This is a genomic window from Spongiimicrobium salis, from assembly GCF_043678055.1.
GTDB lineage: Bacteria > Bacteroidota > Bacteroidia > Flavobacteriales > Flavobacteriaceae > Spongiimicrobium > Spongiimicrobium salis.
Window position 1 is genome coordinate 469739 of sequence record NZ_JBHEQA010000003.1, and the last position, 107887, is coordinate 577625.

A 107887-nucleotide genomic window follows, 5' to 3' on the forward strand; every position below is an offset into this window, starting at 1 on the left:
GAAAGACTCGAATAAACAATTTGGAACATCATACAGTTTAGTTTTATCTCTTTTTAGCTTTCCGCTTAGACGAAGTGTGCATTACCCATTCCATATACTGAGATAAATATGCCCTGTTAATTCTCATTTAACAATTCAATTCAGTCTTCATACCATGTCAAATCGAGCGCAGTCGAGATTCACCTTAAACCAATAAAGAGGATGGCGTAACACAAATGTATCCATGCTTAGCTAGAAAAACCGCGCCCTATTTTCCCTCCGATCAAGGCCATAGGGATATAGGCCAGTAAAATGTCGGCCACAGCGAACCATGTGGGGCCCGGCAGGATATAATTCACCCAAATTCCCCCTGCGAGGAATAGCATCCCAATAATCAGAGCATGTCGCATTTTATGGTTTGCAGCGATTCTTGCGGCAATAGCAGCTCCCACCAAGGTTCCCAAGGCATGGGCCAGAAAAGGAAAAATAAAATATTGGGCTTCGAGATTGGGCATCACAGCAGCCAAAGCGTCCATATCATTAGGGTCTACCCCTTCAATAGGCAAGAGGGTATGTCCTAATTTGACCAGCCCCAAATTTACGATACTCCCGCCCAGCCATCCGGCTACTACGGCAATTGTACTTCTTAGAATAGGATGCATTGTATTGGTTTTTTTGGTGGTTACAAAACAAGTTTTTTAAAGGTAGGTATTTTTTGATAAAGGCATCTCTTCCAATAACTTCCCTATCCTACAGGATACTGCATGTTTATTTTTTTTCTTACCCGATGGTTCTTTTCCACTCAGGATGTTGTACTGGAGACAACCAATGTCCACGGCGCAATCCCTGTAACATCGTTTGATAGTCTTGGTATTGTCCGCTTCCATATTCCCCATGGATCATATCAGCTGCGTTTCGTGTCGCCACTGGGGTCCTTTTTAAATACAAGGCATAATCTTGAACAATGGCCCCTTGTTGTTCCCTACTGTAATCCCTGAATAAACTGGCATTCACAATAATACCATAATTGTACTCGGAATTAATTGTTTGTCCCTGCCCTGCTGGTGTCGGGTTTGCATTTGTCCGATTTCGCCCCCATTGCAACTCTATCCAAGATAGAATGCCCTGTTTCTTTTCTTGCGCAATATGCATTAATTCATGCATCAAAACAGCTTGTCTCTTTTCGTGATTTGCCTGATCTGCCGCATCTGAAAAAGCATGATCACCGTGGATGGTATGTGCGACCGTAAAGGCCCCTCCCGGACCAGCTGCAGGTGCAGCAATGGCCGATTTTTCAAAAATGGATACATCGGAAAGGTTCATGCTGTCACCAAATATCTCCCGTGCAAGCGTTTTCTCCTCCGTCGTAAGACCACGAACTTTGCTGAGCGGCGTCCCCAGAAGGGTCGCCAAGAACCCCATGAGTTCCCTTAAATTCAGGACGTCACCAATTTTGGTCAGCAACCCCAATCCCCAATGTTTCATGGGCGACTGTTCTTGCATGAGTCCAGCACCTCCATGGGCATTCGTGGGGTTACATGCCAAGTATATGGCCCGTATCAAATCTATGGTAATGTGTTTTGCCAAATTGAGTATTCTTTTGGGCACACGAAAAGCAGCGCCTACTACCGTATTAAAGAGACTCACTCCTGATTTCTTTATCCAGCTCCATACCGATAATTGATGTACGTCCTGATCGCTTTCCCTTTGTTTCTCCAGAGGCTTTTGCATGGAAGCAAAAGGCAGCTGCATGGCCTTCGTGCCCATTACATCTGCTTCTTTTTCCAGGTTCATGTCATCATTGATGTTTAGCCTTCCTTTGAGCTGTATCCTTGGTTGTACTCGTCCTTGTTTCTGTTGTACCACGTGCCAAGCTTCATGAGGCAAATGTTGTTCCTGTCCCGGGCCTAAATGAATATCCGCACCTTGAGCATAGGCATGGGCTTGCAATTGTGCCGGTTTGGAAGAATTGTAGTGTACCTTCACATTGTCCATGGCATAGCCAGAGAGCTGTTCAATACCTGACTTCAACTGATCGGGTAATCCTGTGGTATTCTTTTTCCTTTGGATATGTCGGAATGCCTTCTTGCTATTGTCCTGTATCATTTCCTGTAACTGGACCGTTTGTATAGCTTCCGCCCGCTTATCTTTAAATTGAAAATCGGCTGTACTTCTCTGTGTTGCTTGACTTAGAATATCAGAAGTGGTCTGCACGTTTTCCTTTATCCTTCGTTTTCTCATCTATCTGTGTTTTTTAAGCTTCCAAAATTTCCAAGGTATATTCTTTTCCTGGTATTTTTCCCTTTTTTGGAATATCTACCTGTATATCTTTAACATCAATTATCTTGGCTCTCATACCCGGTGCCACCACGATTTCTTTTTCTCCTGTAAAATATTTTTCGACCGGTACAAGTGTCTTGCCCTTCCCTTTAAAATTCAATACCGCCAACTTGGTCACCTCTCCAAATAAATCGTCTCCAATATCACTTTTCATGCTTTCAATGCCGTATCCCGTGGCATGCATGCTGGTAAAGGCTGGAAAATCCAGAACGCCGTCTTTTTTCAAGTCCCCCATCCATTCGGCCTGTAATTCTACCCTTTGATTATCAATATCCTGTAAAACCCCATGCTTTGCCAAGGAATCATGGAGTGCTTTCACGGTGCTTTCAATTAAGGCCATCACTTTCTTATCTATACCAGCAGGTAGTTTTTTACGTAAAAAATTATTGATGGGTTTATAGAAATAGGTAGTATACAGACTCTTGGCCAAAACACCGATATCTTTCCCTTTGCAGATTTCTACACAATACTCCAATTGCCCTTCCGGCGTCATATTATAATGGGTATCATGAGGCATCAGCGCTTGTAGTTCCGTAGGAAGGGTTTCTACCAATGCTACCACTTCCTTAATCAATTGCAGCAATTCTTTTTTCTCCTCAAAATCCGTGGGAGCCAATGCTGATTTATGATCAGGGTCTAGCTCGCTCCAGGGATCGGCAGGTCGGGCAGCATCAATATCCCAGTCTGTTTCTCCATCCGTATGCTTGTGAGGCATTGTAACTATCTTAAAATTGGTACTGTTCACCTCATCTTTTGAAAATTCTTTATCCCCGATCTTAAGAATTCCTGTGGTTTTATCCCATTGGTTTATCACACCTTCAATAGTATTCCATTTGGAAGCTTCTTTTAGCATGACCACAATTTGTCTTCCTATTTGTTTGGCAGTTAATAAATCAAAGTCTTTGGGCATGCGTTGTGCAATCCGATATCCCCCTCCGCCAAGCTTTATGCCACCTTTTAGCGGTAACGCGCTATTACTTTCCCCTTTTTGCCAGGCCTTCGCGCCCATCACATCTGCCTCCTTTTCCAAACCGGCATCATCGTTAATCTGTATTTTTCCTTTTAACTGCCTGGTGGGGCGTACCCGTCCTTGTTTCTGCTGTACCACATGCCAAGCTTCGTGGGGCAGATGCTTTTCTTGTCCGGCACCCAAATGGATATCCGTACCTTGAGCATAGGCATGGGCCTGCAATTGTGCAGGTTTGGAAGAATTGTAGTGAACCTTCACATCATCCATGGTATATCCCGAAAGATTTTCAATACCCGATTTCAAGGCATCGGGCAGGCCAGTGCTATTCTTTTTCTTTTGGATAGGTTGGAATGTCTTGGCGTTACTCTCCTCCATAATGCCCTGTAGCTGTACTGTTTGCAATGCTTCTGGACGATTGTCCATAAATTGAAAATGCGCCCTATCCCACTGTTGCTTTTGGCCTGCAGTACCCATTGACCTCTTTTTGGCATATATGACGTTCATTTCTTTATTTTTTTATTTTCAGGTTTTATTCCATCCTATCTTAAATCCATAATTTTGAGGTATTATGGTATTTAAAATTTTGTCTCTCAAATTCATCCCCAAGTAGCCTTTCCTTTGGAATCCAATCGATAAATCACTTCAGAATATCCTTCGTAGGGTATTACCTGGCTTACTCCTTTTGTCTTAAGTACGGTCTTAATCTCCTTCATGGCATTTTTTGCTCTTTTCTCAATTTCCCCACTTTCATCAGAACGTACCAATATCGCAAAGAGTTGCCCTTGCCCAGCCACTAGATCAACCAATTCTTCTACGAGCCCCTTTCCTTTTGCATTTATCTTACCATCTTTTTCAATGCAAACAGGCGTCAAAAAATGTGCTCCTGATACCGCTTGTGTATATGCATCTTCATCGATTCTATTCACATATATCCCGATGCAATCCAACAAGCCACTTATTTTCATATTTTCCGTATCCTTCTCAGGCCTAAACATCACCTGAGGCTTTTCCCCTGCTTCACGAATTTTTCCGCCCTTTATTTCCTCTACCAAGGCAGATGCCGTCACCGTATACCTTCCATCTTCTTCTGTTATGAAAAAATCCCGGGGATCCTTTAAAGCTTCTGTGAGATTTCGTGCGGGATGTGGTATATCATCATAAAGAATTTGCTTTACCATTTTTTCCGTTTTCTTTTCCCCGTGCTTCTTTAAGAAAGCCTCTTCGGTTCCGGGCCCCCATGTTTCCCCTTTGAATTTAATAATGCGCTGAATAATAGGGGTTGATGATAAAGGTGATACCAATCTAAGGCTATTATCAATTTCTTTTAACTGCAACGCCTTAGCTCCCATCACATCCGCTTCTTTTTCCAGGCTTGCATCATCGTTGATATTTATTTTACCCTTCATTTGTAGTGTTGGTTTTACCCTGCCTTGTTTCTGTTGTACCACATGCCATGCTTCATGGGGCAGATGCTTTTCTTGTCCGGCCCCCAAATGGATATCCGTGCCTTGGGCATAGGCATGGGCCTGCAATTGTGCTGGTTTGGAAGAATTGTAATGTACTTTCACATCATCCATGGTATATCCCGAAAGATTTTCTATACCTGACTTCAATTGGTCCGGTAAGCCTGTTGTATTTTTTTTCTTTTGGATGGGTTGGAATACCCTCGCACTACTGTGCTCCATCATGCCTTGCAGCTGTACTGTTTGCAGTGCTTCTGGACGATGGTCTTCAAATTGAAAGGAACCCGCGTTTTCTTGCGCTTGGGAAACAGCATCTTGGGCGGGTTGCTTATTTTTTGATTTGTTGACGTGGGTATGCATCGCTAATATTTGTCAGCCCAGCTTTTCGACCACACTCAAGATAAACTTCGGTCGAGAGCCCTGAATACGTTACACTTCTTTTTCTAAAACTGAGGGGGAATGTTCTAAAGATAGTAAAGTCCTTTGTAGGAAACAACTTTCTTGTTGATGGTTGGTGAGTTTTTGAGTTCGGAGTTCGGAGTTCAGAGTTCAGAGTTCAGAGTTCAGAGTTTAAAAATCAATAATTAAAGGGTAGTGCAAATAGCATGTTTATAATATGCAATAGAAACGAAGTGGTTTGATGATGCATTAATAGTAACAAAGTTGTAAGTTTTGAGGGATTAATTTGTGTCAGCTCGAGCGCAGTCGAGAGTTCGGAGTTTAAAAATCGATACTTAAGAGGTAGTTCTAAAATAGGCGTAGATCCCATTCTTTAATTTTCTTCTCCAGGCCATAGGAAACCTCAATGACTATTCCCGATTTTTCCCTATTGTAATGTTCGGAACCCACAAAGTTTTTATGGGCTTCTAAAAATTTAATATAACTGCCATAATCCAACTTCGTATCAAATCGTACAAGAACAATATCGTTGGTATTGAGAAGGGTAACCAACATCTTCATATCCTTAATTTCATAGGCCTTATCTCGGTACACAAACTTGTTTTCTGGCAGGAGAGTAATATGCGCTAGGCTATATTTATCCAATACTTCCCGTATATACGCCTTATTCCCCTGATATAGAGCTTTGCTAAAATTATTGTGCAGATCCATCTCTGAGGTTTCCTCGCTAGTTCCAAACCCATCGGGCAAACGAATCTTTTTCAGAAAAAACGAATTTTTTTTTGATTTCGTTCCTGTATTCTTTCTGGTGACCAGCTATCTTTTATTGTTCCATATACTTTACTGCCTATATATACAGGCTCCCTATCTCCTTTTAGTTCGTATACAAAAAATTTCTTAGGCGTTCGGGACAGCTCTTCCTTGATCCTATCCACAACAGCATATTGTGCTCGATGGTCCATGTAAAACACCATTCGCGAGGAAAACATGGACAAGGCTCCGTTATGCATATCCCGATCCATAATGTAGGGCACTATTGCATTCCAAAAATGCATTCTTGTATTGTTTATGAATAGCTCGTGATTTTCTGTGAGATACAGGACGATATCCTTTTGATTCTCTTTGGCAAACCATTTGGTGTTTGCTACAGTATTCGCCTTGGGCAGTACTATGCCACTCTTATCCTGCGAATACTGCCGTGCCGGATATAACAGCATTACAATGACCATCCATAGGATCTTTCTAGGTATTCCCTCCATAGGCTATATCTCCGAAAACTTTAGTGATATCCGTGTACTTTATTGACTTTGCAAGATAATATACAACTAATAATGTTCCTGAAAAGTCATTTTATGACATCGAAGTTGCAAACTTCGGTGAGCGAGGTTTGAGAGTGCTAAACAATTGTGTAGTTATGTTGGTATTACCCCAACCATTAGAGAGTCTGGAAGTAGTATAAGAGGACGCAGTAGGATCAGTAAAGTAGGCAATAGAAAGCTTCGGAATTTATTGTTTTTATTTGCTTTTTCGGCTTGTAAACACAACAAAGCATGTAAAGAACTATATGATCGGATTGTAGCCAAAGGAAAGAGTAAAAAGCTGGCACTGATAGCAGTAGCAAACAAACTATTAAAACAAGCCTTTGCAATTGCTAAAAGTGGATTACCTTATGATGAGAATTTTGTTTCAAGATTAGCCCAAAAAAGCTTGTTTTTTAACTCAGTTCTTTGTTGGCAAACGTTATTTTATATTTATGACATAATGATATACTTCCGTTAATGAATTGTTTCTTTCATGTTGAGAAACTAATATTTTTACATTTGAGTTATTACTTATCTCTTTCACAGTATGAGAAATTATTTTTGCTTTTGGATTATATAATTCATGAGTTGATAAGTTTTCAATGTACTCTTGATAACTATTCCAAAGTTGATTAAAATTATCTGCCCTCGAATAAATCATCATAAAGTTTCTATCCAAACCATTAGTGTCATAATCAACCAACAATTTATTTAGATGTTCTATAACAGTTTTGTTTTGTAATGAAAAAGAACTCAAATTCATAGCCTCAAGTATTGATATTGGTTGGTTTCTACTATTTCTAATCATAATATCCAATTCGCCACTATATTTTTTTGAACGACCACTTCTTGTTTGGTCCGAAACACTATATCCTATTGCTCTTAGTTGGTCAGTAAAGTTATCAGTAACTAAATCTTCAAATCTATAGCTATACTTCCTTTCTAACACTCTTGAAGAAATCTCTATTAAATGTAAGATCAAACTTTCTTTATTGTAATTATGGTCTACATTTGAATCTTTATATTCTATGTCATATGGACCGATTAAGTTTTGAAGATTTACATTTAACAAACTGTCTTGACACCTAACATCTTTTAATTTATGTTTTCTTGCTTTTTCAAGATAACTAAACTCAAACATAAATGGTGTGTCTGTTTTTGAACAATTTTCGCAATTACATTGAATTTTTGTCGAATGATATGGATTATTTAAAGTTAAATTAATTATATCAAGTTCTCTTTTAAGAATACCTAAAAGAACAGCTTTAGAATCACCTGAAACAGTCATTTTAATAGTTCTAGTATATTTATTACCAGTAATTAACCCTATTGAATCATTGTGTTTTATGTAAATTCCATTTTTCCAATAAAAATCTTCAAGTAATGAGTCTTTTAGCCTAACAATTAATCTTGGTATTATACCGGCAGGCATAAAATCATAAACATAAGACATACTTAAAGGTTCATTAAATGGAATTTCAATTTCCCTATGCAAGTTTGGTTTCAATAATTCTGGAATGATATATTCACTATTGTTAATTTCAAAACATAACTCAAATTTTTTCATTAACTCAATTATGTAGGTTTGTTCAATTGAGTTAAATGTAGTTAGTTTCTTTTCAACAAGATTCAGTTTAAACTTCCCTAGGCCATTAATTATTTCTTTCAAGTCTAAAATCTTATAAACAGAATTGGTAACCCAGTCAGGTTTCAAAAAGACTATATGCTTAAGAATAAAATTGTCGTAAAAATGAAGAAACACACCTAAATCATGAAAGTACCTACTAAGGTGTTGAGAATCAGTTTTACTTAAACCGTGATTATTACAGATTTCTACATATTTATTATAATCAATATAATTATTATCTAATTTTTCAAGTTCATTTCTTACTTGACTCCAGACTTCTGGTAGTTTATCTCCAATATGTGGAAGGTTTACTATATTTTGTTTGATTGTATTTGTTAAAGACTCAATATTTTCACCAGATTTTGCACTTACTTTAATGAATGAAATAATATTAGGGAATTTTTCTCGTAATGAAATCTCATCTATTTCTTTTGTTCTTTCATCTATCTTGTTCAGGACAACAACAACAGGTGAGGAATTACTTAATATTTGAATAATATTTAACCAATAATCAAATGAAATTGAATCTTCATCTTTTCGAGCTTCCCAAACAAATAAATAGATTGACCTTTTGGTTAGAAAAAATTGATGAGTTGAGTGATAAATTTCCTGTCCTCCAAAATCCCATGCATTTAATTTGATTAAGCCTTGTTCAACATCCTCAATTGGTAAATTCCATTTTAAAATATCTATACCTTCAGTTGTCGTTGTTTCAGGAGAATCTCCTTTTATTAGTTTATTTATTAAATACGTTTTCCCGACACCTCCATGACCAACTATTAATAACTTAGCTTCATTTAATCTTACCGAAGCTCCATAATGAAGGTAATAATTCAATATAGCTTTTAAACCTTGGTTTGAAATCTCAATAGGTGGCTGACCAATTGGGTTACCATTAATTGAAAGCTTATTGAGTTTTATTAAATTTTTGAATGATTTTGGAAGTGTCGCAATATTGTTTCCTATTAAATTTAATTCCCTTAATTCAGTTAACTCACCAATTTCTTCGGGTAATTCAGTGATATTATTATAACTAAGGTCTAAAGTTTTAAGTGATTTTAAGTTTTTAATAGATTCAGGAAGGTCATGAATACTGTTAGACGATAGATTGATAATTTTTATTTGTTCTAATATTAGTGATTTAGGGAATTTCTCTATATTATTGTCCGATAGATTTATATCCAATAGATTATTAAAATTTGAATAATCTATTCTCATTTTACCAATGTTATTATTAGATAAATCTATTTTTTCTATAGAATCAGATAGAGATTGTATTCCAATTAAATCAGTTACTCTATTTCCTTTAAAATTCAAATATTTTAAATTCGCACAATTTTTTAAAATTTCAGGGAACAGTATGAATTTGTTATTACTTAAGTTTAAACTTTCCAATTTTGTAAAGTTTTTAAAAAAATCTGGCAATTCTGTAAGTCGATTATTATAGAGATTCAAAAACTTAAGCCTTTCAAATTTTTCAAGGTCAAATGGAAGTGTTCTTAGTTTTCCATTTTCCAATCTTAATTCTTTAACTTTATTTGGATTTTTTTGGTTTAGTTTTCTTAATAAATCAGGTTTCATTTATTTTTTATTTCTTTAGTAATCTCTAATGTTTGCCAACGGTCTCGGCTATGAGTAGTTGCGTGGGTTAGTATTTAACTTCGTAAGTACACACCAAACTGAAAATTCGCGAGGATTTTCAAAAGTAGGCAAGAACAAGCAATTACTTATTGCCATTGTTGCGGTGCGTTTTTATTTCATATATTTTGACAAATTCTCAAAAAAAGAAGATGTTTGTCTTAAAATTTCGAGGTCAGTTTCAGAAATTCCATCAGGATGAAAATGCATAACATCATTTCGAATTCTTCTTATTTCATCTAATCGTTTGATGAATGTCGAACGGTCAATATTTAAGTTCATTACCTCCCAATTTTCGGGATTTTCCATAAGTCTTATGTATTCTCCAAATGTTAAATCCGAAATTGATTCTACTTTTCTTGATGATTCGTCTTCTACACTAATTTCTTTTAGTTTTTCTTCTGAAAATTTTCCATTAAGTAATTTTCGGATGTGATTTTCAATTTGTTCTAAAATCAAAAAAGGTTCTGAAATAGTTATAAACTGCTCGCTAATGTCAGTTGATGTTACAAGTCCACAGATACAGTTTTTTTCGTCTCTGACTAGAACAACTTCTTTGTTTATTATAATTTTAACTGCATCAAAAATTGACATTTCGTGAGTGATTTCGGTCACATCTTTTTTCATAAAATCACGCACTAAAGTCTTGTCTCCTCCGTGTATTAAATTATTTCCGATTGTTTCCCAAGTAATTATTCCATCAACTTTATAATCGGTACTCATGACAGGCAGTTGCGAATAATCGTGCATTAACATTAATGTGGTTGCTTCTTGAAGAGTACAATCCATATGAACCTTTACAGGCTTTCTATTTGCAGAAGGTAAGAGCCTTACTCTTGAAACTGGGTCATATTCATTGATTTCTTTTTCAATTTCAGAAGTTTCTTGCTTCTTTGAAGTTTTTGGTCTTTTCTTTAATGAAACTTGAGTGTCCATATAAACACTTAAAAAATCGGGTGACGTGAATAAATCATTTTGTTGAAAAAAATGCTTCATTCTCATTACATTATACTTTGTTCTTTTTTCAAACCCAAAGCTGTAAAGAAGTTGACGAGGCGAAATTTTTATTCCTTCGCTTTTGTCAACTTGATTAATTTTCTCTAATAGTTCTTTTTTTGTCATATGTTTTTCTCAAATGCACCACAACTCATTATATAACCCCTTTTATACTTTTTTATCCATCCAGAATACCGGCTACCATCCCTTTTAATATTATCATATCCCAAAACACACCTTATACCACATCACCCCTCCCTCTCCTATTAACACCATCCGAATATAACCGATTTACCGCAAAACTAGAACGTCTTTTCTTACCATTGATACAGAATTCCGTACAATTCACACAACTTTACTCCAGAACAGCGAAAACAGGAGGTGTTTACGTCTTCCAATTGTGGCACTAATCCGAACAGCTAAAGGACTGTGTATAGGTACCACTGCTCCTAGAGGATTCCCGACGAAAGAAGGACTCTTCCCGATAATTGTCCTGCCAAGAGTAGACCCCTGTATTGTTTTTGGAATTGAAACGTTTGGAAGTCACTTTTTTGGTGACGGATTTGGCCTCATCAGTACCGGTCCATTCCATTCCTGTTGAAGAATTTGCATAGAAATACAGCACCTTATTTTGGGTCTTTACATTGGTTTCTGTAGTGGAATAAGGCTCCACCGTCCACCAGCCGGAGGTGATCCAATCTTCATTATCGTCTTGATAATTGATGGCCACATAGATTTTTTCGGAACAGCTGTTTTTTAAACTCACATTGAGGTACTCTTTGGTTTCGTCACAAGAAAAGGATTGGGTATAGGTACCACTGGAGGTTGAAGATTCCCTGTGAAAGAATTTTTCTTCCCGATAGTTGTCGTCCCAGGAATAAACGCCGCTATTGTTTTTGGAATCGAATTTTTCGGAAGTTACTTTTTTGGTCACGGATTCGGAATCTTCCTCCCCGGTCCATTCTTTCCCCTCAGAGGAATTGGCATAAAAATAAAGATGGGGGTTTTGGGTCTTTACATTGGTCACTTTAGTGGAATACGGTTCTACGGTCCACCAGCCCGAGGTCATCCAGTCGTCATTGTCGTCCTGATAATTGATGGCCACAAATATTTTTTCGGAACAGTCGTTTTTAAGGGTCACCCCTAAATACTCCGTATAGTTGGTGGTATTGGGTGGTGGGGATATGGTCCGGCTCGGACTAGAACTCGGTGGCGGTGGCGGCGGTTTGCTCACGACTTCTTTTCGCACCGCCTGCCGCACCGAACTAAAAAAGACTTGTCGTACTACAAAGCCTACCAAGATCAACGAGAGGACAATAGCCAACCAAAGCAGCTTGCCTATAAAATAGCCCACGGCACCTCCGATCAAGGCCACGACAATGGCCACCCCAATATCATTGGTATCCGAATAACACCATAGTCCGCCCCCAATGGCTCCTACCCAGCCAAAAAAGGAGGCAAATTGTTCTTGTTTTGAGCTACTCATAAGGTCGATTTTTGGTTGATCACCACATTTCGCCAAGGCTTCCATACGGTGTTTCTTCCCAAAAGTACGGGCTTCCCCTTTGATTTTTTTACGGGATTCCATAACACCAAGCGAGAAGCGAAAGCTTCCCAAAAATTCCCCCAAACGCATTGCTATGTAAATTCTTGTTTTTGAAGAAAACAAAATGGCCTATGACCTAAAGGGAAAGCAATTAGGAACTGGATGGTTTTTGAAACATCTCCCTCATTACTACCCTTGTATGAATATCCATATGAACGCTGTTTTAGGAAGATGGATTAAATTGAATCTATTAGACCTTCCATATTCTTAATGGATTGTCGTAAAAGCAATGGGGTTATGATGTCCTTAGAACTTTTTGCTTCAATGGCCTTATTTACAAAGAATCTCATCTTATTAAGTTTTCTGGAAAATGCAATAATGATTTGTCTGCGATCTTCGTTAATTACACGAACATCACTAAACCGGTATTCTTCATTTGCTATCGCCACCTGACCATTTCTAAATACGATCAATTGTGCCGAAAAGACACTGTCTTTGAACAAAATTGTATCGCACTGAAAGATGGCCTTATCTTCATTAATTTCAATGAGTTCCATCGGTCTTACCTCAAGCGTCTCTTTGTCCGATTCCAAGGTTAAATAATGCTTGGAAACGTTATCCAGGATGACAAAATGCCCGTGCCGGCCACTGACCACGGAGAAAAAGAATCGGATATATTTGCGACACATTCCTTCATTAAAAATGATATCGTGCGCCAAACTATAGATAGCTTGATTACTTCCATCCAACTGTAGTTTGTTTTTAGCATCTGAAATGTAATAGGAAGGAGCACTTTGTCCATCCGTATATGATTCGATCAAATAATTGTTTTGATAGAAAGGAAGATCATATACTTTCTCCGTTTTGGAATACGACTTTTTCGCGTCCATTAATTCACATTCAATGTCCACATAGCGTTTCAAATTAACAGTACTTGCTGCAACAATAAAGTCTTGCAGGAGATCGATCTCAAACTGAAAATTGGGGTAAACACTATCTACGTTTAATTTTTTAAGGAAACTCGTAGCGAGGTTTCTGTTTTTTTCCGGGATTTCCGACTCATACCTGAATCCACTTTTTTCAAACTCTAGTTTTTCATTTTCCAGGACCACAACTCCACTAGGGTCAATTACAATTTCACAGGAGAAAACCGAATTTTTGAAAACCAGAAAACCGCACTTCAACCTAATATGTTCATCTGGAGAATCAACAATTTGAAGCGGTTTTAATTCCTGCATCAATTCCATAGGGAGCTCCTTTCCATAATAATTGGAACTCCAGTATAAATCTTCTTCTTCTTCCAAAAGAATAAAACGACCATGCCGTCCTGAGGTGAAATCAAAAAACAGTCGAACATACAGAGCCGCATGTTCTTTTGATAATTTAAAATGCGTTTTGGACAGGTTATAGAATGCGGCATTGGTCCCATCTGGGAAATAGCAGTTCTCGTCTTTAATAATACAAAATGTAGAAAAATTGGTATACTTTATTTTAATCAGAAAAGCATTTTCACCCCAGAAAGGGAGATAGAACATCAATACGTCCCTACATTCTTCGGTATCTATCCCAATAATAATCTTCGATAAAATGGCATAGGCGTTAGCATAATTATCGCCCTTGGGGTCGGCCTGCTCCAATCCCCTTGTTCGAACATTGAATTCCGAAAATGATCGGATTTCCTTAATTCTCTTTTCAAGGGGGAAATCCATGTTTTCATTATTAGAGGCCGCAAAATCCAACAGTGGCAATAGGCTATAATGATGTGATCCATACAAGTGTTCTGTATAGGTAATATAATTACGCAAGGCCGTGCTTCTTCCATGCGCTATACCCTGTATGTACTTAAGAACAAAATCATATATTCTACTATTTTCCGATCTTTCGAATAGAAAATAATTCAACAACCTCACATTATTGCTAAAGTCTTCTTTCTTAAAGAAACTTTCAATGCCCTCCGTACTGATTTTATGTTTTAAAATATCAAACTCAACGCTGCGTTTAAAGGGATGGGCGCCAAGTTTGTTTGCATTAAAAATGTCTACAGCCTCTAAGCAATCTTGAATTCCACCTACATCCCCTGCCTTTAATTTGGACGACCCTACACAGCTTAAGGCCACAGCATAATTTTTTGATCTCGTAGCCTTGTTATCTTTCTCCAAGGACTTAATGTGTGCGTCCAAAGCAGTTTCATATAACTTAACGGAAGAAAAATAATTCCCTAATCTATTGTAATATACCCCTTCCTCACTTTCGGCATTCTCCTCAGATTGATCTACTTCGCACAACTGTTTATAGATTGATGAAATTGCCAATCCTTTTTTCCCAATAATGGAATACAAATCGGACAATACCAAATCGAAATTACATTTGGATTTATGATCCAAAATATAATTCAAGGCATTTCTGTATTGCCCATCATCAATTAAAGCTTCGGCATAATTACTCATGATTATAGGCAAATTATCCTGAACAACGCCTTCCAATTGCTTTTCCCCTTCCATTTTTTCAAGATTTACAATCCTTGAAAAATGTTCTCGATAAATACTTAAAACGGCTTTAAAGTCCCTGTACAAAGATGAAATATGCAATTGAAAATAATTAAGGACCAGGCTTTCTTTTTGACCCTTTGAAAAACTTTTCAGAAGGATATCACAAAAATCCATGACCATCTGAAGATTTAAGGATTTCTCTACCAATTCTGAATGGAAAAGAGTGCTTACAAAGTTAAAGGCTGCATATGTATCACTATTATTCCAATGATAAAACAATTCTTTTGCCTGTGTTTCAAATTCTTCGCTAAACAGCTTCTTGTCGAGGGATTCATCTACACCTATACGATAGAAATCGGCCATAGCCAAATGTACTTCATGATAATCGTCCATATCTGCCCGCGAAAAATCATCCAATAAATGATTCCTCAAAAGACTGTGAATCACATATTCCTCATTATGGGACTGAAATTCAAAATAGGATTCAGATACAATAGACTCAAAATTCAATGTTCTTTCAAAGAAACCTTCTTTCCTTAAATGCTTAAATACCTCCTTTGAAAAGCTTCTTGGAACAGCTACATAACGTAATCTTCGCTCGGCTTCCTCTCCAATATGTTTTACAAACCGGATATGAATTTCTTTTGGATTGTTTCCGAAGAAATCCATCCGAATAGGTTTGCCTTCATTTTTCAGATCCTCATAGATTTTCACTTGCAAATCCAAATAATACGGGAGCCCTTCACTAGAGGTAATGATTTTATCCCGAATCTGATGTTCCGGTATTGGGATTTGTTTTAAAAACAGATTACAGTCTTCTATAGACAAACGTTTTAAGGGCTCCTGGTTGATTAGACTGTCGTATCTTTCATCCAATTCCGCCCATTTTAATTGATCTCTTCCGAAAAGCGTAAAAAGCACTTTTCCTTCAATAGCTTCAAATAAATCTCTAAACCAACAATCGATATCTATGGCCCCTGTTCCCTGGCGATTATTTTTGTCTTGCCATAATTGTTCATAGGTGTCGAACAAAATAACGACTCGGGTATCTGCATATTTCTCGTTGGCCAATATACGATTTAGATCATGGGCAAAAGCATGCGGCAACATCTCTTCCAAGGCCGTAATATCTAAATTGTCAAAATCAAGGCCATTAAGGAATTCCTGGGATTTTTTCAAACGCTTTTCATAATAGCCTTGTCCCAACCCCTTAACTCTGTTGAAAATAACTCGTAATCCCGGAATTTCTGAGAGACATTCGTTGGTGATATCCACTACATTGTTGGCCACTTCACTTTCAAAGCGATACATATAGTTGTATTTCGATTTTACATATTCCGAATTGCTAATAAGCGTCTTGTACTTAAGGAACACTAGATCAAAAGCGATGAATTTCTTTTTTAGCTTTTTCCCCAATTCTTGTCTCGTATTTTCCAATATTTCGGGCATTTCTCGATGCTCCTTAAAATTAAAATCTGTTAAAGAATACAGTAAACCTTCTCTTTTTTCAATTATGGCACTTATAAATTCCCTACACATAGCCGACTTACCCTGACCTCCTGCCCCATGAAGAAAAAAGAGTTCTTTCTCTTCGCCATTCACCAACTTATCTAAAGCAATTTGGAATATTTCTTTATATTTTTTTCGTCCTGTAAATACTTTATTCGCTTCAAATTTTTTCTGCATAGGATCAAAAATTTAGTTTCTCAATGGCATTAGTTTTTATAGGTATTCGCCTTCTGCACAACCTTTTTAGGAAAAAGCAAGATTTCTCTATTCTTTTCCCATAACTAATGGTTGACATACAAGTTAGTCATAATTCCATAGTACTTTAATTCGCTTCCACATCTATTCTGTCTACACGCTGGGACTGCATCCATGATTTGCTAATGTAACGTACAAATTTTTATCCATTTTACGGAATCCCATAATTCCAGAACTACAGCTTCCCAAAAATTCCCCTCCGCCATCTCATTGCAAATTCCTATTTTTGAACAAAATAAAATGGCCATGTTAATTATAGGGATAGCAGGAGGAACAGGTTGTGGAAAAACCACCGTGGTGAACCAGATCATCAATGAATTACCACACGATGAAGTGGGGGTAATTTCACAGGATTCCTACTATAATGACCTTAGTCATTTGTCGTATGAAGAACGCTCCAACATCAACTTTGACCATCCCAGGGCCATTGATTTTCAATTGCTGACCCAACACTTGGAGGAATTGAAACAGGGAAAGGCCATTGATCAACCGGTTTATTCCTTTTCTACCCACAACCGCACTACCGATACGGTGCGTACCCATCCCAAAAAGGTGATGATCGTAGAAGGAATCCTGATCCTGACCAATCCGGAGATCCGAGAAATGTTCGATATCAAGATTTTTGTGCATACGGATTCCGATGAGCGACTGATCCGTCGTTTAAAACGGGACATCAGTGAACGGGGGCGCGACCTGGACGAGGTACTCAACCGTTATCAGAATACCCTAAAACCCATGCACAATCAGTTTATTGAACCTACCAAAGAATACGCAGATATCATTATCCCCAACAATACCTACAATACCGTAGCCGTTGATATAGTACGAACGATCATCAACGAAAAATTGGCCTAGGCCCTAGGGAACAACTATGAATTGGAAAGACCTTAAAAATAAAAGATGGATGGCAGTCGCGGCTATATTTACTAGTACGTATGTACTGGTATTGACCGCTTTTGTAATTTGGATGATTTTTTTTGACACCAATTCGCTTCGCATTCATATGGAATTGGAAAAGGAAATTGATAGACTTGAAAAACAGAAGGATTTCCTCACTAATGAGATAAAAAAAGACAAAAAAATTATTGAAAAATTATCCGATCAAAAGGAATTGGAGAAATTTGCACGAGAACAGTACTACTTAAAGAAAAAGAACGAAGAAATATACCTGATCGAATATCAGGACAGTTTAAAAACGAAGGAGCATGAGCAGTAGTTTTTTATTTGAAGAATTCCCAAAAGTCTCCCCCAAAGCCTGGAAGCAAAAAATTCAGGTGGATCTAAAAGGGGCAGACTATAATGACACTTTGGTTTGGGAATCCCCGGAGGGCATCAAGGTAAAACCCTTTTATACGGAAGAAGATCGAAAAGCGACTCCCCTTGGACCTTTGGTTCCCGAAAACCCCTGGAAAATTGGACAGGCGATTCATGCGGCCAATGCCACCATGGCCAATGAAAAAGCCCTGGATGCCCTATCCCGCGGAGCGGAAAGTTTGGTGTTTACAGTTCCTTCGGAAACGATCAATAGCTTGCAATTGTTGAAGGGTATTGACCTCACTCGGGTATCCGTGCATTTAAAGCTTCAGTTTTTATCCTCGGCCTATGTCGATCAGCTCTTAAAAGCAATTGACAATCCCCAAGCGCTTCTTTATATTCATACGGATATCCTTGGCCATCTTACCGGAGAAGGAAACTGGCATACCAATGCGAAAGAAGATCATGAGGCCCTCGATAAGATCCTGGCATTGGACACGGCTGTTCCTTTGCTTGGCGTGGATATGGCACGCTATCAGAATGCCGGCGCCACTATGGTACAGCAATTGGCCTACGCCCTTGCCCATGCCAATGAATACTTGAATCATGTGGAAGATGCTTCCGGCATACAACCGACCTTTACCGTGGCCGTGGGCACTAATTATTTCTTTGAAATTGCCAAGCTGCGTGCCCTACGCATGCTCTGGAAAAGCTTGGCCGCAGCATATCAAAACACACACTCCTGCCATATTCTGGCCTTGCCCACAAAACGCAATAAGACCTTGTACGATTATAATGTAAATATGCTGCGCACCACTACGGAATGCATGGCAGCGGTATTGGGCGGAGCGGACACGGTCTGCAACCTGCCCTATGATGCCATTTATCACAAGGACAACGCATTTGGGGAACGCATGGCCCGAAATCAATTATTGATCCTAAAAGAAGAGAGTTATTTTGACAAAGTCCACAATCCTGCCGATGGGGCTTATTATATAGAATCCTTAACGCAACAATTGGCTGAAAAAGCATTGGGGCTCTTTAAGGATATTGAAAAGCAAGGCGGCTTTTTAAAACAACTCAAAACCCATCAGATCCAGAAAAAAATCCAGGAAAGTGCGCAAAAGGAACTGCAAAATTTCGAAGCTGGGAAAGAGGTATTATTGGGAACCAATCTCTATCCCAATACAGAAGACCGCATGAATGGAGCATTGGAAATTTTTCCTTTTGTAAAAACCCGTCCACGAAAAACATGGATTCCTCCGATCATCGAAAAACGTTTGGCAGAAAAAGTGGAACAAGAACGACTAGAGCATGAGTAGAAAAGAACTACAACATATCACCTTAGCAGCTACTGCACATACCAATGCAGCAGCGCAGGAAAGCTTCACCACGGCAGAAGGTATTCCCGTAAAATCGGTTTATACTGCAGAAGACGAAGAAGGCTTGGAGCATTTGGAATTTGCTGCCGGACTCTCCCCTAACCTTCGTGGCCCCTATTCCACGATGTATGTACGCAGGCCTTGGACGATCCGACAATATGCCGGATTCTCTACTGCTGAAGAGAGTAATGCTTTTTACCGTAGAAATTTGGCGGCCGGACAAAAAGGATTGTCCATTGCTTTTGACCTTCCCACGCACCGCGGTTACGATAGTGATCATGAACGTGTGGTAGGCGATGTGGGAAAAGCAGGAGTGGCCATTGATTCTGTGGAGGATATGAAAATTTTGTTCGATGGGATTCCCTTGGATAAGATGTCGGTTTCCATGACTATGAACGGGGCTGTATTGCCCATTATGGCCTTCTATATTGCGGCAGCAGAGGAACAAGGTGTAGCTTTGGAACAATTGTCCGGTACTATTCAAAATGATATTCTAAAGGAATTTATGGTGCGGAATACCTATATCTACCCTCCTACGCCTTCCATGCAGATCATTGCGGATATTTTTGAGTATACCAGTAAATTCATGCCCAAATTCAACAGCATTAGTATTTCGGGCTATCATATGCAGGAAGCGGGGGCTACGGCCGATATTGAACTGGCCTATACCCTTGCAGACGGACTGGAATATATCAGAACGGGATTAAAATCGGGTTTGGATATCGATGTCTTTGCGCCTCGGCTCTCCTTTTTCTGGGCCATTGGCATGAATCATTTTATGGAAATCGCTAAAATGCGTGCAGGACGTATGCTTTGGGCCAAATTGGTAAAGCAGTTCGATCCCAAAAATGCAAAATCCCTGGCGCTACGTACCCATTGTCAGACCAGCGGTTGGAGCCTTACGGAACAAGATCCTTTTAACAATGTGGCCCGTACCACTATAGAAGCGGCTGCAGCGGCATTTGGGGGCACACAAAGTCTGCACACCAATGCCTTGGACGAAGCCATTGCCCTACCTACGGATTTCTCGGCACGAATTGCCCGGAATACACAGATATTCCTGCAACAGGAGACTAAAATTACGAAGACGGTAGATCCTTGGGCAGGAAGCTACTATGTGGAACAACTGACCCATGACATTGCGGAAAAAGCCTGGAAATTGATGCAAGAAGTAGAGGAATTGGGCGGTATGACCAAAGCCATTGAGGCGGGAATTCCAAAAATGCGCATTGAAGAGGCCGCAGCAAAAAAGCAAGCACGAATCGATAGCACTCAAGATGTTATTGTAGGTGTCAATAAATACCAATTGGAAGAGGAAGATGACCTCCATATTTTGGAAGTGGACAACCAGGAGGTACGTCGCCAACAATTGGAGCGTTTGGCACAGCTGAAGAAAGAACGGGATCCCCAAGCAGTAACTCAGGCCCTGGAAGCATTGACGGCCGCTGCCCAACGCAAAACCAAAGATGCCAATGACCCCAGTAATTTACTGGCCTTGGCCGTAGCAGCTGCAAAAAAAAGAGCTACCTTGGGAGAAATAAGTATGGCCATGGAAGTGGCTTTTGGACGATATAAAGCAAAAATTCAATCTTTTACCGGTGTGTATTCCAAAGAAATAAAGAATGACGAGAGCTTTGAAAAGGCTCGAAAAATGGCCGATGCTTTTGCAGAAACAGAAGGACGTCGTCCCCGAATCATGATTGCCAAAATGGGACAGGATGGCCATGACCGCGGGGCCAAAGTAGTGGCTACAGGCTATGCCGATCTTGGCTTTGATGTTGATATAGGCCCTTTGTTCCAAACCCCCGCAGAAGCCGCGAAACAGGCCGTAGAGAACGATGTGCATATTTTAGGAGTCTCTTCCCTAGCTGCCGGGCACAAAACCTTGGTACCCCAAGTCTTGGAAGAGCTGAAAAATTACGGACGGGAAGATATCATGGTCATTGTAGGCGGGGTGATTCCCAAACAGGATTATCAATACCTTTTTGATGCAGGTGCAGTGGCCGTTTTCGGTCCCGGCTCAAAAATCAGTGAGGCGGCTATTCAGATTTTGGATATTCTTTTGGATTAAGATTTTCCTTGTTATGGTTAGGGGTTATCTCTCGACTGCGCTCGAGAAGACAAAATAACTAACAATAGTATTCTTTAATACATTCAATTTCAAACTCAACTTCCAATTCAGATATAAATGTCAGGTCGAGCGCAGTCGAGACCTAAGATCAACTCGGCAATACTTTTTTGTATATCCCTGAACATCAAGGGTTTTTTCCATCGAACCCATGTTATTTAACGCTTTGTTAACAGCCTTTTTTAGAATTAAGCCCGATTTTAGAGTATTTTCTAACAGACTAATTCAAGAAAAACAAATGAAACACTATCTCCTAGGGCTACTCGCTACGGCATGCTTCGTAGTGGGCACTACGGCCCAAATCACCAAAGCACCAGACCAGCAAATCAGTGGGAAAATTGACAGTGATGAGATTCCCAAAGACCCCAACGTTAAAGTAGGAACGCTTTCCAACGGCTTAACGTATTACATCAGAAACAATGGAAAACCAGAAGATAAAGTCGAGCTGCGACTTGTCGTCAATGCAGGTTCCATTTTGGAAGATGATGACCAATTGGGCCTTGCCCATTTTATGGAACACATGAATTTTAACGGTACCAAAAATTTCAAGAAAAATGAAATTGTAGATTACCTTCAGAGCATTGGGGTAGAATTTGGGGCCGATTTAAATGCCTATACCAGTTTTGATGAAACCGTCTACATTCTTCCCATTCCCAGCAATGACCCGGAAAAACTGGAAAAAGGCTTTCAAATTTTGGAAGATTGGGCCTTTAATACTTCATTGACCGAAAAAGATATTGACGAAGAGCGCGGGGTGGTATTGGAAGAATACCGCTTGGGTCTCGGAGCGGATGAACGCATGCGTGCAGGCTATTTGCCCAAAATGATGTACGGATCCAAATATGCGGATCGCCTTCCTATTGGTACTAAGGAAAGTATAGAAAACTTCACCTATGAAAGTCTACGTAGATTTCGGGACGATTGGTACCGTCCAGACCTTATGGCCGTAGTTGCTGTTGGGGATTTGGATGTGGCCGAATTGGAAAAAAAGATCAAGTCCCATTTCGGGAAGCAGCCCGCGGCTAAAAACCCCAGACCTCGTGAAATTTCCAAAGTCCCTAATCACGACGAAACCTTTGTTGCCGTAGAATCGGACAAGGAGGCGAGTTTTACACGGGTACAGGTGCTGTACAAGGATGGAGCAGAGCCAAAACCCCTACAAACCGTAGGAGATTATAAAAAAGCTATGGTGAAAGGACTCTTTGCCCAAATGATCAATAATCGTTTGGATGAACTTCGCAATGGGAACAACCCCCCATTCGTTTTCGGTTTCTCCTTTCATGGAGGTACTTTTTCCCGTACCAAGGAGGCCTATCAATCTTCCGCCATGACCAGTGAAACGGGGCAAATGGACGCTTTACGGGCCTTATTGACCGAAAACGAGCGGGTAAAACGCTATGGGTTCCAGGCTGGAGAATTTGAGCGCGCCAAAAAGGACATCATGGCGCGTAAGGAACGTGCTTTCAAAGACAAGGATAAAAGGGAATCCAACAGAATTATTGGCGCTTATGTCAACAATTACTTAGAAAAATCTCCCATGGTAAGCGTGGAATGGGATTATGAATTCTACAAGAACGAGCTCAAAAATGTAAAAATCGATCAGGTCAATGATTTGATCAATAGCTTTTTACATAAGGACAACCGGGTCATTATTTTGACCGGCCCTGAAAAAGAGGCCTTAAAGAAAGTGAAGGAAGAAGAAATCTTAAGCATACTGGGTGCCATTGAGGCTTCCAAAGATATTGCCCCGTATGAGGACAAAAGCATTCGATCTGCCTTAATGACCGAAACACCTGCCAAAGGAAGCATCACTAAGGAAACGATCAATGAGGCCTTAGGATACACCGAATTAACCTTGAGCAATGGCGCCAAGGTAACTTATAAGGTAACCGACTTTAAAAATGACGAGATTCTGTTTGACTCCTTTAGTTTTGGAGGGTCTTCCCTCTACAGTGATGAAGATTTTAAACGCACCGTATTTGCCAATGGCGGGCTTTCCCAAGCTGGGGTAGACGGCCTTAACCTCAACGACCTCAATAAGGTACTTACTGGAAAAATTGTGCGTGTAAACCCTTTTATCGGAGCACTTAACGAGGGCTTCAATGGAAGTACGACCCCCAAAGATTTGGAAACCCTATTTCAATTGGTGCATTTGTATTTTACCAAATTAAACAAAGATGACGCTGCCTTTAAATCCTATACGGACAAGCAGAAAGGATTTTTGACCAACCTCTTGTCCAATCCACAGTTCTACTATCAAAATGAAATGGGGAAATTCAGAAATCAGGGCAACCCCAGATATGTAGGCTTCCCGACCGCAGCAGCCATGGATGCCGCCGATTATGATTTGGCCTATAAGAAATATCAGGAGCGTTTTGCCGATGCCGGGGATTTTAACTTCTATTTTGTAGGGAATATCGATCCTGCAAAACTCAAGGAATATGCCGCCACTTACTTGGCCAGTCTCCCTGGAAAAAATAGCAATGAAAGTTACAAGGTCTCTTCTTTCCGCCCCTTGAGCGGTTCCCATGAAAAAATCGTAAAGAAGGGAAAAGATCCCAAGAGTTTGGTGAATTTGATCTGGACCGGAGAAACCTCCTATGACAGCAAAGAGTCCTATTATTTGGCCAGTCTGGGTGAAATTCTTTCCATTAAACTCATTGAAAAACTACGGGAAGAAGAATCGGGTGTATACGGCGTTGGCGCTAGGGGTAGTATGAACAAGATCCCCTATGGTTCCTTCAATTTTTCCATTAGCTTCCCTTGTGGTCCTGAAAACGTGGATAAACTTAAGGCGGCCGCCATTGCCGAGGTCAATAAGGTCATTGAAAACGGACCAACCGACAAAGATCTGGCTAAAATCAAGGAATCCCAATTGTTGAAACGCAAAGAAAACTTAAAGCAAAATCGCTTTTGGCTAAGGAACTTGCGCGCCAAGGATTATCAAAAAAGAAATATTGAAGACAATAGCAGCTTTGAAGAAAAAGTGAAGGCCCTGAGCAAGGACGACATTCACAAAGTGGCTAAAAAATACCTGACCAAAGGCTATATCACAGGAATCCACCTGCCGGAAGATCAGTAATCCTATTGAACAAGACCAATATAGCGGTCTTACAGCAACATGAGTAGAAACCTCGAATCCTAGGATTCGAGGTTTTTTTATTAGGATAGCGGCTTGCATATAAAAGCTCCTTCTTATCAATTTATAGGGGAGAATTTCACTTGCCTTGGAAACAAATGCTGCCGTTCGTCGAAAAAAAGCAAAGAGTCTATTTAAGCAAACTCTGTTAAGCCTCTAATTCACAAAACTTTAACGCCTTTTAACATGGAATGCCCCGCTTGTTCACGAACTGTTAACAAAATACATTTTTTAGCATTGTAAATAGTTGTATTTTTAACCCCTAACTTACTACCACATGGGCAAGATTATTGCTATAGCAAATCAGAAAGGCGGAGTGGGAAAAACCACCACTACGGTAAATTTAGCAGCCTCGCTAGGTGTTCTGGAAAAAAAAGTGTTATTGATCGATGCAGATCCGCAAGCCAACGCCACCTCAGGCTTAGGTATTGAGGTAGATGGCGTGGAAAACGGTACCTACCAACTGCTGGAACATACCAAGAGTGCCAAGGAAACCATCCTATCTACCTCATCGCCAAATGTAGATCTTATTCCTTCCCATATTGACCTTGTAGCCATTGAAATAGAATTGGTGGACAAGGATCAACGGGAATATATGCTGAAAAAAGCCATTGATGCCCTGCGAAATGAATATGATTACATTCTAATCGATTGCGCACCTTCCCTTGGCTTACTGACATTAAATGCGCTAACGGCGGCAGATTCTGTCATCATCCCTATCCAATGCGAGTATTTTGCGTTGGAAGGTTTGGGAAAATTACTGAATACGATCAAGAGCGTTCAAAAAATACACAATTCGGAATTGGATATCGAAGGCTTATTGTTGACCATGTTCGATTCTAGACTGCGATTATCCAATCAGGTAGTGGAAGAAGTAAAAAAGCACTTTAGCGATATGGTATTCGATACCATTATCCAGCGGAATGTGCGTTTAAGCGAAGCCCCCAGTTATGGGGAAAGCATCATTAAATATGACGCAAGCAGCAAAGGAGCGGCCAATTATCTAAACTTGGCCAATGAAGTATTGAAGAAGAATAAGGAGAAAGTATAATGGCGAAAGCAACAAAAAAACAAGCGCTGGGAAGAGGCCTATCTGCCCTGTTAAAGGATCCCGATAACGATATACAATCGGTATCGGATAAGAATGCCGATAAGGTAGTAGGGAATATTGTGGAATTGGAATTGGGAGCCATTGAAGTAAATCCGTTTCAACCGCGCTCCAATTTTAATGACGAAGCCTTGGAAGAACTGGCTACGTCTATCCGGGAATTAGGGGTAATACAGCCCATTACCGTGCGTAAAATAGATTTTAACACCTATCAATTGGTTTCTGGAGAACGCCGTTTCAGGGCCTCTAAATTAGTAGGTTTAGAAACCATTCCTGCCTATATCCGTATTGCCAATGATCAGGAATCCTTGGAAATGGCCTTGGTGGAAAATATCCAACGGCAAGATCTAGACCCCATTGAAATTGCCCTATCCTATCAACGCCTGATCGATGAAATCCAATTGACCCAGGAAAAAATGAGTGATCGTGTCGGAAAAAAACGATCTACAATTACCAATTACCTGCGTCTTTTGCGATTAGATCCCATTATCCAAACCGGAATTCGCGATGGTTTTGTGTCCATGGGACATGGAAGGGCGTTGGTCAATATTGAGAAAAAAGAAGATCAGATTGCGCTTTACGAAAAGATTGTTGGGGAACGCCTCTCCGTTCGAGATACCGAAAGAGCGGTAAAGGCCTATCATGAAGGGCCGGATACAACAAAGGCATCTAAGAAGTCCAGTAAAAGCCCCGATTTCATCCATAGCGGAACAAAAACCATCAACGATTATCTTTCCGTAAAAACAATTATCAATTCTACCGAAAAAGGAAAAGGAAAAATTACGATTCCCTTTGCCTCCAAAGAAGAATTTTTGCGAATACAAAAATTGATTACTGGTGAATAAAATTCTTTCTCTTTTTGTTTTCGTACTGCTTTTCACAGGAATGGGCATGGCCCAGGAAGAGAAAAAGCCTGATCAAGAACTGGATTCTTTGGAACGAGATTTGCAAGAAGAAGGAATTTTTATTGATGAGGGTATCCGCAAAAAAAACACCAAAGTAAATCCTCTGGCTCCTAGTAAAGCTGCTTTTTATTCAGCCGTATTTCCCGGACTGGGACAGATTTACAACAAACGGTATTGGAAGGTTCCCATAGTCTACATTGCCCTGGGCATAGGAATCAATCAATATATTGTCAATAATGACAACTATAACCTCTTTAGGGATGCTTTTAAAAGAAGGAGAGCCGGCTTTACGGATGACATCTTTTTTGACATCAATATGGATAATGCCCCAGGTTCGGCCCCCGATTTTTCCGATCAGGTATTGCAAAATCAACAAGAACGCTTTCAACGCAGTAGGGATCTCGCCCTTTTAATCACCGTGGGACTATATGTCCTCAATGTCATCGATGCCAATGTGGATGCCCACTTGAAACAATTTAATATTAGTGAGGATCTAAGTATGGATATGGAGTTCAATCCCTATATTAATTTAGATCCCATAACTGCCAATCCCGTATATGGAATGGCGTTAACCGTAAAGTTTTAATACATGAAGATTGCCTTATTTGGATATGGGAAAATGGGAAAAATGATTGAGAAAATTGCCCAACAAAGAAACCATACCATTGTTGCCAAAATAGATATGGATACGGAATCCATTGATTATTCTGCCTTTGATGTGGCTATAGATTTTAGTATGCCCAATGCCGCTTTTGATAATATCAAAGGCTGCCTGACCCATAATGTGCCTGTTATTTCCGGTACTACAGGCTGGCTGAATCGGTATGAGGAAGCGGTTGCCCTTTGCGAAACGCAGCAAGGAGCTATGATCTATGCCTCCAATTTTAGCTTGGGAGTGAATATCTTTTTTGAATTGAATGCCTATTTGGCCAAAATGATGCAACATTTGGATCAGTACCAGGTTTCCATGGAAGAAATTCACCATACACAAAAACTGGATGCTCCCAGTGGTACTGCCATCAGTTTGGCCGAAGGCGTCATCGCCAATAGCCGCTATACAGCTTGGCAATTGGACCAAGGTAGCGTCACAGAAATTCCCATTACTGCCAAGCGCATTGAAAAAGTACCGGGAACGCATACGGTCTCCTATGAAAGCACAATAGATAGCATTGACATTAAACACACGGCACATAACCGGGAAGGGTTTGCCTTAGGTGCTGTCATTGCCGCAGAGTGGATCATTGGCAAGGCAGGGGTATTTAGCATGAAAGATGTATTGAACCTAACATAAAAGCATTAAACAAAGAGTATCCCAAGTCCTTTTTCATAAAGACCAATTTGGGAATCAATCGCAAAACTAACATTCTATGAACAGCACTGAATGGATTATTTTTATATTGATCGTGCAGGTCATTCATTTTCTGGGCACCTGGAAATTATATGTAAAAGCAGGAAGAAAGGCCTGGGAAGCCGCCATTCCCATATACAATGCAGTAGTATTGATGCAGATCATCAATAGACCCAAATGGTGGGTGGTGCTCTTGTTTATCCCGATCATCAATCTATTGATGTTTCCAGTAGTTTGGGTAGAGACCATTCGCAGTTTTGGAAAAAATAGCCTTACGGACACTTGGGCGGTATTATTGACCCTAGGTTTCTATACTTACTATATCAACTATACCCAAGATGTTACCTATATCGAAGATCGTAGTTTAAAACCTCGATCTGGCGTTGGGGAATGGGTAAGCTCCATCGTGTTTGCCATCGTTGCCGCTACTTTGGTACACACCTATTTTATGCAACCCTATGTAATTCCTACTTCTTCTTTGGAAAATACCTTAATGGTAGGGGATTTTTTGTTTGTAAGTAAATTCCATTATGGTGCCCGAACACCCATGACGACCGTTGCGGCCCCTATGGTGCATGATACGATCCCTGTTATCGGGAAACGTTCCTATTTGAACAAACCCCAATTGCCCTACTTTAGATTGCCCGGTTTTCAGAAGATCAAACACAATGATATTGTGGTATTCAGTTGGCCGGCAGATACGGTCCGTATCTTTTTTAAACAGGAAAAAGGTGTTAAAAAGCCCATTGATAAAAAGTCCAATTACGTAAAACGTTGTGTAGGCCTTCCCGGAGATTCTTTGTCTATTATAGAGGGTTATGTACATGTCAACGGAAAACAAATTGAGCTTCCGGACAGAGCCAAACCCCTATACAATCACACGGTATATGCCCAAAAAGGAGTTTCCAGCAAATTGCTTTTAGAGACGGGCATTACGGATTTCAGTAGAACCTTCATCACCTCTTCTTTAAATCAAAATCAGGCCAATGCACTTCAAAAATATGCGCAAGGCTTTAGTCCAGCTCCTAACAATGCCGTTCGCATCCATACCAAACATTATGGTATTCCTGCCGATGTTAGACGAGAATTGCGCCTCTCTGTAAAAGAAGAAACAGGAAGAAATCGCACGGTATTTCTAACGGATAAGGCCGCAGCCGCCCTTAGAAACAACGCAGCGATCGACTCTGTAGTAAAACAATTGGAATCTGCAGGAGTATCGCAATTCAACACTTTTCCCCAAAGTAGTGATTACGCTTGGAATATCGATAATTTTGGGGCCATTTATATTCCCAAGGCGGGAGCTACAGTTCCCCTGAACGTAAAAGTGTTGCCCTTGTACAAGAAGATTATTCGCGATTATGAACACAACACTATTAGCGTTTCTGGCAATCAGATTCGCATTAACGGGGAAGTGGCCGATACTTATACCTTTAAACAAGATTATTATTGGATGATGGGAGACAATCGTCAACGCTCCGAGGACAGTAGATTCTGGGGTTTTGTGCCGGAGAACCATATTGTTGGAAAACCGGTGTTCATTTGGATGAGCATCGAAGGTTTTGCTGATGGTTTCTCGAATTGGAAACCCAGATGGGAACGTTTCTTTACCACAGTAAGTGGAGATGGCGAACCCCATTCCTATTTTAAATATTTCCTGATACTGTTGGCCGGTTGGTTTGTTTTTGATTTCTTTAGAAAAAGGAAGAGAAAGAAAGCAGAAGAATAAGCCTTGTATCTCCTAAAAATAAGATGCTTTTTTGAAAATTTTGCTTCATCCTACATATTGCCCAAATATTGCAAGTTTTGCCGCTATGGTGCAACATGATGTTATATGGGAAGTGGCCGATAATTATCAGAAGCAAACCTATAGAAATCGCGCCTATATTTGTACCGACCGAGGGAAGCATATGCTCAATATTCCTATTCAACATGTGGGAAAAGCAAAAGGCAAGCAATTGTATAAGAATGTAAAGCTGGACAATAGCTACGCTTGGCAACGTCAACACTGGCGCACTTTAGAGACCGCTTATAGGACCTCTCCTTTTTTTGAGTTCTACGAAGATGAAATTGCCCCCCTATATACCAAAAGCTTCACCTACCTGTTGGATTTTAATTTGGAAAGTATCGCTGTACTTTGCGAATGTCTACAAATAGACATGCCTACCGAAAAGACCATCTCTTTTGAAAAAATAAGCACCCTATTGGATGGTCGTACGTTGGCGAATGCAAAAACAGCTTATGCTTTCACACAGGAAGAATATACACAGGTATTCCAGAGCAAACATGGCTTTGTGGAAAACACCAGTGTTTTGGACCTATTGTTCAATGAAGGCACCAATGCCTTATCTTATTTACAGCAACAAAATTTAAGTCCCTTAGATGCTTAGGTTTCTGGCACATTACGGTATTCACTTTTTACTCCCCATTCTCATTGGCCTGATTTTTTATAAAAAAAATAGACCCAAAGCCATTCTTATCTTACTCTTGGGCATTGTACTGGATCTAGATCATGTATTGGCCACCCCAATCTTTGATCCGCTGCGTTGTAGCATTGCATTCCACCCCCTGCATACCTATTGGGCCATGGGGTTATACGTTGGTCTACTATTCTTTAAGAAAACGCGGATTTGGGGCATTGCCTTCCTTATCCATATGCTTGCCGACCTTATGGATTGTTATTTTATCCTATCTGAAATAGAAGGAGGGTACTTTTGAGAACACATCGAATTTCGTCCTCTGCCCCACCCAAAAGAGTAGGTATCACGAAGCGTACTAATTTTCTTTCCCAGCCTTAAAAAGAAAGTCTTTCTCTGCCTTGGACAAACTTTCGTAACCCGACTTACTAATCTTATCCAAAATGATGTCTACTTTACGCTGATGACTTTCCTTATCATAATCTTTGGACATGCGGACTTTACTATTGCTCTTCTGATTGCGGTATACTGTTTTCAAAGGAGCTTTCTTTTCTTTTTTCTTAAAGAGATTGGAGATTCCATCCATAAATTTGGAAAAACCCTCTCCAATGTCCCTCCCCTTGGTCAATTGTCGGGCATACATATACCCCAGGAGTGCACCGCCCAAATGGGCAAAATGTCCCCCAACATTACCATCTGTTGGAATCTGAATAAGGTCCGATATCACAAAAAATGCAGCAAATTGCCATAGTTTTATATTGAAGAAAATCAGTCGTATTTCACTATTGGGAATGTAAGTGGCCACAAAGAGTACAATAGCCATAACGCTGGCGGAGGCTCCGATCAAAATAGCATTTATCCCAATAACTGCCGGAAAAATATTATAGCCTAAAAGAAAAACAAGACCTCCAAGTATAGCGCCTAAGAAATATACATTCAGAAAACGGCGTCCATCGAACAGGTTCAAGAAAATCCTTCCCATCATATACAAAATGAGCATATTCCAAAAAAGGTGAAAAAACCCGCCATGGAAAAAGGAATAGGTTAAGATTGACCAAGGTTTTAAAATAAAATCAAAGAAATCCTTGGGAAGGGAAAACCATTGCTCAATACTGTCTGGAGGCAGGTTGAACAAAAAGGGGATAAGGCCGTTTATGATAAAAACGCCCAGATTGATCACTATAAGTTTTTCAGCGATACTAAGTCTTGCATATTGATAACGTATACCTCCCGTACTCATGCTTAATTCCAACGATTATTATTAAACTGATTCTTTTTCCAATACCATACCATAAATAGACCAAACAAGGCCCCTCCGATATGCGCGAAATAGGCGACACCCGAACCAGATCCACTAAAACCAAAATACAAATCCCCTACAAACATAAGGGGAATAAAATGTTTGGCTTTTAGGGGTATGGGGAAAAGACGTGTATTGGGGAACATAAAAGCAAATGCGGCCATAATCCCAGAAATTGCTCCTGAAGCTCCTAACATCCTCTTATGGTTTATGACATTTAACTCAAAAAGCGTTCCTATGTCGGCGGGAGTCAATGCCAAATTATACGTTTCCGCGATAGGGCGTAAGTATTTGAAGAAATTCTCTCCCGTAAAGTAACCTTCTCCATTTCCTGAATTAATCGCCAATATCTCCTCCATAGCATTGGGGTCTATCCCCACGGATAAATCGGACATGGTGGTTAAAAAGTTGGCATAGTCTATTCCCAAGGTCAATAACGCACCTCCCAAACCTGCTGAAATATAAAAAAAGATAAATTTACTCTTCCCAAAGGCTCCCTCAACAGCACTTCCAAACATCCATAAAGCAAACATATTATAGAGGATATGCTGCGTTGCAATACCGTATCCTCCAGTAGGGGTGATTCCGTAGGACGCATGCATAAACATATGACTAAAAAACTGCCAAATACCGAAAGAATCATTTTTGGGAAAATGCAATGCAAACAGATTATTGAAAACTTCCCCATTGGCCCCTATAGTCAATGTAGCTATCCAGAAGAGGACATTAATAATAATCAAATGTTTTACCGTTTCCGTTATTCGAAGCATCTAAATAAATTTTTTATCAATATCATTTTCCGTTATGGTAATATAAATAGGCTTATTAAATGGGCTAATCCTAGACTCTTTACAGGCAAACAGGTCATTGACCAAGGCCAATTGCGAACGATCATCCAATTGCTCCCCTGTTTTCACAGATAAGGTCTTGGAAAGGGTCTTGGACAGCATATCGGTCTGTGAAAAACCATCTTCCACTTCTTGTTGATGATCAAACAACAACTGATCGATGACCATAGCCACTTCACTTTCCGCAACGGTCAAGGGTACTCCAGTAATGGTGACGGTTTCTTCCGCAATATGGCTAAAGATAAAACCAATATGGCTAAGACTATCTTTTATTTCATGAATAATGGCCATTTCCATTTTGGAAAATGATAATTCCAAGGGAAAAAGCAATTGTTGACTCATGGCTTCTTTAATGGTTATATTTTTTAAGAATTTTTCATAGAGCACCCGTTGATGCGCTCTATTTTGATCAATGACCACCATTCCAGATTTTATGGTCGTCACAATATACTTACGCCGTAATTGAAAGGTAGTGGTTACGGTTTCCAAAGCTTCTTGATCTCCGTCAAAAATGGTTCCACTGATCACATCAGATTCAAAACGTACACTTTCAAAATCGGTTTCTTTACCTACTTCCGATTCTAGCCCCACATACATACTTTCCCATGATTTGGTTTGGGGTTTGCTATAGGAGGCCTTTGCAAAGGTCTTTCCGGTTTCTTCTTTAAAAGGATTAAAATTGGCATCCACACTAACTCCAGGTAGCGTTACCGCCTTGCTTTGATAGGCATAGGGTGTTTCCAGATTTTGATCTTGTTCAAAATCCAGCGCCGGAGCAACATTAAACTGCCCTAAGCTATGCTTCACGGTTGATCGGAGGATGGCATAAAGCGTATGCTCGTCATCAAACTTAATTTCTGTCTTTGTAGGGTGTATATTGATATCAATGGAGGCAGGATCCACAGTCAGATTCAAAAAATACCCGGGTTGATGTCCCGGTTTGATCAAGCCTTCAAATGCCGCGGCAACAGCATGATGCAGATACGAACTTTTAATAAATCTGTCATTCACAAAAAAAAACTGCTCCCCCCTACTCTTTTTTGCAAATTCGGGTTTTACAATAAAGCCTTCGATACGGATGACCTGAGTATCTTCTTGTACCGGTACTAATTTCGGATTGGTCTTATTGCCAAAAGTATGAACGATACGTTTTCTAAAATTGGTTTTTGGCAAATTAAAGAGCTCACTATCATTGTTGTACAAATGAAATGCGATATCAGGGTGTGCCAAGGCCACTCTGTGAAACTCATCGGTAATATGGCGAAACTCTACCGAATTGGATTTCAAGAAATTACGTCTGGCCGGGATGTTAAAGAATAGATTTTTTACGGAAATTGAAGTTCCTACAGGAGTAGCAATGGCTTCTTGGGAAACTATTTTACTCCCTTCTATTCTCAGATGTGTTCCCACATCGTCTCCTTGAGGCCGGGTATGCATTTCCACATGGGCAATAGCCGCAATGGAAGCCAATGCTTCTCCCCGAAATCCTTTGGTTTCCAGTTGAAATAAATCTTGGGCACTTTTTATTTTGGAAGTGGCATGTCGTTCAAAGCTCAAACGGGCATCGGTAACCGTCATACCAATACCATCATCAATTACTTGAATAAGGGTTTTCCCTCCATCCTTAATAATTAATTTAACGGTATTAGCTTGGGCATCAATAGCATTTTCCAATAATTCCTTAACTACGGATGCAGGCCTTTGTACGACTTCTCCTGCTGCAATCTGATTGGCAACATGATCTGGTAAGAGTTGAATGATATCTGCCATTATTTTCCAAAGAATATAGATAGGTCAAAATCTATAATATATAGGAATATAAAAATTAAAATAGCAAAAATAATCAGGAACCTTCGTTTCGCTTCAACATCCGTTGTGGAACGAAAATCATCCATTGCTCTACTAAACTTTCCTTTTAGGCCAGTTCTGGAATCCATACTTGTTCGATACTGATCAAGTTTATGTTCTATCTTAAATGGATTGCCCTCACCTTTGTCGTCATAATAACGAGGCGTATAGCTATACTTTTTGTTTTTACGTAATCTTGTAAACTTTCCCATAATACTGATTATTTCAAAGTTACTTAAAATCAAAAATAATGCCGTACATCCAATGCCAAAAATTGTTAACAAGCTTGGGGAAAGTAGCTACAAGATCTAAAAGTAGTATGTTGAAATAGGTAACTTGCAGGCCTATTGACCTAGAACAGCCATTTTAATGGCTGCTATAGCAGCCTCTGTTCCTTTGTTTCCATGCTTCCCACCGCTACGCTCAATACCCTGTTGTTCGGTATTATCGGTAAGCACGCAAAAAATAACAGGAACATCGGTGAGCACATTTAAATCCTTTATTCCTTGTGCAGTGGCACTACAGACAAAGTCAAAATGTTTGGTTTCCCCTTGAATAACACTTCCTATGGCAATGACCGCGTCCACTTCTTGCGTGGCCAACATTTTTTTGCATCCAAAAGTAAGTTCAAAACTTCCGGGAACATTCCAACGTACAATATTTGTAGCTAGGGCCCCGCAATCCAAAAGAGCTTCCATAGCCCCTTGGTAAAGGCCTTCCGTAATATGTTCATTCCATTCAGAAACGACAATCCCAAACCGAAGGTCCTTCGCATTTGGGATCGTTGTCTTATCGTAAAGGGATAAATTCTTATTTGCAGTAGCCATACTTATTTCTTTGCCATTCCAATAAATGCATCGATCGTACGCGCTTCTTCAGAAGAAGGGAACTCTTCTTTTATTCTTTCAAAAAACCCTAAGGCTTTATCGTTTTGATTCAATTCCAAAGCCGTAACGCCAGCCTTGTACAAAAATTTAGGTGTGGTAAATTCATTGGTACTATGGGAAATGGCCTTTTCATAGTATCCTAAAGCCTCTGTAGGCTGATCCAATTGCATAAAAGCATTTCCAATATTTCCTTTGGCCATTGCACCAAGAATAGCTTCATCCGATGAAAAATTCTCCAAATGCTCGATCGCTTTTTGATAATTCTTCATATTTAAATAGGAAACCCCAGCAGCGTAATTGGCCAAGTTGGCCGCTTTTGTTCCACTGTATTCCTCAATGATCTTTAAAAATCCGTATTTCCCTTCGGCTCCTTCCAAAGCCAAGTTAAACAGGGAATCCTTTGCGGTCTCACTGGCTAAGGCCTGATCAAAATATTGTTGTGGATAATACATCTCGTTGGCAGCTTCCGCTTCCTTGGGTTTAGAGACAAATTGCACATAGGCCAAATATCCCAAAATAGCGACAGCAGCTATTCCGATAACACCAAGAATATAGTTTTGGTTTCTGGAAACCCATTCTTCCGTTTTGGAAGCACCTTCGTCCAAGGTACTAAAAACTTCTGCAGTTGTACTGTCCTGCACATCTATCTCAGCTTCCTCTTCTTTGTTCTTAGGTTTATAACCTCGCTTCTTATATGTAGCCATCGTTAATTTTATTAATCGCGCAAAAATAAAGTTTTTATTGAAATCCAAAAGGGTATTTATTCGTTATTTTTGGATATTTTGCACCTTGCTAAGTCATTATACCTAAAGTAGACCGAAAAACGGATACCAAATTGCCTTGAACAGCAGGGTATATGCTTGGCGATGTCTCATATAAATTCGTATTGTACGGAATGTTCCTGAAGAAATTATCACTTATCAATTATAAGAACTTTGAGACCCAAAACTTTGAGTTCGACACTAAGATCAATTGTTTTGTAGGTAGCAATGGCATTGGAAAAACCAATATTTTGGATGCTGTTTATCATCTCTCTTTTGGCAAAAGTTATTTTAACCCTGTTGCAAGTCAGAATATAAAGCATGGCACAGATTTCTTTGTAGTGGATGGCGAATTCGAAAAAAATGACCGAAGTGAAAAAATAATATGCAGTCTCAAACGCGGCATGAAAAAAATCATTAAGCGAAATGGGAAGGTATACGATAAATTATCGGATCATATTGGCTTTTTACCCCTAGTGATCATTTCCCCTGCCGATCGGGATTTGATTACCGAAGGAAGTGAGCTACGACGTAAATTTATAGATGGGGTAATTTCACAATCAGACAAGGAGTATTTAAACACCCTGATCCGTTACAATAAGATTCTTGCGCAACGAAATTCCCTGTTAAAATACTTTGCGGTCAACCATACTTTTGATCCAAATACCTTAGCGGTTTACAATGAGCAACTGCACGCCTACGGTACAGAAATCTATACCAAAAGAGCTGCTTTTTTAGCTGTTTTCATTCCCATTTTCAAAGAACAATACGCCGCTATTTCGGGAGGAGGGGAAATGGTCAGCCTCACCTACGATAGTAAATTAAAAGAACAGGAATTGTTGACTTTGTTGGAAAATGCCCTGGATAAGGATCGTGCCCTACAATATACCAGTGTAGGCATCCATAAAGATGACCTCTCCTTTAAAATAGCTGATTATCCTATCAAAAAATTTGGGAGCCAAGGGCAACAGAAGTCCTTTTTAATTGCTTTAAAATTGGCCCAGTTCAACTTTATCAAGGAAGAGGCAAAGACGACTCCTATCCTACTATTGGATGATATTTTTGACAAATTGGATGAAAATAGAGTAGCCCAGATCATTCAATTAGTGGATGATGCCAATTTTGGACAGATTTTTATTAGCGATACCCATGCCGAAAGAACCGAGAACATTGTAAAGACCATACATCAAACCTATAAAATTTTTAAACTTTAAGTCATTGAAAACTGCATTGCCCGTCTTAATTCTTCTTCTTTTTTCAAGTTGTAAAAACACGATTGTAAAAGAAGACCTATCCCTGCTAAATGGCTATTGGGAAATTGAAAAAGTAAGCTTCCCCAATGGGGAATCCAAGGATTATACCGTAAATACCACGATTGATTTTATAAAAATTGATGATGTAAAGGGGTTCAGAAAAAAATTACGCCCTAAATTTGATGGTACCTATGACGCCACGGACGACGCCGTTTTGTTTTCCATTCATGAAACCGATGGTTTGTTCAGCATGCACTATACCAACTCCTTTGAACGATGGAAGGAAGATCTTGTGGAATTGCAAGAAAATAGTTTTACGACCATGAACGAAGAAAGTGTATTGTACACCTACAAAAGATATCAACCCATTAATAGTACACCATAGTAATGTCTAAAAGAAAGAATACCGGTTTGCCGATGAGCGATGCCCTTCAAGAATTTATCAAAGAAAATAAATTACAAAAAGGGATGGACAAGGTCAATGCAAGAGAAGCATGGATAAAACTGATGGGAGATGGTGTCAATAATTATACTACGGCTGTAGAACTCCGCAATGAGACTTTATTTGTCTCCCTATCTTCCTCAGTATTGCGGGAGGAGTTAGGTCTCGGACGGTCCAAAATCATTGCAATGATCAATGAGGAATTGGGCAGTGAACTGGTTAAAAAATTGGTGTTGCGATAAGTATTCGTAAATCTAAAATAAAGTATTATGAAAAAAAGAAAATCCTTATCCAAAAAGAAAATGTCCCAATTTTCTCCGTTTACCCTTGAAAATACGGAACATATTGGCGGAGGGGCTTTTAATGCGGGAAATGCGGCAGGAGATTTAAACCCCAACGATATTGAATCGGTCACTGTATTGCCCTCTGCCAATGCTGCAGCCCTACACGGAAATCGGAAAAGCAACTAACAGAACCAACTAATTTTTAATATAAAAAGGCCCAATCTACCTTATGGGCAATTGGGCCTTTTTCTATACAGTATTATAGTTCTTAGTACATTTCTCTTCCTGCGAAGTGAAAAGCACCTTCAATAGCTGCATTTTCATCGCTATCAGAACCGTGTACCGCATTCTCTCCGATAGAAGTTGCATATAATTTTCGGATGGTCCCCTCAGCAGCTTCAGCCGGATTGGTGGCTCCGATCAACGCTCTAAAATCATCTACCGCATTTTCTTTCTCTAAAATAGCTGCTACAATGGGTCCCCTGGTCATAAACTCAACCAACTCCCCAAAGAAAGGACGCTCCTTATGTACGGCGTAAAAAGCCTCGGCATCCCGCTTGCTCAATTGCGTATAACGCATGGCTACGATACCAAAACCTGCAGATATTATTTTATCCAAGATTGCGCCGATATGTCCATTCTCTACGGCATCGGGCTTAATCATTGTAAATGTTCTATTCGTTGTCATTTTGTAAATTTTTGCGCAAAAATACGCTTTATTCATGAATGTGCAATACTTAATAGGATTGTTCTAACACTCCTAGCACTTTCCCCTGATCTCCCATCATCTTAAGGCGAATTTTTTTCCGCTTCATATTAAATTCCAAGACACCGTAACTCTCCTCGTGCACTACTTCGCCCACACGAAAGGGATTATATTCTTCCGTAAATCCTGAATAGGCATGGGTGAGGCCGCTACTCGTAAAATCAATCAAGGGATAGGACATTCCTTGTACATTGGTTTTGGAAAATTCAGAAATATGTCGATCTCCAGACAATAACAACGCTCCTTTTACCCTTGAGGATACCAATAACGCTTTTAAGCGATCTATCTCATGGGGGAAATTGCCCCATCCTTCAAATCCATGTTCATTGGACAAGAATTGAATACTACTCACTAAAATATTGAAATCGGCTTTGGAGTCCATCAACTCTGACTCCAACCACTTCCATTGTTGTTCTCCCAATACCGTACCTTCCCCATAAGGGTTTGGTTTGTTTCTTTTTTTTGTTTCCGTATCCGGGCTAAGGGCCGTTCTAAAATATCGTGTATCCAGAACGATTACTTTGATCCATTGCTCGTTTATAGCGTATTCATGGGATGCATATACCCCTTCACGTTGTCGCCTTGGACTATCTTGGGGCACTCCCATAAAATTCAAAAATTCCTGTTGGCTTTCTTTCTTTGCCAGGAACTCTACTCCTCCATCATTTTTTCCGTAATCATGATCGTCCCAGGTACCTATGACAGGCACTGTATTTTTTAGTTTCCGGTATCCTTGAATATTGTTTTGTTCGGTATACATGGATCGTAAACTATCCCTATTAGATGTATCTGCATAAATATTATCCCCACCCCATATCCAAAGATCAGGCTTTTCATTTAAGATATCGTCCCATAACAAATTCTCCAATTCTTGTCTGTTACAAGAGCCAAAAGCAATGGTAAACGCGGTGGTGTCATCCTCCGGAAGAGGAGTTAGATGGGATTTGCAGGTGCACAATAGTAAAACAAAACAAAGGTATAGACTGTATTTCTTCATTTTTATACGTTCTAGATGCACAAAAATAAGGTTTTCAATGGCATAAAAACAGAACGCCAGGTAAAGCTTTGGTAAAGCTTTTTATAAAATTTACGAGGCCAAGGAGAATCTTCTCATTTCGTGATTTCTCTTAAAATCAGAAATACTACAATACTAGGTTTCATGAATAAAATTGTATCTTCGCCCCCATGAATTTAACCGATATTAAGGCTGTACGCAGCTTGCTTTCCGTACCGCAAAAAATAGTAATTGTTCCGCATAAAAACCCAGATGGAGATGCCATTGGATCCACTTTAGGGCTGTGGCACTACCTAAAAAATAGGGGACAAAATGCCATGATCATATCTCCCAATGAACTTCCAAAATTTCTGAAATGGATGCCCGGTACCACCGAGATATTAAATTTTGAAAAAGAGGCTTCTACCGCCAAAAAACATATTCAAGAGGCCACACTGATTTTTACGTTGGATTTCAATCATTTGGGCAGAATAGGTCAATTGCAACCTTTATTGGCCAATGCAGAGGCCGATCTTATCATGATCGATCATCATGAGGACCCGGCAGATTATGCCAAAATCACCTATTCCGACCCCAGTATGAGCGCCACCTGCGAGATGGTCTATAATTTCATTGATTTTTTAGGAGATACCGACAAGATTACACCGGAAATTGCCAATTGCCTTTATACCGGCATTATGACAGATACGGGTTCTTTTAAATTTGCATCAACTACAAGTACTACCTTACGTGTAGCGGCAAACTTAGTGGATAAAGGAGCTGATAATTCCAAAATCAATAACCTAGTCTATGACACCAATTCTCCCAATCGGTTACATTTATTGGGTTGTGCCCTAAAAAATATGGTCATTCTAGAAGAGTACCATACGGCCTATATTACATTGAGTCAGGAAGAATTGGACACCTACCACTATAAAAAAGGAGATACCGAAGGAATCGTTAATTATGGTTTAACCCTTGAAGGTATCTATTTTGCTGTTATTTTTATAGAAAACAGGGAAGAAGGAATTATTAAAATATCCTTTCGATCCGAAGGGAGTTTTCCAGTAAACGAATTTGCCCAGCATCACTTTCAAGGTGGGGGTCATAAAAATGCTGCCGGAGGAAAAAGTGAAATTTCCCTGGAGAACACCGTTAGCCGTTTTAAAACGCTTTTAGCAAACTATAAAGACACTTTAGCCATATGAAATATTTTGCATTCTTATGCATGCTATGCTTTGTGTTCTCCTGTAAAGGTCCCGAAGCAAGGCACCCTAAAAAAAGAAAAACAGGGAGTTTTATCAAAGAATCGGTAGAACGGAATAAAAAACTATTGGCCCAGGAAGAAAAATTGATCCAAGAAATTATGGTACAGGATAGTATCCACATCTATCAATCTAGCGCCAATGGCTCCTGGTATTATTATGATATTGAGCTCAAGGAGCAAGATTACCTTCCACAGACCGATGACTTGGTCAGCCTTCGCTATGACCTTCGAACCTTGGACAACGATACCATTTATTCCCAGGAAGATATTGGGATAGTGACCTATAAAGTGGATAAACAAGAATTATTCCCTGGCCTGAGAAATAGTATTAAGTTGTTAAAAGAGCGTGAAAAGGCAACCTTTCTTTTCCCTTCTTCGTTAGGCTATGGCTATCACGGCGACAATAAAAAAATTGGAGTAAACACTCCTTTGAAATCTACTATTGAGATTCTCAAAATTGAAAAACAAAAAGACAGTATTTAAAATTAAATTCATTGAAATGAAAAAGTTATTTGCAGCATCCCTATTGCTCCTATTTGCGTTGACCAGTTGCAATACTGGAAAACGTACGGATTTGCCGGATGGTATCTATGGAAGCATCAAAACTAACAAAGGAGATATTTTAGTACAGTTAACGTATGAACAAACCCCAATTACAGTAGCCAATTTTGTATCCTTGGCCGAAGGAAACAGTCCTTTTGTCAGTGACAGCCTAAAAGGAAAAAAATACTTTGACGGTCTTATTTTTCATCGGGTGATCAAGGATTGGATGATTCAGGGAGGTGATCCTACGGGAACGGGAACAGGGACGCCCGGTTATAGTTTTAAAAATGAAATTGTAGACACCCTTAGACATTCCAAAGGAGGCATTCTTTCTATGGCCAATACAGGAAGACCTAAAAGTAATGGGAGTCAGTTCTTCATTACCCATACCGCCAAACCGTTATGGGACGGGAAACATTCGGTTTTTGGAGAAGTGATCGAAGGCATGGAGGTTGTCAATGTTATCGCCAATGTAGAAACCCAAGTCCCTAAAAACAGACCTTTGGAAGATATTGTTATGAACAGTGTTGAGATACTTCGGATTGGAACGGATGCCGAGGCATTTGATGCCATTAAAATTATGGGCGATTATTTCAAAGAAGAAGAAGAACTTCTTGCCAAAATTGAAGAAAGACGCCTGGCCTTTGTAGCAGAGCTGGCCGAACAAAAGAAATTGGCTCAGGAACAATCTTCTGGATTAAAAATATACACGCTTAAAAAAGGAGAAGGAGCTAAACCGACGTCGGCGCAGCGGGTATTGGTAAATTACAGTGGCTGGTTGGATGATGGCAAACCCACGCTATTTGCCTCAACCGAGCAAAAAATCGCCGAAGAAGCCAGTAGTTACACGGCTTCCATACGCCAAAGTGGACGCTTTGCCCCTTCTGCCATGCCCTTTAGTACAGATTCTAACCTAACGGCTGGTTTTAAAGAAGGACTTTTGAGCATGAGAGTAGGCGATAAATTACGCTTATTCATCCCTCCACATCTAGGTTGGGGAGAACAAGGGGTCGGAGGAGCAATCCCCCCAAATGCTGATATAATTTTTGATATCGAAATTTTGGATATCGCGGAGTAAACGTATTTTTTTATTTCACATTCTTAAAACGGTTTGTTATAAATCAACTATAACAAACCGTTTTTTATGCGCCTCCTGCACTTTTAACATTTTCTGATCATAGTTTTACTCCATTTTACGTACTAACTATAGGGATTTACCGTTATTTTAGACAAAAAAATCGATATCACAATTGCTATGAAAACTATCTTACTGCGTTCGCTATTACTTATTCTGGTATATACAGGAGTTTCCTGTAGTTCTTCTGTAGAGCTACCAGAGGAACCTACGGCCCAAGAACAACCCAACACGCCCACGGATGGCGGGGGAACAGATACGCCCAATGACGGAGGAACCGATAATCCTCCTTCGCCTCCCACAAATTCATCAGTTGGGGTTAATGGACAATTGCGCGTTGATGGCACCGACATTAGGAATGAAAACAACGAAATTGTACAATTGCGCGGTATGTCACTTTTTTGGAGTCAATACTCTGGTGACTTTTATAATGCCAATGTAGTGGCATGGCTTAAAGAAGATTGGCAGATAAATGTTGTAAGAGCAGCTATTGGCATCCAAGAACCTATGGGTTTTTTGGTAAACCCCGATCGGGAGCGGCAAAACGCATTTACTATTATAGACGCCGCCATTGCTGAAGGACTCTATGTTATTGTTGATTGGCACAGCCACGATGCTGAGAACGAACGCGAGGAGGCCATTGCTTTTTTCTCCGAAGTTGCCGAAAGATATGGAGATCTCCCCAATATTATTTACGAACCTTATAATGAGCCCGAAGAAAGAAATATTTGGGACAGTACATTAAAGCCCTACCACCAAGAAGTTTTAGCCGCCATTCGCGAGCACGATCCTGACAATATTGTGATTTGCGGAACGGGGTTCTTTTCTCAGGAAGTAACCGACGTCATTGGCAATACGATAGACGATCCCAATGTAATGTATACCCTGCATTATTATGCCGCAACACACAAACAAGATCTGCGTAATGTTGCGCAACAAGCATTGGACAACAACATTCCCATCTTTGTTACCGAGTACGGGGTGACCCAAGCTACTGGGGATGGTGCAGTGGATGCAACAGAAAGTAGATTGTGGTGGGATTTTCTAGATCAAAATAATATCTCACATTGCAATTGGTCTGTATTCGACAAAGATGAAACTTCTGCCGTATTGGTTCCTGGGGCTAGCAGGCAGGGACAATGGCCTTTGAGTATGATCAAAGAAGGAGGGCAATTGGTACGTACAGAAATCAAAGCCAAGAATCCGGATTACAACAACTAATATTCCCTGATTTAAAGGATATAAAAAAGCCGCTCCCTTTTGTGAGCGGCTTTTTTATTTTAGGTGGCGTTTTTATGCTGTTGGCGCGTGTTTTAAAATTTCCAAAACAAACTTCCAGTATTTCTGTACTGAAGAAATGGAAACGCGTTCGTCCGGGGAATGTGCCCCTTCAATTGTAGGTCCAAAACTGATCATGTCCATATCAGGATAATTTTGTCCCAAAATACCACATTCCAAGCCTGCATGACAGGCCACTACCCTAGGAGTTGCCTTAAACAATGCTTTATACTGGGCCACCAATACTTTTAATATTGCCGAATCGGGATTGGGGTTCCAACCGGGGTAATCCCCATCAAAAGAGACCGTACATCCCATTTCTTCAAAAACGCCTTTCAACAATTCGGCCAATTCCATCTTTTCTGAATTTAGGGAAGAACGGGTTAAACAGCCAATTTTTATAGTTCCCTCTTGCACCTGAACTCTGGCGATATTATTGGAAGTTTGCACTAAATCTTCCATGGTAGCACTCATTGCATATACACCATTGTGCCCTTTTTCCAAGGCCTCCAATAACTGTTGTTGCGCCTCTAATTCCATGACTGATGAAGGAGGAGATTGCATAGCTTCACAACTAATGTTCAGCCCTGGCTCCACACTTATAAACTCTTCCTTTATAGCCTTGACCCAAGGCTCAAATGCAATAGTAAATTGATCTTTTTTAGCTTCTGGAACCAGAAGGGTGGCAAAACTTTCTCGTGGAATGGCATTTCTTAGACTTCCGCCATCAATGGTGGCAATTCGTGCATTGGAATATGTTACCGCTTTAGTTAGTAGGGCATTCATTAATTTGTTTGCATTTCCCAATCCTTTATGGATATCCATTCCACTATGTCCTCCTTGCAGCCCGGTTATGGCAATACGATATCCTAGCCATCCTTCACTTGTGTTTTCTTCCACATAGGTTCGTATAGCGGTAACATCTATACCTCCCGCACAACCAATATCAATTTCATCATCTTCTTCTGTATCCAAATTCAATAAGATCTGGCCTTGCAGTATACCACTTTGCAAGCCCATGGCCCCCGTCATTCCGGTTTCTTCATCTATCGTAAACAGGGCCTCCAAAGGAGGATGGGGAATTGTCGTACTCTCCAGGAGCGCCATAATAGTGGCCACTCCAATACCGTTATCAGCTCCTAAGGTTGTTCCTTCAGCCTTTACCCAGTCTCCCGCCACTAACATTTTTATACCTTCTTTATCAAAATCGAAAAGGGTATCTGCATTTTTTTGATGCACCATATCCAAATGGGATTGGAGGGTGATCATCTTTCGATCTTCCATTCCCGGACTGGCTGCCTTGCGAATAATCACATTTCCCACGGCATCAATGCTCGTTTCCAAACCTAAGGAGTGCCCAAAGTCGAGCATAAATTGAATGACGCGCTCTTCCTTTTTTGAAGGTCGTGGCACCGCATTTAAATCAGCAAACTTGGTCCAAAGTACTTTTGGTTCTAATTGACGTATTTCTTCGCTCATCGTTTTTAATATCAGGCTTCAAAAATACACATCCCTATGGAATTGACCTGCTAAAAAGAGGATTTCCTTTGCTTTAAGAAGTGCTCTACCCTACTTCTTTTAAACCCATGTTAAAGGAGTTTATTTTCAAATTTATTTGGCTACATTTGACCTAATGAGCAATCGCCTAAAAAATGCCATCGCCCTTTCCCTGATACCACAAATTTTGTTGGTAAAATGGCTAGGTAATTATCCAGAATTCGTAGAGGAATATTACAGTAAAGGCCTCTATCCTGTCATTGCCGAGTTCTGGAGGTTGTTGTTGGGGTGGATTCCCTTTTCCATTGGTGATGTATTATATGCCTCCCTTATCTTTATTGTACTCCGATATATCATCGTAAAGCGAAAAGAAATTAAAAGAAACCCTAAGAATTTCATACGGGACGTGATTATGGTAATTTCAGTGGCCTATTTTACTTTTCATCTTTTATGGGGAATGAACTATTACAGACAACCCATTTCACAGGCTTTAGACCTTCCTCAAAACTATTCAAAAAATGCGCTCTTATCACTAACAACAGATCTAATTGAAACCACCAACAGCCTACATTATGAAATTACCAAGGATAGTACGGCCATGGTAGTACTACCTTATACTCGGGAAGAGGTATTTCAAAAGACCATTCAAGGTTATGAGCATTTAAAAGATGTGTTTCCGCTACTTGCTTATAAACGACCAAGTATAAAAACTTCGCTTTTCAGTACTCCCTTGAGCTATATGGGTTATGGCGGATACTTGAACCCTTTTACCCATGAGGCACAGGTTAATGGTAAAATGCCCATATTTAGATTTCCAATGGTATCTGGTCATGAAGCGGGACATCAAATAGGATATTCTGCAGAAAATGAAACCAATTTCATTGGGTATCTGGTTACCGTAAACAACGAGAACGCATATTTCAGGTATGCCGCCTATGCTGGTGCCTTAAGGTATTGTTTGGCCGATATAAAGCGTGCGAACGAAAAAACATTTCAAAAAATTTACAAACAATTAAACATAGGGGTAAAAAAAAACTACAAGGAAATTGCTGATTTTTGGGCTTCTTATGAAAACCCTCTGGAGCCTGTTTTTAAGACGATTTACAGCAGTTTTTTAAAAGTCAACAATCAAAAAGACGGTATCCGTAGCTATAGTCGCGTGGTACGCTTACTGGTTGCTTTCCACCAAAAAAAGACCGTAGCCGCCCATGAATTGGAGATGCAACATAAACGCTTAGGCCAATAACTTCCTTATTTTAGCATTCCTTGGTTCCGTTAAAACTTTGCTATCGGACAATCATACTAGCTTTCAATATGTTAAAATCGCGTACAGCCCTAACATATTTCAGCACTTCCCCCTATCTTTAACGGGACGAATTCCAACTAATCTATTTACTATGAAAATGCGACTTCTAGCGCTTGCCCTGCTATGGTGCAGTGCTGCTTTATTTGCACAGGATTATTTTCCAGAAAATGACGGTGTAAAATCAAAAAATAACAATTACACAGCCTTTACCAATGCTAAAATCCATGTAAGACCAAGTCAAGTGATTTCTAAGGGCACCCTGCTTATTCAAAATGGAAAAGTAGTACAGGTAGGAAAATCCATTTCCGTTCCAAAGAATGCGGTGGTCATTGACCTTAAAGGGAAATCCATATACCCTTCCTTTATTGATGCCTATTCCGATTTTGGTATAAAAAAACCCAAAAGGGCAGGAAACGGTAGGCGGGCCACACAATATGAGGCCACTCGGGACGGGTTTTACTGGAATGATCATATCATGCCAGAAAATGATGCCATCAGTGTCTTTAGCTATGATGACAAAAAGGCAAAAGCGCTACGAAAAGCAGGTTTTGGTGTGGTTAATTCACATATACAGGATGGTATTGCCAGAGGTACAGGATTACTAGTTGCCCTAAATGGAACGGGCAATGATGCCGATCGTATCTTAGATGACCGATCTGGCCAGTATTTCTCTTTTGATAGAAGTATTGCCAAAATTCAATCCTACCCTACCTCTTTAATGGGTTCCATGGCCTTATTACGTCAAATGCATTATGATGCAAACTGGTATGCCACGGGAAAGGTAGACACCAAAGATCGTTCCTTGGAAGCCCTTATTGCCAATCGTGGATTGGTTCAAATATTTGCGGCCAAAGATGCGGGCCATGCCTTAAGGGCAGATAAAATCGGAGATGCTTTTGGCATTCAATACGTAATCTTAGGTGGAGGAAATGAATTTGAACATATTGCTGAAATCAAAGAAACCAATGCTACTTTTATTCTTCCATTGAACTTCCCTGATCCTTATGATGTTTCTAATCCGTATCAGGCAGGTTATGTTGATCTGGCCGATATGAGGTATTGGAATCAAGCCCCGTCAAACCCTAAAATATTAGCGGATAATGGCGTTTCTTTTTCTTTTACCTTAAACGATTTAAAATCTCCTGCAGCCATCAAAGGCAAACTAATGACGGCTATTGCACGAGGCTTATCTAAAACAAAAGCACTGGAAGCGCTGACCACCGTTCCCGCACAATTATTAGGAAAGTCCAACAGCATTGGGTCCCTAGAGAAGGGACATCAAGCTAATTTCTTAATCACCTCCGGGGATATTTTTGAAGAAGGAACCACCTTATACGAAAACTGGGTACAGGGGCAACGAAATGTCATCAACGACAGAACACTTAAGGACATTCGGGGAGAATATAATTTAGCCATTGAAGGAATTACCTATAGCCTGTCCATTCGGGGAAAAGTGCGTACTCCTAGTGCAGAAATCAAACAAGATTCGAATACCATAAAAGCAAAAATCGGTTTTAAAGACAATTGGCTAGACCTTGCTTTTTCCACCGATCAGGGCAAAAAGAAATATCGTATGACTGGGCTGTCTACGGCAGGTTCGGATACTATTGAAGGAAGGCTTATTCTCCCCAATGGAAACGAAAGTACCTTTAAAGCAATAAAAACCCGTGCTTTTTCAAAAAAAGAAAAGAAAGGCACTACGGCAGAAGCAGCTGTGGTTATGCCCGTGGCTTATCCCAATGTAGGCTATGGATATGCCCAACGCCCACAACAAGAAAATATGCTGTTCCGGAATGCCACGGTTTGGACAGGAGAATCGGAGGGTATCCTACAGAATACCGATGTCCTTGTTAAAAAAGGAAAAATCGTAAAGATCGGAAAGGACTTAAGAGCTGGCGGAGCCACTGTAATAGATGCTACAGGAAAACACTTGACGGCAGGAGTCATCGATGAACATAGCCATATCGCAGGGTTGGCCATAAATGAAGCAGGCCATAATTCCTCTGCAGAAGTAAAAATGGAAGATGTGGTCAATCCAAAAGATATGAACATTTACCGGAATTTAGGTGGGGGAGTCACTACCGTGCAATTGCTTCATGGATCGGCCAACCCTATTGGTGGACGTTCCGCCATCCTAAAATTAAAATGGGGAGAAAGTGCCGATAATATGATCTATGACAATTCCCCTAAGTTCATCAAATTTGCTTTAGGAGAAAATGTGAAGCAGTCCAATTGGCAGAGTTTTAGCCGCTTCCCGCAAACGCGAATGGGTGTGGAACAGGTTTTTGTGGACTATTTCCAACGGGCCAAAGAGTACGATACCAAAAAGAAAAGTGGACAAGCCTATCGCTATGATGAAGAAATGGAGACCTTAGCTGAAATCTTAAATGGCGAGCGCTTTATAAGCTGCCATTCCTATGTGCAGAGCGAAATTAACATGATGATGAAGGTTGCCGAACAATTTGGTTTTACCCTAAATACATTTACCCATATTTTGGAAGGTTATAAAGTGGCCGATAAAATGGCAGCACATGGCGCAGGAGGATCCACGTTCAGCGACTGGTGGGCCTATAAGTTTGAAGTAAATGATGCCATTCCGTACAATGCCGCCATTATGCACAGTCAAGGCGTAACCGTGGCCATCAATAGTGATGATCGTGAAATGTCCAGAAGACTAAACCAAGAGGCAGGCAAAATAGTGAAGTACGGGGGCGTTTCTGAAGAAGAAGCCTGGAAAATGGTGACCCTTAATCCTGCTAAACTATTACATATTGATGATCGTACAGGAAGTATTAAAATTGGAAAAGATGCGGATTTGGTACTATGGACGGATCACCCCCTTTCTGTTTATGCCAAATCTGAAAAAACAATTATAGATGGAGCAGTGTATTTTGATTTGGAAAAGGACAAATTACAGCGTGCTAAAATTAAAAAAGAACGAAATACGCTAATCAATATGATGTTAGAGGAGAAAAATGGTGGTAGTAAAACCCGTATTCCCGTCAAAAAAGAAAATAGAAACTTCCAATGTGAAACCTTATAGTACTATGGAAAATTTAAAAGAAAAAATGAGTCTATCCCTAAAAAAATCAGTTCTGCTATTGTTGATACTATGCATGGGGACTACCATGATCATGGCACAACAAGCCCCGGGCCTTGCCCAACAGGGACCAATTACCATTAGCGGAGGTACTGCCCATATTGGGGATGGAAGTGTCGTTGAAAATTGCACTATTGTATTCGAAAATGGAAAAATTACCGCTTTGGGAACTACCGAAGTTACGCCTAAGGGGGAAGTGATCAATGCGCAGGGAAAACACATTTACCCCGGGTTTATAGCACCTTCCAAAACCTTGGGCCTTGTAGAAGTCAACGCTGTCAGAGCGAGTAATGATCAGGATGAAATCGGGGATTTAATTCCCCATGTTCGTAGTTTGATCGCCTACAATGCCGAATCCAAAGTTGTGGAGAGTATGCGTCCCAATGGTGTTTTATTAGGGCAGATTGCCCCAAAAGGGGGTAGAATATCGGGAACCTCCTCCATTGTTCAGTTTGATGCATGGAATTGGGAAGATGCAGCTATTAAAACAGATGATGGCATTCATTTGAATTGGCCTAACTCCTTTCGTCAAGGAAGATGGTGGTTAGGAGAACCCAGAGGGTTTCGCCCCAACAAAGATTATCAGGCTGCCGTGACGGAAGTTGCAGATTTCATGGCACATTCCAAAGCCTATGGAAAAAGCGATAGCAATCAGAAAAATTTAGCCTTTAACGCCATGCAAGGCCTATTTGATGGGCTTCAGAAACTCTTTGTTTATGCCGATGGGGAACGTGAAATTATAGATGCGGTTACTGTAGCAAAAAAAGCAGGCGTACAACATCTTGTTTTGGTAGGAGGTTATCACGCCTATAAAGTCACTGATTTTCTTAAAGAAAACAAGGTACCCGTTCTCGTAGGCTTTACGCATCAATTGCCTTCATTTGCTGATGACGATTATGACCTTCCGTATAAATTGCCCAAACTTTTAGTGGAAGCAGGCTTATTGGTGGGAATTCAAAATGGAACAGCTTCAAATTTTCAAACGAGAAACCTTCCATTTTATGCCGGACAAGTAGTGGGTCAGGGACTAAATAAGGAAAAAGCCTTGCAATTAATAACGGGGAATACCGCTAAAATATTAGGCATCGATACTGATTATGGCACCTTGGCCGTAGGCAAGAGCGCAACCTTATTCATTTCTGAAGGAGATGCCCTCGACATGCGAACCAATCAATTGAGCAATGCCTTTATTGACGGCAGAAAGGTGTCCTTAGAAACACATCAAACCAAGCTTTGGAAACGATATATGAAAAAGTACGAAGGAGATTAGCTGCTCTTTTGCATAAAAAAAGACCCGTCTGGCCATGAAATCACCAAACGGGTCTTTTTATTTTCAATACTCCGATTTTTATTTGGTCGCAGGCTTTACAAATTCTGCCTTCTCGGGTTTCTCAAAATAGGAAGCAGCTCTTGCTTGCTCACTTAGCGTCACGTTTTCAAAGGTCACGGTATTTCTCAACTCTTTAATGGTTCTTCCTTCATAGGTATACCAGGAAATTGAATTGGGCAAAACTACATCATTGAATTCCTTCCAATCGTTATACCGAATCCAACTTACGCGATCGGATTTCTCACCGCTTCGATACGTTACCGTATAACCAAGCCATGCCATTTGATGGGTTTCCGGATCGTAATGCACAAAATACTCATCTTTTGGAGAAGCTCCTACCCCATCGTTATAGGCAATACGTACCCCGGGATATTTTTTTCCCTCAAACTCTAAATCTTCCGTCTCACTATAGACAATACCGTCATCGGCCACCACAAAGGGCATGGCATAAAAATAGAAATACAAGTTGTGATAAAAAATGGCATCTCCCTTGTATTCTTTATTTTCATCCAAAAGCCATACTTCTTTTCCATCGTATCCTATGGTGAAGTTTTCTGCATCGACTCGATCTTTTCTAGAATATAAATTCGTGGTATGAATTTCTTTGGTTTCCCCTTTAGGCAATTCATAGGCAAGGCTTTTTTTGCTTTTCCATGTATCCAATCCCCCATGAGCCTCAAAAACTTGCTGTAGAGCTTCTGGATATCTAGACATATCCAATTTGGCTTCCATTTCTGGTTTGCCTTCTACAATTTTTTCCTCTTTAGGGGTTTCTTTACAGGAAAGTACTCCTGCCAACAATACAAATGCCAATAAGCGTTTCATGATGTAAACTTTAGAATTATTAATTATCTAAGAACAATGCCATTCTTTGTGGTATTGCCCTATTTTTGTACAAATGAACGAAATTAAATACATAAGTAGCGTACAAAATGCTTTGGTAAAGCAATTTTTATCGCTCAAAGAGAAATCAAGAGAGCGTAAAAAAACCGGTTTTTTTGTGGTAGAAGGTTTACGTGAAATACAATTGTGTCTTCGAGGAAACTACGAGATAACTACCCTACTTTTTTATGCGGACATCATTTCCCATGAAGAAGTTATTGAGCTCGTTCAAGAAGAACCTATCAGACTCATTGCCATATCCAAGGAGGTTTATCAAAAACTTGCCTATCGGGAAACCACAGAAGGTATTATGGCCATTGTAAGCGCTAAAGCACATGGATTGGAAGCATTACAATTGCGTCAAAACCCTCTGATTCTTATTGCCGAAGCTCCTGAAAAACCTGGTAACATAGGGGCATTGTTGCGAACAGCAGATGCCGCCAATTTGGATGCCGTAATCATCGCCAATCCCAAAAGTGACCTCTACAACCCCAACATAATACGCTCTAGTGTGGGCTGTGTTTTTACCACCAATATTGCTTTGGGGACTACGATGGATATTGTACAGTTTCTTCAGGAAAGACAGATAAAAATCTTTTGTGCCGCCTTATCTGCTTCCAAAAAATACACTTCCGTAGATTACAAGCAAGCTTCCGCTATAGTGGTCGGGACCGAAGCCACGGGATTAACCCCGCCATGGCTGGAAAACTCCACCCAAAACATCATTATTCCCATGGAAGGGGAAATCGATTCCATGAACGTTTCCGTTGCCGCTGCCATTCTTTTATTCGAGGCAAAACGGCAACGCAGCCTGTAAATTTTTAATCCGCTTCTTGTCTCTCGATATTGCAAAATAAAAGTGGGATTTGCGGAAGTCGTATAATTTTCCCATCTTGAATTTTCCAAATCCCCAATACAGTATCGTTTTATTGCGAAAACCAACAACTAAAACAGCACCCCATACATGGAATACAACCTACTCTTTTACAGTATTATTCTGATTTTATGCCTTCAATTTGTCATTGAGACCATTGTAGGGCATCTCAACGCACGGCAATTTAAAGCACCCCTTCCCGAAGAACTCCATGATGTTTTTGAGACCAACGATTACATTAAATCCCAAGCCTACAAAAAGGTAAATTATAATTTTGGTATCATTACCAGCTCATTTTCCTTTGTACTCACTTTGTTTTTTTTGAGTTTTGGTGGGTTTGAATGGATAGACAGTATTGCTCGGAACATCTCCGACCACCCTACTATAATTGCTTTGATTTTCTTTGGTATCATTATGATTGGCAGTGATATCATCACAATGCCTTTCTCCTATTACCGCACCTTTGTCATTGAAGAAAAGTTTGGTTTCAATACCACCACAAAAAGGGTCTTCTTTATGGATAAAATCAAAGGATGGATAATGACCGCCTTGTTTGGAGGTGGAATTTTGGCCTTGATCCTATGGTTTTTTCAATGGGCAGGCACTAACTTTTGGATATATGCCTGGGGCATTATTGCCCTATTTACGGTTTTCATGAATTTGTTTTATAGCCGTTTGATCGTTCCGTTGTTCAATAAACAAACGCCATTGGAACAGGGGCCTCTAAAAGAAAAAATAGAGGCTTATGCCCAAAAGGTAGGCTTTGATCTGCAGCAAATTTTTGTTATCGATGGCTCCAAAAGATCCACTAAGGCCAACGCCTATTTTTCTGGCTTCGGAAAAGAAAAGCGCGTTACCTTATACGATACGCTGATCAATGACCTCAATGAAAATGAAATTGTCGCAGTACTGGCGCATGAAGTAGGGCACTACAAACGTCATCACATTATTTTCAATCTTGTTACATCTACTCTCCTTGTAGGGTTTACGCTCTACCTCCTATCCCTTTTCATTAATAATCCCGAGGTTTCCTCGGCCATTGGCGTTAGTATTCCAAGTTTTCATGCCGCCCTAATAGGTTTTGGTATTTTATACAGTCCTATTTCTGAAATTACAGGACTCGTCATGAATTATCTCTCTCGAAAATTTGAATATCAGGCAGATGATTATGCAAAAAACACCTTTGCTCCCATGCCCCTGATCAGTTCCTTAAAAAAAATGTCAAAAAATAGCTTGAGCAATTTAACGCCCCATCCTGCTTATGTTTTTATGCATTATTCACATCCTCCACTAATCGCAAGAATACGGAACCTAAAGGCATAATTTTTGTTGTGCAGTACTAAAGATTGTCTTATTTTTAATTTGTGATGACCCAAGCAGCCATAGAAAAAGAAAATAAAGAAATTGCAAAGCAATACAAGGAATTGTTGCGCATAAGTTATCAGACGCTTACCAAGGAGGATAAAAAATTAATCCGCAATGCGTTTGACATTGCCGTAGATGCACACAAAGATCAGCGAAGAAAATCTGGCGAAGCTTATATCTTTCACCCCATTGCGGTCGCGAAAATTGTGGCTTCGGAAATAGGATTGGATGCGGTATCCATTGCTTCCGCCCTATTGCACGACGTTGTTGAAGATACCGAATATACATTGGTGGACATTGAACAAATGTTTGGCGAAACCGTGGCAAGGATTGTTGACGGCCTTACGAAAATAGCACATCTAAAGAAAGATATGAATATCTCCCAGCAAGCGGAGAACTTCAGAAAAATGCTGCTTACGCTTCATGATGATGTACGGGTGATCATTATTAAAATTGCCGATCGCTATCACAATATGCTCACCATGGATTCCATGCCGGAGTACAAACAGGTAAAAATAGCTTCGGAAACCCTGTACATCTACGCGCCATTGGCCCATAGAATTGGTTTGTATAATATTAAAACGGATTTAGAGGATTTAAGTTTAAAATATACAGAACCTGATGTTTATAATGATATTCTAGGGAAAATTGAAAGTACCAAAGAAGAACAACAGGCCTACATTGATGATTTTTCCAATACCATTAAATCGTCTTTAGACAAAGAGCGACTCAACTATTACATCAAAGGGCGGATGAAATCCATTTCTTCCATTCGTAAAAAGATGATCGCTCAAAGTGTCACTTTTGATGAGATCTATGACAAGTTTGCCATTCGGATTATTTATACCTCCGATAAGCAAAATGAGAAGTTCCTGGCCTGGAAAATTTATTCTATTGTTACCGATAATTTCACCCCCAATCCTATTCGGCTTCGGGATTGGATTTCCTCCCCCAAGTCTACAGGCTATGAGGCCCTGCATATCACGGTAATGGGCCCTGAGGGAAAATGGGTAGAAGTGCAGATCCGTAGTGAACGGATGCATGAAATTGCGGAAAAAGGATATGCGGCGCACTTTAAATACAAACACGGAGATCAAAAAGAACAGGGGATAGAGATTTGGCTCAATAGGTTGCAGGAAGCCTTGGAAAATCCCGATACCAATGCTGTTGATTTTGTAGAGGAGTTTAAGTTAAACCTGTATTCCAAAGAGATCTTTGTTTTTACGCCGAAGGGAGAATTGAAATCCCTCCCCAAAGGATCAACCCCGGTAGACTTTGCCTTTAACATTCATACAGAAGTGGGCATGCGCACGCGTGGCTCCAAAGTAAATGGAAAACTAGTCCCCTTAAATACCTCATTAAAAAGCGGCGATCAAGTAGAAATTATCACCTCTGAGAGTGCCAAACCCAATCAAAGTTGGTTGGATTATGCCACTACTGCTAGGGCCAGGGCCAAGATCAAATCTTCCTTAAAAGAAGAAAAGAAAGCCATTGCCTTGGAAGGCAAAGAGGTTTTGCGAAGAAAGTTAAAGTCCCAAAAAATAAATCTGAATGACGATACCATCAATAAGATGGTTATCTTCTTTAAGCTAAAGACAAGTTTGGATCTCTTTTACAGAATTGGGGTTGGAGCCATCGACAATCAAATGCTGAAGGATTTTGCCTCTTCCTATAACAATGCCTTCATCAGTTTCTTTAAAAATAAGATTCGCAGAAATCCCACTCCCGAAAATATCGATAAGGAAGAGATTACGTCCAAATACGACACCTTGGTCTTTGGAAAGGAAGAGGAGAAACTGGAATACAAACTCTCCCAATGCTGCAATCCCATTCCGGGGGACGATGTCTTTGGATTTGTGAGTATCAATGAAGGGATCAAGGTCCATAAAAAAAATTGTCCCAATGCCATTTCCTTGCAATCCAACTATGCTTATAGGATTATCGGTGCTAAATGGATCGATTCTTCCCAGGAAGAGTTTACTGCTCAAATACGGCTTACCGGGATTGATAATCTAGGGCTGGTCAGTAAAATCACGGACATCATTTCCGGAAACATGCATGTAAACATGCGAAATATTAATTTTAGTACGGACGGCGGCACTTTTAGTGGTAAAATTACCGTGATGGTAAAAAACAATTCGATCCTAAAAAAACTCATCAACAATTTAAAGCTAATTAACGGTATCGATAAAGTGTCCAGAATTTAAATTTTAACTGTACATTTGCACATTAATGCAATTGCTATGGGCAATACTAAAAATCAAGAGATAGTAAAAAACGTATTCACCACATTTCTGGAGGATAACGGACATCGGAAAACACCTGAACGCTACGCTATACTTCAGGAAATCTACGATCATGAAGATCATTTTGACATAGAGTCACTCTATCTCATGATGAAAAATAAAAACTACAGGGTAAGTCGTGCAACCCTCTACAATACCATTGAACTTTTATTGGATTGTAAATTGGTACGAAAACATCAGTTTGGCAAGAACCAGGCGCAATATGAAAAATCGTATTTCGACCGCCAACACGATCATGTTATTCTTACAGATACCGGGGAAGTGATGGAATTTTGCGACCCTCGTATTCAATCTATCAAAAAAACGATTGAAGAGGTTTTTGATATCAAAATCACCAATCATTCGCTATACTTCTATGGCACCAAGAACACGGAAAAAGACACAACTAATTAATTTAAGATAAATACATGGCAGTAGATTTACTACTAGGACTACAGTGGGGAGACGAGGGAAAAGGAAAAATCGTTGATGTACTCACTAAAAATTATGATATCATTGCACGTTTTCAAGGAGGGCCCAATGCCGGACACACTTTAGAGTTTGATGGCATTAAACATGTTCTTCATACAATTCCTTCCGGGATTTTTCATAAAAATGCCATTAACATTGTTGGGAACGGCGTTGTGATCGATCCTGTAATTTTTCAAAAAGAATTGGATAATCTCGATAAATTTAAAATCGACATTAAAGCTAAACTTTTTGTATCTAGAAAAGCCCATCTTATTCTGCCAACGCACCGTCTTTTGGATGCGGCATCGGAAACTGCCAAAGGGAAGGCAAAAATTGGTTCTACCCTAAAAGGCATCGGCCCCACCTATATGGATAAAACCGGTAGAAACGGTATGCGTATTGGGGATTTGGAATTCTCTGATTGGAAAGAGAAATACCGAGCTTTGGCCAATAAGCACGAAGCCATGATCGGCTTTTACAATGTAGATATTCAGTATGACTTGCAAGAGCTGGAGGCCGACTTCTTTGAGGCGGTTGAAGCGTTGAAGAAATTAACCTTCATAGACAGTGAAGAGTATTTATTCCAGGCACAGGCAGAAGGCAAAAAAATCCTTGCTGAAGGTGCCCAAGGATCTTTGTTAGATATTGATTTTGGAACCTACCCCTTTGTAACTTCTTCCAATACCACCGCTGCAGGAGCCTGTACCGGTCTGGGGGTTGCCCCTAACAAAATAGGCGACGTCAAAGGTATTTTCAAAGCCTATACCACTCGTGTGGGAAGTGGCCCCTTCCCAACGGAACTCTTCGATGAAGATGGGGAAACCATGGGACGTGTAGGAAATGAGTTTGGCGCTACTACCGGAAGACCCAGACGCTGTGGGTGGCTAGATCTTGTAGCCCTAAAGTATGCGGTTCAAATTAACGGAGTCACAGAATTAATGATGATGAAAGCCGATGTTTTAAGTGGCTTTAAAACCTTAAAAGTATGCACGGCCTACACGTATAAAGGAAAGGAAATTTCGCATTTGCCCTATAATATTGAAGATGACCATATACAACCGGTATATACCGAAATGAAGGGATGGGACAAAGATTTGACCAAAATGAGCAAAGCGGAAGAGCTTCCCGCAACATTAAATGATTATATTGATTTCTTGGAAAAAGAACTCCAAGTTCCTATTAAAATTGTATCCGTAGGTCCGGATCGTACCCAGACCATACACCGATAATAGTCTTTTGGACCTATCCGATTTTTTCGAATCGGATAGGTCTCCAAATATTAAAACTATCCCAATCCGGCATCTTCTCTATCAAAAAATCCTATTTTTGATTAAAATTATCTCGTCTTGCACAAGTTTAGCGTATTCATCATTATACTGTTTTTTACTTTCAAAGGCTTTGCCCAAGAAGAGCCCAAAGAGGGGAAACAAATTAATATTGTACATGGTGCAAATTTCACTAAGGATGAAAGTCGTTTCCCGGGAGCTACAATTTTCAGTAAAGACACCAGACAGATTCAATTTGAACATCAAGGGGCAGATCTTTGGTGTGATGTAGCGATCCTGTATCGTGCAGAAAACCGACTTCGCGCTTTGGGCAACGTACGACTCAAACAAGGCGATTCCGTTCAGATGACCAGTGGAGTCGTAAATTATTATGGAGATATTAAATTGGCCAAGGCAGAAGAAAATGTGGTCCTTACCAATGTAAATACTACAGTAAAAACAGATACACTCTATTTTGATCGTGAAAATCAGGAAGCCTACTATAAGGATTTTGGCACCGTAATAGACTCTACCAATACGCTTACCAGTGAAATTGGAAAATATTTTATTACCACCAAAAAAGCACAATTTTTGGATAGTGTCCATATTAAAAATCCAGAATTGGTCATTGATTCGGAACGCTTGGACTATTATACCACTTCTAAAAATGCATACTTATATGGACCTTCCACAATTACAGGGGAGGCCTACAAAATGTATTGTGAACGCGGTTTCTATGATACTAAGATCGAAAGCGGATACGGTATTAAAAATACGCGTATTGATTATAACGACCGTATTATTGAAGGGGACAGTCTTTTCTTCGATAAGGCTACGGAGTTCGCTTCTGCCACAAATAATATTGTAATCACGGACACGATAAACAAAGGGATTATCCGGGCACATTATGCCGAAGTGTATAAAGCAAAGGATTCCATATTCGCCACCAAAAGGGCCATTTCTATTAGTGAAGTACAAAACGACTCTATCTATGTGCATGGCGATACGTTGATGATTACGGGCAAAGCCGATGAGCGTATTCTTCGCGCCTTCCGAAATGCAAAATTTTATAAAACAGACCTCAGCGGAAAGTGCGATTCCATCCATTTTGATGAAAAAACAGGCGTAACGCAGTTGATTACAGAGCCCATCTTATGGAACGGTCAAAATCAAATGACCGGGGATAGTATCCATTTGATTTCCAATTTGGAAACAGAAAAACTAGATTCTTTAAAAGTATTGAACAATGCCTTTGTCGTGGCTTTGGATACCATTAGCAAAACAGGATACAATCAGGCCAAAGGCAGGGATATGTTTGGGCAATTTGTGGATAATGAATTAAAAATCATCGATCTAGTCAAAAACACCGAGGTTATCTATTATATGTACAATGATGAACAAGAGCTCATAGGCATTAATAAGACCATTTGTAGCGCCATACGCCTATTATTGGCAAACAGTGATATACAAGACATTACTTTTTTCACCAATCCGGATGGAGATATCTATCCAGAAGTGGATCTTCCGGAAGAGCAGCGAAAACTCAAAGGTTTTATATGGCGGGGCAGTGAACGCCTGCGGAGTGTCGATGACCTTTTTGATGCCGATGACAATGCTATTGAATTGGTAAAGATCAGGGGAATCAATAGTCCTATTGATATTGAAGCGGAAGAAGAGGAACGGGATCAGAACGAAGGAGACCCCATCAACAAGATTCCCCCTTCCAACAACAAAGCCATAAAAACCAAAACTCCCAAGAAAGTCGTTAAATAAGTTTTCAAAGGTCAAACTCCGACTTAGAAAATTTCATTTAGCAGAAAGCAATTTTCAACGGTAGCATGAAAGAAGATTTCTTAAAATATCAGGCACAAACCAGTCCGTATCCCTTGGCCTTGGAAGTATCCCATGCGCAAGGGAGTTATATTTACGACACTAAGGGCAAGGCATATTTGGATTTCGTTGCCGGAGTTTCTGCCTGTAGCTTAGGACATTGTCACCCTAGAATAGTAGAGGCCATACAACAACAAAGTGAAAAATACCTGCATGTAATGGTGTATGGGGAATACATTCAATCTCCTGCCGTAACCTATACCAAATTGTTGGCTTCACTACTTCCATCCCCTTTGGAGACTACCTATTTGGTAAATTCTGGGACGGAGGCTATGGAAGGGGCACTGAAGTTAGCGCGAAGACATACAGGGCGTTCGCAAATCATAGCAGCCCATGGAGCGTATCATGGAAATACTATGGGTAGTCTTAGTCTTATGGGCTATGAAGCCCGAAAAGGTGCTTTTAGGCCTTTGATTACGGATATTTCTTTTATTCACTTTAATATCGAGGCCGACTTAGCGCGTATTACCACAAAGACCGCCGCCGTTGTTTTGGAAACCATACAGGGAGGTGCAGGCTTCATCTGTCCGCAAAAAGAGTATCTTAAAAAGGTAAGGGCACGTTGTAATGCAGTTGGCGCCCTATTGATATTGGATGAGATTCAACCCGGATTTGGTAGAACTGGAAAGCTATTTGCATTCCAGCATTATCAATGCATTCCAGATATCCTAGTCATGGGAAAGGGTATGGCCGGAGGCCTTCCCGTAGGTGCATTCACCGCTTCAAAAGAAATGATGGGCAGTTTACAGGAACGACCTGCCCTTGGACACATCACTACCTTTGGGGGAAATCCAGTTATCGCGGCAGCTTCCCTAGCCACTTTACGTGAAATCACCGAAACCAACCTTATGGCCGAAAGTTTAAAAAAGGAGCAGTTGTTCCGAAGCCTATTGGTTCACAGACACATAAAAGAGATAAGGGGCAAAGGTTTAATGCTTGCTTTAATTCTTGAACATCCGGAAATGGTAAATAGCCTCGTCTTGAAAAGTGCGGAAAAAGGATTAATTCTTTTTTGGTTGCTCTTTGAACCCAAAGCCGTTCGCATTTCTCCTCCCTTGACCATTTCAACGGCCGAAATACAGGAAGGTTGCCGTATTATTCTGGACCTTTTGGATCAGTACAAGGCTTAAGCTGTTAACTATTTTGTTAATAATATAGCACCTGATCAGAAACAAAGAGACTTTCAAAATAGTAATTTTAATAAAACCATTTAACCCAAAATGTTTTTATGGCATTAGAATCCAACGAAAGGCCTGATCGCTCCATACATAAATTTGAATCCATGTTAAAGACCGATGATGTCTATTTTTTTGATGCGGAGGACTTTGAGGATATTATTCACCATTATCTGAACAATGGAAAAATTGCACTGGCCAAAAAAGCAATAAAAATAAGCTTGCAGCAACACCCTGATGTCATTCAATTAAAATTATTGGATATTGAAGTGCTGGTATTCGAGAACAACTTGGAAATAGCGGAACGCTTGTTGGACGAATTACAACTGCTTGATGGAACCAATGAAGAGATTTATATTCAACGTGCCAATATTCATTCCAAAAAAGACAATCACGAAGAAGCCATTAAACTATTGAAAAGCGCTTTGGAGCTTAGCAATGAGTCCTTGGATATCTATTCGCTCTTAGGCATGGAATATTTGTTTTTGGACAACTTTGAATTGGCCAAGGAGAATTTCAAAAAATGTGTTCATTTTGACCAACAAGATTACTCCTCGCTCTACAATGTTGTTTATTGTTATGAATTCTTGGAAGATTATGAGGGCGCCATTCTGTATTTAAACGATTACCTGGAACGAAATCCCTACTGTGAAGTAGCATGGCATCAATTGGGAAAACAATACATTTCAAAAAATATGCTTCGGGAAGCCCTTAGTTGTTTTGATTTTGCCATTATTTCGGATGACACCTTTATTGGGGCCTATTTTGAAAAGGGGAAAGTCTTGGAAAAGCTGGGAAAATATGCGGAAGCCATTGAAAATTATGAGACGACCATAAAAATGGAAGATCCCACCTCCCATGCTTATCTCCGTATTGGGAAATGTCATGAAAAATTGAACAATGATGATATGGCCAAGTATTATTATTATCACACAGTTCACGAAGACCCTCTTTTAGACAAAGGATGGCTAGCCATAACAGATTTCTACTACCGTAAGGAAGACTACAACAAAGCACTCTATTATATTAACAAGGCCATTAATATAGACGAAGAAAATCCATTATACTGGAAAATTTCGGCCAAGATCAATGAGCAATTGGGACAATTTGAAGCCTCCGATTTTTCATTTAAACAGGCGGTGGATCTTGGAAATTACGAATTGGACACTTGGATTTCATGGGCCAATGTGGTTTTAATCAATGGGGATTGCCATTCAGCAGTCCAAATTTTATTACAAGGATTGGAATTTTACCCAGAAGAAGCGGAGTTGGAGTATAAAATAGCGGGTATTTATCTCTTAATGAACGATAAGATAAAAGCAGAATCCCGATTCGTCCATGCATTGCATACCGATTTTGAAAAAATCAGTGTATTTCAGGAATCCTTTCCGCAATTCTATAGTTCCGAATGGGCTAAAAACATTATTGGGAATATTAAAAAGCCTTCCAGTTAAAAAAACTATTTTTGTTTTTTTATGGGTATGGAAAACAGAAAGTCAATTCAATATATTTTTATTGTTCTCAAAGGGATGGCCATGGGTGTTGCCGAATTGGTTCCCGGAGTATCAGGAGGTACCATCGCGTTTGTTGCCGGTGTTTATGAAGAATTCATAAGCTCGGTCAATAATATCAACCTCAATACATTCAAAGTATTGCGTAAAGAAGGCTTTAAAAGCTTTTGGAAAAAATTAAACGGTAATTTTCTTCTTGCACTATTTGGTGGAATGGCGATTAGTATTTTCTCCTTTGCCAAATTGATCAGTTGGCTTCTAGTAGAACACCCTATTCCTTTATGGGCATTCTTTTTTGGTTTGGTCATCGCCAGTGTATTTTTGGTAGCTAAAGCCATAAAAAAATGGAACATAGTAACCGTTGTTATCTTTCTCGTAGGGACTATTGCCGCTTTTTTTATTACTACCCTCCCTCCTTCTGCAAATACAGATAGTTTGCCTTTTTTATTTTTTTCGGGTGCACTGGCCGTATGTGCCATGATTCTCCCAGGGATTTCCGGCGCCTTTATTTTGGTGCTCTTAGGATCATATAAAACCATACTGGATGCCGTTCATGAGCGCGATTTAAAAATTGTTATCACCGTAGCCTTAGGTGCTGTTTTTGGACTTTTAAGTTTTGCCAAAATCCTCAAATGGATGTTCAACAACTATAAAAATGTCACCTTGGCCTTGCTCACCGGTTTTATTTTGGGGTCCTTAAATAAGATATGGCCCTGGAAAAAGGTCTTGGAAACCAAGATTATTGGTAAAAAAACAATTACCATTGATGAAAACGTATCGCCTTTCAATTTTGAAGGTGAACATCAACTCGTATATGCCATAATAGCTGCGGTAATCGGTTTTTCCCTTATTTTTATTCTTGAAAAAGCAGCCTCTAAAAAGTAACCCACTTCCTTTCATGCGACAAGCACGAACATTTTCGGATAATATTTTCTTGGTCATTAAAGGCTTGTGCATGGGAGCGGCCAACAAAGTTCCGGGAGTATCCGGAGGAATCGTAGCCTTTGTAGGCGGGTTTTACGAAGAATTTATCAATTCGCTTCAGAAGGTTAATGGCAAAGCCCTGGCATTTCTCCTTCGAGGCCGATTCAAAAGCTTGTATCAATATACCAACGGACAATTTCTTGTATTACTGATTCTGGGGATGCTCATTAGTTATTTCAGTATTTCCAAAATATTGGATTACTTTCTGGAAAAACAGGAATTGTTTGTGTGGGCCTCTTTTTTCGGTATGGTCATAGGATCCATATACTATATCGCCAAAGATTTTAAACATTGGAACAGAAAAACCTGTATTGCAGGAATCATTGGATTGCTCATCGGTATTTCCATTAGCTTTCTAAATCCCGCTACACAGAATGACAATTTGTTTTTTATTTTTTTCTGTGGCATTATCAGTGTTTCCGGGATGACCTTACCCGGATTATCCGGTTCTTTTATCCTTATTTTATTGGGCAATTATGTGTTGCTTCTTGTGGATTCGGTCAATGCTCTTTACGACACTTTTGCAGAGGTGTTTGTTGGTGATTTTAGCTTTACAAAGAATCCCGAACGTATGGAAACCTTAACCATCTTGGCCGTATTCACCTCTGGTTCTGCAATGGGTTTGGTAACCTTGTCCCATCTTTTGAGTTATGTTCTCAAAAAATTCAACCATATTAGCACGGCTGTGATTATTGGATTTATTACGGGTTCGCTAGGTGTTGTATGGCCTTGGAAGCAAACCATGTACAAAACCGCTGCTGATGGTAGTATGGTGACCGATTCCAATGGAAATGGAATCATTACGAATTATGAACGTTATTTTCCCGATGTTTCGGATATGAACACTTGGGTAGCGGTATTTTTCATCATTGTTGGGATAAGTATTTTATTAGGATTGGATTGGTATGGAAAAAGAAGAAAAACAGCTTAACCGCTTTGGACTTATTGGAAAAAACATTGCCTACTCTTTTTCAAGAGGTTACTTCGCGGAAAAATTCCAACAACTGGGCTTACACCATTATCACTACGACAATTTTGATCTCCAGCATATAGAACTGCTTCCTAAAATACTAGCTGACAACAAAAATCTGAAAGGTTTAAATGTGACCATTCCCTATAAAGAATCGGTTCTTCCTTATCTGGCTTCTCTGGATGAAGAAGCCGAACAAATTGGCGCCGTCAATACGATAAAATTCACCCCAGAAGGTTTAAAGGGCTATAATACCGATGTGCATGGTTTCAAAGCTTCCTTGCTCCCTTTTCTTAAACCCCAACATAAAAAAGCATTGATTTTAGGCACTGGGGGAGCTTCTAAAGCTGTAGCTTTTGTATTTAAATCTTTGCACATCCCCTATCTTTTTGTTTCCAGAAACAGGGGCAAGCACAAAATTTCTTATGCCGATTTGGATGCCAAACAACTTGCTTCACACACCATTATCGTAAACTGTACTCCTTTGGGAACATCCCCTAATATTGAAGAAAAACCGGCCATTCCGTATGAACACATCGGTACGGATCATTTGTTATTTGATCTTATCTACAATCCAGAAAAAACGGCTTTTCTTAAAGAAGGGGAGTCTCAGGGTGCACGTATTGCAAATGGGCATCGCATGCTCCAGTTACAGGCCGAAAAGGCATGGGAGATATGGAGGTCCTAGTACATTTTTGATTTATTTTCCCCATTTTTCTGTTAACATTTCCTAAAAGAAACTTTATTACCTTTGGAAATACAATAGTTGTTAGTATTTTAACAATTATTATATCAAAAAACGACAGATAAACATTTTAAGATGTTAGAGGACAAAGACGACGAACTACAAGATCATGTAGGGGGCGAAGAACATTTGGAAAATCAATCGACTTCTGAATCGGAAGAAAAAGAAAAAAACACGGAAACTACTGAAGAGTCTCTATCGACAGCGCATCCTGAAGATACACCTGCAACGGAAGTTTCTGAAGAAGATGGCAATGCTTCAACTGAAGAAACGGCAGTTGAGGAAGTTTCGGAAGATATTCCATCAGAGACCGCCACTTCTGCAGTAGATACTCCAAGCGAAATTCAAGAAGCAAAACAGGAAGCCCAATCAACTTCCGAATCCGAGCAACAAGAGGAGGTCTCTGAAAATATGGAAGCCCCTTCACCTGCAGCTTCCCAAGAAAACTTGGATACCTCAGCAACTTCCAAAGAAGAGTTGGCCGTAGGAGAAAGTACAACCTTGCCATCTTTGACAGAAAATGTTCCTCCGAACAAAACTTCTGAAAAGGACGAGGAGAACGGCATTGAGGAAATTGATGAAAGTAATGCGGAAGATGCCGAGGATGCCGATAATGAACACAGACATCACATACCTTTACTGGACTATCATTCCATGCCCATGGAAAATCTAGTTGGGGAACTGCAGAAATTGGTTCGTAACGAAAAAGTCCAGGCCATTAAAAAACATGTGGATGGCATTAAATATGAATTTGATTTAAAATTTCAGGAATTCCTTGAACATAAAAAAGAGGAATTCATAGCCAATGGCGGCAATGAGATTGATTTTAGATACAACTCCGTAACCAAAAGACAATTCAATGAAGTATATGGGGAATATCGTGAAAAACGCAATCAATACTACAAGAGCTTAGAACAAAACTTAAAAGAAAATTTAAGTAAACGATTGACTATCATTGAGGAACTGAAGAGTTTGATCAATGTTGAAGAAGATATTAATACGACCTACAAAAACTTCAAGAACCTTCAGGAACGCTGGCGCAATGCCGGGCCCATTCCCAGAACGGATTACAACAATGTATGGCGAACCTATCATCATCACATTGAAATTTTCTATGATTTTCTTCACCTTAATCGCGAGCTCCGAGATTTAGACTTCAAACACAATCTTGAAGAAAAACAGAAAATTGTGGAGCGTGCCGAAGCTCTGGCCTCAGAGCAAGATCTGGATAAGGCTTTTAGAGAACTGCAGACCTTACATAAAATATGGAAGGAAGATATTGGTCCCGTTGGAAAAGAACATCGGGAGGCCATTTGGGAGCGTTTTAGCAATGCGACCAAAGTAATGCATCAAAGAAGGCAAGATTATTTTAAAAACTTGGATAAGGTTTATGAGCAAAACCTAAGCGTTAAAAATGAAATCATAGCCTCAATTGCCAAAATTGCCTCAGAAACGGCAACCAATCATAGAGCATTACAACAGCAAATTAAGGAAATAGAAGCACTGCGTACTTCTTTTTTCAATGCAGGAAAAGTGCCCCAGAAAGTCAACGAAAGAACATGGAGTGCCTTTAAGGAAGCTGTACGCAGTTTCAATCGCAATAAGAATGCTTTTTACAAGAACCTGAAAAAGGAACAACAAGAAAATCTGGATAAAAAAAGAGCCTTGTTGGAACTTGCCATATCCTTAAAAGATAGCGAGGAATGGAACGCTACCACTCCCGAAATGAAACGCATTCAAAATGAATGGAAGAAAATAGGCCATGTTCCCCGTAAATATTCAGATAAAATATGGAATGAGTTCAAAACAGCCTGTAACCATTACTTTGATCGGCTGCATTCCCTTAAAAATGCGGCCCATGCCGAAGAGTTTCAAAATTTCGAAAAAAAGAACGCCTGTTTAGAGCGCTTAAGAGGATTTCAACTAAGTGGGAACAGACAAGAAGATGTTGCTACCATAAAAGAATTTATTGCAGAATGGAAGTCCATAGGACGCGTTCCCTTCAACAAGAAAAATATCAATGCGAAATTCAATAAAATCCTGGACGCCCTCTTTAAAAAGCTCGATGTGAGCAGACAGGAATCGGAATTGCTCAAATACGGTGATAAAATCCAACAATTGGCTAAAGCAGATAACGAGCGTGCCATCTATAACGAACGTGTTTTTATTCGAAGAAAGATAGATGAAAGCAAAAATGAAATTCGTCAACTGGAGAACAACCTTCAATTTTTCTCCAATGCTTCTGAAGATAATCCTTTGGTGAAAGAAGTGGTCAAAAACATTAACAGCCACAAAGAATCCCTTGAGACCTGGAAAGCCAAGTTGAAAAAGTTGAACATTATGGAAAATAACCTCCATAAAGAAGACGAAGCACAAACCGATTCCGAGGAATCTGCTCCCGAAGATGAATAATTAGGGACATTCTTGTTAAAAAACAATGATATTCCATTAAAATGAAGGATGTGCTGTTAGAAAAGCAATAAAATTGCGACCTAAGAAAGAAAATCTTCATTTATACATTTGCTATGATAAAAGGGATATTCACACGCCTAGGGTTCCTAGTATTTAGTTTTGTTTTTATACAAATTAACGCCCAAGAAAAAACTACACCTCAAAATCAGGACATAGAACTTGGAAAAGTAAGTTGGTATCGTGACTATCACGAAGCACTCCATAGTTCAAAAAAACAAAATAAAGCCGTATTAATATTGTTTCAGGAAGTTCCTGGCTGTGCTACTTGTAGAAACTATGGTCATAACGTATTGAGCAACCCTTTATTGGTAGAAGCTATAGAAAACGAATTTATCCCCCTGGCCATCCACAATAATAAGGGTGGCGCAGATAAAAAAGTACTTGACATCTACAATGAACCCAGCTGGAACAATCCAGTAGTCAGGATTGTAGACCAGTACGGAAAAGACGTAGTAGAAAGAATATCTGGCAATTATTCGGCCAAGGCCTTATATAACGCTATGGTGAGTGTCCTGAAACTGGAAAACAAACCTATTCCTGGATACATAAAACTTTTAGGAGAAGAGCTCTCAGCGGCAAACAGCGGTACTATTAAGGAGAAAACATACAAGATGTACTGCTTTTGGAGTGGAGAGAAACACCTCGGCAGCGCAGAAGGGGTATTACATACAGAAGCCGGATTTATGGGAGGTCATGAGGTAGTGCGAGTGAAATACGATTCAAAAAGAATCAGCGAGGAAGATTTAACGCAGTTTGCAAGTAATGCCGATATTTCTCCGATCAGCAGTGATCGTTCTTATAGACCCGCAACAAAAGATGAGGATTATTACTTGCAACATACTCCATTTAAATATTTGCCTTTAAGTCCTTTGCAAAGAACAAAAATAAATAGTGCAATTGGCAATAGATTGGATCCAATGCAGTATCTTAGCCCTAGCCAATTAAAATGGCTGGAACAACTGACAAAATCCAACAATAAAGAGAAAGTATTATTCAATCAATCCTTTGCGGAAGCATGGGAAATAAAATCTTCAAGATAGTTTTTAAGTCGTAATTAAAGACTCATTTTCACCAGGTAGCAGATGCGCAAACGCGCAGTTCCCTCCAACGCTACCGATTTTTAATGAGTTGGTATTCTTAAAAAAAAATCTTTATTTTCAAAAGATTCCTAGCTAGTCTATTAATTCCATTACCTTTGTCCGCTGATATCCAAAGGACATGACATTTAAAGACCTGGGAATTGTAGCTCCCATACTTAAAGCGCTGCAATCAGAAGGTTACTCCCACCCTACACCAATACAGGAACAATCCATACCTATTCTACTAAAAAGAAAAGACTTATTGGGTTGTGCCCAAACGGGAACCGGAAAAACCGCTGCTTTCGCTATTCCTATTTTGCAACACTTATATACGAATCCCCGTAAACAAGAGAGGCATCGCAAAATAAAAGCCCTTGTTGTTACACCTACAAGGGAACTGGCCATACAGATCGGAGAAAGTTTTACAACCTATGGACAATTTACCCTGCTTAGAAATACGGTAATCTTTGGAGGCGTTAAACAAGGGAAGCAGACACAGGCCCTTAAAAGAGGAATAGACGTGCTAATTGCCACCCCAGGAAGGCTCCTTGATCTTATGCAGCAAGGATTTATTTCTTTGAGAGATATTGAATATGTTGTTTTGGATGAAGCCGATCAGATGTTGGATATGGGTTTTATCCATGACATCCGTAAAATCATCGCAAAATTGCCGAAAGAACGGCAATCCCTTTTCTTTTCTGCAACCATGCCCAAGGCCATTGTAGAACTTTCTGGAAAAATCTTGGGAGATTTTGAAAAAGTAACCGTTAAGCCTGAACAGGCCACTGCAGAAAAAGTCACCCAAGGCCTATATTTTGTCAGCAAAAAAAATAAGGCCAAATTATTGGTCCACCTTATTGAAAAAGATCCCCAACGCTCCATTCTGGTCTTTTCGAGAACAAAACACGGTGCCAATAAAATTGTAAAGGTTTTGGGAAAAGCCGATATCAAAGCAGAGGCCATTCACGGCAATAAGTCCCAAACGGCACGACAAAAAGCCTTAGGAAACTTTAAAAACGGTGACACCAAGGTTCTCATTGCAACGGATATCGCCGCACGCGGAATAGATGTAGAAGAGTTATCCCTAGTCATTAATTATGACCTTCCCAATGTCCCGGAAACCTATGTTCACAGGATAGGCCGCACGGGACGTGCAAAAGCCAGCGGAATTGCCCTCTCCTTCTGTGCCGTTGACGAACGTCCCTATTTAAAAGATATTCAAAAACTGATCCGTCAGGAAATTCCACTAATGCCAGAGCATCCCTTTGTTCAGGATGATACGGAAGAAACTGAGCCTATTAAAAAACAGGAAAAACCAAAATCTAAAGGGAGCTCTTCTAGAAATCGGAATCGAAATAGAAATCGGAATCGGAATCGGAATCGGAATCAAAATCGGAAAAACACTTCAAAAAAACAGCGTCCCAATTCAAATGAAAGTAACTAAATAGCTTGGGGTGTAAGGGTCGCCCTAAAAGAAATTGACCGTTTTAAAGTCTTTATATTCCTAATGTGTTTTAATTTGAGGAATTATACCTTAATCAATAATTTTAGACCCGGAAGAATTATTAATAAAGATGATTAAATCATAATCTTCTTTTAAATCTGTCTCGTAGAATTCATTTGGGGTTTTCATTTGTCCTACTTGTCTAAAGTCAAGTTTTTCCAATAACCATTGAGCATGCACTGATTTTTGTGCTTTAACACTACGCAGATCAATAATGAAAATAGGAACATTAATAGTGTTGAAAAAATTTTCAAAAGTCCCGGTATACGATTCCTGTGCCTGATAGCTAGTCAACCCATTATTTCCAATGGCAGTGTAAGACCCTTTATGAAAGGCAAAACCAATGGATACATAGTCCTTTGCTAGACTATCGGACAATACATTCCCCATACCATACATAGTCCTTTGAATATGTGCATTATGTGCCCAAATAGCAATTTTTGCTTTTTTCTTTTGAGATCTTATCCACATAAGATTCTCCGCCATAAATGGGCCTCTTGTGAAAACTGTTTTATCAATATACTGCTCAATAATTCTGATGTTTTGATGAAGCCAGGACCGCTTTTTCTTACTTAAATTCAAATTCTTTAATGCTTGTCCTATTAGATTCAATTTTTCTTTAGCAATGAATTTATCTTCCTTAGAAATGGCGCCCATCCTAGAACCTAGATGTTGTTGTGAAGTTTTATTTAATATTTGTTTAAGAGCAGTTAAGATATTTAATACTGCATCATTATTTCTAAAGTTTTTTTCTAACTCCTTGATAGATTGATCATAGTATTGCATATCAAATCCCGTGAATTTTATTTTTTGCCCTGATACATTGTACAACTTCATCCATTCTACCATATCCAATACTTCCTGCGTGTTCCAAGTCCAAAAATGCATGCCTTTGATCAAATCCTTTGGATTTCCCTTTCCATCTATGATATAGTTATTGATCTTATAGGCTTCGGGCATATTGGCCTCCATAGAAAATATATCGAAATCTTTATTTTCGGCCAGAAATTTGATTATTCGATGCTTCATTTTGAATATTTCACTAGAACCATGGGTAACCTCTCCAAGTCCTACTACTTGGGCGTCTCCGATTAAAGCGTCTAGAATCTCAAGATCTCCGGAGGATTTTGTATTGGGGTCATAAGAAGATAAGGGGTATACATTCTTTTTTAGCCATTCTTTTTCTTCCTCTGTAAGTGCTGTTGATCGCGGTTGTATATCCTTGAATTCTTGGCCATCAATATGAATTTGAAAATTATCAAACCAGGCTGTTCCTTTTCCTGACAATAAACCTCCAAACTCAATTTCCGTAGCATTCTCATCAATGTTCAGTTTCAATGAGACTTCTTGCCAATCGTTTGAGCCTTGCAAACCTGTGTCTTCCATATTGTCAAATGCCAAATCCCCATTCGGACCAGTTACCTTCCACCAAAGACCAGCATAACCTTGGGTTATTGATTCCGTCTTCAAATACCCTTTGAACTCAATACTTTTACCTTTGACCAATTCAACTGGAAAGTATCCCGTAAAGGCTCCGAATGAATTTTCCTTTGGGGAATTACTTGCCATACGCAAGCTTTTGGCTAAACTATGTTTTTCGGTTTCATCCAACTCAGCAATATACCCAGGACAACTGCAATACCATTTTTTAGGAGTTGTTGATCCGTAAATTTCATATTCAAAGTCAAGATTTAAAAACTCTTGGGAAAGTGATGTGCCACTTAAACATATACAAAATATTAAAATTCGTATTCTCATAATATTAATTTAGATAGCTTCCATTTATGTATAAGGTTTAATGTATTGACGTACTTAAGCCTAATTTAACATAGAATGCAATCTTAAATCACTGTGAGGAAGTCAAACAAGATTCAAGGTTACTATAAAATTAGACCTATTTGTTTTGAGTGTTTGAATCTAAAACTAAAAAATCACTTTGTACTTATTTTTTTTCGTGCATAAATAGATTTGTAATATCTATACAAAAAATCATAACAGACCATCTCATTCAACCTGTTCTTTGATTTAAACAATCGATTCATTAGCATATGAATATAACTACTCATTAGATCATTAAAGTTCACATGCAACTGTTCTTTATTTCTAAAGTATAGTATTTGTTGTGCAATTGGTTTCATTTTTTCTCCATTTATTTTCAAAATCTCCAAAATAAGTTCATAATCTGGGTGGCTTTCTTTTGTAAATGTCATAAACTGCTCTATAATTGAGCGCTTTTTTCGATACTTATCGTCCAATTGTTTTTTCAACGGTCGCGACATCCCAAATTCTTTGCCAAAACCAGTTTTCAAGCCTTCCATTAAAACCAATTTTTCTTCAAGTAAATACATGAAGCAATTTAAAAGGTGGTCTATGGCCCTTAGGCCGAACAACCATCTTAATTCTTCACCTTCATCACCTTCAATGATATCTAAAAATTGAACAACGATAGCGCTGTCATAACAAAAAAGGGTTTCGGATAATTCCATAGTATTTTGGCCGTATCTTTCAATTTCCCTATTGTACGTATCCAGTTGTATTTTCCAAATTAGGTCTTGTTCTAAAAATTGACTTAAGGGGTCATAATACCTAGCAATAATCTTACCAACACCAATTTTATCAGTACAATGAAAACGAATACGCAGATGATGTTTAGGGTCTCCGTAGCGGATGAAAAACCATTTATCGATAATACCTTCTTGCATTAATTGCTCCGAAATTGGTTTAAAAATTTCTGTTAAAACTAAATCGGCTGTTTTATGACCAGTATATATTTTATAATAGAGCCATTCACTGCCAACACAAAAATTATACCGTGCTTCTTCAGCCATTTTCTTCTTTTTTTTGTGATCGTAATTTTTCCTCATTATAAAATGAGACTATGATTTGGTGCGTGTAGTAATCGCTATCAGATTTAACAATGCCATCGTTTCCAAACAAAAATTCAGTGAGCAGAAATTCCGGTCTATTTTTAACCGTATCCAATAGCATCAGAACCGAAGTATTATTTTCGAAGTTGACCAAAAGTTCGTTGTCACCATCGCTTAAAAGGACATACTGAGGTAATTTTAATCTTTTTCGAAATTCGTTAAGTATTTTTTGAAATACTTCGTTATTATTACTGTTGCTCTTCAAAGCTTCGACATCCTTATTTTTCAATTTCCATTTGGCTTTTTGCAATATTAAATTCTCATATTCTACCCTAGGAACAAAAGTTCTATTATTTTCTAAAAACCCAAAGTTAAAATAGATACTGCTTCTAAGGTTCTGAGTTTGCATATCGCAGAGAAATTGATAAATAGGTAAAGCATTGATAGAAAAGTTATGTGCATTTGATAAATGTGGCAATACCTCTTTGTTTATTTTTTTTGACCGTAATACAATTCGATCATTTTTGACCGAAATGAATAAGTCGTCCAATAGTATTTGATGGTCAGGAGCTAGATTGGATTTCGCTAGGTAGGGAATTTCATAGTCCCTAAATGAAGGTCGCATTAGAATATTGCCGGCTCTTGCTTCTGGCAAGTGTACAATTTCAGCAAGTATTTTATCCGGGTTAATTTCGCTTTCTATAGCGGTAATATTCTTGGTATGCTGGTTCAAAGCTTCATCACCATGACAGAACCTTCCGAGAAGATTAGCGGCACTTGAACCTCCAATTCCTGAAAACTGTACTTTTTCATTACCGTCTTCGGTAATAATTTCAATCATAGCAGAAATTGTATCCGGTAAATCATTCCATTGTAGTGGATAGTCTTCAAAATCTGTATTGGTCAAAATTATTTTTTGTCTTCCTTTTTTATCACATTCAATCAATTTACGCTCGAGAATCCCTTGAATACTAGTTTTGCTAAACGCAGTTTTGTTGTAGACGTCCTGCTTATAGGGTAAAACTATATCGTCTATAAGTGGATTAACATCTCCGTTTCCCCTGTCTTGAAGATATCCAATACCTGTTTCAACATCTAAGGCCTTAGCTAATGGAATTTCTCTTGCCTCATAACGTTCTAAAAACGCTTCTTTGAATTTGGATAAGTTGTTTTCTGCTGGCGGAGGGGTTAATTTATTTAATAATATCATTCCTTTTTTAATAGCTTCTACCACTTCAATAGAAAGTTTATTTTCTTTTGGTAGAAGCTCCATATCTGTTTGAAACAAATATTTAAGTTCAAATGATGTAGGGTATTCCTTTAGATATCGGGTAATAGCCATATATATTTCCGTATCATTGCCAATATGGTTATCCAGATGATTTAAATACTTTTCTATATTGCTTAAGAAATCGATTTCTTTGGTAGTCCCTTCTATTTTTTTTAAAATTCCATTTATCTGCGGCATAAATTCAGACCCTGATACCGAGGGTTCCAATTCGCTTACCAATAATTGGCTGTCCATTAGTTCACTGATAAAATTTTCCGCATCTTCTTCAGGGATATCATCTTCTGTCAAAAGCTTAATCAGATGATGTAAATAAGCACCTGAACTGGCATTAACGAGTATTTTTTGCAGATATTCAGAATTATCAACTTCTACAATATGATGATGTCTTCTGCTTTCTACATAATAGTATTCTATATACCTTAGTTGTTTTCCTGTACTATAAATACTTGAATTTGGGTAGTATCTAAGTTGTTCTCGAATTCCTTTCTTTTTTGATATATCGTGGGAAAAAGCAACCAAGTAGTTCATATCTAAGCGAGTATGCCTAGTGTTACTATGTGGCAATCCAATTTTGATGACCGTACTTGAGTGAAATTCTCCTAGGCTACAGCCAGCAAAAAGCCCGAAAGGAGTGCAGCGTGCAGTCATTCTAGTCAGGTATTTCAATAAAGAATACCGAATTTTTTTTTCTTTTTTCTTATCCAATTCTCCTTTAGCCCATTTCTCCATTTCAAAATAAAGTGAAGGAGAAGCCAAAAAGCAAGCTTCCTTAATCAATGGTTCCTCGTATACCTGTTTTAATGTACTATTTGGTATGGTAGTACCAGAAGTAAGTTTTTTATAAAAATCAAAACTTAATACAGGTGTCCTTAATACAAAACGAGGAAAGTGCTTATAAGGGTTTTTAATACGGCTCATTATATTTTAACTAATCATTAAACATTTATCCACGGTATTGAATTCTTATGGAATAGAGCAGTGGCTTCTATTTCAGTCTTAACCTTATCCTCTAACAAATTATTCAGGGGTCCAATTTTTTCTAAAATATAGCATCTCTCGTGCTCATTATAGCAATCATTAGAAGTTGCTTTTATAAGATGCACTAAAATCAAGATAAAATCGAAGCATTTGGAATAGCAAGAAAATAGTTGTTCTACGTAAAAAACCTTTAATCAATTAAAAGGGATTTGGACCATCCATTCGATTTTTTCATGATGTCTTCCATTAAGACCAAACCTATTCCAGTTATGCCTTCGAGCACAGACAATTCATTTTTCCATTTTTTACTACCTCCCATAAAGAATTTATACCCTGCGTATCCCGATTCATCATTCCCCATGGCGAACCCTAAATTCATCCAACGATTATATGCTTGTAGAAAATTGGGTTGGCCCGTACTATCATATGCTTGTTTAAATATCATAGCATTCCCAAAACTGCCATGGCAAATACATGCATCATGGACTAAATGTTCTTCGTGCCCTGTTCGATTCGCTGCGGAAAGAAGGGCTTTAATGCCCCAATCGGTTATTTCAGTGTTGCTAAGATGTTTTCCACATTGTAACAATACTTGTCCAACTCCTAAATCTCCATAACACCAAGCAACTCTACTTATCTTACTAGATGTTTTAGCCGTTAATTCATTCGGAAAATGAGATATTTCTCCTTCATCATTTTCAATTTTTTCAATGTATTTGATAATCCCAAAAATAAGATCAGTTACGTTTATCTCTAGCCCAGGACATTCATCAACCCATCTTAGATATGCTAATATGCTAGGTATACCATGCGCTAAGCCAATATCATAATAATTCTCCCGGACCGTATCTTCTGGCTTAAGTTTTCTTGACCACTTGATAGTATCCTGCTCATAGATCGCATGTTTTCGAAGTTCAACAATGAAGTCTTCTATGTATGTATAATATGTCTTCTTTAATACCATATCCTTTGTATTTTGGAATCTTCTTAAAAATACAACGGCATACCCTAGAGCTCCCTGCAACAAATCATAATTTCCATTTTCTAACAAAAACATCATCGTATTGTGAAGAAATGGATTTAACATTTTCATATTTTCCTCGACCTCAATATCGCAGTAATTATTAGAATCAATGAAATCAATACTCCATAAATATCCTGCAATTCCAGTACAATATGAGGCATTAGAGTAACCGTTTTCAATGGCTTCATTACAATTTAGAATAAGTTCAATGGCCTCATCATAGCTTTTTTCGTCATCTAAGAGGGCAGCGTACATGAATTTGAAGACTGCCGTTCCTGATTTACCCACCAGGAATCCTATGTGATCCTGTTCATACATATGCGCATCTAGAGCTTCATTAATCTTTCCTAGAAGTTTATGTTTTTCTTTAAGGTCAAAATCAGTGGAATTATAGCTTTCTAGATTTTTAAAATTCATCATTGGACATTTTTAATTCAAAAACTTTTTCAATTGATTTTATCTGCTTTTCGTTGTAAAACAAAACATTTTCACTCCAAATAAAATCAATCTTCCCCCAATCCATTGCACTTTCAACATCGGGGAAGAAACCTCTGCCTTTGTAATTGGCACTTGTATTAACTAAAACGGGAATTCCTGATAATTTATAATACTCCATCAATACGTTGTACATGGGTTTGTTATTGGAGCTATTTATGGTTTGAAGCCGAGCAGTTCCATCTGAATGGATGACTGCCGGTATTTTTGGACTCCAGTCCCTGTTGACCCTATGTTCAAATAACATATAGGGGTCAGTTCCCCCAGGAGTAAAAATTTTATTTGCCATAGATTCAATACATATAGGAGCTAGAGGTCGGTATTGTTCACGTTGTTTGAGATCGTTAATAATTACTTTCATTTGACTCGTGGTAGCGTCAGCGAGAATGCTTCGATTACCAAGGGCTCTTGGCCCCAATTCGGCATTATTGGTTAAAAAAACTACTGGTTTTTTTAGTTTAAATAATATATGGGCAAGCTGAGTAGGACTACAGTTGATCGATTTCCAATTAACCGAGTGGTTTATATCTTTTTTTCTTTTTAGATAAGGTCCTCTATACACATCCCAGTCAATCGATGCAATTTCATATTTATCATAAATGAGCGCTGCTGCAGCTCCAATTGAACTTCCTGAATCGTTTGGAAATGGAGGAATCCAAATATTTAGACCAAATGTTTTTCTAATCTTTGAATTCCATTTGATATTCAAAGCAGCACCTCCACTATAACAAAGATTTTCTGATCTATTCCCATCCCTTTTGAGTATTTTTCTTATCCCATTTATCAAAAGAGTTTCAATAAAGTAGTGAAAAGTAGTGATTATATCCTCGTCCCTATATTTTTTATCTCTTATATTACGAATGAATTTGGTTGCATATTGGTAAGGTATATTAGGCAGATTTTCAATTTTGCGTAAAGACGATTCCATCTCATCATAAACTTGATTTAAGGAGTTTAAAATTTCATTATTAATTTCCCCCAAGGCAACATAAGCCATGATTTTCCCTGCAATTGAAAGCTCATCTTTAATAACGTTCCCATTTTTTTTGTATGGGCCAAAATGTTGACAAAATATGGAATAAACGTTTGCTCCAAAATAGAAAGGAGAACCTAAATATTCCAAAATATCTTTCTTTGGATTGAAAAAATAAATCAAAGGAAATGTCCCACCATCCCAAACCATTAAATAAGCCGGATCACGCTTTTTTGAAAAGCTACTTGTTGCGTAACTTCCAATAAGATGGTTATATAAATGGGTTGTACTTGAATAAGGGTAATTCACACCTTTGAAAATAAAATTGTCAAAATTTACAATCTTTCTCAACTTATTTACATCCGAACCACCATATGGCGCCACTCGGAGTTTATATTCCTCAGGATGATCATAAATATCAATTTGGCCAGAATCTTGCCCTATCCAACCATCAACCGTAATGTGATCGAAATCCGACAGAGAATATTGATGGTCATTTAAGATTTGTTCAATATCTCGAGTATCATTTAATATTTTAAAACGGTTATTGTTATCCAGTTTTTCAAGTTCGATACAGAACTCTAAAGAATCTCCATTTACAACACTAATAGAACCATCATGTGTTAGTTTAAGAGCTAATATTTTCATATTTTTAAATAATTTAATTTCAATGAATGGCTTCTACTAATAACAAAATAAGAAAATTATCAATTCAATCAATTCAGGGATTTGATAAGGAAATAGGAATATTGATATCCCAATTAGAATACGTACGAGAAATGACATATGGCTTAGTTGAAAAGCTAAGTATGGACGCCTTGGATTATAGGTTAAATAATCAATTTAATAGTATTGGGACGATCTTATTTCATGTCGCTGCATTGGAATATTCTTCTATTATAAAATTTGTTTTAAAGAGACCACTCACCGCGGAAGAATACCATCATTACTTTTATGGATTAACCGGTAATTTAATTCATAATCAAATGAAAGAAAAAACGATTGATTTTTATTTACAAGAACTTGAAATTGCAAGAAAGCTAACGTATGCCAAATTATCAGAATTAAAAGATCCGTGGTTAAGCATAAAAGACAAGCAACTTGAAAATACATATGATGTCAATAACTATTTTTATTTAAGACATATTGCTGACGATGAACTCAGTCATCAAGGTCAAATAAAATGGATTATTTCTTCCTATAAAAAAACCTCAAACAATTAGTGTTCGAGGTCTACTAATAATAAGAATAATCTTTCATTAAAATTATTTTATCTAGCTAGATCAATTAATCCGCCACCACCACCACCAAGGGAGCAAATTTGTGGATGTCCACAAGACTGTGCGCATGTATTTGTACAAAGGCCATTGCATGAGGTCATAGGACTGTCTGTGCACGTATAAGTGCCTCCCCCTGCAATATTTTGCATTGTACCTCGGTTCAATTTTGAAACTGTTGTTTTTTTAAGTCTTAGAGACTTTAAATTTTTCTTCATATTTTCTGTAGTTTTACGACTTTAAAACATCAAGATAGAAATTAATCTAGAACAAACCTAATAATAACAGAAATATTTTCACGATTATAGTTAATATGTAGTATAGGATTACACCTTTAACCTACAGAAAAAATGGTATTATCGTAATTTCTTTAATAATTAGAACAATTTTTCTAAAAAATCAAGTTTAATGCTAAGGTCTAAATCTGGTAGAATCCGAGCTAAGCGATATTCTGCGGATGACAATCACACCAGCTTGCACTGAAATTTCATAGATTAAAATAGTAAAGCAGATTGACAAATAGTTAAGGGGTGTTAAAAGACATTATTACCCTGATCAAAGGACTATATTTTTGAATATTGCCCTGTTTAAAATAAAAGTACTCCCATATTTCGAAAAACCTGAATTGTACAATTTCATAAACAATTTAGGTGGTCATATGCTAGCAATTACCCAAAGGCATGTGATACTTTCTAAGAAAGGCAAACTAAAGGAAATACAAGGCTTAAAACTTTTTTGAAACCCTTGGGTATCATGCAATTTGTTCCATCAGGAAGCGTTTCTGTTTTGAAAGATGAAATGGTAGTATCCCCCTTACTTCAAACAAAAAAAGAAACGAGTTGCATAAATAGAGATGTGGTTACTATTGCAGAACCCGCTGCCCTAATAATAATTATTGGATGGCTTATTAAATGAGGAAGTTAGGCTAGAACCGTTGTTTCTGTTGAAAGCACTCCTCTCAAACTTACAGCTATAATCGTATACTATGTACTCCGTAAAGATTCAGACGACCATCTTCCCTGTTTGTACAACAAGGTCAAAGCTTATTTGGCCACGTTCACCGATCGAGTTTCCCGTATCACTGTAACTTTCACCTGTCCCGGATAGGTCATATCCGTTTGTATTTTTTGTGAGATTTCAAAAGAAAGTTGCGCTGCTTTGTCATCACTCACCTTTTCGCTTTCAACAATAACACGAAGTTCTCTTCCCGCTTGAATGGCATAGGCCTTCTGCACCCCGCCAAAACCAAAAGCAATATCTTCCAAATCCTTCAATCGTTGAATATACGAATCCAGCACTTGTCTCCTAGCACCCGGTCTTGCACCACTGATGGCATCACATACCTGCACTATAGGCGAGATCAAGGTTTTCATTTCAATCTCATCGTGGTGTGCTCCTATGGCATTACAAACATCGGCTTTCTCTCCGTATTTTTCTGCCCATTGCATTCCCAATATCGCGTGGGGTGTCTCCACCTCAGCCTCTGTATTGGGCACTTTACCAATATCATGCAATAAACCTGCCCTTTTAGCCAATTTAGGATTTAATCCCAATTCTGCAGCCATTACGCCACATAGTTTTGCAACCTCTCTGGAGTGCTGCAGCAAATTTTGTCCATAAGAAGATCGATATTTCATTCTCCCTACTGCCCGAATCAGTTCTGGATGTAATCCATGAATTCCCAAATCGATCACCGTTCTTTTTCCGACCTCAACAATTTCTTGTTCTATCTGTTTTTCCGTTTTACGAACGATTTCTTCGATACGTGCGGGATGTATTCTTCCATCGGTCACCAGTTTATGCAGGGATAAACGCGCCACTTCCCTTCTAACGGAATCAAAACAAGATAAGATAATGGCCTCTGGAGTATCGTCTACAATGATTTCCACCCCAGTTGCAGATTCAATAGCCCTAATGTTTCTTCCTTCACGACCAATGATTCGTCCCTTGACATCATCTGACTCCAAATTAAAGACCGAAACACAATTTTCAACGGCCTCCTCTGTACCAATGCGCTGAATGGTATTGATGATAATTTTCTTGGCTTCTTGTTGCGCCGTTAACTTGGCTTCCTCCATACTTGACTGCATATACGTCATTGCATCGGATTTTGCCGTCTCTTTTAGCGATTCCAACAATTGACTCTTGGCATCATCCGCAGACAAACCTGAAATGACCTCCAATTGTTGTATTTGACTTTTGTGCAGTTTTTCTACTTCAGATTGCTTTTTTTCGTAGAAATCCCTTTTGTATTCAACCTCCTTTATTTTGGCATCCAGTTGTTCGTTCTTCTTCTTGCTCTTCGCCAATTCATTGCTCACTTGGGATTCCTTGTCCCTGGTTCTCTTTTCGGCCTCCCCTATCTTCTTGTTCTTGTTGACAATAACTTTTTCGTGTTCTGCCTTTAATTCCAAAAACTTTTCCTTCGCCTGAAAAATCTTGTCTTTTTTAATGCTCTCTCCTTCAATTTTTGCTTCCTTAAGGATTCCGGAAGCTTCTCTTTTTGCATTGGATATGGTTTTTGATGCCTTTCCTTTTTCCAGAAATTTTGCAATGACAAATCCAATTGCGATGCCGACTACAACACCTCCAATGATTAATAATATTGTATTATCCATGATTCTGTCTGTTAAGTAATCATTCCCTGTGAAAACCACTGGGAATGTATGCCAACTGTTAAAACTATTTGTTCTTCAGTAAAAACATCAAAAGCCTTTTCTTCAAAACAACTTAAAAAAAAGCCCACATCGGGGAAGTTTTGTACAAACTCCAAAAAACAGGTTTAGGGCTAACAGACTGCTCAAGGATCCCTATAACTAGTAGGGCCTGCTTTTACAACCTAAACTCACCCTTTTTAAACGAATTAGCGTTGAGTTTGTCAAAAATAATACCAATGTGGGCAGTAATTTTAATGCTATTTAAAAGAACTTATTTTATTCCAAGCTTAGAATTCACCAATTGATCTAACGCTTTTAAGCGATCGGTAACATCTCTGGTGTCCTCTGCCTTATCTATCCCTTTTTGCTCTATTTTGGATGCAAATTGCAAGGCACACATGGCCAATACATCCTGTTTATCCCTTACAGCATAGTTCTGTTCAAACTTTTTTGCAAGTTGCTCTATATTTTTTGCAGCTTTACGCAATCCTTCTTCCTGACTAGGGTCAATGGTCAAAGGATAAACTCTATCCGCAATTGAAAGCTTTATCTTGAGCTTTTCTGACATAGTATTTGTTGTACATCAATCGGACAATTGTGCAATACAATGGTCCAATTCCCGTATCAATGTATTTATTTTAAGCTTAGCTTCGGTTTTATTTGTATTACTGCCTAGCATTGAATTTGCCATTTTGAGTGCGCTGTATTTTTCTTCCCATTCAACAACTAATTCTTTGGTTGCATGGTGGTCATTTTTCAATTGAACCACTTCCTCTTCCAATTTCATATTAGTTTGGTTAAGCAACTCCAATTTGTGCAATAACTTACTAATCTTGTTTTCCAGGGAATCTACAATTTCAACTAATTCACTCATCCGCAAACGTCAATGCATTTTAAACAAAGTTAACATTCATCTTCAGACTTCGCAATAGTTTTATGAATTATTCTTGAAGTATTACTTTAAGTAGCTCGTATTTTTCTGCCTTTCAGGGAGATTTACCGATTCCCTACTATAAAATGGACTTTGTTCTTAAGAATTCTTTTTCAATTAAACGGTATTAATTACTTTCGTACTAATATCATTGGATTATGAGAATACCCCACTTAAGCTTCATCCTACTTTTTACCTGCACTATGGTTTTGGGTCAAAAAAACTATCCGCAAGACGCATTCCGTTCCCCTATGGATATTCCTTTGGTATTGGCCGGCACCTTTGGAGAGTTGCGATCCAATCATTTCCATTCCGGAATAGATATCAAAACAAAACAGCGTCAAGGTTTGCCCATATACGCTATTGGAGATGGCACAGTTACCCGGATTAAAATTTCGCATTGGGGTTATGGGAAAGCCTTATATGTAGCCCACCCCAATGGTTATACTTCGGTCTATGGACATCTTCAAAAATTCTCTCCGGATTTGGAAGCCTATATCAAAAAAATACAATATCAAAAAAAGTCCTATACCGTAGAAGTTTTCCCGGACTATGGGGAGCTAAAAGTAGAAAAAGGGGAACTTATTGCCTACAGTGGCAATACCGGTGGTTCTTCGGGGCCCCATCTGCATTTTGAAATAAGAAGCAGTGTTTCCGAAAAACCCACCAATCCCTTACTCTATGGCTTAGAGGTCAGAGACGCCACAAATCCTATCCTAACAGGATTATATGGGTATCCTTTATCCGAAAATGCGCAGGTAAATCAGAGCAATCACAAAGTACAATTGAGTTTTACACGTCAAAAGGATGGGACTTTCCTAGCAGACAAAGTAAAAGCCACGGGCACTATTGGTTTTGGATTCAATGCCTACGATCGGCAGGACCTTGCCGCCAATAAAAATGGTGTTTACCAAGTACAACAGAAAGTCAATGGAAAGGTGTATACAGATTACGATTTTGAGACCTTTTCTTTTTCCGAGACGCGCTATATCAATACCTTGATCGATTACGAACATTTTGGAAAATCCCGTCAGCGCATTCAACGTTGTTTTAAGGTTCCCGGAAATGCCTTGAGTATTTATAACACTTTGTACAATGAAGGAAAAATTGATGTTGAAGAGGGGTTGAGCTATACTGTGGAAATCTTGCTTACCGATCTGGAAGGAAACCTTACCAAGGCCATTATTCCCGTTGAAGGAAAAAAAGAAGCCTTGATTTCCAACAAGAAACCTATCTCGACAAACGATTATGTAATCGCTAAAAAACCCAACAATTTTGATTTGGGAGGAGCTCAAGTATATTTCCCAAAAAACACCTTTTATGACGATTTTTATATCGATTTAAAAAAGGGTAAGGACACCGTGGGCATCCATGACAATAGTGTTCCTGCACATCGGAATTTTACCATTAGTTTTGATACCTCCAAATACACGGATGCCGAACGTAAGCAACTTTTTATAGCACGCTTGGACAATAGATTAAAACCTAGTTATGCCTCTACGTACAAAAGAGGAAACACTTTCACCACAAGAACAAGAAATTTAGGAACATATACCTTGGCTATGGATACCATTCCGCCCAAGGTAAAGGCCAAAAATTTCAAGGAAAAACAGTGGTTGACCAACTATCACTATCTCAGTTTATCCATATCTGACGACCTCAGCGGTATCAATACCTATTCGGCTACACTGAACGGGGATTGGATTTTAATGGAGTATGAGCCCAAAACAAGGACCCTTACTTATAATTTTGATGATAAAATCCTCAATAAAAAACAATGTGAACTTAAAGTAATTGTTACGGATAATGTGGGAAATTCTACTACCTTTACCCGTAGCTTTTTTAGAAAATAAGTCATTTTGAGCGGTTTTAAATTCCTTTTCTTCCTTTTTGCTTTTTTGGGTATTCATTTGGCAATAGGGCAGACGGCTACAATTACCGGAGTTATATTGGATACCAATAATGTTCCATTGCAGAACGTGAATATTAAAACGGCCAACAATGGTACATTTTCAGATGCCAACGGTTTTTATCTTTTGCAAGTTAGGGCCGATGAGGAGATTTCTGTTACTTTCTCTCACCTAGGACATAAAAATGTTGTCTTAAAAAAATTGATTCTTACCACTAACGAAACCTTTGAATTTAATCCGGTACTAAAAACAGATGCTATTCAAGTAGATGAAGTTGTGGTAACACCCACAGGTCGTAAAAGCGTCTCTGGGATCACTACTATAGTCCCAGAAATCATACGGACCATTCCCGGGGTCAATGCGGGTGTAGAGAACATTTTAAAGCTATTGCCCGGAGTATTCTCCAATAACGAACTCAGCACACAGTATGCCGTTCGTGGAGGAAACTATGACGAAAATCTAGTGTATGTGAATGAAATTGAGGTCTATCGTCCTTTTCTCATCCGCTCGGGGCAACAGGAAGGATTAAGTTTTGTGAATAGCGCCCTCACACAGGATGTCTCTTTTTCTTCGGGTGGGTTTCAAGCAAAATTTGGAGATAAATTATCTTCCGTTTTGGACATCACCTATAAAAATCCGGTAACTTTTGGGGCCCAGGTGGACGCTAGTTTTTTGGGTGCCAGCGTTGCTGTGGAGACCGCTTCAAAAGACAAAAACCTCAGTAGTATTACGGGGGCCAGATTCCGGGATAACAGTCTTTTTGTGAATAGCCAGCAAACCCAAACCAATTTTAATCCTCGTTTTGCCGACCTCCAGAGTTATATTACTTACCGGTTTTCTTCCAAATTCCATTTGAGCTTTTTAGGCAATCTTTCCTTGAACGATTATAAAAATGAGCCCTTGGCGCGGAGAACCAATTTTGGGACCATTGATGCACCACGGGTGTTGCTGGTTTCCTATGCAGGTGAAGAAGATGACCGATACAGAACTAGTTTAGGCGCTTTAAAAGGCAGCTATTTCCTTAATGACAATACCACTTTAAAATTAATTGGCTCGGTTTATCACACCACAGAAGAAGAATCATCGGATATCATAGCGCAATATCGTCTCGGGGAAGTGAATACCGATTTTGGGGGAGAGGATTTTGGGGAAGTCACAAATTCCAGAGGAGCCGGAACCCAATTCAATAGGGCCCGAAATACTTTAGATGCCCTTATCTTTAATTTGGGCCATAGGGGGACATACACTAAGGGACAGAAATCTATAGAATGGGGAGCAAAATATACGCATGAAGATATTCGAGATGAAATACGGGAATCTGAATTCATTGATTCCCTAGGCTTTTTTATACGTCCGCCCCTACCCGAATTTTCAAACAATGAACCTCAAGAGCCCTTCGAGGCTCCTATTGTTCCTTTTGAAAGTATCAATGCCCGAAACTTTGTAAAAACCAATCGTTTTTCCGGATTTCTCCAATATAGTCAGCAATCACAATGGCAGGGCCACGATTTGTACTACAATATTGGTGTAAGGGCGCATCATTGGAGCATTAACGCAGAAGGTAGCACCAAAACCGCTCAAACGGTTTTTAGTCCCCGTGCGCAGATCGCCATTAAGCCAAATTGGAAAAAAGATATGCTCTTTCGGTTTTCTGGTGGATTATATCACCAACCCCCTTTTTATAGAGAACTTAGAGATCAGAATGGTGTTGTAAACCCTGATGTAAAAGCGCAAAAATCCGTGCATTTTGTGGCGGGGAACGAGTATAGCTTCACCCTTTGGAACAGTCCGTTTAAACTTGTATCGGAAATCTATTATAAAGATTTGGACAATGTAAACCCGTATACTTTAGAAGACGTGCGTATTCGTTATGCGGCCCAAAATAATGCAAGGGCCTATGCCTATGGTGCCGAATTCCGGTTAAATGGCGCTTTTGTTCCTGGCACGGAGTCCTGGATCAGTGTAGGCTACCTTAAAACAGAAGAAAACATTGACAATAGAGGCTATATTTCTAGACCTACAGATCAACGTTTAAAGGTCAGCGTACTATTTCAGGATTATATTCCAACGATTCCGGATGTTAAGATGTATTTAAACCTGGCCTATAGCACCGGCGTTCCCGGAGGTTCCCCCAATTTTGCAGATCCTTATCTTTTTCAGAATAGATTAAGAGATTATAAACGAGCAGATTTAGGAATTTCATATATTTTTGCAGGAGTAAACAAAAGATACTCCAAAAGTCATTGGCTGTATCGGTTTAAGGAATTGAGCGCAGGATTTGAAATTTTTAACTTGTTCAACGCTCAAAACTCCATCACCAATACTTTTGTAAGGGATGTGGAAACAAAGCAACAATTTTCCGTACCTAATTTTTTAACGAGTAGGGTACTGAGTTTACGGGTGAATATGAAGTTTTAGATGAATTTATGAAAACAAAAGTCCTTTTATATCTGCTGTTCTCCCTTGCAACGCTTGGGCTGTATGGGCAAAAGAACATATACGAAAGCGGGAGATTCGATGAATTTAGTAGAGATCACGAAGTATTGGCTATTCTTCCTTTTCTGGCCAATTTGGAATTGGAGGAAGAAATAAGTCCGGAACAACTCAAAAACCTGGAGGAAAAAGAGGGGTATGCCGTACAAGATGCCTTAGAAATTTATTTTTCCAAAAGAAAGAAAAAGAAAAAGTTTTCTGTGGAGTTTCAAAATACGGAAAACACCAATGCCATTCTCGCAAAGAATAACATCACCTATGACAATATCGATGTATATACCATAAAAGAATTGTGTAAAATTCTTAAAGTTGATGGTATTATCAGTGGAACCTTGGACCTCAACATACTTCTTTCCAAAGGAGTTCCTACGAACTTTAGCCTGATCGATTATATCAAAGGGAATTCCAATTACGGTAGAATTGGCGTGAAAATCAGTGATGGGGCCACAGGAAAATTGCTTTGGAAGTACGAAAAGAAAATCAATAAGAAGTCGGGAAAAAACACCACTGCGCTTATTGAATTCATGATGAAAAGAGCCACGCGAAAATTCCCTTATGAACGGGAGAAAAAGAAAAATCGGAAGCGAAAAAATTAGTTTTCCAAAAACTCCTTCAATGCAGTAATGGTATAGTCTAAGTCTTCCTTGGTATTATACTTTGAGAAAGAAAACCGAAGTGATGGTTTTTTAAGGTCTTCATCGGACAAAATTTCGGCGAGAACGTGAGACCCCTTACTACTCCCAGATTGACATGCACTCCCTTTAGAGCAAGCAATGCCTTTAAGATCTAAATGAAATAGCAATAGCATTCCCTTCTCCGCATTAAAAGGCAAGCATACATTGACCAAAGTATAGGTACTCCTTTCCATATTTCCGGAATGCCCATTAAATTTTACCCCAGGGACAGCCTCCTTCAATTGTTCGATAAAATAGGCTTTAAGACCGCTCACATATTTTTTTTCACTTTCCAAATTATCGTAAGCCGCTATAAAGGCGCTTTCCAAGCCTACTATATTGTGAAAAGATTCTGTTCCGGCTCTAAATCCCCGTTCTTGGGAACCACCAAAAATCAAGGATTTTAAAGGGGTATTTTTTCGAATGAAGGCAAAACCTACTCCTTTGGGGCCGTGAAATTTATGGGCTGCCGCAGTTAAAAAATCAATGGACACTTCTTGTAAATCCCAAGGGTAATGTCCAATGGACTGCACCGTATCCGAATGCAGTAAAGCCCCATTTTTTTTACACAATTGCGCAATTTCTTCAATAGGGATCTTATTTCCTATTTCATTGTTTACATGCATTAGACTCACTATTTTCTTGGTGTCGTCCTGCTGTAACAAACGCTCTAAATCCGTCAAATCTGGATTCCCGTAAGCATCCAAGGCAACGTATTTCAACTGTACTCCATAATCTTTCTGCAATTCTTCTGCCGTATGCAGTACTGCATGATGCTCTATTCTAGAGGTAATAATCGTCTTTACTCCCAAATCCCTAACGGCACCCAGTAGAATCATATTATCAGCCTCGGTTCCCCCCGAAGTAAAAATAATTTCGGAAGGACTGGCATTTAAATATTTTGCAATGGTTTTTCTGGCTTTCTCAATACGGGTTTTTGCTGATCTTCCGTAACTATGTGTTGAAGAGGGATTGCCATAAAACCCTTGTAGTGCCTCTTGCATTTTTTCGATGACTTCTTCCCGCACTTGTGTAGTGGCAGCACTATCTAAATAGACTTTTCTCATTTGGAATATGCCTGTTTGTATTTATTGAGCCTCCAAAATTAACCAAAATAAAGTTAATTTCTTTTTAAATCCCCTCTCCGAATGAAGAGATTCCCTTTTATTTCATTTACTTTTGAAATCTAGAAAGTGTGAAAACTGTATTTAATGAAAAGATTACTAGTAGTATGTTGTCTAGGTCTCCTTTTTTCATGTGATGATGGCGATCTTCAAATAGAAACCATAGATTTTGATTCATCCTCCATACAAACCTGCGGTTCTCCAGCCCCCCAAGGCACAGAGGCTGAGTTCTTTTTTAAAATTAATGGAGATGAAGCATTGGTCCTAAGTCTCCAATCCGGTTTATTGGAAAATGAGACTTCTGTTGAAAATACAGTTGCGAGCAGTTTTCCCAGTGCTTCCAGTCTTACGTATCGTCTATTCTCCGGGACGGTGAATATGAGTTATTTTTGTGATAACATTCCTCCCCTAGAACCAATAGTAACGAGCGAGTCCACGGCAGTTGGTGGTGATATCATTATTAATACTAGCGTGAGTAGTGTTAACGCTACTTCAAAGACCTATTCCCATAACATTCTTTTTCAAGAATTGTCCTTATCCAATGATGCAGGCGAACGTTTAACTGACACCTCTACTTTTGATTATGGGGACTTTACTACAACGACAACAAGTAGTGTGAGCACTGGTGTTTTATTTTCCAATTATGCAGCCATAAACATTACCGCCTGTGAAACAGCTCCCGCCGCAGGTTTCATACGTTTATATAAAATCTTGAATGACGAGTTTTTGACTTTGGATATTCCCACAACGCTCATTGCCAATGCAGCTACGACCACACCAAGGGAAATGGTGTTGGACGCCACTTCTACTTTTAGGAACACGGTATTAAATACAATAGCAACAGAAGCATTGATTTGTGGCAGTACCATTTCCGATGATGTACTGGTCAATCAATTTACCAGTGAAAATGGAACGGTCTCGGTTACCACTGTAGAAAATCCGCCCAATACCGAAGGGGTAGTTACGTATACCCATACCATCAGTCTTTTAAATTATCAATTAAGGGATATTGGAGCAGATACGGTATTGCCTTCAGTAGAAAGTTTTGCTTTTGGAACATTGGTCACCCAATAAAAACCTTCCTTCCTTTAACCGTTCTGAAAAATATAGACTTCCGTAGCCCCTGCCCCATATTTTTGGTAGTCGGCATCGTAATATTTTAGGTTGTCATAGCGTCCGAACAAATAATGGAGTTCTTCTTTTAGAATACCTTCGCCCACACCATGAATAAAGACCACTTTCTGTATCCGCTTTCGCATGGCAAATTCCAATTGCCCTTTGGCCGCATCCAATTGTAAAGTCAGCATTTCATGATTGCTCATGCCTTTGGTCGATTTCACCAATTGATTAATATGGAGGTCCACTTCCATTTTCGGAGCGTTTCGATCTTTGATCTTGACGGTTTTGTGAGCTCGTTTTTTTGGAAGTTCCTTTTCCTTTTTAATTTTAGCTACTTCATAATTGCTCACGGCAATCCCATCTGAACTTTTGATAAGTTCCGTTGCTTCATAACGAATGGGAAAACCATCTTTACTTTCTATGGTAACCGATGTTCCGCGAACTTCTATAACAGTGCCACTTATAGTGTCGTCCAACACTTCAACAAAGTCTCCGATTTTAAATACTACATCATTCTTCATTTTCATCTTCTCCTTCTTCCTGTCTTACACGGGTGTCCGACCAAACCTGGGTAGATTTGTATATACCGAACATTAAGAGTACAATACCAATACTTAGGGCGTATTCTTTTTCCATATACCCCTTTCCAAATCCCATTATTAATCCCCCAATAACCATGAGAATAAAATAAATTGTACGCTTTGTTTTCATAGTGCACAAAAATAATAGTATTTTTCACCAAAAGAATCAGCTTTTTATGAAAATCCTTTTTATCAGTCTGTTTTTAAACATCGAGGATTACATGTTGCCCTGCTTAAACAAAAAGTTGCTGGGAGTTGACTGTCCTGGTTGCGGGCTACAACGATCAGTGGCGCTATTGTTTCACGGAGAGTTTATTGCTGCTTTTCAAATGTATCCTGCCATTTACACCTTAATTCCGTTATTTGGTATTTTAATTTTCAAAAATTTTGTCAAAATCAAATATGCAAGTATATTGACCATTATACTTTCTATTAGTACAGTCGTATTAATCTTAACCAATTATATTTTAAAATTTATTTAATCAATCTTAATATTATGGAACAACAAAAATTACCGAATGGTACAATGATTATTATCATGGGTGTTCTTGGATATTTGTGCTGCTGCCTTGCAGGTCTAGGGATCATCCCTTCTGCAATTGGTTTTTTTCTGGCCCGTAAATCCGAGAAAATGTATGCTGCAAACCCTGAGCTATACGATAACGCCAGTCAGATCAAAACGGGAAAAATCGTCGCTTTGATCGCAGTGATACTCAATGTGCTTATGATCGTAAGAATTATCTATCTCTTATCTACTATAGGATGGAGTGAAATGTCCGAAGAGTTCATGCGCGCGTATGAGGAAGCAATGGAAGCACAAGGCCAATAATAATATCCTTAGAATTACTAAAAATCTAAAATTATGACATTAGAAAAACTTCCTGGAGCCAGTACCGCATTGACCATGGGAATCATCTCCATTGTTGGCGCCTTGATTTGTTGCGGCCCTTTTGCCGCTATCTTCAGCATTATTGGACTATCCAATGCAAAAAAAGCAGAACGCTTGCATATGGAAAACCCAGGGGCCTATGACGGTTATGAAAATGCAAAAACCGGCAGAATTCTATCCTACATAGGTTTAGGGCTATCGGCCGTGATGTTGATATTTACCATTATCTATTTTGGTGCTATAATTGCCATGGTAAGTAGTGGGGAATTCGACCCAGACAATTTCTAAAAAAAGGCCAAAAAAATCCCCTGAATTACTTCAGGGGATTTTTTTATTTCTCAAACTGTTTTAAAGTTCTTTTTATTATCGCTACACAATCCAGCAGCTGTTCTTTGTTCATCACCAAAGGAGGCGCAAAACGTATGATATTGCCATGGGTCGGTTTGGCCAAGAGTCCATTCTCTTTTAATGCCATACAAATATCCCAAGCTGTAGAACTCTCCTCGGTATCATTGATTAAAATTGCATTTAACAATCCCTTTCCTCGGACAGCGTTCACCACATCACAATCGGGAATAAAGGCGTTGAGTTCTTCACGGAACAACATACCCAATTCATAGGCATTATCGGCTAAAGACTCGTCCTTCACCACATCCAATGCCGCCATTCCTACTGCGGCCGCTATAGGGTTACCTCCAAAAGTACTTCCGTGATTTCCAGGACGAATGACTTCCATAATGGAATCATTTGCCAACACTCCTGAAACGGGATAAGCTCCCCCGGAAAGGGCCTTACCCAAAATCAATACATCCGGTTTTACCTCTGGAGTTCCACTACAATGTTTATCTACACACGAACAATTGCCACAGGTAGCCAATAGGCGTCCTGTTCTAGCAATCCCTGTCTGTACTTCATCCGCAATGAACAATACATTATATTTTTCACATAAAGCTTTGGCCGCTTTTAAATACCCTTCAGAAGGCACATATACTCCTGCTTCCCCTTGAATAGGTTCTACCAAGAACCCCGCAATGGTATTTTCGTTTTTCAGAGTGTTTTCCAAGGCTTCCAAATCATCATAGGCAATTTTAATAAATCCATCGGTATAAGGGCCAAAATTTTCCCGGGCAACGGGATCATTGGAAAATGAAATAATAGTAGTAGTTCTCCCGTGAAAATTATTTTCACAAACTATGATTTTCGCTTCATTCTCCGGAATTCCTTTTTTCTCATAGGCCCACTTCCTACAGATTTTCAATGCCGTTTCCACAGCTTCCGCACCCGTGTTCATGGGAAGAAATTTATCGAACTTAAAGGTTTCTGTAACCTGCTTTTCGAACCTTCCCAACATATCGTTATAAAATGCTCTGGAAGTAAGCGTCAAGGTTTGGGCCTGATTTACCATGGCACCTACAATCCTGGGGTGGCAATGTCCTTGGTTTACTGCTGAATATGCGGATAAAAAATCATAATATTTTTTTCCTTCCACATCCCAAACATATACTCCTTCCCCACGGCTCAACACTACAGGTAATGGATGATAATTATGGGCACCATACTTGTTTTCCAATGCAATTGCATCTTGTGAAGTCATTGTTTCCAAAACTGACATAATCTCATTAATTTAAATAAAACTTTAGCAATTCCTTCTTAGGGAGAGAAATCATCCTTTGTAGTGGGGCAAAATTACAAATATTTCTGAGGATTCTAAAGCTATTTCCGAAAGAGATAATGGCGATATTAAGTGACTTTAAATCCTAAATAGTGTCTTATTAAATAACTATATAACACTAAACCTAAAAGGATATGAAGTATTTACAGAATATTTTAAACGACCTCACCAGTTCTTCAAGTGAATTTATTCCGGGAACTATTGGAGCTATCATAATTCTACTACTGGGATGGCTTTTGGCTAGATTCGCGAAAAGACTTATTGTACGACTTTTGAAGAAAACAAATGTTGATGATAAACTTGGTAGTACTAAAATTAGCATTTCCAGATTTATAGGGAAACTGACTTATTTTCTCATCATGATCTTTGTATTTATGTTGGCCCTCGAAAAGCTCGGGATGAGTAATGTTATGGATCCCATGAAAAATATGCTCAATGGTTTTCTTGGTTTTATACCTAATATCGTTGGCGCAGGGCTTGTAGGCTATATTGGCTATATGTTGGCAAGTATTGTATCCGAATTCGTAGGAATGTCAGGAGATACCATCCGAAAATTTGCCCCTAAACTTAAACTTCCTGAAAATCTAGATTGGGTAAAGATTCTGAAGAAGGTAATATTCATATTCATCTTTATCCCTTTGCTCATTGCCGCTTTGAACATTCTAAATTTAGATGCTATTTCCATACCGGCAACGCAGATGCTTCAAACCTTCATGGCCGCTATTCCTAAAATATTAGTTGCTGCAATTATTCTTATTATTTTTATCATTGGAGGAAAATTTGTGAGTGGTTTATTAAAAGACCTCTTAAATAGCATGAACCTCAATAGTTTTTTCAAGAAAATCCAACTTGATAAAATTATGGGAAATACAAATCTTGTTCAGCTTATTGTAAACATAGTGTATTTCTTTATTCTTGCTTTTGGTATAATGACCGCAGTAGAAAAATTAGAATTTCAGCAATTAACTGAAATCGTGAATACTGTAGTACATTATGCGGGTAAAATTCTATTTGGCTTAGTGATTCTAGCCATTGGAAATTGGATTTCTACTTTGGCATATCTCAATTTTACAAAAAAAGAAGAAAACAAATTTGTCGGTTCCATTATCCGTATGGCGATTCTCGCTATTTTCCTGGCAATTGGCTTGCGGTCCATGGGCATTGCTGACGAAATTATAAATCTAGCCTTCGGACTCACCTTAGGAACCATTGCCGTTACTATTGCACTCTCTTTTGGTTTAGGGGGAAGAGAGGCCGCTGGAAAGCAAATGGAACGCATCCTCAATAAGTTTAACAAAAAAGCATAAATTGTTCTTAACCTAGATATTTTCATGAAGGGACTGCTCTTTTGGAGCAGTCCTTTTACATTTGTTCAAGATTCCATTTTGGAAGAAAGTGCAGCTATTTGTAACTCTACGCGTTTTAACTCCCGGAGCAAGGCATTTTTATCCATTTGCATCCAAATATATAGTTTTAGCATACAAGCAGTTATGATACAGCAGAAAGCTCCTGCGCCCCATATTAGCATTTCACGAGTATCGGCACTATCAAAAAATCGAATAGCACAAAAAATGAGCAATCCCAATATCAACATATGCATCACGGTCATTACGGTGACCAGCCACCCTGTTTTACCTCCATGGGCCCTGAGTATTTTTTCAAATAAATTTTCTTCCTCCAGCTGATCATAAAAAGCAGCTTCTTCTTTGGTCAATGCTTCCTTGATCAGTTCATCGATTTTTTCTGTTTCTTTCTTCATCTGTTTATTTTTTAAGTGTTACTTTCAATTTTTCTCTAGCCCTAAATAGTCTAGTCTTAATGGTATTCAATGATACTCCCGTAATTTCACTAATTTCATTTAGGGAATATTCTTCAATATAAAAGAGGGTCAAAACTTCCTTTTGATCCGTTGGAAGTACATTTATGGCCTCCATGACCTTTAGCATAGTCTTCTCCTTTTCCATAACTTCATCCCTGTCTGTACTATCCGAAGTCAAACCTTCCTTATAATACTTTAAATGCTCCTGTTGTTTTGTTTTCTTTTTTAAAGTATCCAAGGCTTTTCTGCGCACAATGGTCAAAGCCCAGCTCCCAAAACGATCAAGATCTTGCAATCCATGTAGTTTGCGCATAATTGCTTTCCAGGAATCCTGTACAATATCTTTGGCCATATCCATATCTTTGGTATACCAATAGGCTTGTTTGCACAGACGCACATGCCAACGTTTTACCAAAAGTGAGAAGGCATTCTTGTCTCCCGCCCTATAGGAAGCGATCAACCAAGAATCCACTATTTTTTTTGAGGTCTTCATCTTTTATACCCTATTGACGCCAAAAAAATGAAAAGGTTCCTTTTTAACTTTTTTTTGATTTCAAAATCAAAATGTAAGCAATTATACTAGCAACAAAATAGCTATTTTTGTGGCATGCGGAAAAATAAGAGACGACAAGTCTTTGAGAATATTGAGATCATTGATGCCGGAGCTAAAGGTAAAACCATAGGAAAAGCTCCAGATGGCCGAGTTATCTTTTTGACGAATACAGTACCGGGAGATGTTGTGGATATTCAGACCACCAAAAAGAGAAAAGCCTATTTTGAAGGGACTGCAACTCATTTCCATAGCTTGTCCGATAAAAGAACAACTCCGGAATGCGAGCATTTTGGTGTCTGTGGAGGGTGTAAATGGCAGCATATGGGTTATGAACATCAACTCTTTTACAAACAAAAGGAAGTAGAGAATAACCTGCGCCGTATAGGACATTTGGAACTTCCCGAAATCACACCCATTCTAGGTGCTCAAAAGCAGTATTTTTATCGGAACAAAATGGAGTATTCCTTTTCTGATAGCAGATGGTTGACTCTTGAGGAAATTAATTCTGCTGAGGAAATCACAGATAAAAATGCCTTGGGATTTCATATTCCCGGGATGTGGGATAAGATATTGGATATCAAAAAATGTCATTTACAAGAAGATCCATCCAACGCCATACGTCTAGAAATTAAACGTTTCTCTATAGAAAACGGATTGTCATTCTTTAACCCCAGACATCAGCATGGGTTATTGAGAACGGTTATGATCCGTACTTCTTCCACTGGGGAAATTATGGTCATGGTTCAGTTTTTTGAAGACGACAAGGAAAAAAGAACGCTTTTACTGAATCATCTTCAAGCGCATTTTCCAGAAATTACGGCATTGCTCTATGTCATCAATCAAAAGCAGAATGACACCATTTATGATCAAGAAATTCTGTGCCATTCCGGTCAGGACCACATTCATGAAGAAATGGAGGGTCTTCGGTTCAAAATTATGGCCAAATCCTTCTATCAAACAAATTCTGAGCAAGCCTATGAATTGTATAAAATTGCACGAGATTTTGCCGGTCTTACAGGGACAGAACTCGTATATGACCTCTACACGGGTACCGGCACCATTGCACAATTTGTGGCAAAAAAAGCCAAAAAAGTCATTGGCATAGAAGCCGTCCCTGATGCCATCACTGCGGCTAAAGCCAACGCCATGGTCAATGGTATTGACAATACGGATTTCTTCGTCGGAGACATGAAGAACATTTTCAATGAGGAGTTCATAGCAACCCATGGCACTCCCGATATTATCATCACCGATCCCCCTCGGGATGGCATGCATGCCGATGTAGTAGCACAAATTTTAAAGATAGCCCCAAAGAAAGTAGTTTACGTGAGTTGCAATAGTGCTACCCAAGCCCGGGATTTGGCACTTATGGACAATAGGTATCGCATTGTAAAAACCCAAGCTGTTGATATGTTCCCACAAACGTATCATGTAGAAAATGTCGTACTTTTGGAAAAAAGGGCGCAATAATTGCAGTATGAAATCCATGCATTAGGTATGAAGTTAGCATTTATGAAAAAAACAAGCATTTTAGCCGTCCTACTCCTAGGTTTTACCGCTTTTATAGGGTGTGAAAAGGATGATATCTGTGTAGATGGCGATACACCCTTACTCATCATTCGCTTTAATGATATTGACAATCCAGACCAGTCCAAGGCTGTTCCGGGACTTCGGGTCTCCACAGCTACTACTGCTGACCCCAATACAGTCGTCAATACTTTTGCCGATAGGAGTTCCCTGGATTCCATTGCCATTCCGCTGCGAACGGACCAAGCCAATACGCAGTTTTCCTTTATCATAAATTCTGCCACTACGGATGATATGGAAACAGGAAATATAGATACCTTAACGTTCAACTATGAGAATGCTACGCAATTCATTTCAAGAGCTTGCGGTTTTGTAGCCAATTATGATAATTTATCGCCCATGCTAACCGCAGATGACACCAATTGGATTCAGGGCATTAATGTAGAAATAGCCTCAGTAGAAAATACAACCACAGCCAGTGCCCATGTTACGATATTTCATTAGTATTTGTTTTTTGCTTTATTTTTTCTCGGGGCAGTTATACGCCCAAAGTAAGCCTATTGATCTGCAACCCAAAGATACTACGGTATACAAACAGGAGTATGGCTTACGAGTAGGTATAGATCTTAGTAGACCTGTACTTACTTTTTTGGACGATGATTATACCGGCTTTGAAGTCGTTGGTGATTATAGATTAACGGATCGACTCTATGTGGCTGCTGAATTAGGCAATGAAGATAATAGACGGGAAGAACTTCTGGACCAAGAAGTCTTGTACGATTTCACTACCAATGGAAGCTACGTTAAATTGGGAATTGATTATAACACCTATAGCAATTGGTATGGGATGAATAATTCCATCCATGTTGGGGGACGTTACGCCTTTAGCAGTTTTAGCCAAACCCTGGATAATTTTAGAATCTTTAACAGCAATCGCTTCTTTAATCCAGATGGTCTTGCCATAGGCTCCACGGAGTCTCAAGAATTTTCTGGACTTAACGCCTCTTGGCTGGAATTTGTCGTAGGGCTTAAAGCGGAACTATTTGCGAATATCTATTTGGGCCTAAGTGCGCGTATTGGTTTTTTAATTACCGATAAAGCGGCGGATAATTTCCCGAATCTTTATGTACCAGGCTTTGGAAGAGTTACAGATGATAGTAGTTTTGGCGTGGGTTATAATTACACCATTACCTATTTAATTCCTTTGTATAAAAAAGCAAATAAAAAGAAAAAAAACAAGGACAAGGCTACTCAAAACTAGAAGAAATTATACCTCCTTAGTGCCTTTCATAAAAATCCATTTCATCATTACTTTATGACCTTCTTCGGTCTTGACCACACCAAATTTAGGGGCTATAACACTGGCTGCTATTGCCGCAATAATGGCCAAGAAAATACTTTGGAGCTCCAAAAAACTTCCCAAAGCAAGCCGGAACACTATAAATAATAGGCCAAAGCCGAAAAAGTTATACAATAATGCTTTGTCTTTTGGTTTCATACTAGGCGTGTTTGTTGTATTTGGTCTTTTTACTTCCTTCGTACATCACATATTTTACCAACCTGGATTCTAAGTGACTATTAAAAACTTTTATTTTTCTGGAAGGACGCAGGCCTACAAATTTTAAAGCTGGGATATTTGAGGTAATAAACCAGGCATCGGTACCTGGATACGACCGTTTTAAGGTATTTCCAATATCGGTATAGAAGTCTTCCATTTCAATGTTCAATCGCTCTCCATAAGGCGGATTGAATACCATATGCAATGGCCCATCCGTTGGTTTTTCCGTTGCAAAAAAGTTCTTGCGCTCTACAGTGATATATTCGTCAAGATTCGCGTTTTCCACATTTTCTTTAGTTTTTCTCACAGCGGAAGGGGCTTTGTCATATCCAATGATTTTATGATGGAATTCCCTAGTTTTATGTAAACTACTCTCTACGATTTTGTTAAATAGCTCCTCGTCGAAATCGTTCCACTTTTCAAAAGCAAATTCTTTTCTATTGATATTTGCAGGAATATTGCAGGCAATCATCGCCGCTTCAGTGAGGAAAGTACCGCTGCCGCACATAGGGTCCATAAAATCCGATTGCCCATCCCAGCCGCTCAATAGGAGAAGCCCCGCTGCCAGAACCTCATTGATGGGAGCGATATTCGTAGAAATACGATATCCTCGTTGATGTAAGGACCTACCAGAACTATCCAAGGAAATGTTGCATTGATCTTTGTGAATATGAATATTGATCCGAATATCTGGAAATTTAATATCTACACTCGGTCTTCGCCCGCTAGTGTTTCTAAATTTATCAACAATGGCATCCTTGGTTTTTTGAGAAACGTAGAGCGAGTGAGTAAAATTATCCGAATGCACTGTAGCATCAATAGCGAAAGTAGTTTCAGGACTAAGATATTGCTCCCAATCCATGGCATATACCTTTTTGTACAAATCATGTTCGTTACCTACCCTAAAGGAATGAATAGGTTTAATAATTTTAATGGCGGTTCGCAAACACAAATTGGCCTTATACATAAAACCTGTATCCCCTTCAAAAGCTACATTCCTCACCCCTGTCTTTATATGGTGTCCTCCAAGGTTTTGCAGTTCTTTGGCCAGAATTTCCTCAAAACCAAACAAGGTCTTTGCGACCATTTTAAAATTATTGTCCATTGCTTTCTAAAATATTACGACAAAAATACAGTATTTTTATCCCCTGTGTTCTATCATTTATAAAATAGCCCACACCTATTTCATGACGTATATTCTTCCCATACTGGCCGTACTCCTAAGTTTTGCTTTTGTAGTATTCACCAAGCCCAAAAATAAGGCAGTCTTTAAATTGCTTTTGGCTTTTAGTGGTGCATTTTTGTTGGCATTGACCATTTTTGAGCTTTTCCCCGAAATCTATCAGAATGCCGATCCTAAAATCATTGGGCTGTTTATCATGTCGGGAATTCTATTGCAGATTTTTTTAGAGTTCTTTTCCAAGGGTGCAGAGCACGGTCATGTGCACTTAGACAGTGAAAAAGCCAATTTCCCATGGTTGCTTTTCATCAGTTTGTCCCTACACTCCCTCTTAGAAGGAGTTCCTATAGAGAAACATGATATGCTGATCTATGGCATTCTTGTCCACAAAATTCCCATCGCCATTATTCTTGGTATTTTTCTTTTGAATTCCAAGATCAAGAAGAGTCATGCTTTTTTCTTTATTGTACTCTTTTCCCTAATGACTCCTCTAGGGAGCTATATTGCTGCCCATTTTGAATTTATAGAAACCTACAGGATACCGTTGAATGCACTGGTCATTGGTGTATTTCTACATATTTCTACTGTTATTTTATTTGAAAGTTCTGAAGGTCACTCTTTTAACTTAAGAAAGCTCCTTGTTATTATTTTGGGAGTAGGAATCGCTTATTTTTTATAAATGTTCAGTAAATCAGAATCCAAACAATTGCGACAAGACTTTTGGATAGCCTTTGGAAAATCCTATCCTCGAAAATGGATTTTGTACCATACCAAAATAAAGGGACTCGCTTTTAAGTTTCATTTTGATCTAAAAATGGCCATGGTCTCCCTAGATGTTGATTCCCCCGATTTGGAGCGACGAATTTCTTTATGGGAAAAGCTCATTTCCTTACGGACCATTTTTCTTGAAAACCACCATAGAGAAGCAATTTTTGAGGATTGCTATATCTTGGAGAACCATAAGGAAATATCGCGTATCTATGTATGTCTGGACAAGGTATCTATCCACAACAAAAATACCTGGCAGGAAGTCATGATATTTCTGAGCGTCACCATGGATGCTTTTGAGGCCTTCTTTAACGATTTCAGGGAAATTCTGGAAGATTAGGATCTTATATCAAGGTTTTAATGAAAAAGAAATGCGCAATGGCGCCTCCCAGCACGAAAAAATGCCAAATCAAATGATTATACGGAATCTTTCGAATCGCATAAAAGACAATTCCCAAAGTATAACAGCCTCCTCCCAACATCAGCAATTGTAGTCCCAAAGGTGAAACATTGGCCCGTACATTATCAAAATCCAGCACGATCAACCACCCCATAATAACATAAAACAATAAGGAAAGATATTCAAACCTACCCGTAAAGAAGAGTTTTAGAATTGTTCCAACTCCAGCAATGCTCCAAACAATATAAAAAATGGTCCATCCACTACTTGGCAGTAATGTAATCAATGTTAGCGGGGTATATGTCCCCGCAATCAATATATAGATACTAATATGGTCTAAAATTCGAAGTTTTTGTTTTACTTCGGTTTTCTTGGCCATGTGATATAGCGTGGAGGCCAGAAAAAGTATTATGAGAGCAAGGCTGTATATCACCAAGCTTCCAGTTGCATAGGGTGTTTTATGCGTATTGGCACCCAATAGATCAAAGGTTCCTATTATTGCCAAAACTACCCCTACTCCATGGGACAAGGCATTTAACATCTCTTCGTGGGGGTATCCCTTTTGGCTCATAAAACTATTTTAACGCTTGGGAAGCTTTCTTATTTATACCGCTTTCCGTGTTTTATGACCATATCTACATCTTGTAATAGGCTAATATATCGCAATACATCGCCTTCTACTGCAATAATATCGGCATACTTTCCTGGGGTAACCGTCCCCACTTCATCGGCAACACCCATCCATAGTGCAGGCCAATAGGTGGCAGCACGAATGGCATACATGGGGTCTATTCCAAATTCGTTGACCCAAACATCCAGTTCATTCCAAGTAGACTGACTGTGAAATTTCATGGGGATTCCGCTATCTGTACCAATTAAGAGGACAACCCCCGCTTCCAAAAGCTGATTAATTTTTGTTCTTAAGGTTGGTTTTCGAGATGGGGTCAATTGAAAATACGGTAAACGTTCCGGGTTTTTAATACTATTTCTGATATCAACAATTACACTATCCGGAAGACCTAGATGCCAAGAATCGTTATCCAGGCGTTCTGTATTATCCCTAGCGTATTCAAAATTATAGAGTCCCTCTACCGTAGGGCACCAGAATAAGGGTCCTTTATTCATTTGAGCTGTACGTTCTTTAAGCATTTCCATGACATCGTCAGGATAACGGGGGGCAGAAGACAGCCCCGTATGTTCAAAACAATCTACTTCTACGGTGAGTCCTCTTCGGATTTCCTCAGGACGATGTCCATGGGCCACTACCTTTAAGTTGTGTTTATGAGCCTCATCGACTATAGCCCTAAGCTCTTCCATAGTCATCTGGTCCTGATCGATCAATTTAATGACATCCACACCCGCTTTGGCCAATTTTTTAATTTTTCTCCGGCCATCTTCTGGACCATTCACGCCCCATCTAAAATCTTCGGTGCCTGGGTAGGGTTTATGTTGAATAAAAGGTCCTGAAACATAAAGTGTTGCTCCCGGAATCTCCCCCTTGTTGATCGCATCCCGAACCGCAATACTCGCCTCTAAGGGCGCTCCCAAATCGCGTGCGCTGGTAACCCCAGCCATTAATAATTGAAGCGCTGAGGAAGGCATAATGACATCTTTAAAAAGTGGTGGATAGGTTTTGTCCCAATAAGCATAATCTGCATGTCCGTTTATCATAGTGTGCACATGCATATCCCATAATCCCGGCAAGACCGTCATTCCTTCCGTAGATATTACCTCTGCATTGGCTGGAATAGTGGTATTATCCATATTTCCAACGACCGTAATCTTTTCCCCTTCAATAATCACAACGCTATTCTTAATAGGGTCAGATCCATATCCATCGATCAATGTACCTCCAACCAGCGCTTTAACTGTTGATTCCTGCGCGTATAGCGGTACTATTAGAAAAAGTAGGCAAAAAAAGGGCAGTACGTTTTGTTTCATGATCCAAAGAATTTTTCTAAAGTTAAAAAAAGGAAAATTAACCTGCCATTGTTTTTCGTTACCCAAGCTTTGTTTGGCATGCGCTAAGCCTACTTTGACGAAATTTATTGCTATGTTTAGCCTGTTGTTTTTGTTTTGCTCCAAGAAATATAACATCTAAAGTGTATGAAAACTAAAGCTCTTATTCTCCTAGCATCACTCGTTCTATTGAGTTCGTGTGATATCGTAAAATCTTTAAAAGCATTCTATATTCCTGAAGCGGTTAGTTATCAAAAAGCCTTTGTTGGGGAATGGACAGATAAGCAGGGCACACTGTGGAAAGTGATATCCTTCCGGGACGCTTATGAAAAGGAAACCAAAAACGAAAAAGTTTCCAAAGAAGATGTACAACTATTTGAGAAGTATAAGGATGGATATTTTGTTCAATATGGCGAAGAAGATAATCAATCGGTGTTCATCGCCATGCCTTTTTCTATTGACGATACTATTTTTATGGATTTCGTTCCTTTTGATTTTAAGCTTTTGAATTCGTCGTCGAATTTGATCAAGAAACATCTTGTGGCAACACACTCTGTGGCCAAATTTGATATTTTGGAGGGTCAAAAAATTCAAATTACCTGGTTGGACGAAGACCGATTAGAAGCACTTTTTGAGCAACAAAAAATTCAGATAAAACATGAAATCCTTGGTTTAGAAGAGACCTTGCTATTAACGGCATCTTCCGAAGAGTTATACCGCTTTCTAAAAAAATACAATGCCTCTAGCCTTGAAGACAAGTGGAAATCTGACGAAAAACTATTATTGACCCCTGCCGATGCAAAACCCTAATTTATTTTCAATATCGCACTATCACAGGCCCGTTGTATTTAACGGGCTTTTGTGGTTGTTTTCTTTTGTGATTTTAGTATTCATTTTTTCCAAAGGAGCATTCCCTAAGGAAGTAGACTATATCTATACACTATCATTTTTATTTTTCATGGTTCCTCCGGTACTCCTTATTCTCTATGTACTTATTCCCAAACTACTCAAAAAAGAACGTTATTTTCTCTTTGTATTGGTCTTTATAGGGAATCTTCTCCTAGCTGTTCAAATTCATAAATCCATCTTTGATTATTGTTTAGATCGTATGTTCCCCAATCACTTTTTTATTTCCTATAGTTCGTATAGTCAATTAATCATTTTATTCAGTATTTTTCTGGTAGCGGTTACTCTGATCAAACTTACCGAGGATTGGTTTTACTTTAATACGAAGGAAAACAAGCAACTCAAAAAAGAGAATTTGCATATTCAAACACAATTACTATCCTTACGTTCCCAAATAAACCCTCATTTTTTATTCAATTCCTTAAATGTGATCTATTCTCTGGCGCTGGATAAAAAAGAAGAAACCCAAGAAGCCATTGTGCAACTTTCAGACATGTTACGCTATGTTATTTACGATACAAATACCCCACGTGTTCTGTTGAAAGATGAAATTACCCTACTAAAAAATTATATTGATTTTCAAAAATTCAGGGTACAGGGGTTTGAAAATATAGCCATGGATATCACTGTAAAGGACGATAACTATGCCCTTTACCCGATGCTGCTACTGCCTTTAATTGAAAATAGTTTTAAATACGGCATTAAAGACAATTTAAAAGATGCTTATATTCATATTACCATTAAACAAGCTGAAAATGATTTTGAGTTTTGTATAAAGAACAATGCCTATGCGCACGCCAATACTTTAAACGATGGATATTCCGGAGTTGGCCTACAGAATATCAAAAAGAATTTGGACATTATATACCCCAACGCACACCGCTTTGAAATCAATGAAACAGCTACAACATTTGAAGCATACATGCAATTAACGACCAGCCCATGAAAATCAATTGTATCATAATAGATGATGAACCTTCATCCCAACATATTTTACACCGTTTTATTGAGGATATTGATTTTTTAAATCTTGTGGGTACGGCAAACAATCCCGTAGAGGCACTTCCCTTCTTTACAGCTTCTCCAAAGATTCACTTGCTATTTTTGGATATCAATATGCCCAAGGTCAATGGTTTGGATTTTTATAAATCTTTACAAAATCCACCTGATGTTATTTTCACAACGGCCTATCCGCAATACGCAGTAGAGGGCTTTGAGGTGAATGCCGTTGACTATCTCTTAAAACCATTTTCCTTCCCCCGTTTCCTTACCGCTGTACATAAAATACGGGATAAACATATAGCATCTGAGCCTGGAACGGCACATGAATACCTTATTGTTAAATCTAACAAAGTACTTCATAAGGTTGCTTTTAAGGACATCATTTATGTGGAAGCTTACGGGGATTATGTAAAAATACATCGACTAAAGGATTGTCTTGTGACCAATAGTACTTTTAGTAAAATTCTTGCCTCCCTAACTGAAAAACGGTTCATTCGTATTCATAAATCTTTTGCCATTAATTTGGACAAATTGAATAAAGTTTCGGGAAATCAGGCCATATTATTGGAATACAAAGTACCTATAGGTCTAAAATACAAAGTGGATTTCCTAAATCGCATTGCAACCTAATTGGAAAATGAAATCTAATGCGGAATTATTCTTTATAATACCAGAACGGTATTTTAATGATAGATCTTACATACATACTATCGCGCTGAACATCTTTACGGGCTATTTGCAGTACGTGTTTCCCTCTGGGAATATTTTTCATATCCAAGACGGTTTCAAAACCTATCTGTTTTTGCATATTTTCTGATAAAACGAAAGTAGGCTTAAAGGATATACTGTCGATACTCAACGTATACATATCCTCGAGGGTTTCCACGTAATTCTTTAATAATTTACGACGTTTGGACCAATTAATGGTACCTGAAGAGAAACTGGAGTGTATTCCCCGTTTATCCTCTTCGGGTTTCAATTCCTTATTAAAGTAAAAAACATCATCTTCTACGGAAGCACCATATACTACAAAAACATTTAAAAAAGAATTCGTGATCACTTTAGAGGGTATGGAAACACGGTCCGCATAAGATGCATTTTTAAGGATCAAATCTTCATAATTATTAGAATTCGCCGTATACGAATTGGAATTTAAATCTTCTTCTAAGTAATTGGAAGTGCTAAAGCCGGTTTGTGACAAAATCATCAACCCCAAGTATAAAGGAACAATAACTAGGATAAGTCGTCTCCCGAACTTGGTATCCAAAAAATTATAGACCATAGGGCGATAAAGGAAAGAAAGCGTGATGTATTTAAACAGCCAATAAACGGGATAATAGAAAAAGGTAGTCCATTTCTTTTTTTTGAGCCAGCCTTGGGTAACAAAGTCAATAAAGGTCAATATGGTCCCAATAGCCATAAAAATAACAGCAGGAACGGCAACCCAATAACGCACAATATCCGAAGTGTCGTCTTTATCTATCCAAAGTCCCAAAAGGGTGAATACTACCGTAACTGCCAATAGCCCCAATAGGTAAAAGACCAATAAAAAAGTAATTGCAAATATAACGCTGCAATACTTTTCCAATGTGGCTACATAATTATCAAAAGAGCCCACTCTTTTGATCAGGTGTTTTTTGAATTTGGGGCTATATTTCAGTTCTTCATATTCTATATCTCCAGAAACATAGCGCAATCCTATAGCTCCAATCCACAACCCTCTCAAAACAACATGGGCAATAAGGTTAACGGTAAGAATATACCAAGAGGTCAACAAGCCTTGAATCAGAAAAATGCGATACATATTGTCATTATTCTGTGCTTTCAGGTATGCCGCTTCAATGGGGTCTATCATCATAAAAAGGCCATAAATAGCAAAACCGGAAATAATCAGCTCTAATTGCCAACTTTCCTGCTGAAGAATATCTAGCCATTTTTTAAATTTCTGATCCTGAGGGTTGTTACTCATTTCAGTTTGGTTTGGTTTGGTTGCGATAAATATACTAGAAAATGAATGATGCAGTAGTTGCAAGACATAAAAAAATCCTCTGTGATGCCAAAAATGGCTTCAAGAGTGCTTTCTGCTATCAAGGCTCCATAAAAAGGGAGCGTATTATCTTTATTTTAGCCTACTTGTCCCGGGCAACGTGGATCTGTTCCCGTTACACCTGCCACGACTCCGCAATTGGGAGGTGGAGGTGGAGTAGTAGTTCCTCCTGTAATGGAAAGAAGTTGCTTTTTGTCCAAAATTCTAAATTGCTTTAAATTTTTAAGTTTCTCCATTGGTATGCATTTTATGCCTATGAATATACTAAAATTAACCCTAAACTAGGACCAACACCAACTATTCATCATAATACCATAGTGTACTTTCTTTTAAGGGATGATTTTTGGGATAATACTCAACTTTAGAGCATAAAAAAAGCTCCCTTACATTGCTGTAAGGGAGCTTGTGTGAACCACGCCTTGGCGCGGCGAAGAAAGGCGGCGGCCTACTCTCCCACTTGGTATAGCAGTACCATCGGCGCAGACGGGCTTAACTTCCCTGTTCGGAATGGTAAGGGGTGGGCCCCGTCGCCATGGCCACCTAAATTTTCATATGTTGTCCCCCCTCTTGCGGGGAACACCATATCGGCCCTATGAGCCCAATATCTTGACATAAGTGACAGGGCGCGCCCCCCGATTAAAGGGAGCGCATCTTTTTCTTTTCGTACATACAAATGAGCGGAGCTCGCGACCGCAAGGACCATTCCCGTGCA

95 protein-coding genes, 1 rRNA gene, 1 other RNA gene and 1 pseudogene are annotated in these 107887 nt (G+C 39.1%); 55 read left to right on the plus strand and 43 right to left on the minus strand.

Annotated elements, in window-relative coordinates:
• Positions 1-227: 227 nt before the first annotated feature.
• From ACEXOE_RS16810 to ACEXOE_RS16835, 6 genes are all read right to left on the minus strand, one after another.
• Entirely contained in the window at positions 228-641 is a 414-nt protein-coding gene (locus ACEXOE_RS16810) for a hypothetical protein (RefSeq protein ID WP_394749993.1), read from the minus strand.
• A gap of 118 nt (positions 642-759) precedes the next feature.
• Positions 760-2220, minus strand: a complete 1461-nt coding sequence (locus ACEXOE_RS16815) for an eCIS core domain-containing protein (RefSeq protein ID WP_394749994.1) — start codon at positions 2218-2220, stop codon at positions 760-762.
• A gap of 13 nt (positions 2221-2233) precedes the next feature.
• Positions 2234-3793 carry an eCIS core domain-containing protein gene (locus ACEXOE_RS16820; protein ID WP_394749995.1) on the minus strand — a complete coding sequence of 520 codons (1560 nt, stop codon included), beginning with the start codon at positions 3791-3793 and terminating at the stop codon, positions 2234-2236.
• A gap of 92 nt (positions 3794-3885) precedes the next feature.
• Complete coding sequence (locus ACEXOE_RS16825; RefSeq protein WP_394749996.1) at positions 3886-5112, minus strand: eCIS core domain-containing protein; 1227 nt, start codon at positions 5110-5112, stop codon at positions 3886-3888.
• A 387-nt stretch (positions 5113-5499) separates the two neighbouring features.
• Positions 5500-5901, minus strand: coding sequence for a hypothetical protein (locus ACEXOE_RS16830; RefSeq protein WP_394749997.1), 402 nt, complete (start codon positions 5899-5901; stop codon positions 5500-5502).
• Between the two features lie 11 nt (positions 5902-5912).
• A complete protein-coding gene (locus ACEXOE_RS16835) occupies positions 5913-6410 on the minus strand; it encodes a hypothetical protein (protein WP_394749998.1) in 498 nt (165 codons plus the stop codon).
• Between the two features lie 124 nt (positions 6411-6534).
• Between ACEXOE_RS16835 and ACEXOE_RS16840 the strand changes: the two are divergent.
• Positions 6535-6846, plus strand: a pseudogene (locus ACEXOE_RS16840) (transposase); the annotation flags it as partial.
• Between the two features lie 45 nt (positions 6847-6891).
• Here ACEXOE_RS16840 and ACEXOE_RS16845 read toward each other — a convergent pair.
• From ACEXOE_RS16845 to ACEXOE_RS16860, 4 genes are all read right to left on the minus strand, one after another.
• Positions 6892-9660 (minus strand): COR domain-containing protein, encoded by a 2769-nt coding sequence (locus ACEXOE_RS16845; protein WP_394749999.1) that lies wholly within the window; start codon positions 9658-9660, stop codon positions 6892-6894.
• Between the two features lie 171 nt (positions 9661-9831).
• Positions 9832-10839 carry a CBS domain-containing protein gene (locus ACEXOE_RS16850; protein ID WP_394750000.1) on the minus strand — a complete coding sequence of 336 codons (1008 nt, stop codon included), beginning with the start codon at positions 10837-10839 and terminating at the stop codon, positions 9832-9834.
• Between the two features lie 280 nt (positions 10840-11119).
• Complete coding sequence (locus tag ACEXOE_RS16855) at positions 11120-12349, minus strand: DUF1036 domain-containing protein (protein WP_394750001.1); 1230 nt, start codon at positions 12347-12349, stop codon at positions 11120-11122.
• A gap of 146 nt (positions 12350-12495) precedes the next feature.
• On the minus strand, positions 12496-16434 hold the full coding sequence (locus ACEXOE_RS16860; RefSeq protein WP_394750002.1) for a hypothetical protein: 3939 nt from the start codon (positions 16432-16434) through the stop codon (positions 12496-12498).
• A 324-nt stretch (positions 16435-16758) separates the two neighbouring features.
• Here ACEXOE_RS16860 and udk point away from each other — a divergent pair, with 324 nt between their 5' ends.
• From udk to ACEXOE_RS16920, 12 genes are all read left to right on the plus strand, one after another.
• Positions 16759-17367 carry a uridine kinase gene (gene udk / locus ACEXOE_RS16865; protein ID WP_394750094.1) on the plus strand — a complete coding sequence of 203 codons (609 nt, stop codon included), beginning with the start codon at positions 16759-16761 and terminating at the stop codon, positions 17365-17367.
• Positions 17368-17383: 16 nt separating this feature from the next.
• A complete protein-coding gene (locus ACEXOE_RS16870; RefSeq protein WP_394750003.1) occupies positions 17384-17728 on the plus strand; it encodes an FtsB family cell division protein in 345 nt (114 codons plus the stop codon).
• A complete protein-coding gene (locus tag ACEXOE_RS16875) occupies positions 17718-19088 on the plus strand; it encodes a methylmalonyl-CoA mutase subunit beta (RefSeq protein ID WP_394750004.1) in 1371 nt (456 codons plus the stop codon). Before ACEXOE_RS16870 ends, ACEXOE_RS16875 begins: the two co-directional genes overlap by 11 nt.
• Complete coding sequence (scpA, locus tag ACEXOE_RS16880; protein ID WP_394750005.1) at positions 19081-21219, plus strand: methylmalonyl-CoA mutase; 2139 nt, start codon at positions 19081-19083, stop codon at positions 21217-21219. Before ACEXOE_RS16875 ends, scpA begins: the two co-directional genes overlap by 8 nt.
• A gap of 295 nt (positions 21220-21514) precedes the next feature.
• Positions 21515-24358 (plus strand): M16 family metallopeptidase, encoded by a 2844-nt coding sequence (locus tag ACEXOE_RS16885; protein ID WP_394750006.1) that lies wholly within the window; start codon positions 21515-21517, stop codon positions 24356-24358.
• Between the two features lie 334 nt (positions 24359-24692).
• Entirely contained in the window at positions 24693-25466 is a 774-nt protein-coding gene (locus ACEXOE_RS16890; RefSeq protein WP_394750007.1) for a ParA family protein, read from the plus strand.
• Positions 25466-26368 carry a ParB/RepB/Spo0J family partition protein gene (locus ACEXOE_RS16895; protein WP_394750008.1) on the plus strand — a complete coding sequence of 301 codons (903 nt, stop codon included), beginning with the start codon at positions 25466-25468 and terminating at the stop codon, positions 26366-26368. Before ACEXOE_RS16890 ends, ACEXOE_RS16895 begins: the two co-directional genes overlap by 1 nt.
• A complete protein-coding gene (locus tag ACEXOE_RS16900) occupies positions 26361-27014 on the plus strand; it encodes a DUF5683 domain-containing protein (RefSeq protein ID WP_394750009.1) in 654 nt (217 codons plus the stop codon). Before ACEXOE_RS16895 ends, ACEXOE_RS16900 begins: the two co-directional genes overlap by 8 nt.
• A gap of 3 nt (positions 27015-27017) precedes the next feature.
• Positions 27018-27719 (plus strand): 4-hydroxy-tetrahydrodipicolinate reductase, encoded by a 702-nt coding sequence (dapB, locus tag ACEXOE_RS16905; RefSeq protein WP_394750010.1) that lies wholly within the window; start codon positions 27018-27020, stop codon positions 27717-27719.
• Positions 27720-27795: 76 nt separating this feature from the next.
• Positions 27796-29502 (plus strand): signal peptidase I, encoded by a 1707-nt coding sequence (lepB, locus tag ACEXOE_RS16910; RefSeq protein WP_394750011.1) that lies wholly within the window; start codon positions 27796-27798, stop codon positions 29500-29502.
• Positions 29503-29533: 31 nt separating this feature from the next.
• A complete protein-coding gene (locus tag ACEXOE_RS16915; RefSeq protein WP_394750012.1) occupies positions 29534-30163 on the plus strand; it encodes a WbqC family protein in 630 nt (209 codons plus the stop codon).
• Positions 30156-30491, plus strand: coding sequence for a DUF6122 family protein (locus tag ACEXOE_RS16920; RefSeq protein WP_394750013.1), 336 nt, complete (start codon positions 30156-30158; stop codon positions 30489-30491). The genes ACEXOE_RS16915 and ACEXOE_RS16920 overlap by 8 nt, the downstream gene beginning before the upstream one ends.
• A 57-nt stretch (positions 30492-30548) precedes the next feature.
• Here ACEXOE_RS16920 and ACEXOE_RS16925 read toward each other — a convergent pair whose 3' ends face one another.
• From ACEXOE_RS16925 to ACEXOE_RS16950, 6 genes are all read right to left on the minus strand, one after another.
• Positions 30549-31430 (minus strand): rhomboid family intramembrane serine protease, encoded by an 882-nt coding sequence (locus ACEXOE_RS16925; RefSeq protein ID WP_394750014.1) that lies wholly within the window; start codon positions 31428-31430, stop codon positions 30549-30551.
• A 2-nt stretch (positions 31431-31432) separates the two neighbouring features.
• Complete coding sequence (locus ACEXOE_RS16930) at positions 31433-32260, minus strand: rhomboid family intramembrane serine protease (protein WP_394750015.1); 828 nt, start codon at positions 32258-32260, stop codon at positions 31433-31435.
• Positions 32261-34108 (minus strand): DNA mismatch repair endonuclease MutL, encoded by a 1848-nt coding sequence (mutL, locus tag ACEXOE_RS16935; protein ID WP_394750016.1) that lies wholly within the window; start codon positions 34106-34108, stop codon positions 32261-32263.
• Positions 34108-34398 (minus strand): riboflavin synthase subunit beta, encoded by a 291-nt coding sequence (locus ACEXOE_RS16940; RefSeq protein ID WP_394750017.1) that lies wholly within the window; start codon positions 34396-34398, stop codon positions 34108-34110. The genes mutL and ACEXOE_RS16940 overlap by 1 nt, the downstream gene beginning before the upstream one ends.
• A gap of 132 nt (positions 34399-34530) precedes the next feature.
• The gene (gene ribH, locus ACEXOE_RS16945; protein WP_394750018.1) at positions 34531-35013 is read right to left on the minus strand and encodes a 6,7-dimethyl-8-ribityllumazine synthase; all 483 of its coding nucleotides are present in this window, start codon (positions 35011-35013) and stop codon (positions 34531-34533) included.
• A gap of 2 nt (positions 35014-35015) precedes the next feature.
• Positions 35016-35777, minus strand: coding sequence for a tetratricopeptide repeat protein (locus ACEXOE_RS16950; protein WP_394750019.1), 762 nt, complete (start codon positions 35775-35777; stop codon positions 35016-35018).
• A gap of 191 nt (positions 35778-35968) precedes the next feature.
• On the opposite strand from ACEXOE_RS16950, the gene recF reads away from it, so the two are divergent.
• Genes recF through ACEXOE_RS16970 form a run of 4 tightly spaced genes read left to right on the plus strand, consistent with a single transcriptional unit; the run spans position 35969 to position 37999 of the window.
• Positions 35969-37048 carry a DNA replication/repair protein RecF gene (gene recF / locus ACEXOE_RS16955; protein WP_394750021.1) on the plus strand — a complete coding sequence of 360 codons (1080 nt, stop codon included), beginning with the start codon at positions 35969-35971 and terminating at the stop codon, positions 37046-37048.
• 4 nt (positions 37049-37052) lie between these two features.
• Entirely contained in the window at positions 37053-37472 is a 420-nt protein-coding gene (locus ACEXOE_RS16960) for a hypothetical protein (RefSeq protein WP_394750022.1), read from the plus strand.
• 2 nt (positions 37473-37474) lie between these two features.
• Positions 37475-37771 carry a DUF721 domain-containing protein gene (locus ACEXOE_RS16965; RefSeq protein ID WP_394750023.1) on the plus strand — a complete coding sequence of 99 codons (297 nt, stop codon included), beginning with the start codon at positions 37475-37477 and terminating at the stop codon, positions 37769-37771.
• Between the two features lie 27 nt (positions 37772-37798).
• Positions 37799-37999 (plus strand): hypothetical protein, encoded by a 201-nt coding sequence (locus ACEXOE_RS16970; protein WP_394750024.1) that lies wholly within the window; start codon positions 37799-37801, stop codon positions 37997-37999.
• Positions 38000-38081: 82 nt separating this feature from the next.
• Here ACEXOE_RS16970 and ACEXOE_RS16975 read toward each other — a convergent pair whose 3' ends face one another.
• Together ACEXOE_RS16975 and ACEXOE_RS16980 are read right to left on the minus strand one after the other, a co-directional pair.
• A complete protein-coding gene (locus tag ACEXOE_RS16975) occupies positions 38082-38501 on the minus strand; it encodes a nucleoside-diphosphate kinase (protein ID WP_394750025.1) in 420 nt (139 codons plus the stop codon).
• Between the two features lie 49 nt (positions 38502-38550).
• Complete coding sequence (locus ACEXOE_RS16980; protein WP_394750026.1) at positions 38551-39576, minus strand: alkaline phosphatase D family protein; 1026 nt, start codon at positions 39574-39576, stop codon at positions 38551-38553.
• A 188-nt stretch (positions 39577-39764) separates the two neighbouring features.
• Between ACEXOE_RS16980 and ACEXOE_RS16985 the strand changes: the two genes are divergently transcribed.
• The 4 genes from ACEXOE_RS16985 (at position 39765) to ACEXOE_RS17000 (ending at position 43739) form a co-directional block, all read left to right on the plus strand.
• Positions 39765-40781, plus strand: coding sequence for a DHH family phosphoesterase (locus ACEXOE_RS16985; protein WP_394750027.1), 1017 nt, complete (start codon positions 39765-39767; stop codon positions 40779-40781).
• Complete coding sequence (gene gldI, locus ACEXOE_RS16990) at positions 40778-41323, plus strand: gliding motility-associated peptidyl-prolyl isomerase GldI (RefSeq protein ID WP_394750028.1); 546 nt, start codon at positions 40778-40780, stop codon at positions 41321-41323. Before ACEXOE_RS16985 ends, gldI begins: the two co-directional genes overlap by 4 nt.
• A gap of 16 nt (positions 41324-41339) precedes the next feature.
• A complete protein-coding gene (locus ACEXOE_RS16995; protein WP_394750029.1) occupies positions 41340-42461 on the plus strand; it encodes a peptidylprolyl isomerase in 1122 nt (373 codons plus the stop codon).
• A gap of 177 nt (positions 42462-42638) precedes the next feature.
• Positions 42639-43739 carry a glycoside hydrolase family 5 protein gene (locus ACEXOE_RS17000; RefSeq protein WP_394750030.1) on the plus strand — a complete coding sequence of 367 codons (1101 nt, stop codon included), beginning with the start codon at positions 42639-42641 and terminating at the stop codon, positions 43737-43739.
• 72 nt (positions 43740-43811) lie between these two features.
• Here ACEXOE_RS17000 and ACEXOE_RS17005 read toward each other — a convergent pair whose 3' ends face one another.
• Entirely contained in the window at positions 43812-45275 is a 1464-nt protein-coding gene (locus tag ACEXOE_RS17005) for an aminoacyl-histidine dipeptidase (protein WP_394750031.1), read from the minus strand.
• A gap of 154 nt (positions 45276-45429) precedes the next feature.
• Between ACEXOE_RS17005 and ACEXOE_RS17010 the strand changes: the two genes are divergently transcribed.
• From ACEXOE_RS17010 to ACEXOE_RS17020, 3 genes are all read left to right on the plus strand, one after another.
• Complete coding sequence (locus ACEXOE_RS17010) at positions 45430-46539, plus strand: DUF3810 domain-containing protein (RefSeq protein WP_394750032.1); 1110 nt, start codon at positions 45430-45432, stop codon at positions 46537-46539.
• A 151-nt stretch (positions 46540-46690) separates the two neighbouring features.
• Positions 46691-49642 (plus strand): amidohydrolase family protein, encoded by a 2952-nt coding sequence (locus tag ACEXOE_RS17015; protein ID WP_394750033.1) that lies wholly within the window; start codon positions 46691-46693, stop codon positions 49640-49642.
• A gap of 4 nt (positions 49643-49646) precedes the next feature.
• Positions 49647-50969, plus strand: a complete 1323-nt coding sequence (locus tag ACEXOE_RS17020; protein WP_394750034.1) for an amidohydrolase family protein — start codon at positions 49647-49649, stop codon at positions 50967-50969.
• Between the two features lie 78 nt (positions 50970-51047).
• On the opposite strand, the gene ACEXOE_RS17025 is transcribed toward ACEXOE_RS17020, so the two are convergent.
• Positions 51048-51854 (minus strand): hypothetical protein, encoded by an 807-nt coding sequence (locus tag ACEXOE_RS17025; protein ID WP_394750035.1) that lies wholly within the window; start codon positions 51852-51854, stop codon positions 51048-51050.
• Between the two features lie 73 nt (positions 51855-51927).
• On the opposite strand from ACEXOE_RS17025, the gene ACEXOE_RS17030 reads away from it, so the two are divergent.
• The 14 genes from ACEXOE_RS17030 to ACEXOE_RS17095 all read left to right on the plus strand — a co-directional run bounded on the left by ACEXOE_RS17030 (position 51928) and on the right by ACEXOE_RS17095 (position 70441).
• Complete coding sequence (locus ACEXOE_RS17030) at positions 51928-52728, plus strand: TrmH family RNA methyltransferase (protein WP_394750036.1); 801 nt, start codon at positions 51928-51930, stop codon at positions 52726-52728.
• Positions 52729-52875: 147 nt separating this feature from the next.
• Positions 52876-54108, plus strand: coding sequence for a M48 family metallopeptidase (locus tag ACEXOE_RS17035; RefSeq protein WP_394750037.1), 1233 nt, complete (start codon positions 52876-52878; stop codon positions 54106-54108).
• 44 nt (positions 54109-54152) lie between these two features.
• Complete coding sequence (locus tag ACEXOE_RS17040) at positions 54153-56357, plus strand: RelA/SpoT family protein (protein WP_394750095.1); 2205 nt, start codon at positions 54153-54155, stop codon at positions 56355-56357.
• Between the two features lie 36 nt (positions 56358-56393).
• Positions 56394-56849 carry a Fur family transcriptional regulator gene (locus ACEXOE_RS17045; RefSeq protein WP_394750038.1) on the plus strand — a complete coding sequence of 152 codons (456 nt, stop codon included), beginning with the start codon at positions 56394-56396 and terminating at the stop codon, positions 56847-56849.
• Positions 56850-56863: 14 nt separating this feature from the next.
• Positions 56864-58135, plus strand: coding sequence for an adenylosuccinate synthase (locus ACEXOE_RS17050; protein WP_394750039.1), 1272 nt, complete (start codon positions 56864-56866; stop codon positions 58133-58135).
• A 117-nt stretch (positions 58136-58252) separates the two neighbouring features.
• On the plus strand, positions 58253-59944 hold the full coding sequence (locus tag ACEXOE_RS17055) for an OstA-like protein (RefSeq protein ID WP_394750040.1): 1692 nt from the start codon (positions 58253-58255) through the stop codon (positions 59942-59944).
• A gap of 65 nt (positions 59945-60009) precedes the next feature.
• Complete coding sequence (locus tag ACEXOE_RS17060; RefSeq protein ID WP_394750041.1) at positions 60010-61191, plus strand: aspartate aminotransferase family protein; 1182 nt, start codon at positions 60010-60012, stop codon at positions 61189-61191.
• Between the two features lie 98 nt (positions 61192-61289).
• Positions 61290-62690 carry a tetratricopeptide repeat protein gene (locus ACEXOE_RS17065; RefSeq protein ID WP_394750042.1) on the plus strand — a complete coding sequence of 467 codons (1401 nt, stop codon included), beginning with the start codon at positions 61290-61292 and terminating at the stop codon, positions 62688-62690.
• A gap of 27 nt (positions 62691-62717) precedes the next feature.
• Positions 62718-63632, plus strand: coding sequence for a DUF368 domain-containing protein (locus ACEXOE_RS17070; protein ID WP_394750043.1), 915 nt, complete (start codon positions 62718-62720; stop codon positions 63630-63632).
• 13 nt (positions 63633-63645) lie between these two features.
• A complete protein-coding gene (locus ACEXOE_RS17075; RefSeq protein WP_394750044.1) occupies positions 63646-64662 on the plus strand; it encodes a DUF368 domain-containing protein in 1017 nt (338 codons plus the stop codon).
• Entirely contained in the window at positions 64637-65389 is a 753-nt protein-coding gene (locus ACEXOE_RS17080) for a shikimate dehydrogenase family protein (RefSeq protein WP_394750045.1), read from the plus strand. The genes ACEXOE_RS17075 and ACEXOE_RS17080 overlap by 26 nt, the downstream gene beginning before the upstream one ends.
• A gap of 132 nt (positions 65390-65521) precedes the next feature.
• Complete coding sequence (locus tag ACEXOE_RS17085; RefSeq protein WP_394750046.1) at positions 65522-67858, plus strand: DUF349 domain-containing protein; 2337 nt, start codon at positions 65522-65524, stop codon at positions 67856-67858.
• A gap of 113 nt (positions 67859-67971) precedes the next feature.
• Entirely contained in the window at positions 67972-68958 is a 987-nt protein-coding gene (locus ACEXOE_RS17090) for a VPGUxxT family thioredoxin-like (seleno)protein, type 2 (RefSeq protein ID WP_394750047.1), read from the plus strand.
• A gap of 178 nt (positions 68959-69136) precedes the next feature.
• Positions 69137-70441, plus strand: coding sequence for a DEAD/DEAH box helicase (locus ACEXOE_RS17095; protein WP_394750048.1), 1305 nt, complete (start codon positions 69137-69139; stop codon positions 70439-70441).
• 90 nt (positions 70442-70531) lie between these two features.
• On the opposite strand, the gene ACEXOE_RS17100 is transcribed toward ACEXOE_RS17095, so the two are convergent.
• The 5 genes from ACEXOE_RS17100 to ACEXOE_RS17120 all read right to left on the minus strand — a co-directional run bounded on the left by ACEXOE_RS17100 (position 70532) and on the right by ACEXOE_RS17120 (position 78777).
• Complete coding sequence (locus ACEXOE_RS17100) at positions 70532-72259, minus strand: erythromycin esterase family protein (RefSeq protein ID WP_394750049.1); 1728 nt, start codon at positions 72257-72259, stop codon at positions 70532-70534.
• 173 nt (positions 72260-72432) lie between these two features.
• Complete coding sequence (locus tag ACEXOE_RS17105) at positions 72433-73329, minus strand: thiopeptide-type bacteriocin biosynthesis protein (RefSeq protein ID WP_394750050.1); 897 nt, start codon at positions 73327-73329, stop codon at positions 72433-72435.
• Entirely contained in the window at positions 73322-75577 is a 2256-nt protein-coding gene (locus ACEXOE_RS17110) for a lantibiotic dehydratase family protein (protein WP_394750051.1), read from the minus strand. The genes ACEXOE_RS17105 and ACEXOE_RS17110 overlap by 8 nt, the downstream gene beginning before the upstream one ends.
• A gap of 250 nt (positions 75578-75827) precedes the next feature.
• Positions 75828-77081, minus strand: coding sequence for a lanthionine synthetase LanC family protein (locus ACEXOE_RS17115; protein ID WP_394750052.1), 1254 nt, complete (start codon positions 77079-77081; stop codon positions 75828-75830).
• The gene (locus ACEXOE_RS17120) at positions 77068-78777 is read right to left on the minus strand and encodes a carbamoyltransferase N-terminal domain-containing protein (protein ID WP_394750053.1); all 1710 of its coding nucleotides are present in this window, start codon (positions 78775-78777) and stop codon (positions 77068-77070) included. Before ACEXOE_RS17120 ends, ACEXOE_RS17115 begins: the two co-directional genes overlap by 14 nt.
• Positions 78778-78803: 26 nt before the next feature.
• On the opposite strand from ACEXOE_RS17120, the gene ACEXOE_RS17125 reads away from it, so the two are divergent.
• Positions 78804-79352 (plus strand): DinB family protein, encoded by a 549-nt coding sequence (locus ACEXOE_RS17125; protein WP_394750054.1) that lies wholly within the window; start codon positions 78804-78806, stop codon positions 79350-79352.
• Between the two features lie 47 nt (positions 79353-79399).
• Here ACEXOE_RS17125 and ACEXOE_RS17130 read toward each other — a convergent pair whose 3' ends face one another.
• The 5 genes from ACEXOE_RS17130 to ACEXOE_RS17150 all read right to left on the minus strand — a co-directional run bounded on the left by ACEXOE_RS17130 (position 79400) and on the right by ACEXOE_RS17150 (position 82937).
• Positions 79400-79624: a class I lanthipeptide gene (locus tag ACEXOE_RS17130; RefSeq protein WP_394750055.1), complete on the minus strand. Its 225-nt coding sequence runs from the start codon at positions 79622-79624 to the stop codon at positions 79400-79402.
• An 825-nt stretch (positions 79625-80449) separates the two neighbouring features.
• The gene (gene rny, locus ACEXOE_RS17135) at positions 80450-82024 is read right to left on the minus strand and encodes a ribonuclease Y (RefSeq protein WP_394750056.1); all 1575 of its coding nucleotides are present in this window, start codon (positions 82022-82024) and stop codon (positions 80450-80452) included.
• Positions 82025-82170: 146 nt separating this feature from the next.
• Positions 82171-82281, minus strand: a non-coding RNA gene (gene ssrS, locus ACEXOE_RS17140) — 6S RNA.
• A 53-nt stretch (positions 82282-82334) separates the two neighbouring features.
• Positions 82335-82631 carry a cell division protein ZapA gene (locus tag ACEXOE_RS17145; protein WP_394750057.1) on the minus strand — a complete coding sequence of 99 codons (297 nt, stop codon included), beginning with the start codon at positions 82629-82631 and terminating at the stop codon, positions 82335-82337.
• Positions 82632-82646: 15 nt separating this feature from the next.
• On the minus strand, positions 82647-82937 hold the full coding sequence (locus ACEXOE_RS17150) for a hypothetical protein (RefSeq protein ID WP_394750058.1): 291 nt from the start codon (positions 82935-82937) through the stop codon (positions 82647-82649).
• 215 nt (positions 82938-83152) lie between these two features.
• Here ACEXOE_RS17150 and ACEXOE_RS17155 point away from each other — a divergent pair, with 215 nt between their 5' ends.
• The 3 genes from ACEXOE_RS17155 to ACEXOE_RS17165 are packed head-to-tail and all read left to right on the plus strand — an operon-like array spanning position 83153 to position 87993.
• On the plus strand, positions 83153-84847 hold the full coding sequence (locus tag ACEXOE_RS17155; RefSeq protein WP_394750059.1) for a M23 family metallopeptidase: 1695 nt from the start codon (positions 83153-83155) through the stop codon (positions 84845-84847).
• A gap of 6 nt (positions 84848-84853) precedes the next feature.
• On the plus strand, positions 84854-87322 hold the full coding sequence (locus tag ACEXOE_RS17160; RefSeq protein WP_394750060.1) for a TonB-dependent receptor: 2469 nt from the start codon (positions 84854-84856) through the stop codon (positions 87320-87322).
• 8 nt (positions 87323-87330) lie between these two features.
• On the plus strand, positions 87331-87993 hold the full coding sequence (locus ACEXOE_RS17165) for a hypothetical protein (protein ID WP_394750061.1): 663 nt from the start codon (positions 87331-87333) through the stop codon (positions 87991-87993).
• Here ACEXOE_RS17165 and ACEXOE_RS17170 read toward each other — a convergent pair.
• On the minus strand, positions 87990-89138 hold the full coding sequence (locus tag ACEXOE_RS17170) for a cysteine desulfurase family protein (RefSeq protein WP_394750062.1): 1149 nt from the start codon (positions 89136-89138) through the stop codon (positions 87990-87992). The two genes, ACEXOE_RS17165 and ACEXOE_RS17170, sit on opposite strands and share 4 nt — an antisense overlap.
• A gap of 144 nt (positions 89139-89282) precedes the next feature.
• Between ACEXOE_RS17170 and ACEXOE_RS17175 the strand changes: the two genes are divergently transcribed.
• A complete protein-coding gene (locus ACEXOE_RS17175; RefSeq protein WP_394750063.1) occupies positions 89283-90269 on the plus strand; it encodes a hypothetical protein in 987 nt (328 codons plus the stop codon).
• A gap of 14 nt (positions 90270-90283) precedes the next feature.
• Here ACEXOE_RS17175 and ACEXOE_RS17180 read toward each other — a convergent pair whose 3' ends face one another.
• Positions 90284-90835 (minus strand): Smr/MutS family protein, encoded by a 552-nt coding sequence (locus tag ACEXOE_RS17180; RefSeq protein WP_394750096.1) that lies wholly within the window; start codon positions 90833-90835, stop codon positions 90284-90286.
• On the minus strand, positions 90825-91025 hold the full coding sequence (locus ACEXOE_RS17185) for a hypothetical protein (protein WP_394750064.1): 201 nt from the start codon (positions 91023-91025) through the stop codon (positions 90825-90827). Before ACEXOE_RS17185 ends, ACEXOE_RS17180 begins: the two co-directional genes overlap by 11 nt.
• Before the next feature lie 91 nt (positions 91026-91116).
• Here ACEXOE_RS17185 and ACEXOE_RS17190 point away from each other — a divergent pair, with 91 nt between their 5' ends.
• From ACEXOE_RS17190 to ACEXOE_RS17200, 3 genes are read left to right on the plus strand one after another with little or no spacing between them, the layout of a single operon-like run.
• Positions 91117-91377 carry a DUF2752 domain-containing protein gene (locus ACEXOE_RS17190; protein WP_394750097.1) on the plus strand — a complete coding sequence of 87 codons (261 nt, stop codon included), beginning with the start codon at positions 91117-91119 and terminating at the stop codon, positions 91375-91377.
• Positions 91378-91421: 44 nt separating this feature from the next.
• Complete coding sequence (locus tag ACEXOE_RS17195) at positions 91422-91724, plus strand: CCC motif membrane protein (protein WP_394750066.1); 303 nt, start codon at positions 91422-91424, stop codon at positions 91722-91724.
• Between the two features lie 33 nt (positions 91725-91757).
• The gene (locus ACEXOE_RS17200; protein WP_394750067.1) at positions 91758-92072 is read left to right on the plus strand and encodes a CCC motif membrane protein; all 315 of its coding nucleotides are present in this window, start codon (positions 91758-91760) and stop codon (positions 92070-92072) included.
• Positions 92073-92115: 43 nt separating this feature from the next.
• Here the strand turns inward: ACEXOE_RS17200 and rocD are convergent, their stop codons facing one another.
• Positions 92116-93396 carry an ornithine--oxo-acid transaminase gene (rocD, locus tag ACEXOE_RS17205; RefSeq protein WP_394750068.1) on the minus strand — a complete coding sequence of 427 codons (1281 nt, stop codon included), beginning with the start codon at positions 93394-93396 and terminating at the stop codon, positions 92116-92118.
• Positions 93397-93590: 194 nt separating this feature from the next.
• On the opposite strand from rocD, the gene ACEXOE_RS17210 reads away from it, so the two are divergent.
• Positions 93591-94763, plus strand: coding sequence for a mechanosensitive ion channel (locus tag ACEXOE_RS17210; RefSeq protein WP_394750069.1), 1173 nt, complete (start codon positions 93591-93593; stop codon positions 94761-94763).
• A gap of 65 nt (positions 94764-94828) precedes the next feature.
• Here ACEXOE_RS17210 and ACEXOE_RS17215 read toward each other — a convergent pair whose 3' ends face one another.
• The gene (locus tag ACEXOE_RS17215) at positions 94829-95215 is read right to left on the minus strand and encodes a DUF6768 family protein (protein WP_394750070.1); all 387 of its coding nucleotides are present in this window, start codon (positions 95213-95215) and stop codon (positions 94829-94831) included.
• Between the two features lie 4 nt (positions 95216-95219).
• Positions 95220-95768 carry an RNA polymerase sigma factor gene (locus ACEXOE_RS17220; RefSeq protein WP_394750071.1) on the minus strand — a complete coding sequence of 183 codons (549 nt, stop codon included), beginning with the start codon at positions 95766-95768 and terminating at the stop codon, positions 95220-95222.
• 114 nt (positions 95769-95882) lie between these two features.
• On the opposite strand from ACEXOE_RS17220, the gene rlmD reads away from it, so the two are divergent.
• From rlmD to ACEXOE_RS17235, 3 genes are read left to right on the plus strand one after another with little or no spacing between them, the layout of a single operon-like run.
• A complete protein-coding gene (gene rlmD, locus ACEXOE_RS17225) occupies positions 95883-97298 on the plus strand; it encodes a 23S rRNA (uracil(1939)-C(5))-methyltransferase RlmD (protein ID WP_394750072.1) in 1416 nt (471 codons plus the stop codon).
• 42 nt (positions 97299-97340) lie between these two features.
• A complete protein-coding gene (locus ACEXOE_RS17230) occupies positions 97341-97859 on the plus strand; it encodes a DUF6452 family protein (protein ID WP_394750073.1) in 519 nt (172 codons plus the stop codon).
• On the plus strand, positions 97840-98616 hold the full coding sequence (locus tag ACEXOE_RS17235) for a DUF6048 family protein (RefSeq protein ID WP_394750074.1): 777 nt from the start codon (positions 97840-97842) through the stop codon (positions 98614-98616). Before ACEXOE_RS17230 ends, ACEXOE_RS17235 begins: the two co-directional genes overlap by 20 nt.
• 6 nt (positions 98617-98622) lie before the next feature.
• Here the strand turns inward: ACEXOE_RS17235 and ACEXOE_RS17240 are convergent, their stop codons facing one another.
• Positions 98623-98853: a hypothetical protein gene (locus ACEXOE_RS17240; protein ID WP_394750075.1), complete on the minus strand. Its 231-nt coding sequence runs from the start codon at positions 98851-98853 to the stop codon at positions 98623-98625.
• A gap of 1 nt (position 98854) precedes the next feature.
• The gene (locus tag ACEXOE_RS17245) at positions 98855-100018 is read right to left on the minus strand and encodes a THUMP domain-containing class I SAM-dependent RNA methyltransferase (RefSeq protein WP_394750076.1); all 1164 of its coding nucleotides are present in this window, start codon (positions 100016-100018) and stop codon (positions 98855-98857) included.
• A gap of 82 nt (positions 100019-100100) precedes the next feature.
• On the opposite strand from ACEXOE_RS17245, the gene ACEXOE_RS17250 reads away from it, so the two are divergent.
• On the plus strand, positions 100101-100772 hold the full coding sequence (locus tag ACEXOE_RS17250) for a ZIP family metal transporter (protein ID WP_394750077.1): 672 nt from the start codon (positions 100101-100103) through the stop codon (positions 100770-100772).
• Positions 100773-101201, plus strand: a complete 429-nt coding sequence (locus ACEXOE_RS17255; protein ID WP_394750078.1) for a DUF4268 domain-containing protein — start codon at positions 100773-100775, stop codon at positions 101199-101201.
• Between the two features lie 4 nt (positions 101202-101205).
• Here ACEXOE_RS17255 and trhA read toward each other — a convergent pair whose 3' ends face one another.
• Positions 101206-101832: a PAQR family membrane homeostasis protein TrhA gene (gene trhA / locus ACEXOE_RS17260; protein ID WP_394750079.1), complete on the minus strand. Its 627-nt coding sequence runs from the start codon at positions 101830-101832 to the stop codon at positions 101206-101208.
• 29 nt (positions 101833-101861) lie between these two features.
• On the minus strand, positions 101862-103202 hold the full coding sequence (locus tag ACEXOE_RS17265) for an amidohydrolase family protein (protein WP_394750080.1): 1341 nt from the start codon (positions 103200-103202) through the stop codon (positions 101862-101864).
• 165 nt (positions 103203-103367) lie between these two features.
• Here ACEXOE_RS17265 and ACEXOE_RS17270 point away from each other — a divergent pair, with 165 nt between their 5' ends.
• Genes ACEXOE_RS17270 through ACEXOE_RS17280 form a run of 3 tightly spaced genes read left to right on the plus strand, consistent with a single transcriptional unit; the run spans position 103368 to position 105758 of the window.
• Positions 103368-104030: a hypothetical protein gene (locus ACEXOE_RS17270; protein ID WP_394750081.1), complete on the plus strand. Its 663-nt coding sequence runs from the start codon at positions 103368-103370 to the stop codon at positions 104028-104030.
• Entirely contained in the window at positions 104017-105072 is a 1056-nt protein-coding gene (locus ACEXOE_RS17275) for a sensor histidine kinase (protein ID WP_394750082.1), read from the plus strand. The genes ACEXOE_RS17270 and ACEXOE_RS17275 overlap by 14 nt, the downstream gene beginning before the upstream one ends.
• Positions 105069-105758, plus strand: a complete 690-nt coding sequence (locus ACEXOE_RS17280; protein ID WP_394750083.1) for a LytR/AlgR family response regulator transcription factor — start codon at positions 105069-105071, stop codon at positions 105756-105758. The genes ACEXOE_RS17275 and ACEXOE_RS17280 overlap by 4 nt, the downstream gene beginning before the upstream one ends.
• 25 nt (positions 105759-105783) lie before the next feature.
• Here ACEXOE_RS17280 and ACEXOE_RS17285 read toward each other — a convergent pair whose 3' ends face one another.
• The 3 genes from ACEXOE_RS17285 to rrf form a co-directional block, all read right to left on the minus strand.
• Positions 105784-107097 carry a hypothetical protein gene (locus ACEXOE_RS17285; RefSeq protein WP_394750084.1) on the minus strand — a complete coding sequence of 438 codons (1314 nt, stop codon included), beginning with the start codon at positions 107095-107097 and terminating at the stop codon, positions 105784-105786.
• Positions 107098-107252: 155 nt separating this feature from the next.
• A complete protein-coding gene (locus ACEXOE_RS17290; RefSeq protein WP_394750085.1) occupies positions 107253-107411 on the minus strand; it encodes a hypothetical protein in 159 nt (52 codons plus the stop codon).
• A 196-nt stretch (positions 107412-107607) separates the two neighbouring features.
• Positions 107608-107719, minus strand: a 5S ribosomal RNA gene (rrf, locus tag ACEXOE_RS17295).
• Positions 107720-107887 lie beyond the last annotated feature (168 nt).

Excerpts from the sequence above, each read along its gene's own strand:
- ACEXOE_RS16810 (WP_394749993.1), bottom strand. The coding sequence starts at position 641 with ATGCATCCTATTCTAAGAAGTACAATTGCCGTAGTAGCCGGATGGCTG.
- ACEXOE_RS16815 (WP_394749994.1), bottom strand. The coding sequence starts at position 2,220 with ATGAGAAAACGAAGGATAAAGGAAAACGTGCAGACCACTTCTGATATT.
- ACEXOE_RS16820 (WP_394749995.1), bottom strand. The coding sequence starts at position 3,793 with ATGAACGTCATATATGCCAAAAAGAGGTCAATGGGTACTGCAGGCCAA.
- ACEXOE_RS16825 (WP_394749996.1), bottom strand. The coding sequence starts at position 5,112 with ATGCATACCCACGTCAACAAATCAAAAAATAAGCAACCCGCCCAAGAT.
- ACEXOE_RS16835 (WP_394749998.1), bottom strand. The coding sequence starts at position 6,410 with ATGGAGGGAATACCTAGAAAGATCCTATGGATGGTCATTGTAATGCTG.
- ACEXOE_RS16845 (WP_394749999.1), bottom strand. The coding sequence starts at position 9,660 with ATGAAACCTGATTTATTAAGAAAACTAAACCAAAAAAATCCAAATAAA.
- ACEXOE_RS16850 (WP_394750000.1), bottom strand. The coding sequence starts at position 10,839 with ATGACAAAAAAAGAACTATTAGAGAAAATTAATCAAGTTGACAAAAGC.
- ACEXOE_RS16855 (WP_394750001.1), bottom strand. The coding sequence starts at position 12,349 with ATGCGTTTGGGGGAATTTTTGGGAAGCTTTCGCTTCTCGCTTGGTGTT.
- ACEXOE_RS16860 (WP_394750002.1), bottom strand. The coding sequence starts at position 16,434 with ATGCAGAAAAAATTTGAAGCGAATAAAGTATTTACAGGACGAAAAAAA.
- udk (WP_394750094.1), top strand. The coding sequence starts at position 16,759 with ATGTTAATTATAGGGATAGCAGGAGGAACAGGTTGTGGAAAAACCACC.
- ACEXOE_RS16870 (WP_394750003.1), top strand. The coding sequence starts at position 17,384 with ATGAATTGGAAAGACCTTAAAAATAAAAGATGGATGGCAGTCGCGGCT.
- ACEXOE_RS16875 (WP_394750004.1), top strand. The coding sequence starts at position 17,718 with ATGAGCAGTAGTTTTTTATTTGAAGAATTCCCAAAAGTCTCCCCCAAA.
- scpA (WP_394750005.1), top strand. The coding sequence starts at position 19,081 with ATGAGTAGAAAAGAACTACAACATATCACCTTAGCAGCTACTGCACAT.
- ACEXOE_RS16885 (WP_394750006.1), top strand. The coding sequence starts at position 21,515 with ATGAAACACTATCTCCTAGGGCTACTCGCTACGGCATGCTTCGTAGTG.
- ACEXOE_RS16890 (WP_394750007.1), top strand. The coding sequence starts at position 24,693 with ATGGGCAAGATTATTGCTATAGCAAATCAGAAAGGCGGAGTGGGAAAA.
- ACEXOE_RS16895 (WP_394750008.1), top strand. The coding sequence starts at position 25,466 with ATGGCGAAAGCAACAAAAAAACAAGCGCTGGGAAGAGGCCTATCTGCC.
- dapB (WP_394750010.1), top strand. The coding sequence starts at position 27,018 with ATGAAGATTGCCTTATTTGGATATGGGAAAATGGGAAAAATGATTGAG.
- lepB (WP_394750011.1), top strand. The coding sequence starts at position 27,796 with ATGAACAGCACTGAATGGATTATTTTTATATTGATCGTGCAGGTCATT.
- ACEXOE_RS16920 (WP_394750013.1), top strand. The coding sequence starts at position 30,156 with ATGCTTAGGTTTCTGGCACATTACGGTATTCACTTTTTACTCCCCATT.
- ACEXOE_RS16925 (WP_394750014.1), bottom strand. The coding sequence starts at position 31,430 with ATGAGTACGGGAGGTATACGTTATCAATATGCAAGACTTAGTATCGCT.
- ACEXOE_RS16930 (WP_394750015.1), bottom strand. The coding sequence starts at position 32,260 with ATGCTTCGAATAACGGAAACGGTAAAACATTTGATTATTATTAATGTC.
- mutL (WP_394750016.1), bottom strand. The coding sequence starts at position 34,108 with ATGGCAGATATCATTCAACTCTTACCAGATCATGTTGCCAATCAGATT.
- ACEXOE_RS16940 (WP_394750017.1), bottom strand. The coding sequence starts at position 34,398 with ATGGGAAAGTTTACAAGATTACGTAAAAACAAAAAGTATAGCTATACG.
- ribH (WP_394750018.1), bottom strand. The coding sequence starts at position 35,013 with ATGGCTACTGCAAATAAGAATTTATCCCTTTACGATAAGACAACGATC.
- ACEXOE_RS16950 (WP_394750019.1), bottom strand. The coding sequence starts at position 35,777 with ATGGCTACATATAAGAAGCGAGGTTATAAACCTAAGAACAAAGAAGAG.
- recF (WP_394750021.1), top strand. The coding sequence starts at position 35,969 with ATGTTCCTGAAGAAATTATCACTTATCAATTATAAGAACTTTGAGACC.
- ACEXOE_RS16965 (WP_394750023.1), top strand. The coding sequence starts at position 37,475 with ATGTCTAAAAGAAAGAATACCGGTTTGCCGATGAGCGATGCCCTTCAA.
- ACEXOE_RS16970 (WP_394750024.1), top strand. The coding sequence starts at position 37,799 with ATGAAAAAAAGAAAATCCTTATCCAAAAAGAAAATGTCCCAATTTTCT.
- ACEXOE_RS16975 (WP_394750025.1), bottom strand. The coding sequence starts at position 38,501 with ATGACAACGAATAGAACATTTACAATGATTAAGCCCGATGCCGTAGAG.
- ACEXOE_RS16980 (WP_394750026.1), bottom strand. The coding sequence starts at position 39,576 with ATGAAGAAATACAGTCTATACCTTTGTTTTGTTTTACTATTGTGCACC.
- ACEXOE_RS16985 (WP_394750027.1), top strand. The coding sequence starts at position 39,765 with ATGAATTTAACCGATATTAAGGCTGTACGCAGCTTGCTTTCCGTACCG.
- gldI (WP_394750028.1), top strand. The coding sequence starts at position 40,778 with ATGAAATATTTTGCATTCTTATGCATGCTATGCTTTGTGTTCTCCTGT.
- ACEXOE_RS16995 (WP_394750029.1), top strand. The coding sequence starts at position 41,340 with ATGAAAAAGTTATTTGCAGCATCCCTATTGCTCCTATTTGCGTTGACC.
- ACEXOE_RS17000 (WP_394750030.1), top strand. The coding sequence starts at position 42,639 with ATGAAAACTATCTTACTGCGTTCGCTATTACTTATTCTGGTATATACA.
- ACEXOE_RS17005 (WP_394750031.1), bottom strand. The coding sequence starts at position 45,275 with ATGAGCGAAGAAATACGTCAATTAGAACCAAAAGTACTTTGGACCAAG.
- ACEXOE_RS17010 (WP_394750032.1), top strand. The coding sequence starts at position 45,430 with ATGAGCAATCGCCTAAAAAATGCCATCGCCCTTTCCCTGATACCACAA.
- ACEXOE_RS17015 (WP_394750033.1), top strand. The coding sequence starts at position 46,691 with ATGAAAATGCGACTTCTAGCGCTTGCCCTGCTATGGTGCAGTGCTGCT.
- ACEXOE_RS17020 (WP_394750034.1), top strand. The coding sequence starts at position 49,647 with ATGGAAAATTTAAAAGAAAAAATGAGTCTATCCCTAAAAAAATCAGTT.
- ACEXOE_RS17025 (WP_394750035.1), bottom strand. The coding sequence starts at position 51,854 with ATGAAACGCTTATTGGCATTTGTATTGTTGGCAGGAGTACTTTCCTGT.
- ACEXOE_RS17030 (WP_394750036.1), top strand. The coding sequence starts at position 51,928 with ATGAACGAAATTAAATACATAAGTAGCGTACAAAATGCTTTGGTAAAG.
- ACEXOE_RS17035 (WP_394750037.1), top strand. The coding sequence starts at position 52,876 with ATGGAATACAACCTACTCTTTTACAGTATTATTCTGATTTTATGCCTT.
- ACEXOE_RS17040 (WP_394750095.1), top strand. The coding sequence starts at position 54,153 with ATGACCCAAGCAGCCATAGAAAAAGAAAATAAAGAAATTGCAAAGCAA.
- ACEXOE_RS17045 (WP_394750038.1), top strand. The coding sequence starts at position 56,394 with ATGGGCAATACTAAAAATCAAGAGATAGTAAAAAACGTATTCACCACA.
- ACEXOE_RS17050 (WP_394750039.1), top strand. The coding sequence starts at position 56,864 with ATGGCAGTAGATTTACTACTAGGACTACAGTGGGGAGACGAGGGAAAA.
- ACEXOE_RS17060 (WP_394750041.1), top strand. The coding sequence starts at position 60,010 with ATGAAAGAAGATTTCTTAAAATATCAGGCACAAACCAGTCCGTATCCC.
- ACEXOE_RS17065 (WP_394750042.1), top strand. The coding sequence starts at position 61,290 with ATGGCATTAGAATCCAACGAAAGGCCTGATCGCTCCATACATAAATTT.
- ACEXOE_RS17070 (WP_394750043.1), top strand. The coding sequence starts at position 62,718 with ATGGAAAACAGAAAGTCAATTCAATATATTTTTATTGTTCTCAAAGGG.
- ACEXOE_RS17075 (WP_394750044.1), top strand. The coding sequence starts at position 63,646 with ATGCGACAAGCACGAACATTTTCGGATAATATTTTCTTGGTCATTAAA.
- ACEXOE_RS17080 (WP_394750045.1), top strand. The coding sequence starts at position 64,637 with ATGGAAAAAGAAGAAAAACAGCTTAACCGCTTTGGACTTATTGGAAAA.
- ACEXOE_RS17085 (WP_394750046.1), top strand. The coding sequence starts at position 65,522 with ATGTTAGAGGACAAAGACGACGAACTACAAGATCATGTAGGGGGCGAA.
- ACEXOE_RS17090 (WP_394750047.1), top strand. The coding sequence starts at position 67,972 with ATGATAAAAGGGATATTCACACGCCTAGGGTTCCTAGTATTTAGTTTT.
- ACEXOE_RS17095 (WP_394750048.1), top strand. The coding sequence starts at position 69,137 with ATGACATTTAAAGACCTGGGAATTGTAGCTCCCATACTTAAAGCGCTG.
- ACEXOE_RS17100 (WP_394750049.1), bottom strand. The coding sequence starts at position 72,259 with ATGAGAATACGAATTTTAATATTTTGTATATGTTTAAGTGGCACATCA.
- ACEXOE_RS17105 (WP_394750050.1), bottom strand. The coding sequence starts at position 73,329 with ATGGCTGAAGAAGCACGGTATAATTTTTGTGTTGGCAGTGAATGGCTC.
- ACEXOE_RS17110 (WP_394750051.1), bottom strand. The coding sequence starts at position 75,577 with ATGAGCCGTATTAAAAACCCTTATAAGCACTTTCCTCGTTTTGTATTA.
- ACEXOE_RS17115 (WP_394750052.1), bottom strand. The coding sequence starts at position 77,081 with ATGATGAATTTTAAAAATCTAGAAAGCTATAATTCCACTGATTTTGAC.
- ACEXOE_RS17120 (WP_394750053.1), bottom strand. The coding sequence starts at position 78,777 with ATGAAAATATTAGCTCTTAAACTAACACATGATGGTTCTATTAGTGTT.
- ACEXOE_RS17125 (WP_394750054.1), top strand. The coding sequence starts at position 78,804 with ATGGCTTCTACTAATAACAAAATAAGAAAATTATCAATTCAATCAATT.
- ACEXOE_RS17130 (WP_394750055.1), bottom strand. The coding sequence starts at position 79,624 with ATGAAGAAAAATTTAAAGTCTCTAAGACTTAAAAAAACAACAGTTTCA.
- rny (WP_394750056.1), bottom strand. The coding sequence starts at position 82,024 with ATGGATAATACAATATTATTAATCATTGGAGGTGTTGTAGTCGGCATC.
- ACEXOE_RS17145 (WP_394750057.1), bottom strand. The coding sequence starts at position 82,631 with ATGTCAGAAAAGCTCAAGATAAAGCTTTCAATTGCGGATAGAGTTTAT.
- ACEXOE_RS17150 (WP_394750058.1), bottom strand. The coding sequence starts at position 82,937 with ATGAGTGAATTAGTTGAAATTGTAGATTCCCTGGAAAACAAGATTAGT.
- ACEXOE_RS17155 (WP_394750059.1), top strand. The coding sequence starts at position 83,153 with ATGAGAATACCCCACTTAAGCTTCATCCTACTTTTTACCTGCACTATG.
- ACEXOE_RS17165 (WP_394750061.1), top strand. The coding sequence starts at position 87,331 with ATGAAAACAAAAGTCCTTTTATATCTGCTGTTCTCCCTTGCAACGCTT.
- ACEXOE_RS17170 (WP_394750062.1), bottom strand. The coding sequence starts at position 89,138 with ATGAGAAAAGTCTATTTAGATAGTGCTGCCACTACACAAGTGCGGGAA.
- ACEXOE_RS17175 (WP_394750063.1), top strand. The coding sequence starts at position 89,283 with ATGAAAAGATTACTAGTAGTATGTTGTCTAGGTCTCCTTTTTTCATGT.
- ACEXOE_RS17180 (WP_394750096.1), bottom strand. The coding sequence starts at position 90,835 with ATGAAGAATGATGTAGTATTTAAAATCGGAGACTTTGTTGAAGTGTTG.
- ACEXOE_RS17185 (WP_394750064.1), bottom strand. The coding sequence starts at position 91,025 with ATGAAAACAAAGCGTACAATTTATTTTATTCTCATGGTTATTGGGGGA.
- ACEXOE_RS17190 (WP_394750097.1), top strand. The coding sequence starts at position 91,117 with ATGTTGCCCTGCTTAAACAAAAAGTTGCTGGGAGTTGACTGTCCTGGT.
- ACEXOE_RS17195 (WP_394750066.1), top strand. The coding sequence starts at position 91,422 with ATGATTATTATCATGGGTGTTCTTGGATATTTGTGCTGCTGCCTTGCA.
- ACEXOE_RS17200 (WP_394750067.1), top strand. The coding sequence starts at position 91,758 with ATGACATTAGAAAAACTTCCTGGAGCCAGTACCGCATTGACCATGGGA.
- rocD (WP_394750068.1), bottom strand. The coding sequence starts at position 93,396 with ATGTCAGTTTTGGAAACAATGACTTCACAAGATGCAATTGCATTGGAA.
- ACEXOE_RS17210 (WP_394750069.1), top strand. The coding sequence starts at position 93,591 with ATGAAGTATTTACAGAATATTTTAAACGACCTCACCAGTTCTTCAAGT.
- ACEXOE_RS17215 (WP_394750070.1), bottom strand. The coding sequence starts at position 95,215 with ATGAAGAAAGAAACAGAAAAAATCGATGAACTGATCAAGGAAGCATTG.
- ACEXOE_RS17220 (WP_394750071.1), bottom strand. The coding sequence starts at position 95,768 with ATGAAGACCTCAAAAAAAATAGTGGATTCTTGGTTGATCGCTTCCTAT.
- rlmD (WP_394750072.1), top strand. The coding sequence starts at position 95,883 with ATGCGGAAAAATAAGAGACGACAAGTCTTTGAGAATATTGAGATCATT.
- ACEXOE_RS17230 (WP_394750073.1), top strand. The coding sequence starts at position 97,341 with ATGAAAAAAACAAGCATTTTAGCCGTCCTACTCCTAGGTTTTACCGCT.
- ACEXOE_RS17235 (WP_394750074.1), top strand. The coding sequence starts at position 97,840 with ATGTTACGATATTTCATTAGTATTTGTTTTTTGCTTTATTTTTTCTCG.
- ACEXOE_RS17240 (WP_394750075.1), bottom strand. The coding sequence starts at position 98,853 with ATGAAACCAAAAGACAAAGCATTATTGTATAACTTTTTCGGCTTTGGC.
- ACEXOE_RS17245 (WP_394750076.1), bottom strand. The coding sequence starts at position 100,018 with ATGGACAATAATTTTAAAATGGTCGCAAAGACCTTGTTTGGTTTTGAG.
- ACEXOE_RS17250 (WP_394750077.1), top strand. The coding sequence starts at position 100,101 with ATGACGTATATTCTTCCCATACTGGCCGTACTCCTAAGTTTTGCTTTT.
- ACEXOE_RS17255 (WP_394750078.1), top strand. The coding sequence starts at position 100,773 with ATGTTCAGTAAATCAGAATCCAAACAATTGCGACAAGACTTTTGGATA.
- trhA (WP_394750079.1), bottom strand. The coding sequence starts at position 101,832 with ATGAGCCAAAAGGGATACCCCCACGAAGAGATGTTAAATGCCTTGTCC.
- ACEXOE_RS17265 (WP_394750080.1), bottom strand. The coding sequence starts at position 103,202 with ATGAAACAAAACGTACTGCCCTTTTTTTGCCTACTTTTTCTAATAGTA.
- ACEXOE_RS17270 (WP_394750081.1), top strand. The coding sequence starts at position 103,368 with ATGAAAACTAAAGCTCTTATTCTCCTAGCATCACTCGTTCTATTGAGT.
- ACEXOE_RS17275 (WP_394750082.1), top strand. The coding sequence starts at position 104,017 with ATGCAAAACCCTAATTTATTTTCAATATCGCACTATCACAGGCCCGTT.
- ACEXOE_RS17280 (WP_394750083.1), top strand. The coding sequence starts at position 105,069 with ATGAAAATCAATTGTATCATAATAGATGATGAACCTTCATCCCAACAT.
- ACEXOE_RS17285 (WP_394750084.1), bottom strand. The coding sequence starts at position 107,097 with ATGAGTAACAACCCTCAGGATCAGAAATTTAAAAAATGGCTAGATATT.
- ACEXOE_RS17290 (WP_394750085.1), bottom strand. The coding sequence starts at position 107,411 with ATGGAGAAACTTAAAAATTTAAAGCAATTTAGAATTTTGGACAAAAAG.